The organism is Streptomyces sp. NPDC002104, assembly GCF_053593795.1.
This window is the reverse complement of record NZ_JBSFDF010000011.1, coordinates 1-112539: the sequence shown is the minus strand read 5'-3', so window position 1 is coordinate 112539 and position 112539 is coordinate 1. Positions and strand designations below refer to the sequence as shown.

The 112539-nt window shown below is 71.2% G+C and carries 121 protein-coding genes and 3 pseudogenes (1 of these 124 only partly in view); 67 read left to right on the top strand and 57 right to left on the bottom strand.

The genetic code is table 11. The annotated features are described in order from the left end of the window. The 5 genes from ACWCP2_RS12965 to ACWCP2_RS12945 all read left to right on the top strand — a co-directional run. On the top strand, positions 1 to 18 hold the end of the coding sequence (locus ACWCP2_RS12965) for an adenosine deaminase (protein ID WP_450908622.1). Its footprint begins 1008 nt before the window's first position; only the last 18 of its 1026 coding nucleotides appear in the window; the start codon falls outside the window, past its left edge; the stop codon is at positions 16 to 18. Between the two features lie 20 nt (positions 19 to 38). After that, the gene (locus tag ACWCP2_RS12960; RefSeq protein ID WP_450908621.1) at positions 39 to 728 is read left to right on the top strand and encodes a glycerophosphodiester phosphodiesterase; all 690 of its coding nucleotides are present in this window, start codon (positions 39 to 41) and stop codon (positions 726 to 728) included. 14 nt (positions 729 to 742) lie between these two features. Further along, a complete protein-coding gene (locus ACWCP2_RS12955) occupies positions 743 to 1996 on the top strand; it encodes a sensor histidine kinase (RefSeq protein ID WP_450908620.1) in 1254 nt (417 codons plus the stop codon). Continuing rightward, the gene (locus ACWCP2_RS12950) at positions 1993 to 2742 is read left to right on the top strand and encodes a response regulator (protein ID WP_450908619.1); all 750 of its coding nucleotides are present in this window, start codon (positions 1993 to 1995) and stop codon (positions 2740 to 2742) included. Before ACWCP2_RS12955 ends, ACWCP2_RS12950 begins: the two co-directional genes overlap by 4 nt. A 147-nt stretch (positions 2743 to 2889) precedes the next feature. Further along, a complete protein-coding gene (locus tag ACWCP2_RS12945; RefSeq protein WP_450908618.1) occupies positions 2890 to 4095 on the top strand; it encodes a serine hydrolase domain-containing protein in 1206 nt (401 codons plus the stop codon). A 7-nt stretch (positions 4096 to 4102) separates the two neighbouring features. Here the strand turns inward: ACWCP2_RS12945 and ACWCP2_RS12940 are convergent, their stop codons facing one another. The 3 genes from ACWCP2_RS12940 to ACWCP2_RS12930 form a co-directional block, all read right to left on the bottom strand. Continuing rightward, entirely contained in the window at positions 4103 to 4639 is a 537-nt protein-coding gene (locus tag ACWCP2_RS12940; RefSeq protein WP_450908617.1) for a hypothetical protein, read from the bottom strand. 96 nt (positions 4640 to 4735) lie between these two features. After that, on the bottom strand, positions 4736 to 5914 hold the full coding sequence (locus tag ACWCP2_RS12935) for a polyamine ABC transporter substrate-binding protein (protein WP_450908616.1): 1179 nt from the start codon (positions 5912 to 5914) through the stop codon (positions 4736 to 4738). Positions 5915 to 6032: 118 nt separating this feature from the next. Then, on the bottom strand, positions 6033 to 7472 hold the full coding sequence (locus ACWCP2_RS12930) for a gamma-aminobutyraldehyde dehydrogenase (RefSeq protein ID WP_450908615.1): 1440 nt from the start codon (positions 7470 to 7472) through the stop codon (positions 6033 to 6035). A gap of 171 nt (positions 7473 to 7643) precedes the next feature. Here ACWCP2_RS12930 and ACWCP2_RS12925 point away from each other — a divergent pair, with 171 nt between their 5' ends. From ACWCP2_RS12925 to ACWCP2_RS12900, 6 genes are all read left to right on the top strand, one after another. After that, the gene (locus ACWCP2_RS12925; protein ID WP_073910973.1) at positions 7644 to 8147 is read left to right on the top strand and encodes an Lrp/AsnC family transcriptional regulator; all 504 of its coding nucleotides are present in this window, start codon (positions 7644 to 7646) and stop codon (positions 8145 to 8147) included. Continuing rightward, complete coding sequence (locus ACWCP2_RS12920; RefSeq protein ID WP_450908614.1) at positions 8132 to 9511, top strand: aspartate aminotransferase family protein; 1380 nt, start codon at positions 8132 to 8134, stop codon at positions 9509 to 9511. Before ACWCP2_RS12925 ends, ACWCP2_RS12920 begins: the two co-directional genes overlap by 16 nt. Positions 9512 to 9695: 184 nt before the next feature. Continuing rightward, positions 9696 to 10505, top strand: coding sequence for an ABC transporter ATP-binding protein (locus tag ACWCP2_RS12915; RefSeq protein WP_450908613.1), 810 nt, complete (start codon positions 9696 to 9698; stop codon positions 10503 to 10505). Next, complete coding sequence (locus tag ACWCP2_RS12910) at positions 10487 to 11560, top strand: hypothetical protein (protein ID WP_450908612.1); 1074 nt, start codon at positions 10487 to 10489, stop codon at positions 11558 to 11560. Before ACWCP2_RS12915 ends, ACWCP2_RS12910 begins: the two co-directional genes overlap by 19 nt. A gap of 26 nt (positions 11561 to 11586) precedes the next feature. Further along, positions 11587 to 12696 (top strand): LOG family protein, encoded by a 1110-nt coding sequence (locus tag ACWCP2_RS12905; protein ID WP_450908611.1) that lies wholly within the window; start codon positions 11587 to 11589, stop codon positions 12694 to 12696. A gap of 110 nt (positions 12697 to 12806) precedes the next feature. Then, a complete protein-coding gene (locus tag ACWCP2_RS12900) occupies positions 12807 to 13721 on the top strand; it encodes a hypothetical protein (protein WP_450908610.1) in 915 nt (304 codons plus the stop codon). A gap of 39 nt (positions 13722 to 13760) precedes the next feature. On the opposite strand, the gene ACWCP2_RS12895 is transcribed toward ACWCP2_RS12900, so the two are convergent. The 9 genes from ACWCP2_RS12895 to rpsB form a co-directional block, all read right to left on the bottom strand. Then, the gene (locus tag ACWCP2_RS12895) at positions 13761 to 14792 is read right to left on the bottom strand and encodes an ABC transporter ATP-binding protein (protein WP_450908609.1); all 1032 of its coding nucleotides are present in this window, start codon (positions 14790 to 14792) and stop codon (positions 13761 to 13763) included. Beyond that, positions 14792 to 16408: an ABC transporter permease gene (locus ACWCP2_RS12890; RefSeq protein ID WP_450908673.1), complete on the bottom strand. Its 1617-nt coding sequence runs from the start codon at positions 16406 to 16408 to the stop codon at positions 14792 to 14794. The genes ACWCP2_RS12895 and ACWCP2_RS12890 overlap by 1 nt, the downstream gene beginning before the upstream one ends. A 59-nt stretch (positions 16409 to 16467) precedes the next feature. Then, complete coding sequence (locus ACWCP2_RS12885; protein WP_450908608.1) at positions 16468 to 17547, bottom strand: thiamine ABC transporter substrate-binding protein; 1080 nt, start codon at positions 17545 to 17547, stop codon at positions 16468 to 16470. Positions 17548 to 17801: 254 nt separating this feature from the next. After that, positions 17802 to 18914, bottom strand: coding sequence for a 23S rRNA (adenine(2503)-C(2))-methyltransferase RlmN (rlmN, locus tag ACWCP2_RS12880; protein WP_450908607.1), 1113 nt, complete (start codon positions 18912 to 18914; stop codon positions 17802 to 17804). Positions 18915 to 19016: 102 nt separating this feature from the next. After that, a complete protein-coding gene (locus tag ACWCP2_RS12875) occupies positions 19017 to 20096 on the bottom strand; it encodes a phosphatidate cytidylyltransferase (RefSeq protein ID WP_450908606.1) in 1080 nt (359 codons plus the stop codon). After that, a complete protein-coding gene (gene frr, locus ACWCP2_RS12870) occupies positions 20096 to 20653 on the bottom strand; it encodes a ribosome recycling factor (RefSeq protein WP_112453867.1) in 558 nt (185 codons plus the stop codon). The genes ACWCP2_RS12875 and frr overlap by 1 nt, the downstream gene beginning before the upstream one ends. A 52-nt stretch (positions 20654 to 20705) precedes the next feature. Next, complete coding sequence (gene pyrH / locus ACWCP2_RS12865) at positions 20706 to 21485, bottom strand: UMP kinase (protein WP_450908605.1); 780 nt, start codon at positions 21483 to 21485, stop codon at positions 20706 to 20708. Positions 21486 to 21647: 162 nt separating this feature from the next. Next, positions 21648 to 22484, bottom strand: coding sequence for a translation elongation factor Ts (gene tsf, locus ACWCP2_RS12860; protein WP_450908604.1), 837 nt, complete (start codon positions 22482 to 22484; stop codon positions 21648 to 21650). 134 nt (positions 22485 to 22618) lie between these two features. Further along, a complete protein-coding gene (rpsB, locus tag ACWCP2_RS12855; protein WP_450908603.1) occupies positions 22619 to 23545 on the bottom strand; it encodes a 30S ribosomal protein S2 in 927 nt (308 codons plus the stop codon). Between the two features lie 168 nt (positions 23546 to 23713). Between rpsB and ACWCP2_RS12850 the strand changes: the two are divergent. Further along, positions 23714 to 24241 (top strand): annotated as a pseudogene (locus ACWCP2_RS12850) (M23 family metallopeptidase); the annotation flags it as partial. Positions 24242 to 24388: 147 nt separating this feature from the next. Here the strand turns inward: ACWCP2_RS12850 and ACWCP2_RS12845 are convergent. The 7 genes and pseudogenes from ACWCP2_RS12845 to ACWCP2_RS12815 all read right to left on the bottom strand — a co-directional run bounded on the left by ACWCP2_RS12845 (position 24389) and on the right by ACWCP2_RS12815 (position 30467). Next, positions 24389 to 24946: a TetR/AcrR family transcriptional regulator gene (locus ACWCP2_RS12845; RefSeq protein ID WP_450908672.1), complete on the bottom strand. Its 558-nt coding sequence runs from the start codon at positions 24944 to 24946 to the stop codon at positions 24389 to 24391. A 96-nt stretch (positions 24947 to 25042) separates the two neighbouring features. Beyond that, positions 25043 to 25876, bottom strand: coding sequence for an RNA polymerase sigma factor WhiG (gene whiG, locus ACWCP2_RS12840; protein WP_250743879.1), 834 nt, complete (start codon positions 25874 to 25876; stop codon positions 25043 to 25045). 239 nt (positions 25877 to 26115) lie between these two features. After that, positions 26116 to 27207: a DNA-processing protein DprA gene (gene dprA, locus ACWCP2_RS12835; protein ID WP_450908671.1), complete on the bottom strand. Its 1092-nt coding sequence runs from the start codon at positions 27205 to 27207 to the stop codon at positions 26116 to 26118. 119 nt (positions 27208 to 27326) lie between these two features. Continuing rightward, positions 27327 to 27971 (bottom strand): annotated as a pseudogene (locus ACWCP2_RS12830) (ATP-binding protein); the annotation flags it as partial. 47 nt (positions 27972 to 28018) lie between these two features. Beyond that, complete coding sequence (locus ACWCP2_RS12825) at positions 28019 to 29662, bottom strand: recombinase family protein (protein WP_450908602.1); 1644 nt, start codon at positions 29660 to 29662, stop codon at positions 28019 to 28021. A 23-nt stretch (positions 29663 to 29685) separates the two neighbouring features. Further along, entirely contained in the window at positions 29686 to 30030 is a 345-nt protein-coding gene (locus tag ACWCP2_RS12820; RefSeq protein WP_450908601.1) for a hypothetical protein, read from the bottom strand. 20 nt (positions 30031 to 30050) lie between these two features. Then, positions 30051 to 30467, bottom strand: a complete 417-nt coding sequence (locus ACWCP2_RS12815) for a helix-turn-helix domain-containing protein (RefSeq protein WP_450908600.1) — start codon at positions 30465 to 30467, stop codon at positions 30051 to 30053. Positions 30468 to 30811: 344 nt separating this feature from the next. Between ACWCP2_RS12815 and ACWCP2_RS12810 the strand changes: the two genes are divergently transcribed. The 42 genes from ACWCP2_RS12810 (at position 30812) to ACWCP2_RS12605 (ending at position 61698) form a co-directional block, all read left to right on the top strand. Beyond that, positions 30812 to 31024 (top strand): hypothetical protein, encoded by a 213-nt coding sequence (locus ACWCP2_RS12810; protein WP_450908599.1) that lies wholly within the window; start codon positions 30812 to 30814, stop codon positions 31022 to 31024. Then, positions 31021 to 31209, top strand: coding sequence for a hypothetical protein (locus ACWCP2_RS12805; protein WP_450908598.1), 189 nt, complete (start codon positions 31021 to 31023; stop codon positions 31207 to 31209). Before ACWCP2_RS12810 ends, ACWCP2_RS12805 begins: the two co-directional genes overlap by 4 nt. A gap of 67 nt (positions 31210 to 31276) precedes the next feature. Further along, entirely contained in the window at positions 31277 to 31642 is a 366-nt protein-coding gene (locus tag ACWCP2_RS12800; RefSeq protein WP_450908597.1) for a hypothetical protein, read from the top strand. After that, positions 31639 to 32010, top strand: a complete 372-nt coding sequence (locus ACWCP2_RS12795; protein WP_450908596.1) for a hypothetical protein — start codon at positions 31639 to 31641, stop codon at positions 32008 to 32010. Before ACWCP2_RS12800 ends, ACWCP2_RS12795 begins: the two co-directional genes overlap by 4 nt. Beyond that, on the top strand, positions 32007 to 33068 hold the full coding sequence (locus tag ACWCP2_RS12790) for an ERF family protein (protein ID WP_450908595.1): 1062 nt from the start codon (positions 32007 to 32009) through the stop codon (positions 33066 to 33068). The genes ACWCP2_RS12795 and ACWCP2_RS12790 overlap by 4 nt, the downstream gene beginning before the upstream one ends. After that, positions 33065 to 33694 (top strand): hypothetical protein, encoded by a 630-nt coding sequence (locus tag ACWCP2_RS12785; protein WP_450908594.1) that lies wholly within the window; start codon positions 33065 to 33067, stop codon positions 33692 to 33694. Before ACWCP2_RS12790 ends, ACWCP2_RS12785 begins: the two co-directional genes overlap by 4 nt. After that, a complete protein-coding gene (locus ACWCP2_RS12780; RefSeq protein WP_450908593.1) occupies positions 33691 to 34278 on the top strand; it encodes a hypothetical protein in 588 nt (195 codons plus the stop codon). The genes ACWCP2_RS12785 and ACWCP2_RS12780 overlap by 4 nt, the downstream gene beginning before the upstream one ends. Positions 34279 to 34354: 76 nt before the next feature. After that, the gene (locus ACWCP2_RS12775; RefSeq protein WP_450908592.1) at positions 34355 to 35227 is read left to right on the top strand and encodes a hypothetical protein; all 873 of its coding nucleotides are present in this window, start codon (positions 34355 to 34357) and stop codon (positions 35225 to 35227) included. Further along, positions 35224 to 35928 (top strand): zinc finger domain-containing protein, encoded by a 705-nt coding sequence (locus tag ACWCP2_RS12770; RefSeq protein ID WP_450908591.1) that lies wholly within the window; start codon positions 35224 to 35226, stop codon positions 35926 to 35928. The genes ACWCP2_RS12775 and ACWCP2_RS12770 overlap by 4 nt, the downstream gene beginning before the upstream one ends. Beyond that, a complete protein-coding gene (locus ACWCP2_RS12765; protein ID WP_450908590.1) occupies positions 35925 to 36083 on the top strand; it encodes a hypothetical protein in 159 nt (52 codons plus the stop codon). Before ACWCP2_RS12770 ends, ACWCP2_RS12765 begins: the two co-directional genes overlap by 4 nt. Before the next feature lie 102 nt (positions 36084 to 36185). Then, positions 36186 to 36659 (top strand): single-stranded DNA-binding protein, encoded by a 474-nt coding sequence (locus ACWCP2_RS12760; protein WP_450908589.1) that lies wholly within the window; start codon positions 36186 to 36188, stop codon positions 36657 to 36659. An 89-nt stretch (positions 36660 to 36748) separates the two neighbouring features. Next, entirely contained in the window at positions 36749 to 37216 is a 468-nt protein-coding gene (locus tag ACWCP2_RS12755) for a hypothetical protein (RefSeq protein ID WP_450908588.1), read from the top strand. Next, positions 37213 to 37404, top strand: coding sequence for a hypothetical protein (locus ACWCP2_RS12750; protein ID WP_450908587.1), 192 nt, complete (start codon positions 37213 to 37215; stop codon positions 37402 to 37404). The genes ACWCP2_RS12755 and ACWCP2_RS12750 overlap by 4 nt, the downstream gene beginning before the upstream one ends. Beyond that, positions 37401 to 37718: a hypothetical protein gene (locus ACWCP2_RS12745; RefSeq protein WP_450908586.1), complete on the top strand. Its 318-nt coding sequence runs from the start codon at positions 37401 to 37403 to the stop codon at positions 37716 to 37718. Before ACWCP2_RS12750 ends, ACWCP2_RS12745 begins: the two co-directional genes overlap by 4 nt. 37 nt (positions 37719 to 37755) lie before the next feature. Next, positions 37756 to 38622: a hypothetical protein gene (locus ACWCP2_RS12740; RefSeq protein WP_450908585.1), complete on the top strand. Its 867-nt coding sequence runs from the start codon at positions 37756 to 37758 to the stop codon at positions 38620 to 38622. Positions 38623 to 39072: 450 nt separating this feature from the next. Next, entirely contained in the window at positions 39073 to 40143 is a 1071-nt protein-coding gene (locus ACWCP2_RS12735; RefSeq protein ID WP_450908584.1) for a hypothetical protein, read from the top strand. Positions 40144 to 40205: 62 nt separating this feature from the next. Then, complete coding sequence (locus ACWCP2_RS12730; RefSeq protein ID WP_450908583.1) at positions 40206 to 41012, top strand: hypothetical protein; 807 nt, start codon at positions 40206 to 40208, stop codon at positions 41010 to 41012. An 81-nt stretch (positions 41013 to 41093) separates the two neighbouring features. Next, positions 41094 to 41438, top strand: a complete 345-nt coding sequence (locus tag ACWCP2_RS12725; protein ID WP_450908582.1) for a hypothetical protein — start codon at positions 41094 to 41096, stop codon at positions 41436 to 41438. A 138-nt stretch (positions 41439 to 41576) separates the two neighbouring features. Further along, positions 41577 to 42101, top strand: a complete 525-nt coding sequence (locus ACWCP2_RS12720) for a helix-turn-helix domain-containing protein (RefSeq protein WP_450908581.1) — start codon at positions 41577 to 41579, stop codon at positions 42099 to 42101. Between the two features lie 4 nt (positions 42102 to 42105). Continuing rightward, complete coding sequence (locus ACWCP2_RS12715; protein WP_450908580.1) at positions 42106 to 43395, top strand: PBSX family phage terminase large subunit; 1290 nt, start codon at positions 42106 to 42108, stop codon at positions 43393 to 43395. 54 nt (positions 43396 to 43449) lie between these two features. Beyond that, on the top strand, positions 43450 to 44934 hold the full coding sequence (locus tag ACWCP2_RS12710; protein WP_450908579.1) for a phage portal protein: 1485 nt from the start codon (positions 43450 to 43452) through the stop codon (positions 44932 to 44934). Positions 44935 to 44951: 17 nt separating this feature from the next. Next, positions 44952 to 47165: a phage minor capsid protein gene (locus tag ACWCP2_RS12705; RefSeq protein WP_450908578.1), complete on the top strand. Its 2214-nt coding sequence runs from the start codon at positions 44952 to 44954 to the stop codon at positions 47163 to 47165. Positions 47166 to 47171: 6 nt separating this feature from the next. Continuing rightward, a complete protein-coding gene (locus ACWCP2_RS12700) occupies positions 47172 to 47342 on the top strand; it encodes an Rmf/CrpP fold protein (protein WP_450908577.1) in 171 nt (56 codons plus the stop codon). Positions 47343 to 47450: 108 nt separating this feature from the next. Then, the gene (locus ACWCP2_RS12695) at positions 47451 to 48131 is read left to right on the top strand and encodes a hypothetical protein (protein WP_450908576.1); all 681 of its coding nucleotides are present in this window, start codon (positions 47451 to 47453) and stop codon (positions 48129 to 48131) included. 9 nt (positions 48132 to 48140) lie between these two features. Further along, the gene (locus ACWCP2_RS12690) at positions 48141 to 48995 is read left to right on the top strand and encodes a phage major capsid protein (protein ID WP_450908575.1); all 855 of its coding nucleotides are present in this window, start codon (positions 48141 to 48143) and stop codon (positions 48993 to 48995) included. Between the two features lie 12 nt (positions 48996 to 49007). Continuing rightward, a complete protein-coding gene (locus ACWCP2_RS12685) occupies positions 49008 to 49163 on the top strand; it encodes a hypothetical protein (RefSeq protein WP_433073036.1) in 156 nt (51 codons plus the stop codon). 4 nt (positions 49164 to 49167) lie between these two features. Beyond that, positions 49168 to 49557, top strand: a complete 390-nt coding sequence (locus ACWCP2_RS12680; RefSeq protein WP_450908574.1) for a hypothetical protein — start codon at positions 49168 to 49170, stop codon at positions 49555 to 49557. Next, entirely contained in the window at positions 49554 to 49871 is a 318-nt protein-coding gene (locus ACWCP2_RS12675) for a hypothetical protein (RefSeq protein WP_450908573.1), read from the top strand. Before ACWCP2_RS12680 ends, ACWCP2_RS12675 begins: the two co-directional genes overlap by 4 nt. Beyond that, positions 49868 to 50218: a hypothetical protein gene (locus ACWCP2_RS12670; protein WP_450908572.1), complete on the top strand. Its 351-nt coding sequence runs from the start codon at positions 49868 to 49870 to the stop codon at positions 50216 to 50218. The genes ACWCP2_RS12675 and ACWCP2_RS12670 overlap by 4 nt, the downstream gene beginning before the upstream one ends. Continuing rightward, positions 50211 to 50615, top strand: a complete 405-nt coding sequence (locus tag ACWCP2_RS12665; RefSeq protein WP_450908571.1) for a minor capsid protein — start codon at positions 50211 to 50213, stop codon at positions 50613 to 50615. The genes ACWCP2_RS12670 and ACWCP2_RS12665 overlap by 8 nt, the downstream gene beginning before the upstream one ends. A 16-nt stretch (positions 50616 to 50631) precedes the next feature. Continuing rightward, positions 50632 to 51099: a phage tail tube protein gene (locus ACWCP2_RS12660; RefSeq protein ID WP_450908570.1), complete on the top strand. Its 468-nt coding sequence runs from the start codon at positions 50632 to 50634 to the stop codon at positions 51097 to 51099. Further along, positions 51096 to 51575: a hypothetical protein gene (locus tag ACWCP2_RS12655; protein ID WP_450908569.1), complete on the top strand. Its 480-nt coding sequence runs from the start codon at positions 51096 to 51098 to the stop codon at positions 51573 to 51575. The genes ACWCP2_RS12660 and ACWCP2_RS12655 overlap by 4 nt, the downstream gene beginning before the upstream one ends. 68 nt (positions 51576 to 51643) lie before the next feature. Continuing rightward, on the top strand, positions 51644 to 51781 hold the full coding sequence (locus ACWCP2_RS12650) for a hypothetical protein (protein ID WP_159031968.1): 138 nt from the start codon (positions 51644 to 51646) through the stop codon (positions 51779 to 51781). Positions 51782 to 51833: 52 nt separating this feature from the next. Then, positions 51834 to 54260, top strand: coding sequence for a phage tail tape measure protein (locus ACWCP2_RS12645; RefSeq protein ID WP_450908568.1), 2427 nt, complete (start codon positions 51834 to 51836; stop codon positions 54258 to 54260). A gap of 2 nt (positions 54261 to 54262) precedes the next feature. Further along, a complete protein-coding gene (locus tag ACWCP2_RS12640) occupies positions 54263 to 55141 on the top strand; it encodes a phage distal tail protein (protein WP_450908567.1) in 879 nt (292 codons plus the stop codon). Positions 55142 to 55154: 13 nt separating this feature from the next. After that, positions 55155 to 56147 (top strand): hypothetical protein, encoded by a 993-nt coding sequence (locus ACWCP2_RS12635; RefSeq protein ID WP_450908566.1) that lies wholly within the window; start codon positions 55155 to 55157, stop codon positions 56145 to 56147. Beyond that, entirely contained in the window at positions 56144 to 57250 is a 1107-nt protein-coding gene (locus ACWCP2_RS12630; protein WP_450908565.1) for a hypothetical protein, read from the top strand. The genes ACWCP2_RS12635 and ACWCP2_RS12630 overlap by 4 nt, the downstream gene beginning before the upstream one ends. Then, complete coding sequence (locus ACWCP2_RS12625) at positions 57250 to 57975, top strand: hypothetical protein (RefSeq protein ID WP_450908564.1); 726 nt, start codon at positions 57250 to 57252, stop codon at positions 57973 to 57975. Before ACWCP2_RS12630 ends, ACWCP2_RS12625 begins: the two co-directional genes overlap by 1 nt. A 64-nt stretch (positions 57976 to 58039) precedes the next feature. Continuing rightward, on the top strand, positions 58040 to 60142 hold the full coding sequence (locus ACWCP2_RS12620) for a hypothetical protein (RefSeq protein WP_450908563.1): 2103 nt from the start codon (positions 58040 to 58042) through the stop codon (positions 60140 to 60142). Positions 60143 to 60235: 93 nt separating this feature from the next. Next, positions 60236 to 61186 carry an N-acetylmuramoyl-L-alanine amidase gene (locus tag ACWCP2_RS12615; RefSeq protein WP_450908562.1) on the top strand — a complete coding sequence of 317 codons (951 nt, stop codon included), beginning with the start codon at positions 60236 to 60238 and terminating at the stop codon, positions 61184 to 61186. 24 nt (positions 61187 to 61210) lie between these two features. Further along, entirely contained in the window at positions 61211 to 61438 is a 228-nt protein-coding gene (locus ACWCP2_RS12610; protein ID WP_450908561.1) for a hypothetical protein, read from the top strand. Beyond that, complete coding sequence (locus tag ACWCP2_RS12605) at positions 61435 to 61698, top strand: hypothetical protein (protein ID WP_450908560.1); 264 nt, start codon at positions 61435 to 61437, stop codon at positions 61696 to 61698. Before ACWCP2_RS12610 ends, ACWCP2_RS12605 begins: the two co-directional genes overlap by 4 nt. Before the next feature lie 63 nt (positions 61699 to 61761). On the opposite strand, the gene ACWCP2_RS12600 is transcribed toward ACWCP2_RS12605, so the two are convergent. Further along, positions 61762 to 62229: an NUDIX hydrolase gene (locus tag ACWCP2_RS12600; protein ID WP_450908559.1), complete on the bottom strand. Its 468-nt coding sequence runs from the start codon at positions 62227 to 62229 to the stop codon at positions 61762 to 61764. Next, on the bottom strand, positions 62216 to 62953 hold the full coding sequence (locus ACWCP2_RS12595) for an XRE family transcriptional regulator (protein WP_450908558.1): 738 nt from the start codon (positions 62951 to 62953) through the stop codon (positions 62216 to 62218). The genes ACWCP2_RS12600 and ACWCP2_RS12595 overlap by 14 nt, the downstream gene beginning before the upstream one ends. 181 nt (positions 62954 to 63134) lie before the next feature. Between ACWCP2_RS12595 and ACWCP2_RS12590 the strand changes: the two genes are divergently transcribed. The 6 genes from ACWCP2_RS12590 (at position 63135) to tgmC (ending at position 66722) form a co-directional block, all read left to right on the top strand. After that, positions 63135 to 63419, top strand: coding sequence for a hypothetical protein (locus ACWCP2_RS12590; RefSeq protein ID WP_450908557.1), 285 nt, complete (start codon positions 63135 to 63137; stop codon positions 63417 to 63419). Beyond that, the gene (locus ACWCP2_RS12585) at positions 63416 to 63694 is read left to right on the top strand and encodes a DUF7848 domain-containing protein (protein WP_450908556.1); all 279 of its coding nucleotides are present in this window, start codon (positions 63416 to 63418) and stop codon (positions 63692 to 63694) included. Before ACWCP2_RS12590 ends, ACWCP2_RS12585 begins: the two co-directional genes overlap by 4 nt. A gap of 269 nt (positions 63695 to 63963) precedes the next feature. Further along, the gene (locus ACWCP2_RS12580) at positions 63964 to 64104 is read left to right on the top strand and encodes a hypothetical protein (RefSeq protein WP_450908555.1); all 141 of its coding nucleotides are present in this window, start codon (positions 63964 to 63966) and stop codon (positions 64102 to 64104) included. A 184-nt stretch (positions 64105 to 64288) separates the two neighbouring features. Next, positions 64289 to 64552 carry a putative ATP-grasp-modified RiPP gene (gene tgmA, locus ACWCP2_RS12575; RefSeq protein WP_450908554.1) on the top strand — a complete coding sequence of 88 codons (264 nt, stop codon included), beginning with the start codon at positions 64289 to 64291 and terminating at the stop codon, positions 64550 to 64552. After that, positions 64552 to 65514, top strand: a complete 963-nt coding sequence (gene tgmB / locus ACWCP2_RS12570) for an ATP-grasp ribosomal peptide maturase (RefSeq protein WP_450908553.1) — start codon at positions 64552 to 64554, stop codon at positions 65512 to 65514. The genes tgmA and tgmB overlap by 1 nt, the downstream gene beginning before the upstream one ends. After that, positions 65511 to 66722 (top strand): ATP-grasp peptide maturase system methyltransferase, encoded by a 1212-nt coding sequence (gene tgmC / locus ACWCP2_RS12565; protein WP_450908552.1) that lies wholly within the window; start codon positions 65511 to 65513, stop codon positions 66720 to 66722. Before tgmB ends, tgmC begins: the two co-directional genes overlap by 4 nt. 158 nt (positions 66723 to 66880) lie before the next feature. Here tgmC and ACWCP2_RS12560 read toward each other — a convergent pair. From ACWCP2_RS12560 to proS, 15 genes and pseudogenes are all read right to left on the bottom strand, one after another. Beyond that, positions 66881 to 67885 (bottom strand): annotated as a pseudogene (locus tag ACWCP2_RS12560) (ATP-binding protein); the annotation flags it as partial. Continuing rightward, entirely contained in the window at positions 67885 to 68256 is a 372-nt protein-coding gene (locus ACWCP2_RS12555) for a YraN family protein (RefSeq protein WP_243337661.1), read from the bottom strand. The gene ACWCP2_RS12555 and the pseudogene ACWCP2_RS12560, both read right to left, overlap by 1 nt. Before the next feature lie 197 nt (positions 68257 to 68453). Further along, positions 68454 to 68762 (bottom strand): DUF2469 domain-containing protein, encoded by a 309-nt coding sequence (locus ACWCP2_RS12550; RefSeq protein ID WP_005311352.1) that lies wholly within the window; start codon positions 68760 to 68762, stop codon positions 68454 to 68456. Between the two features lie 55 nt (positions 68763 to 68817). Further along, positions 68818 to 69345, bottom strand: coding sequence for an NUDIX hydrolase (locus ACWCP2_RS12545; RefSeq protein ID WP_450908551.1), 528 nt, complete (start codon positions 69343 to 69345; stop codon positions 68818 to 68820). Next, positions 69335 to 70111, bottom strand: coding sequence for a signal peptidase I (gene lepB / locus ACWCP2_RS12540; RefSeq protein ID WP_450908550.1), 777 nt, complete (start codon positions 70109 to 70111; stop codon positions 69335 to 69337). Before lepB (ACWCP2_RS12540) ends, ACWCP2_RS12545 begins: the two co-directional genes overlap by 11 nt. A 44-nt stretch (positions 70112 to 70155) precedes the next feature. Beyond that, the gene (gene lepB, locus ACWCP2_RS12535; protein ID WP_450908549.1) at positions 70156 to 71073 is read right to left on the bottom strand and encodes a signal peptidase I; all 918 of its coding nucleotides are present in this window, start codon (positions 71071 to 71073) and stop codon (positions 70156 to 70158) included. Positions 71074 to 71186: 113 nt separating this feature from the next. After that, positions 71187 to 72059, bottom strand: a complete 873-nt coding sequence (gene lepB / locus ACWCP2_RS12530; protein WP_450908548.1) for a signal peptidase I — start codon at positions 72057 to 72059, stop codon at positions 71187 to 71189. Next, positions 72052 to 72897: a signal peptidase I gene (gene lepB / locus ACWCP2_RS12525; protein WP_450908547.1), complete on the bottom strand. Its 846-nt coding sequence runs from the start codon at positions 72895 to 72897 to the stop codon at positions 72052 to 72054. The genes lepB (ACWCP2_RS12530) and lepB (ACWCP2_RS12525) overlap by 8 nt, the downstream gene beginning before the upstream one ends. 44 nt (positions 72898 to 72941) lie before the next feature. Beyond that, the gene (gene rplS / locus ACWCP2_RS12520) at positions 72942 to 73292 is read right to left on the bottom strand and encodes a 50S ribosomal protein L19 (protein ID WP_243337670.1); all 351 of its coding nucleotides are present in this window, start codon (positions 73290 to 73292) and stop codon (positions 72942 to 72944) included. 134 nt (positions 73293 to 73426) lie between these two features. Further along, the gene (gene trmD / locus ACWCP2_RS12515) at positions 73427 to 74248 is read right to left on the bottom strand and encodes a tRNA (guanosine(37)-N1)-methyltransferase TrmD (RefSeq protein ID WP_383942887.1); all 822 of its coding nucleotides are present in this window, start codon (positions 74246 to 74248) and stop codon (positions 73427 to 73429) included. Then, positions 74248 to 74829, bottom strand: a complete 582-nt coding sequence (gene rimM, locus ACWCP2_RS12510) for a ribosome maturation factor RimM (RefSeq protein ID WP_450908546.1) — start codon at positions 74827 to 74829, stop codon at positions 74248 to 74250. Before rimM ends, trmD begins: the two co-directional genes overlap by 1 nt. Before the next feature lie 81 nt (positions 74830 to 74910). Continuing rightward, on the bottom strand, positions 74911 to 75150 hold the full coding sequence (locus ACWCP2_RS12505) for an RNA-binding protein (protein WP_030011889.1): 240 nt from the start codon (positions 75148 to 75150) through the stop codon (positions 74911 to 74913). Between the two features lie 2 nt (positions 75151 to 75152). Further along, positions 75153 to 75596, bottom strand: a complete 444-nt coding sequence (rpsP, locus tag ACWCP2_RS12500; protein WP_243337676.1) for a 30S ribosomal protein S16 — start codon at positions 75594 to 75596, stop codon at positions 75153 to 75155. 200 nt (positions 75597 to 75796) lie between these two features. Further along, on the bottom strand, positions 75797 to 76393 hold the full coding sequence (locus ACWCP2_RS12495) for a hypothetical protein (RefSeq protein WP_254385771.1): 597 nt from the start codon (positions 76391 to 76393) through the stop codon (positions 75797 to 75799). A gap of 224 nt (positions 76394 to 76617) precedes the next feature. After that, the gene (gene proS / locus ACWCP2_RS12490) at positions 76618 to 78030 is read right to left on the bottom strand and encodes a proline--tRNA ligase (RefSeq protein WP_385433993.1); all 1413 of its coding nucleotides are present in this window, start codon (positions 78028 to 78030) and stop codon (positions 76618 to 76620) included. 142 nt (positions 78031 to 78172) lie between these two features. On the opposite strand from proS, the gene ACWCP2_RS12485 reads away from it, so the two are divergent. Next, complete coding sequence (locus ACWCP2_RS12485; protein ID WP_450908545.1) at positions 78173 to 78850, top strand: methyltransferase type 11; 678 nt, start codon at positions 78173 to 78175, stop codon at positions 78848 to 78850. Between the two features lie 58 nt (positions 78851 to 78908). On the opposite strand, the gene ftsH is transcribed toward ACWCP2_RS12485, so the two are convergent. The 6 genes from ftsH to nsdA all read right to left on the bottom strand — a co-directional run bounded on the left by ftsH (position 78909) and on the right by nsdA (position 88862). Next, positions 78909 to 80903 (bottom strand): ATP-dependent zinc metalloprotease FtsH, encoded by a 1995-nt coding sequence (gene ftsH, locus ACWCP2_RS12480; RefSeq protein ID WP_450908544.1) that lies wholly within the window; start codon positions 80901 to 80903, stop codon positions 78909 to 78911. 85 nt (positions 80904 to 80988) lie between these two features. Beyond that, complete coding sequence (ffh, locus tag ACWCP2_RS12475; protein WP_450908543.1) at positions 80989 to 82563, bottom strand: signal recognition particle protein; 1575 nt, start codon at positions 82561 to 82563, stop codon at positions 80989 to 80991. A gap of 289 nt (positions 82564 to 82852) precedes the next feature. After that, the gene (locus ACWCP2_RS12470) at positions 82853 to 85282 is read right to left on the bottom strand and encodes a [protein-PII] uridylyltransferase (protein WP_450908542.1); all 2430 of its coding nucleotides are present in this window, start codon (positions 85280 to 85282) and stop codon (positions 82853 to 82855) included. Positions 85283 to 85328: 46 nt separating this feature from the next. Further along, positions 85329 to 85667: a P-II family nitrogen regulator gene (locus tag ACWCP2_RS12465; protein WP_112451060.1), complete on the bottom strand. Its 339-nt coding sequence runs from the start codon at positions 85665 to 85667 to the stop codon at positions 85329 to 85331. After that, on the bottom strand, positions 85664 to 87010 hold the full coding sequence (locus ACWCP2_RS12460) for an ammonium transporter (RefSeq protein WP_450908541.1): 1347 nt from the start codon (positions 87008 to 87010) through the stop codon (positions 85664 to 85666). Before ACWCP2_RS12460 ends, ACWCP2_RS12465 begins: the two co-directional genes overlap by 4 nt. 337 nt (positions 87011 to 87347) lie before the next feature. Further along, positions 87348 to 88862 carry a transcriptional repressor NsdA gene (gene nsdA / locus ACWCP2_RS12455; RefSeq protein WP_450908670.1) on the bottom strand — a complete coding sequence of 505 codons (1515 nt, stop codon included), beginning with the start codon at positions 88860 to 88862 and terminating at the stop codon, positions 87348 to 87350. A 378-nt stretch (positions 88863 to 89240) separates the two neighbouring features. On the opposite strand from nsdA, the gene ACWCP2_RS12450 reads away from it, so the two are divergent. Beyond that, the gene (locus ACWCP2_RS12450) at positions 89241 to 89912 is read left to right on the top strand and encodes a bifunctional DNA primase/polymerase (RefSeq protein ID WP_450908540.1); all 672 of its coding nucleotides are present in this window, start codon (positions 89241 to 89243) and stop codon (positions 89910 to 89912) included. Positions 89913 to 89999: 87 nt separating this feature from the next. On the opposite strand, the gene ftsY is transcribed toward ACWCP2_RS12450, so the two are convergent. Further along, on the bottom strand, positions 90000 to 91223 hold the full coding sequence (ftsY, locus tag ACWCP2_RS12445; protein WP_450908539.1) for a signal recognition particle-docking protein FtsY: 1224 nt from the start codon (positions 91221 to 91223) through the stop codon (positions 90000 to 90002). A 149-nt stretch (positions 91224 to 91372) separates the two neighbouring features. Here ftsY and ACWCP2_RS12440 point away from each other — a divergent pair, with 149 nt between their 5' ends. Next, positions 91373 to 92833 carry a cytosine permease gene (locus ACWCP2_RS12440; protein ID WP_450908538.1) on the top strand — a complete coding sequence of 487 codons (1461 nt, stop codon included), beginning with the start codon at positions 91373 to 91375 and terminating at the stop codon, positions 92831 to 92833. 63 nt (positions 92834 to 92896) lie between these two features. Beyond that, on the top strand, positions 92897 to 93883 hold the full coding sequence (locus ACWCP2_RS12435) for an LLM class flavin-dependent oxidoreductase (RefSeq protein ID WP_450908537.1): 987 nt from the start codon (positions 92897 to 92899) through the stop codon (positions 93881 to 93883). Between the two features lie 56 nt (positions 93884 to 93939). Here ACWCP2_RS12435 and ACWCP2_RS12430 read toward each other — a convergent pair whose 3' ends face one another. The 4 genes from ACWCP2_RS12430 to ACWCP2_RS12415 form a co-directional block, all read right to left on the bottom strand. After that, positions 93940 to 95373, bottom strand: coding sequence for a sugar porter family MFS transporter (locus ACWCP2_RS12430; RefSeq protein ID WP_450908536.1), 1434 nt, complete (start codon positions 95371 to 95373; stop codon positions 93940 to 93942). A gap of 158 nt (positions 95374 to 95531) precedes the next feature. Next, entirely contained in the window at positions 95532 to 99482 is a 3951-nt protein-coding gene (locus ACWCP2_RS12425; protein ID WP_450908535.1) for an AAA family ATPase, read from the bottom strand. Between the two features lie 240 nt (positions 99483 to 99722). Then, on the bottom strand, positions 99723 to 99938 hold the full coding sequence (locus tag ACWCP2_RS12420; RefSeq protein ID WP_030227372.1) for a hypothetical protein: 216 nt from the start codon (positions 99936 to 99938) through the stop codon (positions 99723 to 99725). A gap of 365 nt (positions 99939 to 100303) precedes the next feature. Then, positions 100304 to 100585, bottom strand: coding sequence for an acylphosphatase (locus ACWCP2_RS12415; protein WP_450908534.1), 282 nt, complete (start codon positions 100583 to 100585; stop codon positions 100304 to 100306). 146 nt (positions 100586 to 100731) lie between these two features. Here ACWCP2_RS12415 and ACWCP2_RS12410 point away from each other — a divergent pair, with 146 nt between their 5' ends. Beyond that, on the top strand, positions 100732 to 101616 hold the full coding sequence (locus ACWCP2_RS12410) for a CAP domain-containing protein (RefSeq protein ID WP_450908533.1): 885 nt from the start codon (positions 100732 to 100734) through the stop codon (positions 101614 to 101616). Positions 101617 to 101720: 104 nt separating this feature from the next. Here ACWCP2_RS12410 and ACWCP2_RS12405 read toward each other — a convergent pair whose 3' ends face one another. Continuing rightward, a complete protein-coding gene (locus ACWCP2_RS12405; RefSeq protein ID WP_450908532.1) occupies positions 101721 to 102326 on the bottom strand; it encodes a flavodoxin family protein in 606 nt (201 codons plus the stop codon). Positions 102327 to 102465: 139 nt separating this feature from the next. Here ACWCP2_RS12405 and ACWCP2_RS12400 point away from each other — a divergent pair, with 139 nt between their 5' ends. After that, a complete protein-coding gene (locus ACWCP2_RS12400; protein WP_450908531.1) occupies positions 102466 to 102906 on the top strand; it encodes a winged helix-turn-helix transcriptional regulator in 441 nt (146 codons plus the stop codon). Here the strand turns inward: ACWCP2_RS12400 and mutM are convergent. From mutM to ACWCP2_RS12355, 9 genes are all read right to left on the bottom strand, one after another. Continuing rightward, on the bottom strand, positions 102861 to 103730 hold the full coding sequence (mutM, locus tag ACWCP2_RS12395; RefSeq protein ID WP_450908530.1) for a bifunctional DNA-formamidopyrimidine glycosylase/DNA-(apurinic or apyrimidinic site) lyase: 870 nt from the start codon (positions 103728 to 103730) through the stop codon (positions 102861 to 102863). The genes ACWCP2_RS12400 and mutM overlap by 46 nt on opposite strands. A 153-nt stretch (positions 103731 to 103883) precedes the next feature. Next, positions 103884 to 104705, bottom strand: a complete 822-nt coding sequence (gene rnc, locus ACWCP2_RS12390) for a ribonuclease III (protein WP_450908529.1) — start codon at positions 104703 to 104705, stop codon at positions 103884 to 103886. A gap of 19 nt (positions 104706 to 104724) precedes the next feature. Continuing rightward, on the bottom strand, positions 104725 to 104898 hold the full coding sequence (rpmF, locus tag ACWCP2_RS12385; RefSeq protein ID WP_003965982.1) for a 50S ribosomal protein L32: 174 nt from the start codon (positions 104896 to 104898) through the stop codon (positions 104725 to 104727). Positions 104899 to 104900: 2 nt separating this feature from the next. Then, complete coding sequence (locus ACWCP2_RS12380) at positions 104901 to 105548, bottom strand: YceD family protein (protein ID WP_266882269.1); 648 nt, start codon at positions 105546 to 105548, stop codon at positions 104901 to 104903. Positions 105549 to 105713: 165 nt separating this feature from the next. Beyond that, on the bottom strand, positions 105714 to 106754 hold the full coding sequence (locus ACWCP2_RS12375; protein WP_450908528.1) for a cell division initiation protein: 1041 nt from the start codon (positions 106752 to 106754) through the stop codon (positions 105714 to 105716). A 118-nt stretch (positions 106755 to 106872) separates the two neighbouring features. Further along, positions 106873 to 107352, bottom strand: coding sequence for a pantetheine-phosphate adenylyltransferase (coaD, locus tag ACWCP2_RS12370; RefSeq protein WP_243337845.1), 480 nt, complete (start codon positions 107350 to 107352; stop codon positions 106873 to 106875). A gap of 29 nt (positions 107353 to 107381) precedes the next feature. After that, positions 107382 to 107990, bottom strand: coding sequence for a 16S rRNA (guanine(966)-N(2))-methyltransferase RsmD (gene rsmD, locus ACWCP2_RS12365; protein WP_450908669.1), 609 nt, complete (start codon positions 107988 to 107990; stop codon positions 107382 to 107384). 43 nt (positions 107991 to 108033) lie between these two features. After that, positions 108034 to 110268, bottom strand: coding sequence for an ATP-dependent DNA helicase RecG (gene recG / locus ACWCP2_RS12360; protein WP_450908527.1), 2235 nt, complete (start codon positions 110266 to 110268; stop codon positions 108034 to 108036). 26 nt (positions 110269 to 110294) lie between these two features. Next, positions 110295 to 111938: a DAK2 domain-containing protein gene (locus ACWCP2_RS12355; RefSeq protein WP_450908526.1), complete on the bottom strand. Its 1644-nt coding sequence runs from the start codon at positions 111936 to 111938 to the stop codon at positions 110295 to 110297. A 243-nt stretch (positions 111939 to 112181) separates the two neighbouring features. On the opposite strand from ACWCP2_RS12355, the gene rpmB reads away from it, so the two are divergent. Continuing rightward, positions 112182 to 112367 carry a 50S ribosomal protein L28 gene (gene rpmB, locus ACWCP2_RS12350; RefSeq protein WP_073911113.1) on the top strand — a complete coding sequence of 62 codons (186 nt, stop codon included), beginning with the start codon at positions 112182 to 112184 and terminating at the stop codon, positions 112365 to 112367. Positions 112368 to 112539: the final 172 nt, after the last annotated feature.

Genomic DNA, 112539 nt, shown 5'->3' with positions numbered 1-112539 from the left:
GCCTGGCTGGCTTCCTGACGGCCCAGCAGAATGGGCGCATGCGCACCCTGACTGCCGTAGGACACCGCGGGGATCCCTACCGCGTCCGCGAGAACACCCTGCCCTCGATCCGGTCCGCCTTCGGTCGGGGGGCGGACGCGGTGGAGATCGACGTACGGATGACCCGCGACGGGGTCCCCGTACTGCTCCACGACGCGGACCTCCAGCGGCTGTGGGGCCACGACGTACGCCTCGAGGACGTCACGGCCCCGCAGCTGAAGGAGCTGACGGACGGCGGGATCCCGACGCTGCGCGACGCCCTCATGGCCGCCGGCGCGGGCCGGGTCATGATCGACCTGCCGGGTGCGACGGCCCTGGCCGTACGGACCGTCGTCGGGCAGGTCCGCGAATGCGGGGCCCGCGACCGTACGTACTACTGCGCGGGCCCGGCCACCATGCTGGCGGTGCGCGCCGCCGATCCGGGCGCCGAGATCGCGCTGACCTGGACCACCCTGGCTCCCCCGCGCCGGGTGCTGATCGACGCGGTGGCGCCCAGCTGGCTCAACTACCGCTTCGGGCTGGTCGGCCCGGAGCTGGTGGACGCCCTGCACCGGGACGGCCTGCAGGTGTCGGCCTGGACCCCGGACACCAAGCGCTCGATGCGCGCGCTGGTCAGGGCCGGGGTCGACTCCATCACGACGAACCGGCTGGACGTGCTGGGCGCCGTACGGGCCGAGCTCGGCCGGTGATACGGGGCCGGGGGGTGATACGGGCCTGGCGGGAGCTCGGGGCGCGGATCCGGCGCGCCGGTCCGCGCCGGCAGGACCTGGGGCTGACGCTGCTGGTGCAACTGGCCGTCACCATGCCCTTCGTGGTGCCGCGGCCGGCCGACGCGCCGCCCGCGAACTGGCCCTCGTACGCGATGACCACGCTCGGCGTGCTGCCGCTCGTCTGGCGGCGGCGGGCTCCGGTGGGAGTGCTGGTCGCGATCCTGACGGCCGGCGGCGCGTACAACCTGGCGGGCGACGGCCCGGGGCAGCCGCTTCCGTACGCGGGGCTGATCGCCTTCTACACGGTCGCCGTGCAGTGCACGGCCCGGGTGCGGCTGACGGTGGGCGGGCTCACGGTCCTCACCGTCGCCGTGTCGGTGTACTGGAACACCGGGACCGCGCGCGAACTGCTCTTCACCCTCTTCGTCTCCGGGGCGGCGTACGCCCTGGGGCGGCTGCAGCACACCCGGCAGGCGTACACGGCGGCCCTCCAGGACCGGGCGGCCCAGCTGGAGCGGGCCAACCGGATCGAGGCGGAGCAGGCGGCGGCCCGCGAACGGGCCCGGATCGCGCGGGAGATGCACGACATCCTCTCGCACGCGGTCAGCATCATGATCGTGCAGGCGGAGGCCGGTCCGGTGGCCGTACGCAGGGCCCCCGAGCGGGCCGAGGCCGCCTTCGACGCCATCGCGGAGACGGGCCGCGACGCCATGGCCCAGCTGCGCACGATGCTGGGGGTGCTACGCACGGACGCGGCGGCTCCACGTGCCCCGCAGCCCGGCATCGGGGAGCTGGCGGGGCTGCTGGAGCGGGTCCGGGGCAGCGGGCCGCAGGTACGCCTGGAACGCACGGGCACGGTGCGCGCCCTGCCGGCGGCGCTGGAGGCGACGGTGTACCGGGTGGTGCAGGAGGCCCTGACCAATGTGGTCAAGCACGCCGGGGCCTCGGTGGTGGCGGTGGGCCTGCAGTACGGGGAGCGGGAGCTCACGGTCACGGTGACGGACGACGGGCGCGGTCCGGGTCCGGGGCCGGACGCGGGGCCGGACGCGGGGCCGGATGCCGAGCCGGCCGCGGTGCCCGCCGCGGGCTCCGTGCCGCGGGCGCGGCCCGGCGGGCACGGCCTGATCGGGATCCGCGAGCGGGCCGCCGCCCACGGGGGCACGGCCCGGACGGGGCCCGGCCCGGACGGCACCGGCTTCGAGCTGCGCGTGGTCCTTGTAACGTCGGGCGCGGAGGTGGGGAAGTGACGATCCGTGTGGTGGTGGCCGACGACCAGGAACTGGTGCGCAGCGGCTTCGCGATGATCCTGGACGCCCAGGAGGACATCGAGGTGGTGGCGGAGGCCGGCGACGGGGCGGCGGCGGTCGCGGCAGTGCGGTCGCTCGCGCCCGACGTGGCGCTGCTGGACGTCCGGATGCCGGTGCTGGACGGGATCGAGGCGTGCCGGGAGATCTCGGCGACGAGTTCCTGCCGGACGGTGATGCTGACGACCTTCGACTCGGACGAGTACGTGTACGAGGCGCTGCACGCGGGGGCCAGCGGGTTCCTGCTCAAGGACGTGCGGCGGGACGATCTGGTGCACGCCGTACGGGTGGTGGCGGCGGGCGACTCCCTGCTGGCGCCTTCGGTGGCCCGGCGGCTGATCGCGGAGTACACGGCGGCCACGGCCCGCCCGGCCGCCGAGGAGGCGCTGTCGGCGCGACGGCTGGAGGTGCTGACGGCCCGCGAGCGGGAGACGCTGCTGCACCTGGGGCGGGGCCTGTCGAACGCGGAGCTCGCGGCGGAGCTGATGGTGAGCGAGCACACGGTCAAGTCGCATGTGGGCAACGTGCTGTCGAAGCTGGGGCTGCGGGACCGGATCCAGGCGGTGATCTGCGCGTACGAGACGGGTCTGGTCGCGGCCGGCGGCGGGGTGGCCGGCTCCGGGGCGCCTGGCTCCGGGATGCCTGGCTCCGGGATGCCTGGCTCTCGGGTATCTCCCTCCGGGGAGTGAGACGGGGACCGTCCTCTCCCTCCCGGTGGCTAGTTGTCGTACCGGCAAAGACCACTCCTGATGGTGATCCGCAACTACCCCTGTGACCAGCAGCATTGAGGTCATCGGGGCGGAAGTCGCCCGGAGAGCCGACAGGGGGATCCCACCATGAACACGATGACCCGCACGCTGATCGCCACCGCTCTGGTCCTGGGCGTCGCGGCCGGCCCGGCCGTCGCCCAGGCCGCCCCGGCGCAGGCGCCTGTCACGGCGTCGGCGCTCTCGCCGAAGCCGGCACCGCAGGTGTCGACGCCGCCGAACGCCGCGGCGCTGGAGGCGGCGATCGCCGGCCTCGGGGCACGGAACGCGGACGCGACGGCCGCGCTGGTACGGGTGGGCGGCACGAGCGGTGCCTGGCGGGGCGGTTCGGGTGTGGCGGACATCCGCACCGGTCGCGCGGCGATCGAGGAGGGCCGGTTCCGGGCCGGGTCGGTGACCAAGACCTTCACCGCGGCGGTGGTGCTCCAGCTCGCCGCCGAGGGCCGGCTGGACCTCGGCGAACCGGTCCGCCGGTACCTGCCCGGGACCGTCCCCGAGGCGTACGGCACGGTCACGGTCGGGCAGTTGCTCAACTACACCAGCGGGATTCCGGCGGCCGACGGCCCGGGCGATTCCTTCGAGGCGCAGTGGGAGCACCGCTTCGACGTGACCGATCCGCACGACCAGATCGCCAATGCGGTGGCCAAGAAGCCCGAGTTCGTCCCGGGCACGGCCCAGCACTACCTGAACATCAACTACACGGTGCTGGGCGTGCTGATCGAGAAGGTGACGGGCACGACGTACGAGAAGGCCGTCGCGGCGCGGGTCCTGAGGCCGCTGGGGCTGCGGGACACCTCGTTCCCGGGCCGGTTCCAGACCCGCATACCGGGTCGCCACAACCACGGGTACCAGGCGGTGGCCCGCGAGGACGGTTCCACCGAGCTGCGCGACGTGACGGAGTGGAACTCCTCGGACCGGTGGGCGGCCGGCGACATCATCTCCACCACGGCCGATCTGGAGCGGTTCACCGTGGCCCTGTTCAGCGGACGCCTCGTACCGGCGGCGCAGTTGGAGGAGATGTTCACGGTCCCCGGAGTGAAGGACTTCGTCACGGGCAAGTCCGCGGCGCTGACGGCCGGGATGGCGCGGATCGAGCTGCCCGACGGCACGGTCGCCTGGGGCAAGACGGGCGGCCGGCACGGCTACAACACGGCGATAGGCGGAACCCGCGACCTGTCCCGCACCCTCGTGTACTCGGTCAACTCCACCGATGCCAAGGGCCAGGACATGAACCCGGTGGCCCTCGGCATCGTCATGGCCGCCTTCGCCAAGTAGCGCGGGATCAGCCCCGGGCCGCGGCCAGGTCCGCGGCCGGGTCCGCGGCCGGGTCCGGAGCCTGCGCCGGGGCCCGGCCGGGGTCCGCCGGCAGGGCCTCCAGCCGCTTGATCATGCGGCGCAGGACCAGCAGGGGGATCACCCCGAAGACGCCGAAGGAGATGTCGATCAGCGTCCAGTAGAAGGGGATCCCCCGGACGGGCCCGCAGATCAGGGCCAGCGGGATGATGCCGGCGCAGGCGGCCATGCCGGCCTCGACGATCCAGATGTTGCGCACCGGGTCGCGGTGGACCCCGTAGAGGAAGACGGCGATCACCAGGTGGGCGAAGGCGAGCCAGTCGGTGCCGTAGAGGAGGAAGGACTCGGAGTCCGCCCGCTCCAGCCCGTCACCGACGCGTCGCAGCCACGCGTTGTCCACCAGGGCATTGGCCCAGTGGAGCTCACTGACCAGGGGGAAGGCGGTTAGTCCGCTCAGCACCAGGCAGACGAGGAACAGGGCAAGCCAGGCACGGATCCGCCGCAGAAGGGCGCTTCTCTCGCTCATGGAAGGAAGCCTACGCAACTTTCTGAACATGTTCAGCAAAATTGCTGAACATGTTCAGTTCCGTCGCGCGGAATCGCGCCCGGGCGGCGGCCGCCCTCACAGACCGACGATGGCGTTCCAGCGCTTGGCGAAGGACGAGCGTTCGGCGGAGGAGATGTCGCGGGCCACCACGAGCCGCTTGCGCATGTCCTCGTCGGGGAAGATCAGCGGGTTCTCGGCGAGCGCGGCGGTCTCCTCGTCATCGGAGGCCGCCAGCACCTCGCGGGCGGCGGGGACCGGGCAGACGTAGTTGACGGAGGCGGCGAGCAGCGCGGCCATCTCCGGGTCGTAGTAGAAGTCGATGAGCGCCTCGGCATTGGCCTTGCGCGGTGCCAGGTTGGGGATGAGCAGGCTCTCCGCCCAGAGCTCGCCCCCTTCCTCGGGGACCACGAACTCGATGTCGGGGTTGTCGGCCTGGAGCTGGATCGCGTCCCCGGAGTACGCCTGGCAGGCCAGCACGTCGCCCTTGCTCAGATCGGAGGTGTAGTCGTTGCCGGTGAAGCGGCGGATGTGCTTCTTCTTCACCATGCTCTCGACCTGGTCGCACATCCGGTGGAAGTCGGTTTCGGTCCACCGGGTGACGTCGACCCCGCTGCCCTGCATCAGCAGGGAGAAGGACTCGTCGAGACCGGAGAAGAGCGTGACCTTGCCGGCCAGGTCCGGGTGCCACAGGTCCTTGACGGACTTGATCTCCCGGCCGAGCGCCTTGCGGTTGTAGGCGATGCCGGTGATCCCCGACTGCCAGGGCACGGTGTGCAGCCGGCCCTCGTCGAAGGCGGGCGAGCGCAGCTGGGGGTCCAGGTACTTCGCCACGTTCGCCTGCGCCGAGCGGTCCATCTTCTGGGCCCAGCCCAGGTGGACGAAGCGGGCGGCCATCCAGTCGCTGACCACGACCACGTCGTGGCCGGTCTGCTGGTGGTTCATCAGCGCCGGGCTGATCTTGCCGAAGAACTCGTCGTTGTCGTTGATCTCCTCGGTGTACCGGACCTCGATGCCCGTCTTCTCCGAGAAGGCGTCCAGCGTCGGGCGCCGGCTCTCGTCCTCTTCGTCGGTGTCGATGTAGAGGGGCCAGTTGGAGAAGGAGACGCTCCGGTCGGCGGCCGAGCGGTCCCGGCCCTCCCGGCGGTCCTCTGGGACGTACGCGGCCGGGACACCACAGCCGGTGAGGCCGGCCAGCAGGCCCGCGGCACCGAGGCCGCGCAGCGCCGCGCGGCGGGAGAAGGCGAGTTCAGGCATGGGCAAAGCCTCGGTGAACGCCGAAGGGCGGGCAATAGACATGTTGTCTACTGCCCGCCCCTTCAAGGCAGTGCCCTGGCCGATGCGGCGGCCGGCAGGCCGCCCGCCCGGCTTCCGGTCAGCCGTCGAGCGAGGTCATGACGTGCTTGATGCGCGTGTAGTCCTCGAAGCCGTAGGCGGAGAGGTCCTTGCCGTAGCCGGACTTCTTGTATCCGCCGTGGGGCATCTCGGCGACGAGCGGGATGTGGGTGTTGATCCACACGCAGCCGAAGTCGAGGTTCTTGGACATCCGCATCGCGCGGCCGTGGTCCTTGGTCCACACGGACGAGGCGAGGGCGAACTCCACGTCGTTGGCGTACGCCAGGGCCTGGTCCTCGTCCGTGAAGGACTGGACGGTGATGACGGGGCCGAAGACCTCGTTCTGGATGATCTCGTCGTCCTGCTTGAGGCCCGAGACCACGGTCGGGGCGTAGAAGTAGCCCTTCTCGCCGACCTGGTGGCCACCCGCCTCGACCTTGGCGTGGGCGGGGAGGCGCTCGATGAAGCCCGCGACCTGCTTCAGCTGGTTCGGGTTGTTCAGCGGACCGTAGAGCACGTCCTCGTCGTCCGGCTGCCCGGTCTTGGTGTCGGCCGCGTTCTTGGCCAGCGCCGCGACGAACTCGTCGTGGATCGACTCGTGGACCAGTACGCGGCAGGCCGCGGTGCAGTCCTGGCCGGCGTTGAAGAAGCCGGCGACCGCGATGTCCTCGGCGGCCTTGGCGATGTCGGCGTCCTCGAAGACCACGACCGGGGCCTTGCCGCCGAGCTCCAGGTGGACGCGCTTGACGTCCTTGGAGGCGCTCTCGGCGACCTGCATGCCCGCGCGCACCGAGCCGGTGATGGAGGCCATCGCCGGAGTGCGGTGCTCGACCATGGCGCGGCCGGTGTCGCGGTCGCCGCAGACGACGTTGAAGACGCCCTTGGGGAGGATCGAGCCGATGATCTCCGCCATCAGGATGGTGGAAGCCGGGGTGGTGTCCGAGGGCTTGAGGACCACGGTGTTGCCCGCGGCCAGGGCCGGGGCGCACTTCCAGACGGCCATCATCATCGGGTAGTTCCACGGCGCGACCTGGGCGCAGACGCCCACCGGCTCACGGCGCACGATGGAGGTCATGCCCTCCATGTACTCGCCGGCCGAACGGCCCTCCAGCAGGCGCGCGGCGCCCGCGAAGAAGCGGATCTGGTCCACCATCGGCGGCAGCTCCTCGCTGGCCGTGAGGCCGAGCGGCTTGCCGGTGTTCTCCGATTCGGTGGCGACCAGCTCGTCCGCGCGGGCCTCGAAGGCGTCCGCGATCTTCAGCAGGGCCTTCTGGCGCTCGGAGGGGGTCGCGTCGCGCCAGGCCGGGAAGGCGGCAGCGGCGGCGGCCATGGCGGCGTCGACGTCCGCCTGGCCGGAGAGGGGGGCGGTCGCGTACGCCTCGCCCGTGGCGGGGTTGACCACCTCGGTGGTCCGCCCGTCGGCGGCGTCCTTGAACTCCCCGCCGATGTAGTTGCGCAGACGACGCAGTTCGGTGGTCACTACAGCCACACTCCTGTGATCACATGTCCAATGGTTGAGACAGCTACCAAGCCTAGCGTCTCAGACGCCGTTTTCGACAGGCCTGCACATCACGAACTACGGATTCGGTGAGATCTGACTCCCGAAACAACGAATTACATCGTTCTCGCCTTGCGGAACAGACGACTCCTCGTGCACAGTGAGGTCGTGGTCAGTCGAAGCGCAGATTCCAGGAACAGACAACCGTCCCCTTCGGTCGATGCTGTGTCCCTGGCGATCATCGAGCAACTGCAAGAGGACGGTCGCCGTCCTTACGCGGCGATCGGCAAGGCCGTCGGCCTGTCCGAAGCAGCGGTGCGCCAGCGGGTACAGAAGCTTCTCGACCAGGGCGTCATGCAGATCGTCGCCGTCACGGACCCGCTCACCGTGGGGCTGCGGCGTCAGGCGATGGTCGGCATCAACGTCGAGGGAGACCTCGACCCGGTGGCCGACGCGCTGACCGCGATGGCCGAGTGCGAGTACGTGGTGATGACCGCGGGCTCGTTCGACCTGATGGTGGAAATCGTCTGCGAGGACGACGACCACCTGCTGGAAACGATCAACAAGAAGATCCGCGCGCTCCCCGGCGTGCGATCAACCGAAAGCTTCGTTTACCTGAAGCTGAAGAAGCAGACCTACATGTGGGGAACGCGATAGCCGTGAGCCAGGACCTCTCCAAGACCGCCTACGACCACCTGTGGATGCACTTCACCCGCATGTCGTCGTACGAGAACTCGCCCGTACCCACCATCGTGCGCGGCGAGGGCACCTACATCTTCGACGACAAGGGCAAGCGCTACCTGGACGGTCTCGCCGGACTGTTCGTGGTCAACGCCGGTCACGGCCGCAAGGAACTGGCCGAGGTCGCGTACAAGCAGGCGCAGGAACTCGCGTTCTTCCCCATCTGGTCGTACGCGCACCCCAAGGCCGTCGAGCTCGCCGAGCGCCTCGCGCACTACGCCCCGGGCGACCTGAACAAGGTCTTCTTCACCACCGGTGGCGGCGAGGCCGTCGAGACCGCCTGGAAGCTCGCCAAGCAGTACTTCAAGCTCCAGGGCAAGCACACCAAGTACAAGGTCATCTCCCGCGCGGTCGCCTACCACGGCACCCCGCAGGGCGCTCTGTCCATCACCGGCCTGCCGGCCCTCAAGGCCCCCTTCGAGCCGCTGGTTCCCGGCGCGCACAAGGTGCCGAACACCAACATCTACCGCGCCCCGATCTTCGGTGACGACCCGGAGGCCTACGGCCGCTGGTGCGCCGACCAGATCGAGCAGGAGATCCTGTTCGAGGGTGCCGACACCGTCGCCGCCGTCTTCCTGGAGCCGGTGCAGAACGCCGGTGGCTGCTTCCCGCCGCCGCCCGGCTACTTCCAGCGCGTCCGCGAGATCTGTGACGAGTACGACGTCCTGCTCGTCTCCGACGAGACGATCTGCGCGTTCGGCCGCCTCGGCACGATGTTCGCCTGTGACAAGTTCGACTACATCCCGGACATGATCACCTGCGCGAAGGGCATGACCTCGGGCTACTCCCCGATCGGTGCCTGCATCATCTCGGACCGCCTCGCCGAGCCGTTCTACAAGGGTGACAACACCTTCCTGCACGGCTACACCTTCGGCGGACACCCGGTGTCCTCCGCGGTGGCGCTCGCCAACCTCGACATCTTCGACAAGGAAGGCCTCAACCAGCACGTGCTGGACAACGAGGACGCCTTCCGCGCGACGCTGGAGAAGCTGCACGACCTGCCGATCGTCGGCGACGTCCGCGGCAACGGCTACTTCTACGGCATCGAGCTCGTCAAGGACAAGGTCACCAAGGAGTCCTTCACGGACGAGGAGACCGAGCGCGTGCTCTACGGCTTCCTCTCCAAGGCGCTCTTCGAGAACGGCCTGTACTGCCGCGCCGACGACCGTGGCGACCCGGTCATCCAGCTGGCCCCGCCGCTGACCGCCGACCAGGGCACCTTCGACGAGATCGAGGGCATCTTGCGCCGCGTGCTCACCGAGGCCTGGACCAAGCTCTAACCAGCGGCGTCCTCCCACCGTCCCGCAGGCGGCAAACTGCCGGACCACACGGCCCGGATCCTCCGTTCGAGTGAGAACGAGGGGGTCCGGGCCGTGTGCTGTCACCATTCAAGACGTTCATCTCTTTACATCTCATTGCGGCGCCAGTGACCAAGCGGGCTCCGCTTCGTTCCCCCGGACGGAGGTGTACGCCATGGTGGCTCCACGGGACAACGCCGCGCTGGACAAGGCCCGGCCCGACAGCGCCCTGCCCCAGGAAGATCTGCTCTGGGCACGGTCCCTTCACTACTCCCACAGCGGTTCACCGGGCCTCATCGGGGTCTCGGTCGGCGTCCGCGCGGGAGAGATCCTCGCCGTGACCGGCCCCCGGGGCAGCGGCAAGACCACGCTGCTGCGCTGCCTGTCCGGACGGCTCCGCCCCGAACAGGGCGAGGTCTGGTTCAACAGCGTCCCCGTGCACACCATGGGCGCCCTGGCCCGCGAGCGGCTGCGCCGCGACCGGTTCGGCTGGATCGGTCCCGAGCCGGGGCTGCTGCCCGAGCTCCGGGTCTGGGAGAACGCCGCGCTGCCGCTGCTGATCGCCGGCGCCAGTCACCGCGCCGCCAAACGGGCCGCCTGCGAATGGCTGGACCGTCTCGACATCGGCGCCTTCGCCCGCAAGTACCCCGGCGCCCTGAACCGCGCCGAGTCCCAGCGCGTCGCGCTCGCCCGCGCCCTCGCGCACCTGCCCGCCGTCGTCTTCGCCGACGAGCCCACGGCCCCGCTGCACCGCGCCGAGCGCTCCCTGCTGCTGCGCACGCTCACCACGGCCGCCCGCTCGCACGGCATCACCGTGCTGCTCGCCACCCACGACGAGGAGAGCGCGCTCGCCGCCGACCGCTGCTTCTCCCTGCTCGACGGACGGCCGGCCGCCGCGGCGGCCGCGGCCGGGCTCTCCCCCACCTCCTTCCCCCAGCCCCCGGAGGACCAGGCCGCGTGCTCGCTCTCCGCCTAGCCCGCGGCTCCCGGCCGCTGGTACAAGTGCGCCGGCTGCTCGTCGCCGCCGCGTCGGCCGGCAGCGGCTTCCTGCTGCTGTACGTGCTCGCGCAGGCCACCGCCCGGCCCGCCGGATCGTTCCCCCAGCTGCTGTGGGCCCTGGTCCCCCTCGCCGTCACCGTCCAGTTCGCCGTCGCCGTGGCCCGTACCGACCCCGCGACCCGGCCCCTGGAAGGGCTGGACGCCGCCGGGCTGGGACCCCTGCGGCTCACCCTGGTCGCGACGATCTCCACCGCCGTGGCCTGCGCCCTCGGCAGCGCCGTGGCCCTGGCCGTCTTCCTCCATCTGCGCGGGGAGGTGACCGGGCTGCCCTTCGACGGCGCCGGGGCCGGGCTGCTCCACGCCGACCAGCCCCTGCCCGTGGCGGCCGCGCTCACCCTGCTGGCCCTGCTCCCGGTGGCCGCTTCGGCCGCCACCGCCGTCGCCCTGCGACCGCACCCCCGGCCCGCGCCGCAGACCGCGCTGCCCTGGGGCATCGCCCTCACCGCCTGCGGACTCGCCACGCTGGCCTACGCCCGCCCCGGCGGAGCCGGCGTGCCCGTGGGCTGGGCGCTGACCGCCCTCGGACTCGCCCTCGCCGGTCCGGGCCTGGCCTACGCCTGCGGGGCGCTGGTCCAGGCCGTCCGCCCGGGCGCGCTCCGGCTGCTGGCCGGCCGCGCCCTCCAGGAGGAGGCCCCCCGGCTGGGCGCACCCCTCGGTGTCCTGTGCGCCGTCGCGGCGGGCGCCCTCAGCGCCGTGGCCCTGCGCGACCACGGCGGGCTCCAGGTCCCGCTCGGCCCGCTGACCGTGCCCGCCGCCGCGCTCGTGGTGCTGTGCGCGGCCGCGACCCTTCTCACATCCGCGGTCGAGGTCCACCAGGGCCGGACCGACGCCCGCGAGACCCTGGCCGGGCTCGGCGCCCCCGGCAAGGTCCTGCGTACGGCCGCCACCGTACGGGCCACGGCGCTGGTGGCGGTGTGCCTGCCGCTCAGCTGGGGTGTGTCACAGCTGACGTCGCTGGCATTGACCCGCTGAGGCGGGCAGCCCTTAGGGTGGGCCGAATGGTCAACCCACACATCGAGACCGACACCGAGATCGAGACGCTCGCCGAATTCGACCGGGTCGTGGCCCGCGGATCGCTCAGCGGGTACCGGATCCAGTCGGTCAACCTGCTGGAGCGGACCTTCGCACTGCTGTCCGCCGACACCTCGTCCGCCGTGTTCCTGGGCTGCGCGATGGAGCCGGACGCCTCGGTCAAGGTGCGCGCGGACGGCGCCCTGGTCTTCCCGCCCGTCCCGGACCTCCCGTTCAACCCGTACCGGGGTCTGCTCTACACGCCGGAGGAGCTCTTCACCGGGCTGTCCGACGGCTACGAGGCCACCCCGGACGCCGAGGCGTACGCCTGGTTCCAGGAGACCAAGGCGGACGGCGACATCTACTCCTCGATGCTGCGCTCCATCCACGACGACGCCATCTCCGACGCCCTCGACGAACACCTCGTGGGCGCCCGCGTCGTCGGGGTGATGGGCGGCCACGCCATGACCCGCGGCGGCGACGCCTACCGGGGCGCGGCCGAGCTCGGCCGGACGCTGACCCGCTCCGGGCTGACCGTGGCCACCGGCGGCGGCCCGGGCGCCATGGAGGCGGCCAACCTCGGCGCGTACCTCGCCCCGGCCCCCGACGACGCCCTGCCCGAAGCCCTGCGGATGCTGGCCAAGGCCCCGTCCTTCGCCCCGTCCGTCTCCGACTGGGCCCGCGCGGCCTTCGCCGTACGGGAACGCTGGCCGGCGGCCGCGGGCGGCGACTCGGTGGGCATCCCGACCTGGTTCTACGGACACGAGCCGCCGAACCCCTTCGCCGGTCACATCGCGAAGTACTTCGCGAACGCCACCCGCGAGGACGGGCTGCTCGCGCGGTCGAACGCGGGCGTGGTCTTCCTGCCCGGCGCGGCGGGCACGGTCCAGGAGATATTCGACAACGCGACGCCCAACCACTACGAGTCCCGGGGCGAGCCGACCCCGATGATCCTCGTCGACCGCGCCCACTGGACCGAACGGCTGCCCGCCTGGCCGCTGCTCCAGGCGCTGGCCCGGGGCCGCGCGATGGAGTCCCGGATCGCCCTGGTCGACTCGGTGACCGAGGTCCCCGCGGCCCTCGCCGCGATGAGCTGACGCCGACGGCCTGAACCGGGCACCCCGGGCAGGCAACTTCCCTCCCCTTTTCCACGTCTGGAAGAGGTACGCACTACGTAAGACCTGCCAGACGTGAACGGAGCCCCCGGGTGCTCATAGGCCTGCTGACCGCTATCGCGGCGTCCATCTGCTACGGCACGGGATCCGTCCTGCAAGCCGTGGGCTCCCGGCGGGCGGCCCGGATGTCGCCCGCCGCCGCCGGGGTCACCCAGCACGGCGGCCCGAACCTCAGCTCCACCGCGAAGGCCGCGATGACCTGGGAGTTCATCGTCGGCACGATCCTGGACTTCGTGGGCTTCGGCCTGGGCGCCCTGGCGGCCCGCCTCCTGCCGCTCTTCCTGTCCCAGACCGTCATCAGCGCCAACCTGGTGATCACGGCCGTGCTGAGCGTGAAGATGCTCGGCATCCGGCTGACCCGCAAGGAATGGACCTCCATCGGGGTCGTCTGCGCGGCCCTGGTCCTGCTGGCGACGGCCGCGGGCCACGAGGGCGGCCATTACGCGCCGCCCGCCACGCACTGGTGGCTCCTGGCCGTGACCGTACTGATCATCGTGGGCGGCACGGTGGCGGTACGTTTCCTCGGCGCCCGGGCAGCGATCCTGGCGGGTCTGCTGTCGGGTCTGGCGTTCGGCGCGCTGGGCGTCGGGGTCCGCATCCTGAACGGCGTGGAGCCGTTCTCGTTCCCCTCCCTCCTCGCCGACCCGGCCCTCTACGCCATCGTCCTGGCCGGCGTCGGCGGCATGTACCTGCACACCGTGGCCCTGCAGATCGGCTCGGTGAACGGCGCCACCGCCGCCCTGGTGGTCGGTGAGACCGTGCTCCCCGGAGCGATCGGCGTCCTGTGGCTCGGCGACGCGTCCCGCCCGGGCATGGCCTGGCTCGCGGTCCTCGGCTTCGTCCTGGCGGTGACCGGCGCGGTCGCGGTCGCCTGGTACGGCAACCACGAGACCACGGAGGATCCTGCCGAGCCGGAGCCCACCAGATCCAGCCTCGCCGAGGTCTGAGGCCCTTTCAGCCGTCCGGCGTGTGAGGACCGGGGGGCCCTACTCCCCCGGCAGCACGACCACCTCGGCCGGAGCGAAGGTCACCGCCACCCGGTCCCCCACCCCCGGCGCCCCGGCCAGTTCGCACTCCGCCTCCAGCACCGGCCCCGCCTCGGGCCGGAGCAGCAGCGCGACATGCGTCCCCCGGAAGGTCCGCGACACCACCTCACAGCCCAGCCCGCCCTCCGGCGAAGGCGACAGCACGACCCCCGCCGGCCGGATCAGCACCCGGTGCTCCCCCTCCGGCGCCCCGGCCGGAACGGGGATCTTCCCCCACGGGGTCACGGCCACCCCTGCCGCCAGCTCCGCCGGCACCACGTTCTCGAAGCCGAGGAACCGCGCCACGAACTCCGACGCCGGCCGCTGCCACACCTCCAGCGGGGTCCCCGCCTGCGCGATCCGCCCGTCCCGCATGACGATCACCCGGTCGGCCAGCGCGAACGCCTCGCCCTGGTCGTGCGTGACGGCCAGCACGGTCGTGCCCAGCCGCGAGAACAGCCCCTGCAGCTCCACGATCAGCCGCTCCCGCAGCCCGCGGTCCAGTTGCCCGAGCGGCTCGTCCAGCATCAGCAGCCGCGGTGAAGGCGCCAGCGCCCGCGCCAGCGCGACCCGCTGCTGCTCGCCGCCGGACAGCGAGGCCACCGCCCGGCCCTGCGCCCCGGGCAGCCCGACCAGCTCCAGGAGCTCGGTGACCCGGGCCTCGGAGGCCTGTGCCGAGGCGCCCCGCATCCGCAGTCCGAAGGCGACGTTCCCGGCGACGTCCCGGTGCGGGAACAGCTGGTGGTCCTGGAACATCAGGCCCACCCCCCGCCGGTGCACGGGCACGGCCGCCTGGTCCGCGCCACCCAGCAGCACCCTCCCGCCGGAGACGGGCTGGAGCCCGGCCACCACCCGGAGCAGGGTGGACTTGCCGCTCCCGCTGGGCCCCAGCACGCACACGATCTCGTGTTCGGCGACCGCCAGGTCCACGGCGTCCACGACCGCGCGCTCACCGAAGCGGACCGACACCCCTTCCAGCTGAAGCAGGGTCATCAGAACTCTCCGGAGGTCTTGTCGGGCCGCAGTCGCTCCAGCGCCAGCAGGGACACCGCGCACACCAGCATCAGGATCGTGCTCAGGGCCATCGCCTGCCCGTAGTTCATCTCCCCGGCCCGCCCCAGCAGCCGCGCCACGGCGACCGGCAGCGTCGGATGGTCGGGCCGCGCGATGAAGACGGTCGCCCCGAACTCGCCGAGGGACACCGCGAAGGCGAAGCCCGCAGCGATCAGCAGGGCCCGCCGCACCATCGGCAGGTCCACCTCCCGCCAGGCCCGCAGCGGTGAGGCGCCGAGCACGGCGGCGGCCTCCCGCAGCCGGCCGTCGACCGCGCGCAGGACCGGCAGCATGGTCCGTACGACGAAGGGAACGCCCACCAGCGCCTGCGCCAGCGGCACCAGGATCCACGAGGTCCGCAGGTCCAGCGGCGGCTCGTCGAGGGTGATGAGGAAACCGAAGCCGACGGTTACCGCCGACACCCCCAGCGGGAGCATCAGCAGCGCGTCGAAGCCCCGTACGAAACGGCCCGCGCGCCGGGTCAGCGCCGCGGCCGCGAGCCCGCCGACGAGCAGCGCGATGGCGGTGGCGGCGAGCGCGTACTGCAGGGAGTTCCAGATGGCCTCCAGCGGCGGCACCAGGAACGTTCCGCCGCCGGCGCCCACCTCCTGGAGCGCCCGGTAGAAGCCGAAGCCGTAGCCGCCGGGGGCGTCGAGGGAGCGTTCCACGAGCACCCCGAGCGGGAGCACGATCAGCAGCGCCACCGTCAGCAGGACCCCGCCGAGCAGGGTGCGCTGGGCCCAGCCGCGCACCCGGTGCGTGGTCCGGCCCGGGTCCACGAGCCGCAGGGCGGTCTCCCGCTTGCGGACGGTCCAGGCGTGCACGGCGAGGATCGAGGCGATGGCAGCGAACTGCACCATCGTCAGCACCGCGGCCGTCGGCAGGTCCAGGAGCTGCGCGGTCTGCCGGTAGACCTCCACTTCCAGGGTGGAGTACGCGGGCCCGCCCAGGATCTGCACGACGCCGAAGGAGGAGAAGGTGAACAGGAACACCATCAGCGAGGCGGCTGCCACCGCCGGGACCAGCGCGGGCAGCGTCACCCGGCGCCAGGCGGCGAACCGCCCGGCGCCGAGCACCCGGGCGGCCTCCTCCTGGCGCGGATCGAGCTGCGCCCACAGTCCGCCGACGGTGCGGATGACGACCGCGTAGTTGAAGAAGACGTGCGCGAGCAGGATCGCCCAGACGGTCGTGTCGAGGCGGATCCCCCACACCTCGTCCAGCAGACCGTTCCGCCCGACGAGCGCCAGGAACGCGGTGCCGACCACGACGGTCGGCAGTACGAACGGCACCGTCACGAGGGCCCGCAGCAGTTGTTTGCCGGGGAACTCGAAGCGCGCGAAGACGTACGCGCCGGGGAGTGCGATCAGGAGCGTGAGCGCCGTGGACGCGAGCGCCTGCCAGGTGGTGAACCAGAGCACGTCGCCGATGTCGGGCCGGGCCAGCACCTCGCCGATCCGGCCGAACTGCCAGCCGGCGTCGGTCTTGAGCCCGCGCCCGACGATCGCCGCGACCGGATAGGCGAAGAACAGCCCGAAGAAGACGAGCGGCACGGCCATCAGACCGAGCCTGACGGCCGTGGCCCGACCGCTCTCCTTCGCAGCCTCGCGCACTCGCCCTACTTCACGACGAGGGCGGACCAGGCCTTGACCCACTGGTCGCGGTTCTTGGCGATGGCCTCCGGGGCGACCGTCTCGGGCTTCTCGATGACCACGCCGTGCTTGGTGAACAGCTCCGGCAGGACCGCGTCCTTGGTCACCGGGTTCACGAACATCTGCAGCGGCATGTCCTCCTGGAACTTCTTGGAGATCAGGAAGTCCAGGAGCGCCTTGCCGCCCTTCTCGTTCTTGGCGCCCTTGAGCAGACCCGCGAACTCGGTCTGCCGGAAGCAGGTGCCGGTGGAGACGCCCGTCGGGGCCTCGGCCGGCTGCGGCTCGCCGTAGAGGACCTCGACCGGCGGGCTGGAGGCGTAGGAGACGACCAGCGGGCGGTCGCCCTTGGCCTTCTTGCCGCCCGCGGAGCCGGAGAAGCGCTCGTTGTAGGCCTGCTCCCAGCCGTCGACGACCTCGACGCCGTTGGCCTTCAGCTTGGTCCAGTAGTCCTTCCAGCCCTCGTCGCCGTACTTGCCGACGGAGGCGAGGAGGAAGCCGAGGCCGGGCGAGGAGGTCGCGGCGTTCTCGGTGACCAGCAGGTTCTTGTACTCCGGCTTGACCAGGTCGTCCAGCGTCTGCGGCGGGGCGAGCTTCTTGTCGGCGAAGTAGGCCTTGTCGTAGTTGACGCAGATGTCGCCGGAGTCGACCGGGGTGACCCGGTGCTCCTTGTCGAGTACGGACTCGGGCTTCACGCCGGCCAGGCCCTTGGCCTCGTACGGCGTGAAGATGCCGTTGTCGAGGGCGCGGGAGAGCAGGGTGTTGTCGACGCCGAAGAAGACGTCTCCGCGCGGGGAGCCCTTGGTGAGGATCTCCTGGTTCAGGGCCGCGCCGGCGTCGCCCGACTTCAGGACCTTGACGGTGTAGCCGCTCTGCTTCTCGAAGTCCTTGAGGACCGTGTCGGTCACGTTGAAGGAGTCGTGCGAGACGAGGGTGATGGTCTTGTCGTCCGCGGCCTTGTCCTTGGCGTCGCCGCCGCAGGCGCTGAGCGTGGTGACGCCGAGCGCGGCGGCGAGCGCGACGCCCGCCATCTTCTTGGTGGTGCTCATTGGTGCATTCCTCCTGGGATGTCCAGGAGAAGACGCGGCCCTGCCCGGCGCTCTGTCGAGCGGACGCCGGGCAGGGCGCAACAGCTTGAGTGGTGACCGAACTTCCTACCCCGAATGACCGGGGCGAGGTTCAGAGGGTCTGCGGTGACGGTTACCGCACTCTCAGCGCTGTGGCGCTCCCCTGTCGGAATATGAAATTGGTTGTTCGGCCACAGGGTACCCCGTGGCCGAATGCCCACCTCAACTGGCGGAAATCAGCGCTCCGAGGCGGCGAGCTGGCCGCACGCGCCGTCGATCTCCTGACCGCGGGTGTCGCGGACGGTCACCGGCACGCCGTGGCGGGCGATGGCCTCGACGAAGGCCTTCTCGTCCTCGGGCCGCGAGGCGGTCCACTTCGAGCCCGGCGTCGGGTTCAGCGGGATCAGATTGACGTGCACGCGCTTGCCCTTGAGCAGCCTGCCGAGCAGGTCACCGCGCCAGGCCTGGTCGTTGATGTCGCGGATCAGGGCGTACTCGATGGAGATCCGGCGGCCGGACTTCTCCGCGTACTCCCAGGCCGCGCCGAGGACCTCGCGGACGTTCCAGCGGGTGTTCACGGGGACCAGGGTGTCGCGCAGCTCGTCGTCCGGGGCGTGCAGGGAGACGGCGAGGCGGCACTTGAAGCCCTCGTCGGCGAAGCGCAGCATCGCCGGGACCAGGCCCACGGTGGAAACGGTGATCCCGCGCTGGGACAGGCCCAGGCCGTCGGGCTCCGGGTCGGTGAGGCGGCGGATGGCGCCGACGACGCGGTTGTAGTTGGCGAGCGGCTCGCCCATGCCCATGAAGACGATGTTCGACAGCCGGGCGGGCCCGCCGGGGACCTCGCCGTCGCGCAGGGCGCGCATGCCGTCGACGATCTGGTGGACGATCTCCGCGGTCGACAGGTTGCGGTCGAGACCGGCCTGGCCGGTGGCGCAGAACGGGCAGTTCATGCCGCAGCCGGCCTGCGAGGAGATGCACATGGTGACCCGGTCCGGGTAGCGCATCAGCACGGACTCGACGAGCGTGCCGTCGTGCAGCTTCCACAGGGTCTTGCGGGTGGTGTCGTCGTCGCAGGAGATGTGGCGGATGACGTTCATCAGGTCCGGCAGCAGCTCCTGCTGGAGCTTCTCGCGGGACCCGGCGGGGATGTCGGTCCACTCGGCCGGGTCGTGCGCGTAGCGGGCGAAGTAGTGCTGGGAGAGCTGCTTGGCCCGGAAGGGCTTCTCACCGATCGCCGCGACCGCCTCGCGGCGCTCCTCGGGGGTGAGGTCGGCGAGGTGCCGGGGCGGCTTCTTCGCTCCACGAGGGGCGACGAAAGTGAGCTCTCCCGGTACAGGGCGGGCCATGGCAGGTACTCCTTGTAAGACGAAAGGCGCGCCGCAGAAGCAGCGCGCCTTCCAAGAGTAACCGCCCCGCCTGTACGGGCGCCTTTTCGCAGGTCAGCCAGGTCAGCCGGTACCGACGAACAGGGCGAGCAGCAGCCAGACCACCGGGGCGGTCGGAAGCAGCGAGTCCAGCCGGTCCATGATGCCGCCGTGGCCCGGCAGCAGCGTGCCCATGTCCTTGATCCCGAGATCCCGCTTGATCATGGATTCCCCGAGGTCACCGAGGGTGGCACTGACCGCGACGGCCAGGCCGAGCACCAGGCCCTGCCACCAGACGCCCCCGTCGATCAGGAACTCCATGCACAGCGCGCCGGCCCCCATCGCGAAGGCCACCGCTCCGAACAGCCCCTCGCGGGTCTTTCCGGGGCTGATGCGCGGGGCGAGCCTGGTCTTGCCGAAGCGCCACCCCACCGCGTAGGCCCCGGTGTCGCTGACCACGGTCAGGAGCAGGAAGGTGACGACCCGCTGGGGCCCGTCGTCGGCGGTGAGCAGCATCGCGACGAAGGTGGCCAGGAAGGGCACGTAGAACGCCGCGAAGACGCCGGCGGTGACGTCCTTGAGGTAGTCCTCGGGCGGCTCCGTCATCCGCCAGACCAGGACCGCGAGGGCGGTCAGCGCCATCGCCACCCAGGCGCCCTCGGCCCCGCGGACGTATCCGGCGATGACCATGGCCGCGCCGCCGATGGCGAGCGGGACCAGCGGGGCCTTGATGCCCTTCTTCTCCTGGAGCCTGGACGTGAGCTCCCAGAGGCCGACGACGACCGCCACGACGACGACGCCGACGAAGACCGCCTTGACGATGAACAGCGAGGCGAAGATCACCGCGCCGAGGCCCACTCCGACCCCTATGGCGGCACGCAGGTCCCGGCCGGCACGCTTCTTCTGAGGCGGTGGCGGAGGGTCCTGCGGTGCCGGCGAAGGCGGGGTCGGCGGGGGGCTGGGCATGGGCTCCTGCGGCGGCGTATCGGCGCGGAAGAGGGAGCCGCCGTCAGCGGCGGCCCCCCGATCGCGTGCTTCCCGGTCGTCGAAGTCACGGCCGGCGGCATCGGGCACGATGGGCATGGGCCGAGTGTGCGGGCCCACCAGCGCATCGTAGGCGGGACCCGCCGGAACCGGCTCCGGCTGCCAGGAAGTGTCGTTCATCAGACTTCGAGGAGCTCGGCTTCCTTGTGCTTCAGGAGCTCGTCCACCTGCGCGACGTACTTCGCGGTGGTGTCGTCGAGCTCCTTCTCGGCGCGGCGCACCTCGTCCTCGCCGGCTTCCTTGTCCTTGACGAGCTTGTCGAGGGCGTCCTTCGCCTTGCGGCGGATGGCGCGGATCGACACCTTGGAGTCCTCGGCCTTGGTGCGCGCGACCTTGATGTACTCCTTGCGGCGGTCCTGCGTCAGCTCGGGGAAGGTCACCCGGATGATGCTGCCGTCGTTGCTGGGGTTGACGCCCAGGTCGGAATCGCGGATGGCCGTCTCGATGTTGCGCAGGGCGCTCTTGTCGAACGGGGTCACGATCGCCATGCGCGGCTCGGGGACCGAGAAGGAGGCGAGCTGGTTGATGGGCGTGATGGCGCCGTAGTACTCCGCCACGATCTTGTTGAACATCGCCGGGTGCGCACGACCGGTGCGAATCGCGGCGAAGTCTTCCTTGGCGACGACGACGGCCTTTTCCATCTTCTCCTCGGCCTCGAGGAGGATCTCTTCGGTCACCACGTGCTCCTGCATGTCAGAAATGGATGGTTCAGGCGGACGGGGGGCCTGCTCAGGCCCGGGTGCCCTGGTCGCTCACGAGCGTGCCGATCTTCTCACCCTTGACGGCCCGCGCGATATTGCCCTCGGCGAGCAGCTCGAAGACCAGGATCGGCAGCTTGTTGTCGCGGCACAGCGTGATGGCGGTGGCATCGGCGACCTTGAGGTCGCGCGACAGCACCTCGCCGTACTCCAGCGCGTCGAACTTCACCGCGTCCGGGTTCTTCTTCGGGTCGGAGTCGTAGACCCCGTCGACGCCGTTCTTGCCCATGAGCAGGGCTTCCGCGTCGATCTCCAGGGCGCGCTGGGCGGCCGTGGTGTCGGTGGAGAAGTAGGGCATGCCCATGCCGGCGCCGAAGATGACGACGCGGCCCTTCTCCAGGTGGCGCACGGCGCGCAGCGGGATGTACGGCTCGGCGACCTGGCCCATGGTGATGGCCGTCTGGACGCGGGAGTCGATGCCTTCCTTCTCCAGGAAGTCCTGGAGGGCGAGGCAGTTCATGACGGTGCCGAGCATGCCCATGTAGTCGGACCGGGCCCGGTCCATGCCGCGCTGCTGGAGCTCGGCGCCGCGGAAGAAGTTGCCACCGCCGATCACGATCGCGATCTCCGCGCCGTCGCGGACCACCGCGGCGACCTCGCGGGCGATGGCGTGGACCACGTCGGGGTCGACGCCGAGTCCTCCGCCACCGGAGAAGGCCTCGCCCGACAGCTTCAGCATGAAGCGGCGGCCCTTCTTGTCCTGGTCGCTCTTGTCGTCGGAAGCGGTGTGGGTGTCCACGCCCTGATTCATGGAGATCTCCTCGTGCACATACGAAGAAGGCCATTGCCGGTGGGTCCTCGCGGTTCCCTCTACGGCAATGGCCTCCTCGTCAGATCTGCGGTCGCCCTGCGCGAACGCGGGCGACTGCTTCAGACCCTACCGGGGTCCGGTGTCCGTCGCGTACGGACGGACTCAGATGCCGACCTTGATGCGCGAGAAGCGCACCAGGGTGACACCGGCCTCGTCCAGAACCTTCTGGACGGACTTCTTGGCGTCCAGGGCGTAGGCCTGGCCGAGCAGCGTGTTGTCGCGGAAGAAGCCGTTGACACGACCCTCGACGATCTTCGGCAGCGCGGCTTCGGGCTTGCCCTCTTCGCGGGTGGTCTCTTCGGCCACGCGACGCTCGGACTCGACGACCTCGGCCGGCACGTCCTCCTTGGAGAGCCACTTCGGCGCGAAGGCGGCGATGTGCTGCGCGACGCCGCGGGCGACCTCGGCGTTCTCCTTGTCGAGCTCGACCAGGACACCGATCTGGAACGGCAGGTCGGGCATCGTGCGGTGCATGTACGAGGAGACGTAACCGCCGGTGAACTGCACGAAGCGGTCCAGGACGATCTTCTCGCCGAGGTTGGCGTTGGCCTCGTCGACGAACGCCTGCACGGTCTTGCCGGGGGCGATCTCGGACGCGAGCAGCGCCTCGATGTCGGCCGGGGAGGTCGCGGCGATGTGGTTCGCCAGCTCGTTCGTGACGGCCAGGAACTTGTCACCCTTGGCGACGAAGTCCGTCTCGCACTTCAGCTCGACGAGGACACCGGAGGTGTTGTCGTCGGAGATGACGGAGACGACGGCGCCGTTCTCGGCAGAACGGCCTTCGCGCTTGGCGACGCCCTTCTGACCCTTGATACGGAGCGCCTCGACGGCCTTGTCGACGTCACCGTCGGCCTCGACCAGAGCGTTCTTGCAGTCAAGCATGCCGACGCCGGTGAGCTCGCGGAGCTTCTTGACGTCAGCGGCGGTGTAGTTCGCCATGAGTCTGGGATTCTCTCTCGAAGTCGTAGATCTACGGGTGAACGGCGGAGGAGCGCGCTCGTGGCGCGGCTCCCCCGCCGTCATCGTCCGTGCTGTGAGTACCCGGCGCGTGAACGCCGGGCGCTCTCAGTGGGTCAGGCCTGCTCGGCGTCGGCGGCCGGAGCCTCGACGACGGCCTCGGCCTCGGCGGCCGGAGCAGCCTCGGCGTCGGCGGCGGGGGCCTCGGCAGCGGCCTCGGCCGGAGCGGCCGGAGCCTCGGCCGACTCGTCGGAGTCAGCCTTCTTCTCGCCCTCGAGCAGGTCGCGCTCCCACTCGGCGAGCGGCTCGGCAGCAGCCTTCTCGCCCGGCTTCGAGTCGCCCGTGGCGGCACCGGAACGGGCGATGAGGCCCTCGGCGACGGCGTCGGCGATCACGCGGGTGAGCAGGGTGACGGAGCGGATCGCGTCGTCGTTGCCCGGGATCTTGTAGTCGACCTCGTCGGGGTCGCAGTTGGTGTCGAGGATCGCGACGACCGGGATGTGGAGCTTGCGCGCCTCACCGACGGCGATGTGCTCCTTCTTGGTGTCGACGATCCAGACGGCGCTGGGGACCTTCGACATCTCGCGGATACCACCGAGGGTCTTCTCCAGCTTGATCTTCTCGCGAGAGAGGACCAGGAGCTCCTTCTTGGTGAGACCCGAGGCCGCGACGTCCTCGAAGTCGATCGCCTCAAGCTCCTTCAGACGCTGAAGGCGCTTGTAGACGGTGGAGAAGTTGGTGAGCATGCCACCCAGCCACCGCTGGTTGACGTAGGGCATACCAACGCGCGTCGCCTGCTCGGCGATGGCCTCCTGGGCCTGCTTCTTGGTACCGACGAACATGATGGAACCGCCGTGGGCGACGGTCTCCTTCACGAACTCGTAGGCGCGGTCGATGTACGACAGCGACTGCAGCAGGTCGATGATGTAGATGCCGTTGCGCTCCGTGAAGATGAAGCGCTTCATCTTCGGGTTCCAGCGGCGGGTCTGGTGACCGAAGTGGACGCCGCTTTCCAGCAGCTCCCGCATCGTTACGACGGCCATGGCCATCTCCTTGTTTTCTCGGTTTGGTTCCTGACGCCCCTGTCGCGCCCTGCCCCCGTGGAGGGGACCGAGAGACGCTGTCACCTGGCCCTGAGGGGCCGGTGCTGGGGCGTGCGAAGTCGACCCGGTGACCCGGATCGCCACAAGAAGTGTACGGGACCCGGTGGTATGCCGGATGACGCGGTTGTCCACAAGGCCCGGCCCCTCCACAGGCCCCGGCGGGACCGGCCAAGGGGCGGCAGCCTGGGCCCCATGACGAAGCTGCTGCTCACCCTGGCCCTGACGCTCGGCCTGGCACTGGGCCCGACCCTGGGGCCGACCCCAGGCCCGGCCCCGGGCCCCACGCCGGGCCCGCCCGCGGCCCCACCGGGGCCGGCGCGCGCTCCGGGCGGCACGGGGGCCGCCGGCGGACGCCCCCTCCCCGCACCCCTCACGGTGGTCCGCTGGTGGGACCCGCCCCCGACCCCCTACGCGGCGGGCCACCGCGGGGTGGACCTGGCGGCGCCGGTGGGCGCGGAGCTCCGCGCGGTGGGTCCGGGCCGGGTCCACTACGCGGGGCCGGTCGCGGGCCGGGGGGTCCTCTCGCTGACCCTCCCGAACGGCCTGCGCACCACGTACGAGCCGGTCCGCCCCCTGGTCGCGGAGGGCGACGAGGTCACGGCGGGCCAGGTGGTGGCCCTCCTCACGGAGGGCACGCACTGCCCCCGCACCTGTCTCCACTGGGGCCTCCTGCGCGCGGAGAGCTACCTCGACCCGCTGGCGCTCCTCCCCCGCCCGACTCCCCGCCTGCTGCCCCTCGCCGCGACCCGGGGGCCGGGGGGACGGGGGAGCGGGTCGGCCCGGTCAGCCCCTGACGCCCCGCAGGGCCATGGCCACCGCGGCGTCCGTGACCACGACGGGGTCCTCCCCCGCGCCGGCCTCGATCCGCCGGACGGCGGCGTCCACCACGCCCTGGAGCAGCATCGCGGCCAGCCTCGGCTCGGCCTGCCCCAGCGCGCCCAGCGCCTCCACGATCATCGCGATCAGGCTCCCGTGCGCCGCGCGGATCTTCTCCCGCGCCCCGGCGTCCAGCTCGCTCGCCGAGATCGCCACCACCGCCCGGTGCCGCTTGTCCCCCACCAGCCCCAGCTGGCTGCGCACGTACGCCTCGATCTTCGCCTCCGGCGCCTGCGCCTCGGACATCGCGGCCTCGATCTCGGCCGCCCACACGGGGAAGTCCACCGCGCACAGCTCTTCGACGACGGCCGCGCGGGAGTGGAAGTACTCGTACACGGAGGACCGGGCGAGGCCGGTCCTCTCGGCGAGGGCGGGGAAGGTCAGCGCTTCCGTCCCCCCTTCGGACAGCAGGGAACGGGCAGCGTCCAGCAGGGCGCCGCGCTGCATCGACCGGTGCTCGGCCACGGAGGCCGCTCGAATCCTGGGCACGCGTCCACTCTACGGATGTACCGCAAGGCCGTCGTACGGTCCCGGCCGCCGCCCCCGCCCCGGTACCCCGGGTCAGCGCCCGACGTCCGCCAGCTTCGCCCGGAGCTGCAGGACCGACTTGGTGTGGATCTGGCTGACGCGACTCTCGGTGACCCCGAGGACGTTGCCGATCTCGGCGAGCGTGAGGCCCTCGTAGTAGTAGAGGGTCACCACGGTCTTCTCCCGCTCGGGCAGCGTGTTGATGGCCCGCGCCAGCAGCCGGCGCAACTCCCGGTCCTCCGCCACCTCCACCGGGTTGTCCGCGGCGGTGTCCTCCAGGGTGTCCATCAGGGAGAGGCGGTCGCCCTCCCCGCCCACGTGCAGCAGCTCTTCGAGGGCGACCACGTTCGCCAGCGACAACTGGCTGAAAACGGCGTGGAGATCCTCCACGCCGATGCCCATCTCACCGGCGACCTCGTGCTCGGTCGGGGTGCGCCGGAGCTGGGCCTCCAGCGTGGCGTAGGCCCGTTCCACGGCGCGCGCCTTCTGCCGCACCGAGCGGGGGATCCAGTCCAGGGCGCGCAGCTCGTCGATCATCGCGCCCCGGATGCGGGTGATGGCGTACGTCTCGAACTTGATGGACCGTTCGATGTCGAACTTCTCGATGGCGTCGATGAGGCCGAAGACTCCGGAGGAGACGAAATCGGCCTGTTCCACATTGGGCGGCAGCCCGACGCTGACCCGGCCCGCCACGTACTTCACGAGGGGCGAGTAGTGCAGGATCAGCTGCTCCCGCAGCCGCTCGTCACCCGAGTCCTTGTACGAGCGCCACAGCACCTCCAGCGAGGAGGGCGCGGTGGACCGCTCGCTGCCGCGCGCAGCGGGGGGCACCGCAGCGCGGTCGGACCCTGAGGTGTGCTGGGGCATGCTTCGCCTTTGCCGGAGCCGGATTCCTTGGGAGCGTAGCGTGACGGAAGTGTCGCGGTGCGCGAAGAGTACGGGATGGCACGGGCCCGCACGGGCGCCCCGACTCGCGCGGGCGGCCCGGGACCGGCGCCTGGCGCACGGTCCCGGCGGGTGCCACCGGGAGGACCGCGTCTCTCATCGGCTTCACTCTTTCACCGGAACACCCCAGGTCAATGACCGCCTCGCCGGGTGGCTCCGCTTTATGCACCTCCTCCGGGCCGCTTCGAGGTCAACTGCCAGCCGTCGCCCTGCCGTTCGACGAACCCCAGAGAGTGAAGTTCGTACAGTCTGCCGATGACTTCATCGGTGCCGGTGCCCGCCGCGAGGGCCAGCTCGTCCAGGTCGGCGAGGCGGCCCGCCGGGAGGGCTTCGAGGACCCGGACCGCCTCGGGGCCCAGAAGGTCCCGGGCGATCACGGGGCCCCGCCGCTCGGGGGCCAGCTCACCCATACCGCCGACCAGCTCGATGACCTCCGCCGCGTCCGTGACCAGCGAGGCCTCGCCCCGCAGCAGTTCGTGCACCCCGGCCGAGAGCCCGCTGGTGGCCGGGCCCGGGATGCCCATGGTGATCCTCCCCAGTGTCTGGGCCCGCCGGGCGGTGACCAGGGATCCGCTGCGGCGGGCCGCCTCCACGACGACGGTGCCCCGGGTCAGGGCCGCGATGACGCGGTTGCGCAGGACGAAACGGCTCGGCGTGGGATGGCTGCCGGGAGGCAGCTCGCCGAGGAGCAGCCCCTGGGCGGCGATCCGGCCGAGCAGTCCGGCGTGCCCGCGCGGGTAGGCCACGTCCACCCCGCAGGCCAGCACGGCGACCGTGGCTCCGCCGGCGGCGAGGGCGCCGCGGTGGGCGGCGCCGTCGATCCCGTAGGCGGCGCCCGAGACGACCACCCAGCCGTGCTCGGTGAGTTCACCGGCCAGGCTCTGGGCCATGTGTGCCCCGTACGGGGTGCAGGCGCGGGCCCCGACCACCGCCACGGAGCGCAGCGCCCAGGCCCGCAGGCTCGGCCCGCCCCGCACCCACAGCCCGACGGGCCGGGCGTCGCCGAGGTCGTCCAGCTGACTCGGCCACTCCGCCGACCCCGGGCAGACGAACCGTCCCCCGGACTCGGCGGCGGCCTCCAGATCCCGCCGGGGATCGGCCGCCGCGGCCCGGCGGCGGTATCCGGCGAGCCGCTCGCCGCCGACCCCGGGCAGCGCCCCGGGCTCCGGTCCGGGCCCGGTCAGCAGCCGTATCAGGCCGACGGCCCCGAACTCCCGCAGCCAGCGCCCGCCGTGCTCCTCCCCGGGCTCCATGACCCGGGTGAGCGCGGCCCGCGCGAGCACCTCGTCCGCGAACTCCGCATCCGCCTCTGCATCCGCCTCCGCCTCCGCCCCGGGCCCCCGCCCGGGGACCGGGTCCGGCACCCCGGCGGTCACGAGGCGGCGCCCAGCTGCGCGGAGGCTCCGCGGGCGATCCCGGTGCGCAGTTCGAGGGCGACCGCCACGTCCAGGGCGTCGGGGCGGTCCCGGCTCCTCAGATCGGCCACCGTCCAGGCCACCCTCAGCACCCGGTCGAGCCCGCGCGCGGTCAGCAGGCCCCGCTCCAGGTCCCGTTCGGCCTGGGCCAGCGCTCCCGGCGCGGCCGGCCAGCGGGTCCGCAGCTCATGGCCCGGAACCTCCGCGTTGAGCCGCCAGGGCGTGCCGTCGAGCCGCGCCGCCGCCCGGTCCCGGGCCGCCCGGACCCGGTCGGCGACCTCCGCCGTGGCTTCGCCGCGGCCACCGCGCCCCAGCAGATCGGAGCGGGTGACCGGCTCGACCTCCACGCGCAGGTCCACCCGGTCCAGCAGCGGCCCCGACAGCCGGGCCTGGTAGCGGCGGACCACCGAGGCCGGGCAGTCGCAGCCGGTCCCGTGCAGGGTGTGCCGCCCGCAGGGACAGGGGTTGGCGGCGAGCACCATCAGGAACCGGGCCGGCAGGCGTACCACCCCGGCGGCGCGGGCGATGACCACGTGTCCCGCTTCGAGGGGCTGCCTCAGGGCGTCCAGGGCCTTGGTGCTGAACTCCGCGGCCTCGTCGAGAGACGAGACGTGTAAAACAAGTGGCTACGCCTCGTAAGTTCGTGGTCCTACTGGCCGTCAATCCAGGGATCGGGCTCCCACACGGGGTGAACGGTGACCGCAGTTTGGCCGCTGCCTTCGAGTCCCTTTCGCCCCTTGGCTCCGCGGGTCAGAACGACACGTCGGACAAGCGACCGGAGAATGCCGTTCTTTTCAGCGGCCTCGAAGGTGTCCCACTCGGCGAGCAAGCCCACAGCAAGGGGAATCAGGTCTGCTCGCACGGGGACCGCCGCAGCCACTGCAAGAGCTTCAAGCGCTTCTGCGGCGGCTGCCTGCTGCTTGACGAGACGATCACGGGCCGCCGCAAAGACGCCGTCCGGGTAAGACGTCGGGTTCATGGCACGGTCCACGGCGAGGTTAGTAAGGGCCGTGGTAGTACGGGTGTGCTCGGCTTCCAGCCGCGCGCGGTCTCGCGCCTCCCTCAGTGCCGTGTTGTCCGGCGCGGTTGGCACGGGCGTGCTAGGTGCGTTGTCCACGTGATCCGCCGCTTCACGGGCAAGCCACGCACGCACTTCGTCCTCAGCTATATACCGTTGGACCCACACCGGGTTGTCACAGGCGCCGTTTCGGCTCTGCCCACACGTGAGGGCGTAGCCGAGGATTCGACCGCCGGCGCGTCGTGCCGACGTGGCGCCGGCCCCTCCCCTACAGCCACCGCATCGGGCCATTCCGGTGAGTGGGTAGGTGGGGTTCCGGGTCCGTGGTGCCATATTTCGCCGCTCGGCGACGTGGGCCTCGTATCGCTCCCACGTCTCCGGTGTGATGATCGCTTCGTGTGCGCCGTCGATGTGCACCCATCGGGTGCACGTGCCGCCGTTGGCGGTGTAGTCACATCGGCAATCTGGGTGGTGAATGCGGAGTAGGCCCGCGGCGAATCCGGCGAGCATGTAGTTCCGCAGGCTGTCGTCTCGCCACGGGTTCCCGTCCCCGGTGCGGTAGCCCAGTTGGTTAAGCCAGATGGCGAGGGTGCTGTACCCGTCGGGGGCGGGCTGGCCTATGCCGAGCTTGCGCTCGTACAGCTGCTCTATGTGCAGGCGCGCCGTTTCGTCTACCTCGTATCGCTCCTCCTGGACTGTCCACTGTCCGGGGTCGGTGGGGTGTGGGATGCGGCGCGGGTGCCAGATGTAGCCGAGTCGTCGGCCGCCGGTGGCGGGTAGGCCGTGGGCTCGGCGCCACTGGTGTGTTTCCTTCCACTGCTCTCCGGCGCGATCGCTTTCGAACGTGGCGAGGTCGAACAGGATCCGGCGGTTGAACCGGCCCACGGCGGTTCGGGCGTCGACGTCCTCTGTCGCTGAGATGAGTTCGCCGCCGGCTGTTTCGACCCGGGCGAGGTTGACCGCGATCCCCATGTCGTTGCGGCCAAAGCGGCTGAACTTCCAAACGATGATGCCTCGGACTTCGCCGGCCTCGACGCGCCGGATGCATCCCATGATCTTGCGCTTGAAGTTGCGGCCGGTGACGTCGGGGTCCTCGACGTATTCGAGGACTCGGCGCCCGGTGCGGCGCTCCCACGCCTCGATTGCAGTTCGCTGGAGGTCAAGGCTGATCTTGTCCTCGCGCCATGTGGAAACGCGGAGGTAGGCGAGCCATAGTTCTTCGCCCTCCGCGGGCGTTGACCCGCGGAATGTAAGGGGTGTGTTGAGGCTTCTCACTGTGCCTTCCGTTTGCTGGGCCCCTACGCCTGGTCTGGCGTGGGGACTGCGGACAAGGTGGCCGAAGCGTCCCGCGCGGTGGCGCTCTGGCGTCCGTCGTCCTGGAGAGGGTTAAGCAGCCCTCGGGATGCGTGCGTAAGTGCAAGGCGGTACCCCTCGCGGCGGTGGCGCTGGGCCGTAGCGATGGCCTTTCGCTCGGCGCGGTGAGCGTGGTTGATGATCAGGGCGGGGAGGGTGGCAAGGGCCAGGCATGCGCCGGTGCGCGCGAGTCTCGTGCGGTCGCTGGTAGCGCCGGCCATGACCAGGACAAGGCCGCCAGTGAATGCGGCGGTGATGGTGGTCGTGGCGAGCTGCTCGCGCGTGATCATCAGGGTGGTGCCTCCTGTTGCTAGCCGCTGGCAGTGCGGCGCTGGTTTGGTTCTGTGGCGCGTAGGCCGTCGACCATGCGCTCGAAGGTCTCGACACCTTGGTCACTGGTGATGCCGAGTTCGGCGGCTGCCTGGGCGCTGGTGATGCTGGCAGGGTCGATGGAGCGGGCGGCGGCGGCTAGGTCCTGGGGTGTGAGGACGCCGGCGCGTACGAAGATTTCGCCAAGGGGGATGTTCAGCGATTCGGCGAGGATGCCGAGGGTGCGAAGGTCTGGTTCGCCGTCGGCCCTCATGAGGCGGGACACCGTGGCGGGGCTGATGCCCGAGTCAGTAGCGAATCGCTTCTGTCCGCCGCGCTCGGGATAACCGCGGCGCAAGAGCTGTTCTCTCAGCCAGGCCGCGAAGGTCTTCGGGGTGTGGGCACCTTCTTGTGTCATGCGTGAAAGATATCGCGCATGAAAGAAACGCACACCACGAACTGCACTTTGGCATAGCTCTGCCCCTCCCCCCGTTGTGCTGCGCGGCGGCGCCATGCCCCCTTCGTCTCGAACTGGCTTTCGAGGCGAGCATATGACGATGGCGTTTGCCCTGTCGATCCCGTAACGGTACCGGCACCCTCTGACAGCGCGTCGTACCAGGTCGCGACGGTTCCACCCGATTCATGACGACCTCTCACCGCCCCAGAAGGTTGTACGGGAAACTGATTTCACGCATGAAACGTTAGTGCTATGTTTCAACCACGAACGAGAGCAGCACGGAACGATTCGTGAGAGGAACAGCCATGTCTAACGTCTCCGCGACCCTGGTGTCGGCCGCGAACGCCAAGGGCGACACCAGCCCGGCCGCGATGGCCGCGCGCTTGGGTGTCCCGTACCTGACCGCCTACCGCTGGGCCACCGGCCGGAACAAGCCCAGCCCCGCCGGCCTCGCCGCAATCGAGCGGGCGTACGGGCTCACGTCCGCCGCACTGCTGCACGCCGGGACCGCCGCATGAGTGAGCCGCTGATCACCCGCGAACAGGCGTTCATCAACGCCCGCAGGGTCCTCGACGCCGCCCGCAACCGCCGCGACCGCGACCGTGCCGCCGGCCGCCTCGACCCCGCCGCGGAACTGGTACTCCGCCGCATCGAACGCGAGATGCGCGCCAAGCAGACCAGCGGGCACCGCACCGCCGCCTGAAATCGAAAAAGGGCCGCCCCGGAGCTGACCCGGGACGGCCCGCACGCCCACCAGAAAGGGACTGGACGTGACCCCGAACGCTACCCCGCAGCCACGCCGCACCCCGCGCGCCACCGTCGCCGTGCGCACCGTGCACCTTGCCCGCGCCCTCGCTGCGTTGTCCCCCGCCATCGCCACCGTGCGCACCACGCCCGTCTACAGCGACTTTTCGGGCCGCCCTCGCACGGCCACGCTGGTCACCCTCGACGACGAGCACGGCCGCCCCGTCGCCGCGGACCGTACGACGCACCGCGCCGCACTCGCCCTGCTCCGGCAACAGTTCACCCTCACTGACTGGACGTGCCAGCGCCGTTACGACGTCCGCACGGGCCGTCTGGTGCCCCTGGCGACACCGTTCGGCCCGCGTGAGCTCACGGACGGGGCCGGCCGATGATCCGCCCGCAGCTCACGGCAGACGGCCGGATCCGGTGGGCGCTCGCCGACCACCTCGCGCCCCTGGTCGACGAGCTCGCCGTCGCCTACGCCGAGCACCCCGACGAGGTCGGCCGGCTGCTCGCCGCGCACGCCGACGCCGTCGAGCGCCTCGACTTCGCGCAGCACAGCACCGACATGCCGGAGTACGAGCGCTCCATTCGCGCCGCCGAGGCCGACGGCACCCGCGACGCCCTACTCGACGAGGTCCCCGCGGCCGACCAGGTCGACGCCTACCTCGACCCGGACGACGCGATCACCTACGCCACCCGCCTCACCAAGTTCGCCGCTCATGCCCGCCTCACCCGGAACAGGAACCCGCGCCCGTGACCGTGACCACCCTGCCCACGCCGCTCACCGACCCCCGCGTCTCGCCGGAGCTCGCCGCCCGCCTGATCGAGGCGGTGACCGGTCCGGTCGCGCTCCCTGCCCCCGCCCCCACGACCTACGAGCCCGCCCCCGAGGGTGCGCCGACCGGCGCCCCGCGGGTGTTCGCCGCGATCAATTCGGTGATGCGGGACACGATGCCCGTGGGGAAGGACCAGAAGAACACGCAGCAGAACTACAGCTTCCGCGGCATCGACGACGTCATGAGCGCGATGGCCGGCCCGATGCGGGCGCACGGCGTGTTCGTTCTGCCCACCATCGCCGGGCAGCGCCAGGAGCGGGACGGGAAGATGACCCGGACCGTCATCACCATGCGCTACCGGGTCTACGGACCCGCGGGTGACTGCCTGATCGCCGAAGTGCCTGGCGAGGCCAGCGACTTCGCGGACAAGTCGATGAACAAGGCCCAGTCGGCCGCGCTCAAGTACCTGCTTTTCACCCTGTTCATGCTGCCGGTCGACGGCCGGTCCATCGATGACGGGGACCGCGATCACCCGGTACAGCCGACGCCCGAGCACCGCGCCGAGCACGCCCAGAGGCAGCAGCAGCGCCAGGCCCGCGGGCAGCGCGGCCAGCGTCCACAGCAGCAGCGCCGAGCCGAGCAGACCCCCGCGGGCGCCGCGGAACAGCCGACCGCCCCGCCGGCCGCACCGCGTCGCGACTACCTCGCCGAGGCCAAGGCCGCGCCCAACCCGGACGCGTTCGCCGCGGTGCGCGCCGCCGCCGTGACGGCCGGGGCCCCCGAGGACTACCTCGCGAGCCTCGACGCCGTTGCCGCGGAGAAGCGCGCCAAGGCCCAGCAGACGACGGGCGATGACCCCGAGCACGCCGTCGCACTCGGCGAGATGTACGACGCGGCCCAGTCCGCGGGGGTCGACCGGGCCGAGGCCGACCAGTTGTTCAGCACCCGTCACCAGTGCGCGCCGGCCGCCGCCACGGTCGCCCAGCTTCGGGAGCAGCGCGACGACCTGCTCGACGTCGTGAGGGGAGCGGACGCATGACGACCGCGACCGACCGCGACCAGGCCCTCGCCGATGCCGCCGCCGCAACCGCCGCGACCACGGCCGCGCACGAGCAGGCCGCGCCGACGCTGCGCGAGCTCGCCCTCGAAGAGGCCGCCCTCGACCTGCTCGCCACGCGCGTGGCCGCCGCCAAGAAGGACGTGCGGAGCCGGATGCAAACGGCCCTCGACGGGGCCGCCCGCCGCGACGGGGTCGAGCGGGTCGTCGCCACCCTGCCCAACGGCGAGACCGTCGCAACGATCTCCCTTCGGGCGGGGGCGACCGGGCCGGTCGTCGTCGACGAGGACCAGCTCGCCCGATGGCTCCGGCAGACCTACCCCGCCCAGGAGTGGACGACCACGCGACTTGTCCGCGAAGTGCGCCCGTGGAAGCTCGCCGAGCTGGTCGCGCAGATGGATGCCGCCGGCGCCGCGCAGATCGTCGACCCGGACACGGGCGAGGTGCACGACGTACCCGGAGTCCTGATCAAGCCCGTACGGGCCCGTACGCACTCCCTCACGTGGAGAAAGACGGGCAAGGCCGCCGTCGGCGAAGCGTGGCGCTCCGGCGCCCTCACGGGCTACATGGCCGCCCTTACCGCCGCACCCGAGGAGTCGACCCCGTGACCGCCACCGCCCTCGACCGGGTTGCCCGTCTGCTCAACTCCCCGCCGGCCCCGGCCGTGCCCGGACAGCTCGCCGTCGAGCTCGCCCCCGCATCCTTGGCCGCCGCGTTCGCCGCCCGCACCCAGGCCGCCGACGACGGACACCGCATGTGGATAGCCGGGGTCAACTCCCGTGGGGTGGGGCGCTTTCAGCACCAGGGGCGGGCGTACACAGCCCATCAGGCCGCGTTCGCAGTCCGTACCGGCCGCATGCCCATCGGGCAGGTACGGCCATCGTGCGACCGCCCGGGGTGCTGCGAGCCCGAGCACGTCGACGACCAGCCGACCCGCCAGCGGGACCGGGCCGCGCTCGCCAACATCACGGGCATGGGGCGCCGCGATCCGTCGTGCAACCACGACCAGGCCGTTCACGGCCGCCACCGGGCCGACGGCCGCCGGTACTGCGACGCCTGCAACAACGGCGCGCGGAAGCCGCGGCGGTGCGAGTACGGCAACCCCGGATGCGGAGCAGAGGAAACGGTTCGCCCCTACCCATGCGGGTGGCGCTGCGACGAACACCAGCCCTCTCGCACCCACACCCGCTAAATCCCGCGCCCCCCGGGGCGAGGCCGGCCCCGCGCCCCTCGCCCCGGGCGCCCCACTCCCGAAGGAGCAGCACCCCGTGACCCTCGACGCTCAGGATTGGGTGTGGCGCCACTCCCGCACGCGCGGAAATGCCCGCCTGGCCCTGCTCGCCCTCGCCGACGCAACGACGGACGACACGGCCACCGTGCGCATGGGCACCGCCGAGATCACCCGCCGAATCAACGCGACCAAGGGAGCCACCGTCGAGGCACTGCAACGCGCCATCACGTCGGGCGAACTGGAGATCACCGAGCCCGCCAAGGGGAGCCGCGCCGCGCTCTACCGGATCCCCGGAGCCGTCCGCTACGCCCGCCGCAGCGGTCGGGAAACCGGACCGGAACCGCAGCGGTCGGGAAACCCGACCGGTAGCCCGTTGCGGTCCGGAAACCCGACCACAACCGCACCCGATAGCGGTCCGGAAACCCGACCGGAGCCCGGTTTCGAGGACGGCGGTTTGTGGTCGGAATCCCCGACCGGTAGCGGTCGGGAAACCCACCCCCATCACTCATCCATAGGTGGAGTAAGTGAAGGAAGGAAGGAAGCGCCCACGGCGATACCGCCGGAGTTCGCCCGCCCCCTGGTCGACAAGATCACCGCCGCCGCTGTCTACCCCCGATGGGACCTCACCCCCACCGAGTGGTTCCAGATCGATGCCCTGATCAAGCGCTCCGGGGTCGACATGCTCGCCGCCGTCGCCGTCAAGGCCGCCGCCAAAAAGGACGTGTCCCACGCCCGCTACTTCCTGCGGGCATGGCTCAACCTCCCGCCGGCCGCCGCCCCTGGCACCGCCCCTCCCACCGCCGGGGCCGACGTGATCCCCCTCGACCGGGGCCCACGCCGGGGCCGCGCCGCCAATGCCGCCGCCATGTTCGCCACCGCCGCCGGAATCCCCCAGGAGCACCACCGATGAACCGCACCGAAGTTGGCGCCCTGCTCGCCTACGCCGTCCGCCTCGACCTGCGCCTCACCCCGGAGAGCCAGGCCGACGCCGACGAACGCCTCGACCAGTGGTACGAGTTGCTCGGCGACGTCCCCGCGACCGCGCCGCACCCGGACGGCCGCGACTGGAACGCCGCCCACGTCGTCAAGCACCACATCGCCAGCAGCCCATACCGAATCCAGCCGAGCGACGTCTCGCGCCCCTGGTACGCGTTCAAGGCCGACACCCTCGGACGCCACACCGACCCCGTTCCGCCGGTCAACCCCGACGACGCCGCCGCCTACCGGGCCGCCCTCGCCGGTACCCGCCGCGCCATAGCCACCGGCCAGGCCGCACCGGCCGTCTATCGGGAGCTCACCGGAGGCAGCACCCGCGAGGCCCGCGACGAGTTCGCCGCCGCCCGCCTCGCCGCCATTGGAAGCAGCTACGTGCCGCGCGACGTCCGCGACGCCCTCACACCCTGGCGACGCACCCGAACCCAGCGCGAACACCTCGCCGCCGCCGGACGGCCCGACCCGCTGAACATCCCCTGCCCGTGGGAACCGTGCCGGGCCGCCGCCGGAAAGGCGTGCCAGCAGGGCAGCAAGCACCGGAGCGACCGGGCCACCCCGCACCCCGCCCGTATAGACGCCGCAACCGCGCAGCACTACGCCCAGGAGCACGCCGCATGAACCGCCCCGCGCGCCAGCAGCCGGCCCCCGACGAGGAAGTCGACGAGGACGAACCGAGCCCGTACGCACGGCTCATGGCCCAGGGCCCGACCGCAGCAGATCACCGGGGCCGTCTGCGTGGCCGCCACGTCGTCAACGGCCGCGGGATCCGCTAGGCCCCCCGCAATACCCGGAAGACAGCGCACACCCCTACCCACTACGTTTCACGTACGATTCGTAATCAGCTCTTACGTTTCACGATCGAAAGAGGACCTGTCTTGTCAGGCGAAACCCTGGTGACCGTCGTCGGCAACCTGGTCGACGACCCCGAGCTCAAGTTCACCCCCTCCGGCGCCGCCGTTGCCAAGTTCCGCATCGCGTCCACCCCCCGCACGTTCGACCGGCAGACCAACGAATGGAAGGACGGCGAAAGCCTGTTCCTTACCTGCTCGATATGGCGCCAGGCCGCCGAGAACGTCGCCGAATCCCTCGCCCGCGGAACCCGCGTCATCGTTCACGGCCGACTCCGGCAGCGCACGTACGACGCCAACGACGGCACCAAGCGCACCGTGTTCGAGCTCGACGTCGAGGAAGTCGGCCCCAGCCTCAAGAACGCAACCGCCAACATCACCAAGGCCACCGGCAGCAACGGCGCACAGCAGGGCCGCCAGCAGTCCCAGAACCACGGATACACCCAGCAGCCCGCACACGACCCATGGGCCACACAGAACAGCGGACAGGTCCCGTTCTAGCCCCTCGCCGCGACCGGTCCGCGCGACCGGTCGCGGCCCCTCCCGCGCGCAGGAGCAGCACCCCCACCCCGAACCAGGAGCACCGCCCCGTGACCCGCACACCCGACACCCTCGCCACGCTCGACACGCACCGCCTGATCGTCACCGTGCCGAACCACGGGCCCGCCGATGTCCGCTCGAACCTCCCCCGCGCCACGGCCGCCGCCATGCTGCGCCACCTCGCCGACGAGCTCACCACCGAGCAGCCCCTCGCCGCGCTCCCCGGAGAGACGTACGCCGCCCTCACCACCCAACTTGCCCAGCGCCACCGCCCGGCCGACGCGGCCCGCCTCGCCGCCAACGCCCTCGCCCACCACACCCGCGAGCTCGCCAACCTACTCACGGGCGTTCTCCACCGCGGCGTTCCCGCCGACGCCGGACCGACCGGCCGCTACCTGGTCTCAATCCTGCGCAGCCACGCCGTCCGCCTCGACTCGCCGCCGCGGACCGCCGTCGACGACGTGCTCGACCTCGCCGCCGCCCGTACCGCCCGCCTCGCCCGCCGGCCCCCGCGATGAACCGCGACCGCCTCGCCGCCGCCCTCGCCCCGCTCACGAACAGCATCCCCGCCTACCTGTGGCGCACCCCCACCCGCCGCGACCGGGCCCGAGCCGACCGCGCCCTCGCACGCCTCGCCCTCGCCCTCGCCAAGGCAACCGCCCCCGCCCCGACCACCACCAGCCACACCGAGGGGACCGACCAGTGACCCGCCGCACCATGACCGAGCGCCGCCGCCGAGCAGCCGACCGCGACACCCGCCGCGAGTCCCTGCTCGTACTGCTCAACCGCATACAGCGGGGCGCGCCCCTCACCCCCGCCGAGGCCGCCCTGTTGCGTACCCACGTCACCGCCGAGATCTCCGAGGCCGACGAGCTCAGGCGCACCGTCGCAGGCCAGCAGACCGCCATTCAGCGCGCCCACGACCGCACCCGAGCCGCCGAGGACGCCATCACCGAAGCCGAGAACGACGCACTCCGCGCCCGCCAGCAGACCGAGGCCCCCCTCGCCGCCCGGCCGTGATCAGCCGGCCCACCATCACCCCCAGGAGCAGCGCACCGTGACCACGTCCGCATACGCCACCCTCGACCAGCTCGCCGCCGGTCCGTCCCCGGCCGCTCACCGCGCCGCCGCCGACCTCGCCGCCATCCGCGAGCAGTGGGGTGACCTGCTCGCGGCCATCGCCTGCCCACCGGCCGCCGAATGGCCGCCCCGCGACTCCCGTGCCTACATCGACGGGCACCTCGCCGAGCAGGCCGACGCCGAGGGCGAGGCCGACGAGCAGACCGTCGGCCGCATGCCGCTGGTTCTGCGCGAGCACCCCGCACCCGTGAACCTGGTCGCCCTCGACGCGGCCCTCGACGTCGAGGTCGCCCTGTTCGAGCTCGCCGACCAGGTTGCCGAGTACGCGCAGCGCCCCGTACGGACCACCCGCGACGCCCACGGCCGGACCGTCCGCGACGAGGACGACGCCACCGACCCCGCCCGTTGGCACGTCACCAGCTACCGGGACGCCGGCCCCGCGGACGTCATCGCCCACGGGAGCCGGGCGTACGGGCTGCACTGGGCAGCGCTCTGGATAGCCGGCCGTCTGCTCGCCGAGGACGTCGTCGAGGGGGACCTGTTCAGCGCCGTGCCCGTGCGCGTCCTCGACCAGGCCGCCGCCGTCGCCCGCCACGCCAGGCAGACCGTCGAGCGGGCACTCGGCAGAGACGGACGCACCACCACGCTCGCCCAATCCTGCCCGGCCTGCCCCGGGGAGCTCACCGCGCACACACGCGCCGGGGGCGAGCCGTACGTGACCTGCTCGACCGGCGAGGAGTGCCCGGCCCCCGCACCCCTTGAACGGGGCCGCCGCACGTGGCGGGGTGCCGACCTAGTCGACCTGTACGTAGCGCTGAGGACCGCCCGCGAGGCCAAGGCATAGCGAAGGCCCCGGCCCTTATAGGGGGCCGGGGGGCCCTTACATGGCTCCGCTGAATAGGTCCCACAGGAAGGCCGCAGCCTTCCCGAGGTTGATGCCTAGCAGTGCTAGACCTACGACCTTCTTCCACTTTGCCCGTCGCCGGTCAGTGTCCTGCCCACATTGCGTGCACGGGTTCACATTCCTCACCTCCTTCCGTCTCTCGCCTTTTGGCAAAAGCGGGGACCACGGCTGTGCCGTGTCCTCGCCGCACGGGCGGGGACGAAGGGGCTGAGACGAGCGTATCGCCACCCTCCGCGCGAGCAGGGGGAGTTCAACCAACTTGCATGCGTTGAAGTCACTTCACTTTCATTGTGAAGTGACTTCAATTGAGTTAGGGTCAGGACCGTTGGGCTTCCACCCCGACACCCCGGGCTTCCACCCCGGAACACCACAACCACGGGAGCAACCCCCATGGACACCTACGCCCACGGCTACGGCAACACCGGCCACTACGCCCGCCCCGGCACCCACACGAGCTACTGCGGTCGCGAGCTCATGCACGAACCGAACACCCCGATCGCCGCCCGCATCTGCAAGGCATGCGCCAAGGCCGAGCAGATCGACCGCGTGACCGCCGGAGAGGTCGCCGCCGACCGCGCCATCGAGGGCCCGACCCTCGCCGAACGGGCGCACGTCCGTTACTGCCTGGTCGGCGCCGGCCGCCGCGTGCACTACTCGAACAGCGACGACACCCTGTGCGGACGCGAGGTCACCAAGTACGACGACGGTTCGGCCCTGCTCAAGAAGGGCACCGAGCTGTGCACCCCGTGCGGCAAGGTCGCCGAGCACCGCGCCTACACCCGGTCGCTCGCCGCAGCGTCGCCCCTCGCCGCCGCCGCGGCCAAGCTCCCCGAGACGCAGCCGGCCCCGCCCGCCGGGCGCGACGAGCCGTCGAACTGGTGGACCATCATGGACCCGGACACCGGCGAGGAGATCGCCCGCGTCTACGGCGAGACGTACCAGGACATGACTCCGCACGCCGAGGCCCTGCCCGAAGTCCGTGCTGTCATCCGCAGGCACAAGGGATTCAGTCGCCGCCGCCTGTACATGTCCGAGCTGACCCCCGCGCAGCTCACCGAGCAGGCGAACGCGCAGTTTGAGCGCAGCACCCGCGCCGTCGACGCCGTCGAGCACACCGAGGAAGCCGGCGCCCAGGTCGCGACCGTCGAGGAGGCCGAGGCCCTGTTCGCCGCCGCCCTGATCACCGAGGCCGAGGCCGACGCGGGCACGTGGCGGGGCCAGTGGATCGGCGAGCAGCCGATCGCCCCCACCCTGTTCGACGTCGAGCAGCAGGCCGAACAGGGCGCCCTGTTCACGGACGCCGCTCCCGCCCAGGAGTCAGCGGATCCGGTCCGCGTTCGCGTCCGGTTCGCCCCGGCCGACGTCGAGCGCCACGTCGCAGCGGCCGACCGCGTCACCTTCCGCACCGAGATGGACGCGCGCAAGGCCCCCGACCGCACCCGATTCCGCCAGCCCGAGTAACCCATCGACCGCCCGCCCCACATCCGTGGGGCGGGCCCGGCCAGCACCAGGAGCAGCACGCCATGAGCAACGAACCACAGGACGATGCGTACGAGCGCGCCGACGCCTCTAAATTCCCGACGGGCGAGGCCGGCCAGCGCGCTGCCGCCGAAGGCATGGCCGCCGCCGAGGGGTTCGAGATCGTCCCGGCCGATGAAAACGCGGCCAGCGACCATCCCGGATGGACCCCGCCGGAACTGTTCAAGGCCGTAGAAGTGCACGAGGCTCGCCAGTCGGCCACCGGCTCACTGCGCCGAAAGATGCTGGAGCTGTTCGAGGAGCACGAGAGGGAGGTAGAGCTACACCGCGGCCAGCAGGAAGCCGCTCACGGCCTCAGCCACGTTGCCGGGCGCTACGCGGAGGCGCAGTCCTACGAGGAGCGCGACGCGATCATTGCGGAGTACGAGGAGCGGCTCTCACTGCCCGAGGCTGGACTGATCCGCCGTCTCTCCAAGGCGATGGAACGCGTGCTGCCAGCGATCATCGTCGAGGCGCACGCCGATGGGCAGACAGCGCCGCAGATCGCCCGCGAACTGGGATGCACCACCCGGCACGCCTACCAGGTGATTCGCGACAACCCGTGGACTGCCCCTTGGGTCCTGTACCGCGCCAGCGACGACGGGCAGTGGGTGCGCGTTACCTCCGGCCAGGAGCAGACGTCCGAGACCGCCGAGGACTACGCCGAGCGCATCCTCGCCGAACAGGTGTCGGACCCCACCCTGTCCCGTTGGGACACCCGCGTATGCGTGTGGCTGGGCTTTGAAACCGAGGACCCCGACGATGCCCTCGCCGACGCCAGCCGCAAGGGCGACAGGCCGCTCGACCACTAGCCAGCCAAGACAGATGCGGGCCCGGGGGAACTTCCACCTTCCCGACGGGCCCGACTAACCACGATGGGAGCAACCCCCACTATGGCCAAGGCCAAGCCTACCGAGAGCCGACCCAAGAACCTGTCCGTGCGCCGCGACGAGACCCTCGACCAGGCCCTCGCCGTCCTCACCCGCACCGGCATGAACGAGTCCGACGCGGTGCGCCTCGCCGTCTCCTTCCTTGCCCACGGGTGGGGCGATCTGTGGGACAGCGGCGTACTGCCCGAGGGCGTTGCCCCACGGGTGTTCCGGATGCAGACCGCCTTGCACGACGTGCCCGGGGCACTGACCAGCGCGTATGGCGCCCGCCCCACGCCGTCGGCCGCCCCGCGCGACCGGTCGCAGCCGATGCCCCACGCGCGCCCCACGATCCCGATTGCGTCGTGACCTTTTCGTGACCTAGAGTCGGGACCGACCCCGGCGTGCCCGGAAACAGAAGGTCCAACAGCGCCCCGCCCTCCCCCCGGCGGGGCGCTGTCGTATGCCCGCCCCCGCGGGCCCACGGCCGTGCAGGAGGTGAGCCCCATGGCGCGCCCCATCACCGAGAAGGACCGCACCGCGGTTCGCCGCCTGCACGCTCAGGGCAGCACCCGCAACGACATCGCCCGCAAGATCAACCGCTCACCCTCGACCGTGTCGAAGATCGCCGCCGCGTGCGACCCGCCGCTCACGTTCGACCGCGGGCCCGAAGTCGTGGCCGCCACCGAAGCACGCCGCATCGACCTTGCCGCCCGCCGCACCGAGCTCGCCACCGCGCTCCACCAGGACGCCGAACGACTGCGCGCCCAGCTTTGGGAGCCGTGCACGATCGGGGCGTTCGGAGGCAAGGACAACGTGTGGTCCGAGACCCGCCTCGAACGCCCAACGTTCGGCGATCAGCGCGCCATCCTCGCCGCCACCGGCACCGCCATCGAGAAGAGCCTCAAGCTTTCACCGGCCGAGGGTGGCGAGGGTGCCGACCAGGTGCGTTCGATGCTCGGCGCACTCGGCGAGGCCCTGACCCGCGCAGCCGACGACGGAGACGACGACGGGGGCGCCGACGGGGGGTGAGTCGGTGCTCGACCTCGACCGCCTGCCCCTCTCCCGCAAGCAGCTCCGCAGCATTGGCCGCGCTACTGCCCGCATCAACCTGTGGCATGGCTCAGTCCGCAGCGGAAAGACGATCGCCAGCCTGCTCGCGTTCGTCATCGCCGTTGCCACCGCCGGCCCCTCCGGCCTGATCGTCATAGCCGGGCGCAGCCTCCAGACGATCGAGCGGAACTGTCTGGAGCCCCTCCAGGACCCCGCCCTGTTCGGCCCCCTGGCACGCCACATTCAGCACACCCGGGGCGCCACCACCGCGACGATCCTGGGCCGCACCGTCCACCTGATCGGCGCCGCCGACGCCCGCGCCGAGGGCCGACTACGTGGCCTCACCGCGCAGCTCGCGTACGTCGACGAGGCAACCCTCATGCCCGAAGGGTTTTGGGTTCAGCTCCTCGCCCGCCTCTCCGTTCCGGGCGCCCGCCTGTTCGCCACGACGAACCCCGACAGTCCGCGGCACTGGCTCAAGACCGGCTACATCGACCGCGCCGCGGAACTCAACCTGCGAGCGTGGCACTTCCGCCTTGCCGACAACCCGAGCTTGTCGCCCGAGTACGTTGCCGACCTGTCCGCCGAGTACGTCGGTCTGTGGCGTCGCCGCATGATCGACGGCGCGTGGTGCGTTGCCGAGGGCGCGATCTACGACCAGTGGGACGAAGCCGAGCACGTCGTCGACACCCTGCCCGAACTACGCCGAACGTGGCTGGGCATTGACTACGGCACGACGAACCCGTTCGCCGCGATCCTGCTGGGCGAGGGCGTCGACGGCCGGCTGTACGCCGCGGCCGAGTGGCGCCACGACAGCAAGGCCAGCCACCGGCAGATGACCGATGCGCAGTACAGCGCCGCCGTACTGCGCTGGCTCACCGAGTGGCGACACCCCGACGCCGCCGCGGACTCCCCGGCCGGGGTCACCCCCGAGTGGACGTTCATCGACCCCAGCGCCGCCAGCCTGATCACGCAGATGTGGCAGGACGGAGCACCGGGCCTCGCCCGCGCAAACAACGCGGTTGTGGACGGCATCCGGTCCGTGTCCTCGCTCCTCGCCGCCGGCCGCCTGCTCGTACACCGGAGCTGCACCGGCCTGCTCGAAGAACTCCCCGGATACAGCTGGGATCCGACGGCGACCGCGCGGGGGGAGGACAAGCCGATAAAGCTCGCCGACCACAGCGCCGACGCGCTGCGCTACGCCGTTCACTCGACCTCGCACGAGTGGCGCCACCTGCTGACCAGCCGCCCGCACGAGGACCCCCCGACATGAGCAGCACCGCCATTTCCACCGTGCACATACCCCTTGCCGAGGAGGTGACCACCCGTGGCACTCCCTGAGACCGGCGCCCCGTGGCCGCCCCCGCAGTGGGCCCCCATCTACGACCAGATCCGCACCGATGATGCCTGGTACTCCGGGGATCCCCGCCGCCTCACCCGCGTGGCCAACGCCGAGGAGCACCAAGGCGCCCGCCGTCGGCCCTGGGGGCGCCGCGAGCAGCCCCTCGCCGCCCGCCAGGACCACCGCCTACACGTCCCCCTGCCGGGCGATATCGCGTCCACCAGCGCCGACCTGCTGTTCGCGGACATGCCCGCCATCCGTACCACCGACCGCACCACCCAGGCCCGCACCGAGCAGCTCCTCGACGAGGGCCGCGTTCAGCAGATCCTCTTGGGCGCAGCCGAGCAGGCCGCCGCCCTGTCCGGGATTTTCCTGCGGGTGACGTGGGACAAGACGCTTGCAGCGCGCCCCCTGCTCACCGTCGTACAGCCCGATAACTCCATTCCTGAGTTCAGGTTCGGCATGCTGCGCGCGTGCGTGTTCTGGGAGGAGCTCCCGGGAAGCGACGGACACACCGTGTGGCGCCACTTCGAACGGCACGAGCCCGGCCGGGTGGTTCACGCCCTGTATCTGGGGACGTCCGACAATGTCGGCCGCACCGTGCCGCTCACCGAGCACCCCGCGACCGCCGACCTTGCCGACTCCCTCGACCCGGGCGGGGACGGGCAGACGATCAGTACCGGCATTCCCCTGCTCACGTGCACCTACGTGCCCAACATCGGCCCGAACCGACTCCACCGGGGATCCCCGATCGGCAGGTCGGACTATGCCGCGCCGCTCTACGGCCTGTTCGACAACCTCGACACCGTGTGGACGAGTTGGATGCGCGACATCCGCCTCGCCCGCGCCCGCCTGATCGTTCCGGCCGGCTATCTCCGCAACGACGGACCGGGCCGCGGAGCGACATTTGAAGATCGCGAGGTGTACGAGCAGCTCAACATCCCGCCCACCGAGACCGGCGCCGGGATCACCCTGTCTCAGTTCGAGATCCGGGTCGAGGAGCACCAGCGCAGCGCCGAAGCGATCATGCGCCAGGCCGCCCAGTCGGCCGGCTACAGCGCCCAGTCATTCGGCCTGCACGGATCCGGTGAAGCGATCACCGCGACCGAGTCCGACAGCCGCGACCAACGGTCCATGGTGACCCGCCGCAAGAAGGCCGGCTATTGGCGCCACGGCCTCGCCGACATGGTGCACGTCATGCTTCTGCTCGACCGCGCCCAGTTCGGTACGCCGGTCACCCCCGAGCGCCCGAGCGTCGAGTTCGGCGACGGGGTCGCAGAGTCCGAGCAGCAGACCGCCACCACGCTCGACCTGCTCGCCCGCGCCGGCGCTGTCTCCACCAAGACCAAGGTGAGGATCTTGCACCCAGAGTGGGAGGACGACGACGTACAGGTCGAGGTCGAGGCCATCCTCGCCGAGACCGGCGCCGCCGCGCCCGACCCCGTCGGGAGCTTCCCTCTCGCAGCGTGACCGGCAGGGGGTGAGACGTGCCGATCCATCCGGGCATGGTCGAGCCCCTCGCCGAGCGCACCCGCAACCTTTACGCGACCGCCGAGGAACGCCTACTTGGGATCATCGCCCGGTCCCTCGCCGAAGGGCTCGACGCGCCCGGGTGGGCCGAGCGCAAGCTCGCCGCCGTTCAGGCCATGCGCCGCGCCTCACAGGCCGTGGTCGACGAGCTCGCCCAGGCCGTCACCCTCGACGTGCACGACGCGGTTGCCCAGTCCTACAACGAAGGCCACCGCGCCGCCACCGCCGAACTGGGCGCCCTGTCCGACGAGGCCCGAGCCCTGGTCGACGACCGCCTACCGAACGCGCAGGCCGTCGACCGCCTCGCACAGGAAACCGTCGACGTCCTCACCGCCACCCACCGCAGCATTCTGCGCATGACCGTCGACCGGTACCGGGCCGTCGTCTCCGAGGTCACATCCACCGTGGCACTCGGTACCGGCACCCGCCGCCAGGCCACCCAAGACGCCATGCGCCGATGGGCCGACGAGGGAGTCGCCGACTTCCGCGACGTGTCCGGCCGCCGCTGGCAGCTCACCAGCTACGCAGAAATGGCCGTCCGGACCGCGACCGGCCGCGCCGCCACCGAGGCCCACACGCGCACCCTGGTCGAGCACGGCGTCGACCTGGTCATCGTGTCCAGCAGCCCGCGCGAGTGCCCGCTCTGCCGCCCGTGGGAGCGCAAGGTACTGACGATCGGCGGACCCGCCGGCCCCCGCACCGTGCACGTCGAGCACGCCACCCAAGACGGGGTCATGATCGCCGTGCCCGTCGCCGGATCCCTCGACGAGGCCCGCCTCGCAGGACTGCAACACCCCAACTGCCGCCACAGCACGAGCGCTTACACCCCAGGCCTGACGCCCATAGAGGACGCCGACAGCGACCCCGACGGGTACGAGGCCGGACAGCGACAGCGCACCCTCGAACGGAAGATCAGGGAGTACAAGCGCCGCCAGGCCGCCGCCGTCACCCCCGAGGCCAAGCAGGCCGCCGGGATCAAGGTGCGCCAGTGGCAAGGCGCCATGCGCACCCACCTCGCCGCTCACCCGGAGCTCCGCCGGCTGCGCCACCGCGAGCAGCCCGGAGCCTCGAACCTTCCCGAGCCGCGGACCCCCGCGACGCCCGAGCAGGTCGACGCCGCCCGGCTGTGGTCCGGCGACGAGCGGACCGCGCGCGAGATGAGCGACGACCAGCTCGCCGCCGCCATGCGCTCGAACCTGCTCGACGACCGGGCCCGCACCCGCATCGAGGCCGAGGCCGACCGCCGCGACCTCGACGCCCTGCTCGACCGCGCCCGCCCCGGCGGACGCCTCGCCGACGACCTGCTCACCCTGTCCGACGACGAGCTCGCCCGGATCCTGCCGCACACCGACGACAGCGACACCATGCGCGTCATGGCCGAGGTCCACCGCCGCAACCGCGCCGGCGAACTCCCTGGGGTCCGCCGCGACCTGGTGAACCTGTCCGACGACGAGCTCGCCGCCCGCTACCGCAACGCCCCAGGCGACCAGGAAGCCACCGCGGCCGAGGCCGCGCGCCGCGACCTGCTCACCCGAACGTTTCCCGGGGGGAGGCTGCGCGTCGACCTCGACCAGGTCGGCGACGATGAGCTCGCATGGGCCATGTCCTACGCGGATCCGGCCGAGCTCTTGCGGATCGCCGACGAGATGGACCGCCGCGACCCGGTCCCCCTGCCCACGCCGGCCGCCACCGGCGACGCCGTCGAGGACCTGCTCGCCGACCGCAACGCCCTCGCCGATACCCTCGACCCCGCGCCCAACCCGGACGGGTGGGGAGCCCTCGCCGATGATGCCGCGTGGAACGCCGTAGTAGGGGAGGGCAGGACCGCGGCCGTCGCCGAGGAGGCCGCCGAGGAAGGACCGCGGATCACCCGCCGCCAGGCCCGCGAGCTGTACGACGAGTACACGTACAGGCAGTGCCTCGCCGCCGAAGAAGACTGCCGCGGCTACCTGCTCAACAAGAAGGCCGTAGCCGCCGGACACGACCCGGGAACCCTGTTCAGCGGGCCCGCCAGGATCGCCTACAGCCGAGCATCCGACGAGCTGAAAGAGTGGTGGGCGAAGCATGGCCGGTTGACGCAGGCCGAGTTCATCGAGAAGGCCACCGGCCAGCGCCAGCGCTGGGCAGAAGGCGCCCGCAAGAACGAGTCCGACCAACAGAACCGGAGATGACAGCCCATGGGGACGCGAGCCGAGATCATCCGGGCGCAGCAAGAAGGCGCCGCGGCCGGCCGCCGAGGGGATCCGGCAACCGCCTGCCCGTACGGTCGTGCCTCCATCCTCCGAACCATGTGGATCAAGGGCTATGCCACCGCCCGCCGCGAGGCCGGACACCCGGCCGCCGAGTAGCTGCACCACCGACCAGCACCACCCAGGGGGCCCGCCAGGAGCGGGCCCCCTTTCGTATGCCCGCACGCCCGCCAGGAGCGGGCCCACTAGCCCCAGGAGGGCGACCGCATGAGCACCCCCACCCCGACCCCCGGCAACCCGACCGGCCAGCAGGGCGGCCCGAACCCGGCCCCCAGCCAGGACCCGAACACCGCGCCGCCGGCCCCGCCCGCGGCCCCGTCGGCCCCGGCCGGCGAGGACAGCGCCGCCACGATCGCCCGACTCGAATCCGACCTCGCCGCCGCGCGCGCCGAGGCTGGCAAGGGACGGGTGACCGCCAAGCAGCAGGCCGCCGACGCCGCCCGCCAGGAGCTCACCGCGCAGCTCCTCGGAATCCTCGACCCCAGCAAGGCCGGACAGCAGGCCACCCCGGAGGAGCTCACCCAGCAGCTCACCACCGCGCAGGCGCAGGCCCGACAGACCGCCGTCGAGCTTGCCGTCTACCGGACCGCCGCGGCGGCCGGAGCCGACGCCGACGCCCTGCTCGACTCCCGGACGTTCGCCGACTCCCTCGCCGACGTCGACCCCACCGACGCCGCGGCCGTCACCGCCGCGATCAAGGCCGCCGTCGCCGCGAACCCCCGTCTCGGCATCCGCCCCACCGGCCCGACGGTCGGCGGATCCGAGTTCAGCGGCGCGCAGCCCCAGGGCATCACCGCCGCCCAGTTCGAGCGCATGCCGTACGCGGAGCGCGCCGAGCTCTTCCAGTCCGACCCCGCCACGTACCGGCGCCTCGCCGGAACTCAGTAAGGAGGGCACATGCCCATGACCACCGCCGACAAGCTGATCATCCCCGAGGTCTGGGGCGATCTCTCGCAGGCCAAGTTCCTGGGGGCCGTGCGCGTCCTGGGATCCGGTGCCGTCCTCACCGACGACACCCTCGTTGGCCAGCCCGGGGACACCATCGACTTTCCCACGTGGGACGCGATCGGCGATCTTGACGACCTCACCGAGGGCACCGCCATGACCACCACGGTCATGGGCCAGCGCGCCAGCAAGGCCACCATCAAGGAAGCCGGCAAGGCCGTCGAGATCACCGACAAGGCCCTCCTGACCGGTCTGGGGGACCCGCGCGCCGAGGCACAGCGGCAGTTCGGCATCCTCGCCGCCCGCAAGGTTGACGCTGCGCTGATCACCCAGGCGCAGGCTGACGAGACCGCACAGGGCGGCGGACTCCCGTACCAGTTCACCACCGCAGCCGGTAAGACAACGTTTACGTGGAACGACGCCGTCCTCCCTGCTCTGGCCAAGTTCGGCGATGAGTGGGAGCCGTCGGAGTTTGCGGGTCTGTTCCTGAACTCGGCGCAGCACGTCGACGCGGCCGGAGACCCGCAGTTCATCGACGCGTCCAAGCTCGGCACCGACACCGTGGTTCGTACGGGCATGGTCGGCGCCATCGCGGGCGTGCCGATCTTCATCACGAACCGGATCGCGCCGCGGAAGTTCATGCTGCTCAAGCGCAACAGCCTTGGGGCCCTGTACAAGCGCCGGCCGATCGTCGAGACCGACCGCGACATTCTCAAGCGGACGACGGTGATCACTACGAACGTCCACTTCGCCGTGAAGCGTCTCGACGACCGCGGTGTGTGCGTCGGCACGCTCGCCTCCACCTGAGGAGAAACGTTCATGCTGCTACGCCGGTACCACCAGGGCGAGGAGCCCGGCCCCGAGCCGGACGCCCCGCCGAACGACGACGAGCACCAGGAGCAGGAGGCCGACAGCGCCCCGCCGCCCACCAGGGCGACGGGGCGTTCTGCTGCCCGGAAGGTGAAGGAGGAGTAAGCCCGTGGGCAGGGTCTACGCCACGCCCGAGCAGTTCACCGCGTGGTCCGGGAAGCCGGCCCCGCCGGACGCCGACCGGCTGCTCGCCCGCGCATCCGAGGACGTCGACGACGCCCTCGCGACCGCCCTGTACGACACAGACCCCGCGGGCATGCCGACCGACCCCGCCGTCGTGGCCGCCCTCGCCGACGCCGTTTGTGCGCAGGTCGAGTACCAGCTCGCCGCCGGGGTCGACGGCACCGGCGCCGACGACCGGTGGGAGTCGGTCAGCTTGGGCCCCCTGTCCATGTCCGGCCGCCGCACCGGCACCCAGGCCCCGGGATCCGTCGACCTCGCCCCCCGCGCATACCGCGCCGTCACCCGCGCCGGGATCCGTCTGGGGGTGATCTGGTGAACGTCCCCGGGTGGCTGCTGCCGCACCGCATCACCATCGAGCCCTACGACGGCGAGAGCGCGTACGGGCCGCTGTACGGGCCCCCTGTCGCCGACGTGCCCGCCCTGGTCACCGAGACCGTGCGCACCGTCCGCAACCGCGATGGACGCGAGGTCACGTCCACCGCGCAAGTCATCACCGCGCCCGGGGTGATCTGTCCGGCCGAGTCCCGCCTCACCCTCCCGTCCGGCCGGACCACGACCGCACTGCACGTCGCCCCGCACACCGCGCCGGGCCTGCCCGTCCCCGGGACACAGGAGGTGATGTGTGAGTGAGCCGCGCCCGCCTCACATGGAACGGCGCCGCCGCGCTCCGCGGAACCCGCGAGGGGGCCGCCCGCGGACTGCGCCTCGCCGCCGAGCACGTCCTCGAACGCGCCCGCGCCCGGGTGCCGATCGAAGAGGCCACCCTCGAACGCTCTGGAGTGGCCACCGTCGACGAGGCCACCCTCACCGCGGGCGTGTCGTTCGATACGCCGTACGCCGTTCGCCAGCACGAGGACATGTCCCTACGCCACGACGGCGGCCGGACGGCCAAGTACCTCGAAAGCCCCCTCGCCGAGGAGGCCGGGACGGTCGCGGAGATCATCGCCGCCCAGGTCCGCAGGTCCATGCGTGGCTGATCTCCTCGACTCCCTCGCCAGATTCCTCGCCGTCACCGGCCTACTCACCTACGACCCGGCCGGCCGCGCTGGCGATTGCTTCGTCGAGGCCCTGCCGCCCGCGCCCGACCGGGCCGTCGCCCTGTCCCTGTACGACGCCGGGCCGCCCGAGGCCCGCGACGACGCCGAGCAGCGCCGCCTACAGGTGCGCGTCCGCGGGACCGCCGACCCGCGGGTCTCCCGCGCCCGCGCCGAGGCCCTGTACCGGGCGCTGCACGGCCGCACCGACGTCGCCCTCGCCGACGGTTCGACCCTCATCCTCGCCGCCGCCCGCGGCACCCCCGCCCCCATGGGCACCGACAGCAGCGGCCGACACGAGCACGTCGTGAATTTCGACCTCGACGTCGCCGCCCCGTAAATCAGGAGGTACCCCCATGGCCGGAACCCGGCCCATCGACGCCCGCGGGTGGATCTTCGAAGTCGAGGACGCCACGGCCCAGACGCCGAAGTGGATCCCGATTGCTGGACTTACCCAGTGGAGCCACAGCCCCGGCGAGAACGAGGAGACGGCCGAGACCACGGCTTTCGACTCCGCCGGCTACTTCGAGCAAGACGTGATGCAGCGCGGCGCGTCCCTCGAACTCGAAGGTCAGTACCGCATCGACAAGACCACCAAGGCCCAGGATCCCGGACAGCTCTACATCGACACCGTGTGGGCGTACCGCTTCGGGTACGACTCCCGGGGCCGCGTCCGGTGGCGCCATGACACCCAGTCCAAGTGGGCGATATGGGAGGCCACTTGCACCCCGGGCGAGCAGTCCGGCGGGAACAACGACAAGACGTCCTGGAGCGTCTCGTTCGTCCGGTGCGGGCCGGCGACCGTCTCGGCGGTGACCCCGTGACCGACCTCGACCTCGACCAGGACCAGGACCAGGACCAGGACCACGGCAGCGCCGAGGACCACCTCGACGCCACCGACTTCGACGCGTTCATCGTCGAGGAGCTCGCCACCCGCCCCCGGGAACGGCTCACCCTGTACGGCAAGACCTACGTCCTGCCGGAGTCCCTCCCGATCATGTTCACGCTGCTGATGACCCGCGTGCAGGACTCCCAGGACCCCGACGACGTCGCCAAGCTCCTCGCGATCCTGTTCGGCAGGGACGTCCTCACCACGTGGGCAGAGCACGGCATGACCGACCGGCAGCTCGGCATTCTTCTGATCTTCTCCGCCGCCAACGTCCGCCGCCCCGGCAGCGTCACCCTTCCCCGCGCCGCCGAGCTCTACGACGAGCAGGAAGCGGGAAAAGCCGCAGGCCCGAACCGGGCGGCCAGGCGAGCGAGGACGGGCAAGAAGAAACGTTCTGGCGCGCCGTCCTGACGAACTGGTCGGCGATCGAGGCCGACCTCGCCCGCGAGTACGGCACTCCGGCCGCTGACCTCGCCCGCATGTCCACCCGCAGGTTCCTCGCCCTGGTCTCCGGCCTGTCCGGCGAGTCCCGGTTCGCCGCCGCCTGGCAGCGCACCCCGCGTGCCGTGACCGACCCGGCCGAGATCGCAGCACTGACCGGCATCCCCGCCGGCTGAACCACCCCCGGGCCCGCGCGGCGCCGGATGACCCCCGACAGGAGGTGATCCGGTGGCCCTCACTGTCGGTGAGCTGCTCGGCACCATCACCATCGACGACGGGCCCGCCCAGGCCGGATTGGCGCGCACCGAAGCCGCGATGCGCTCGACCGGCGACACGATCGTCGCCGAGGCCGACCGGGCCGGCGACCAGGCCGGGGCCGCCCTCGCCGACGGCATGGCCCAGGGGGCCGACGATGCCGGATCCCGCGGGGGCGGGGCGCTCGCCGCGTTCGGTTGGGCTGCGGTCGGTGCCGGAATCGGCGCCGCCCTCATGGCCGGTATCGGCGAGGCCCTTGCGCAGCAGAAGACCGCCGGCCTGCTCCAGGCACAGCTAGGCACGACGGGCCCCGTCGCCGCCAAGCAGGGCAAGGCGGCCGGTGATCTGTACGCGGGGGCGATCGTCGAGTCGGTCGAGCAGGGCGCCGACGTCATCAAGGGAATTGCCCAAAATGGATTGCTACCGCCTGAGGCAACAAACAACCAGATAAAGGCGATGGGCGCCAATGTGGCGGATACCGCCGCAGTCCTGGGCGAGGACGTCGGAAAGGTCTCACGCGCCGTTGGCGTAATGCTCAAGACGGGCATAGCCGATTCCGCGGAAGAGGCTATGGACGTGCTCGTGAAGGGCACCCAGAACGGCGTAAATTCCGCCGAGGATCTGCTCGACACTTTCACTGAATATCCGACCCAATTTCGGGATTTGGGCCTTGACGCTCAGACCGCAATGGGTCTTATGCAACAGGGATTGCAGGGCGGTGCGCGCGACGCCGATACCGTCGGTGACGCGCTCAAGGAATTTGCAATCCGCAGTAAAGACATGTCTAAGGGGAGCGTAGAGGCTTTCCAGTCCATCGGGCTTAACGCCGACAAGATGGCGAAGACTTTTACCGATGGCGGGCCAAAAGCGTCGGCCGCACTTGGTGACGTCCTTACTCGGCTAAAGGGGATCAAGGATCCTGCGGAGCGCAATGCAACGGCGGTCGCTCTTTTCGGCACCAAGGCCGAGGACCTGCAAGGGGCCTTGTACAAGCTCGACCCGTCCACCGCCGTAAAGGCTCTGGGCGACGTGAAGGGTGCTACCGACAGGGCCGGTGATGCCCTGCGCGATAACGCGGCGACGAAATTCGAGGCGTTCAAGCGCGGGGCCATGCAAGGGCTGGTCGAGGTCGTCGGGAACTACGTCGTTCCGGCCCTGGTGACGGGTGCCGAGTACGCCGTGAAGTTCGGGCGCGGTCTGGGCACCGCGGCCGGATTCGTCTCCGAGCACTCCACCGCGTTCATGATCGCGGGTGGGCTGATCCTGACGTTCTTCCTGCCCACGCTGATCGCCCTTGCAGCTCAGGCGTGGGCCACATCAACGGCCGTCGTTGCTTCTTGGCTTGCCCAGGGCGCCGCGGGGGCCGGCGCGGTCGTCTCCTTCCTTGCCGCCAACGCCACGATCCTCGCGGGTTGGGTGGCGCAGGGAGTCGGCGCCGCCGGCGCCGCGCTGCGCGTGGTCGGCGCGTGGGTCCTCATGGGCACACAAAGCCTGATTCAGGCGGCGCGCATGGCCGCTGCCTGGCTTATCGCCATGGGCCCCGTGGGGCTCATCATTGCGGCCATTGTCGGCATCGTCGCGCTTGTTGTCGCGAACTGGGACACGATCGTCAATGCCACAAGTGCGGCATGGTCGTGGGTGTGGGAAAAGATCCAGCAGGTAGGACAGTTCCTACTCGATCTGTTCCTGAATTTCACCCTCGTCGGCATCATTATCAAGCATTGGGATTCCATCAAGTCCGGAACGGAACGGGTCTGGAATTCCATTGTCGATTGGGTTCGCGGACTCCCGCAGATGCTCGTTAATTTCTTCCTCAACTGGACTTTGGTTGGGCTGATTATCAAGCATTGGGATTCCATCAAGGAAGGCACGATCCGCAAGGCGCAAGAGCTCGTGAGTTGGGTTCGCGGACTGCCGGACATGATCTCTTCCGGGCTCGGAAATCTCGGCGATCTCCTGTACGACAAGGGGGTCGACGTCGTCCGCGGTCTCTATAACGGCGTCCGATCCATGGGCTCTTGGCTTAAGGGTCAGCTCATGTCGTTCGCCAAAAACATGATTCCCGGGCCCATTGCAAAGGCCCTCGGAATTCATAGTCCGTCCCGCGTTATGGCGCGTGACATCGGCCGGTGGATTCCCGCCGGTCTGGTCAAGGGCATCGAATCGGGCTCCGGCGCGGTCGAGCGCACCATGGCCAATCTCGTACCGACCCCGGCCGTACCGGGTCTCACCGCTGGGTTCGCCGGCGCCGCATCCCCGTACGGGGCCGGCGGTTCGGCCGGGTTCGGCGGGTACGGCGGCGGCGCAACGGTGCACGTCGAGCACTGGCACGCCGCCGAGCAGGGCACCCCCGACGACAACGCACGCGCCTTGGCGTGGCTGGCAAAGGCGAGGGGGTAGCCATGGCTCCTGGCGACCTGATCAGCCGTCCGGGGCAGGTGCAGTACGGCGACCTGCTGCTCGGCCCCGGCACCCCCTACCGATGGCGCGGTATCACCGGGTGGGAAGAACTTCCCGCCCTCGACTCCGGGTCCGTGGCGCGCAGCGATGCCCACGGCGCGTACCCCGGGCTGCTCTTGGCCCAAGCCCGGACGATCGGCCTCGACGGTCTGATCGTCCGGGCCCCCCGGGACCGGATCGGCGCGGTGGTCGGGGCCCTGAACGCGGGCACCGTCCCGCGGGTGGATGAGCTCCCCCTCGTGGCGTGGCTCGACGACCGTGGGCCGCTGCTCGTCTACGCCCGCGCGGTGCGGCGCAGCGTTCCGGCCGGCCCCGGCTACCGGCTGGGGACGATCGTCGGCGGCGCGGTCGAATGGGTCGCGTCGGATCCTCGCCGGTACGGGGTCGTCGAGCAGGTCGTCGCGGCCACGCTCCCGACGTCCGAGCCGGGTCTGTCGTGGCCGATGGGGTGGCCGCTGAACTTCGGTACACCCGGGAGCTCCGGGGCCCTGGTGGTGGTGAACGCGGGCGACGCCGATACGCATCCCGTCGTCGAGTTCCGCGGCCCGGTCACCACTCCGGCCCTGACCAACATCAGCACCGGCGACGTACTGGAGTACGACATTCCGCTTGCTGCGGGTGACGTCCTCACCGTGGATACCCGCGCCGGAACCGTTCTGCTCAACCGGGGCGCATCCCGGCTCTACAGCGCGACCAGGCGCAGCGTCCCCGAGCAGACGTTCACGCTCGCCCCTGGCGTCACGAACTTCGCCTTCCGCGCCGGCCCGGACAGCGAGCCCACCGCCACCGCCACCGTGCGCCACCGCCCGGCCTACTGGTAAGGAGACCCCATTCATGCCCGTGCGTTCCGCATGGCTGCTGCCCACTGGGCAGACCCGGGAAGACACCCGCCTCACCCCTACCTCGCCTCTGATCCACGAAACGGAAATGCGGGCGCGCGACGGGGTCCTCGCCGGAGGCAACCCGTTCGGCGCCACCGGGGCCGGCGCCATGTCCGTACAGATCGGCCCCGGCCGCGCCTTCGTACAGGGCACCGACGCGCAGGGCGCGTACCCCGTCGCCAACGATGCCCCGGTGAGCCTCACGTTCGCCGACGGCGCCGCGCAGTTCGGCCGGATCGACTCCGTGATCATCCGCGTTGTCGACTCCCTGTTCGACGGCGGACCGAACGCGGCCCGCATCGAGATCGTCCAGGGCTCCGCGACCGCCAGCCCCACCCCACCGACCATCCCCGCCGCCGCCCTGCGCCTTTGGGACGTCCTCGTACCGGCAGGAACCAGCGCGGGCGCGGGCGGCATCGGGTGGGGCGCAGCACTCGGCGACCGCCGCCGCTACACCGCGGCGGCCGGCGGGATCCTGCCCCGCGGCTCCGGTCTGAGCTTCTCCGGCAGCTACGAGGGGCAGTACCGCGACAACGGCACCGCGCTGGAGCGCTGGAGCACCACGGCCGGCGCCTGGCAGACCTACCGGCCCCCGGCCGAGACTCCCACGGTGACCACGGCCGGGGCCGTCGCGGCGACCGGTCACTCGCTCACCGGTTTTCACGCCCGCCGGATCGCAGGCGTGCAGTCCTTCACCGCGGTCGTACAGCGGACCGGAACGACGATCACCTCGCCCGCCGGCGGGAACATCACCGACTTGCCGCTCGTGACCCTGCCGGTCGGGTGGCGACCGGCCTACGACATGGAGCTCATGGCGTCGGACGGGTTCGCCGACGGCGCCGCCTACCTGAACACCTCCGGCGTGATCACCCTTCGCACGTGGTCGGCCGGCGGCACCATCCAGTCCGGCCGCGAGATCCGGATATCCGGCTGTTTCGTCACGTGAGCGGGGGTGCTGTGACCCCGTACCGGCTGCTCTTCTGTGACCTGCGCTCCGACGAGCTGATCGACGTCCTGCCCGTGCACGGCGTCAGCCTCGACGACTACATCGGCAAAACCGGCAGGCTCACCGGCACCGTGCCGATCCCGAACGCCGAGCTCGCCGGCCGCGCGCGCCGGGCGATCCTCCCCGGCCGAACCGCGGTATGGGTCGAGCGCGGACGCTCCATCTGGTGGGGCGGGATCGTCTGGACCCTGTCCGTCGCCAGCGACGCCCGCGGCAACCTCGGAGCGCAGATCCAGGCCGGCGGGTGGGAAAGCTACTTGTACCGACGGCTGCTCTACGACACCCAGACCGCCACGCAGATGGACGCTTACGACATCGTCCGCCAACTCCTCGACTACTGCGCCGACATGCCCGGCGGTGACATCGGCATCACCTACGACACCACCCTTTCCGGGATCCTGCGGGACCGCACCTATCTCCGCTACGACCTGCCCAGCGTCGGCGACCTGGTCGACGACCTCGCCAAGATCGAGGACGGCTTCGAGTGGCGCGTCGCCAGCTTCCGCGACAGCGACGGCGACCGCGTCAAGCGGCTGCAACTCGGTTCCCCGATCATCCGCACGGGCGCCGCCGAGATCGTCCTCGACCACCCCGGCCCGGTCCTCACCTACACCTGGCCCACCGACGCCACGGCCAAGGCCAACGCGTGGCAGAGCCGCGGAGCCAGCATCAACCGCAACCAGGCCGCGGAGAGCTACCCGCTTACCTCGCCCCTGCTGGTCGGGGCCGAGGACATCGACGCCGGATGGCCGCGCCTCGACGGCTACAGCGACTACTCGACTATCTCGCGACAGGCCACCCTCGACGCCCATGCCCAGGCCGACCACCGCGCCGCCCTCGCCCCGGTCACCATTCCGGAAATCACGGTCCTGCTCGGCGGTGACATCACCCCCGCCCTGATCGGCGCAACAGTGCGCGTGCGGATCCGGGACCTGTGGCACCCCACCACCCTCGACGCCCGCTATCGCGTGGTCGGCATGTCCATCACCCCACCCGAGCGCGGACGCCCCGAGACCGCGCGCCTCTATTTGGAGGTCCCGTAGTGCCGCACATCCCACAGGACGTACTCGACCGCATTGCGTCCCTTGAACGGCAGGTCAAGCAGCTCACCGGCCGCGCGAACATCCGGCCGGCCCTCAACCAGGTGTTGAGCGGCGACGTGACCGTCGGCGAGGGCGGACAGCTCAGGGTCAAGGCCGCGGGGGGCGTCGAGCACTTCCGCGTGGGCCACCTCGGGACTTACTACCAGGACGAGACGACCGGGGAGACCGCGAAGGAATTCGGCACGATCCTCCGCCGCCGCGACGGAAGTATCGCTATGTCCATCTGGAACGGCCAGGACGCGGTTAACCCGCAGGTACTCAGGCTCACCGACTCCAAGGGCAACGACATCGTCGTCGAGAACATCGAACAGGGCGGACTGCACCGGCCGCACCTCGCGCAGCCATGGGCCGACACCAACGCCGCGCGCTGGCCTCGGACCGCGAGCACGTCGTTCGAGACGCTGCAAGAGGCCCACATCGAGACCGAGCACGGCAAGGTGCGCATCCGCGCGGCCAAGGCCATCGACAGCGGAAGCGACGGCGGGGAACTCCGCATCGTGATCAACGGGACCACGCTCGTAACGAGCAACGGCGACATCGACGGCACATACATCGTCCCCAATTTCACGTACGGCGAGCTCCTCACCGTCGAGCTCCAGGGCCGCCGCACCGGCAGCACGTCGGGCGTCTGGGCCACGTTCAAGCGCCTGCACTGCGTCGGATAGCCCCACCCAGCACCAGCCCGGCCGCGCCGGCTAGCCCACCCCCAGAAAGGAGGGCAGCCGCCGCATGGGCCTGCCCGAGTCCATACCCACCGTCCTCGCCCACGGCCGCTACCTCGCTCCCGACGGAACCCCCCTCGCCGGTCAAGTCGTGTGGCGTGCACCCAGCCTGCTGACCTTCCCCGACAGCGACGTTTTCCTTGGGGGCCCCGTCACCGCGCCGCTCGACGCCAACGGCCGGTTCGAGGTCGCTCTACCAGCCACCGACAGCCCCGGCATGTCCCCGACCGGATGGGCCTACGTCGTCTCCGAGCAGCTCACGGGCGTGCCCGTGAACCGCTCGTACAGCGTGCTCCTGCCCCAAGCCGTCGGCGAGGTCGACCTCGCCGACATCGTCGGTTCCGACCCCACCACCCCCAACTACGTGCCCGTCGCAGGCAGCCAGATCCTCACCGGCACCACCGCGCCGACACCTGCCACGGGCGTGAACGGGGACTGGTACGTCCAGTACGACACCCGCACCCTGCAAGGAGTCACCCATACCACGATCACCCAGTACAAGAAGTCCGCCGGCACCTGGGCGCGGGCGGGGGGCGACATCCGGGGATCGCAGATCTACCTGAACAACGCCAGCACACCGAGCGCCGACGCCAAGGCCGGAGACCTGCTCATCCGCACCGACACCGGCGACATGTGGCAGCGCGGAGCCACCGCCTGGGGCTCCGCCGTCGGCAACATCAAGGGCCCGAAGGGCGACACCGGCCTAACCGGCACTACGGGCGCCCAGGGCACGCAAGGCATCCAAGGGCCCAAGGGCGACAAGGGCGACCCGGGAAACGGGTCAGTGAACACCGTCAACGGCAAGCCCGGCCCGGACCCGGTACTCACTGCCACGGACGTGGGCGCCCTCGGAGTCACTGGCACCACTTCGAATGTCGCCGCCACCCTCCGGGGCAACGGCACAAACGCGCCGCTGAACGTCTACGGCGACGGCACGAACCCCAACCGCTTCACCGTCCTCAAAGACGGCTCGTGGTACAGCAACGCGCTAGCGAACAGTGCCTACAACCTGGCCATCGGCGACACGACTTCCGATTTCGGCGGGGGCACATTCGTCCTGGCCCTCAAGAACGCCAACGTGGTACCGACGACCAGCCCCACCAACGGGGTAGTCGCCTACGCCGAAGGTGGCGTGATGAAGGTTCGGCAGACCAACGGAACGATCGTCACCGTGGGGGCCGGCGCCACGCCCGGCCCGCAGGTCATCAAAGCCGACGCCACCGCGACCGACCCGCTGAAAGTGCAGAACGACGTCAGCGTCGACCTGTTCGCCGTACGCAAGACCGGCAGTGCCCGCATGCCCGTCGGTAACTTCTACCTCGACAAGAACGTACGGGTGGGCGGATCCGGCAGCGCGGCCGGCATCGGAACGTCCGTCGCGGGTGTCCTCGCGATCGACAACGGCACCGGCCCGAGCGCGGCGAACACCGCGGGCGTGCACCTGTACGCCAGCGCCGGTCAGCTCATGGTGCAGGAGCAGAGCGGTGCCACGTTCACCGTCGGCGGGGGCCGCAACACGTGGACCCCGCAGGCTTTGGGATTCGCCGCGTGGTCCGTCGACCCTGCCACCGTGGCCAACCCGACCACGCCGCCCAAGGCCGCGGCGGTCGGCCGGATCTACTTCTCCGGCATGAACATCACGGAGCCGACCACCGTGAACAACGTGGTCATCCACTCACGAGGGTGGGCCGGATCCGCCGCGGTACCGGCCGCCCGCTTCTACGTCGGGATCTACAACGAGGCCGGCACCCGCGTGGCAACGTCCGGCCTGGTGTCGTCCGTGCCCATGGCCGGACAGCTCGCCGGCACCGCCCCCGGAGCACTGAACAACCACACCGGCGCCGTCCCGATCCCCCTCAGCGCGCCCGCCGCGCTGGCCCCCGGCCGCTACTGGGCCGCGTTCCTGTTGTCCGCCGGGGCCAGTACCGATTTCTACTACTTCCACATCCAGAACGAGGCGCCCGCCAACCCCGGCAACTTCTACGTCGGCACCACCTTCCAGCGGCATTGGTGCATCTCCAGCGGCCAGACCTCGCTACCGGCCACGGTCACCCAGTCGACCGGCGAGGTCGGACTCGACCCCGCGATCATGGCGCTCGCCATGCTCTGACCCCCACCTACAAGTTCTTGTAGGTGACCCCCTCACCCCGTACGCCCCGGCACCGCGCCGCGGGCGTTTTTTCATGTCCGGAGGACACCACCCATGGCAAACCCCCTGCTCCCCGACACCTTCCGCAACGCGATCCGTGGCGAGGGCGTCGACGTCGTCGAGGTCGGTTCGTGGCGCACCCACAACCGCAACCACAAGGGCCCGTGGGGCCCGCTGCACGGCGTCATGATCCACCACACCGTCACCACGGGAACCGACTACTCCGTCGAGCTCTGCCGCACCGGGTACAGCGAGCTCCCGGGCCCGCTGTGCCATGGCGTCATCGACAAGGCCGGCCGCGTCCACCTGATCGGCTACGGCCGTACCAACCACGCCGGATCCGGAGACCCGGACGTCCTCGCCGCCGTGATCGCCGAGCGCTCCCCCCTGCCCGCCGACAACGAGGCAACCGTCGACGGAAACCGCCACTACTACGGGTTCGAGTGCATCAACGAAGGCGACGGCACCGACCCGTGGCCGGCCGAGCAGGTCGAGGCCATCGCCCGGACCGCGGCCGGTATCTGCCGCGCCCACGGGTGGGGTCCCGAGTCCGTGATCGGTCACTCCGAGTGGCAGCCCGGCAAGGTCGACCCCCGCGGCCCGATCGGCCACCCGGGCGGGCCCGCGCTCACCATGGACAAGATCCGCAGCCGCGTCGCCGAGCTCCTTGCCGACGACAAGCCGGCGCCGAGCAAGCCGACCCCCAAGCCCGAGACCAAGCCGACCGTATCCCTGTCCAGCCTGATCGCCGCGGCGCGCCAGGACCCGCCCCGGTCCGGTACCCCGGTCAGCTACCCGGGCGCCCGGATCGTCGAGGACGCCCTCGCCGCCGAGGGCATGCTCGCCCGCTCCCTGGTCGACGGGCATTTCGGAACCGCCACCCGCGACGCATACGAGCGGTGGCAGCGCCGATGCGGCTACACCGGCACCGCGGCCGACGGCATCCCCGGCCGCGCCTCGCTCACCACCCTTGCCCAGCACCACGGCTTCACCGTGGCCGCCTAGCCCTTCCCCGAACGGAGCTCAACCATGACCCCCGCCACCAAGCGCAGCATCCGTACCGCGCTCCAGACCGCCGTAGCGTTCGCCCTCGCCCTGCCCGCCATCGTCGCCGCGGCCGGCATCCCCGACGCCCTGCCGTACGTCGCGGGTGCCCTCGCCGTCGCGGGTGGCCTTGCCCGCGTGATGCAGCTCCCGGCCGTCGAGGCCCTGCTCGACCGCGTCGGCCTGGGCCTGGTCGACGGGGCCACCGAGTGACCCCGCCGGCCCCGGACGACACGGGCGTCGCCCTCGAACTCGAACGGCTCCGGGCGGTCGTCGAGGTCGGCATGACCAGGATCGACGGATCCCTCGCCCTGCTGGTACAGCGATCCGACCAGACCGACAAGCAGATCGCCGACCACGAGAGCAGGCTCGACGCCCTTGAACGGGGCCGCTGGCCGCTCCCATCCCTCGCGGCCCTGGTCGCCATTCTGGGCGTCCTGCTCGCCCTCTGGCAGGCCGGTACCGCCCGATAACAGCTACGCCCCCCGTACGGCCACGAACGGCCGTACGGGGGGCGTTTCTGTCGTTCCTGGCGATCAGCGCACGACCGGGCCGCGCCCTGCCCGCCAGTCGTTGACCCGCTTCCGAATGCTCGACACCATCGGAAGATCGTCGATCTCCTCCGGGACGAACCAGCCCACTTCCAAGGACTCATCCGACGACCGCAGGTCACCACCAGTCGCACGGGCAAGCAGGCAGATGGAGAACTCTTGCCGGACCTCACCATCGTCGTACGCGAACACGTGGCCCGGGTTGGTGTACGTCCCGACGATCCCGGTGATTTCCGCGTGAATCCCGGTCTCCTCCAGCGTCTCCCGTACCGCGCATTCCCCGATGGACTCCCCCACTTCCATCTTTCCGCCGGGTAGCGCCCACATCCCGTTGTCGGTACGCCGCTGCAAGAGCACCTTGCCTTCATCGCTCACCACGACGGCGGACGCAGCCGGCACCAGGCTGTTCGCCTTCGGGGCCGCAGGGTCATCCTCATAGTCACGCCTGGACATTCTCTCTGGCCTCCCGGATGTCACGCCCGCGGCTCCACAGCTCCTCGACATGCGCGGCGAACCGATCAAACATGCCGTCCGCCTGACACCGCCGCAGATGCATCAACGGGGAGTCGTGCCCAACCCTGCGGGCAAGGATCGGGGTAACGATCATCTCGTCATCGAACCTGAACACGGACAGGTTCACGTGACCAGTCTCGAAACGGGCCTCGATCTCTGGCACATCCCGCAGCTTGTCCAGTTCGGCCAGGGTGACCGCGATGCGCGTCGAGAGGGTGAGCGGCACCCCCTCCTCTTCCTCCCGGGCGGCCGTTACGGGGCTATCGGGATCGCCGAGCAGGAACCGAATGCTGCAACCCGTCTGCGCCTTGCGACGCAGAGCGCCCCCTAGGTTCGCCTGTTCCAGCCACAAGAAGTAGTTCGTGTACCCGGCAAAGGTCAGCTCGCGTTGCGCCTTCGTCACCAGGGAGCGCCAGAGAGCAGCCGGCGCCGCCGAGCGGTAGGGGTAGACCTGAACGATTTCACGGTCCGGCCCGGTCGCGAGCGCCGAGCGAATGGCGTTGGGCCACAAAGTCTGTTCCTCCTCGCCTAATGCCTCGCAAGCTGCCCAGCGGTGCCGGGCATGGGGGATGCGGTTGGGCATGGTGATCCAGCGGCCGACCGTCTTTGCGTCTACCCCGCAGAGCTCTGCGAGTTGCTGTTCGGTCAGCTTGGCATTTGCCATTGCCCGACGTAGAGCGTCGTTCACAGTTCGCCTTCCGGGGACGTTAGGGACAGGACGAACGGTAGCTACGGCACGTCCCAAACGTCCTGCAAACGCGGTAGGAACGCCCCGCGGGGAGTCGCAACATCAATACACACAGTTAGGGAGCGTCCGCACAACCGAGAGGCAACGGCACCCGACCATGACGAACGAGAACCCCAGGACCAGCCCCATCAGCCCTCCGGCAACCGAGCCGGCTACTGCCATACGGGGCCACCGGTGGCTCGCTCCCGACCAGGACCCGCCGTTCACGCAGTACGCGACCGAGCTGGTCCTCGCCGGCGAGCCCGACGGCGAAAGCGCCGACGGTGCGGACACCGGTACGGGCATCGTCGGCATCGGCCGATGTGACTGCGTCACCCACACCCGCATCCGCGACGACGTCGACAGGGCCAACCACCGGCCCCGGCCGGGGAGCATGACGTGAAGCGCTCGTTTCGATTCCAGGACTTCACCACGCGCCAGGATCCAGCGAGCGCCCCCGAGTACAGCGCACTGTGCGTGTCGAGCGACCAGGACGACGAACAGGCCGCAGCGTGCCTCGCAGCATCCGGGCCCATGGGGTCGGCCACCTCCGTGGACGACTGGATGCGCGCCCACCTGAAGGACACCGAGCACCGGCACTTCCGCCGCAGCTTCGACGACTTCGCCGAGCTCCTCCCCGCGGCCGAGCTGAGGGAAGCCGCGCAGGTGAAGACGTAGCCATGTACTGGTGCGAAGTCACGATCCACGCCCCCACGTACTCATGTCTCCTGCGCGGGTCCATGGCCACTACACCCCGCCTCGCCGTTCGCTGGTTACGGAGCCAGGCGGAACGGGTCGCTGACCTTATGGACCCCCACCCGTCGCACGGATGGGTCCCCAGCACCCCCACCGGCCGAACCCCCCTCCGGCTGGTGGAAGCCGGCACCCGGGATGCGCCGGAGGAGCTCCGCTCCTGGAGCCGGAGCTCCGCGGCTCATGAGTACGCCATGGGGGCACTCGCATCGGGCGCCCTGTGCCGCTTCTCCACGGGCGACCGCACCGCGTACGTCCACCTGTCGGCTCGGCTCGTGACGGCCGCCCTCGTGCCCGAGTGGCCGGCGCCCACGCGTCAGTTCGCCGCGGCGTAACCAGACTCCCCCCTTGCCGGGTCTGATGACCGAACTGTTCTCCTCGTGTCCCCGGCAAGGGGGGCCAAAGTCCGCCCCGGCCACTCGCCAGGCACGGCCATGGCCGGGGCGGTCCGATCCTGTAGCAGGTTCCCGTCCACCCGCACGGGCCTGCTGGCCAGCACCACTGACCGAAGGAGTTTCAATGTCCCTGTCCGCAGGCCTTACCGCCGTTAGCCCGTGGGGTGTCGGCCGGCTGGCACCGTACCCGACCACCATCCCGCTCCCTCACACGTCGGTTGTCATCGACCCCAACACGCAGCTCGGCGTGTTCCGCGACGGCGACGGCCACATCGTCGAGATGGGCAAGCACGGCACTAGCACCGGCACCGAGACCAACACGTCGACCAGTTCCGACGGCAGCAAGGGCAACGACCAGGGCTCCGACCAGGACTCCACCAGCGACTGATGACCGCTACCGAGAAGAGGCCCGTACTCGTGGCCACCGAGGCGGACGACATCACCGCCGACATGGTGATCACGGAACTCAACCGTCTCGATGTACCGGTCGTCAGATTCAACCCCGCTGACATCGGAACGGCCCTGACGGTCTCGGCTCGGTTCGGCACGTGCCCGGCCCCCGCGGCCGGGCACGTGCGTACCCCGTCGAGAACCGCCAACCTCGACCAGGTCCGCGCGGTGTACTGGCGTCGCCCCACCTGGCCAACGTTCCCCGATCTGACCCAGGACGACGCTCACTTCGCCGCCGCCCAGGCCCGATACGGACTCGGGGGCGCCCTCTACGCGATGGAGGGCCCCCTCTGGGTAAATCACCCCCACCACGCCACAGCGGCCGACTACAAACCCGCACAGCTCGCTCTCGCCCAGCGTCTTGGCCTCGCCGTACCGTCCACGCTCGTAACCAACGATCCACAAGACGCGCGCGAGTTCATCGCCGCACACGATCGGGTGATCTACAAAACGCTGCGCGGAACCCCTTACCAACGCGACGGGGTTGCGGTAACTGGGTGGGCCGATCTTGTTACCGCAGGCGAGATTGACGACAGCCTGCGCGTGACACCCCACCTCTTTCAAGCCGTCGTCGACAAGGTTGCCGACCTGCGCGTTCTGATCGTCGGTCGGCAGGTCTTCGCCGTGCGGATCACTTCCGGCCTGCTCGACTGGCGCAAGGACTACTCGGCCCTCTCCTACGACGTGGTAGAGCTGCCCGCCGCGGTAGAGAATGCGCTCTTCGCCCATCTGGACCGCTGCGGACTCGTGTCGGGCAGTTTCGACTTCGCCGTCAGCCCGGACGGCGATCTGTGGTGGCTGGAGCTGAACCCCAACGGCCAGTGGGGGTGGCTGGAGCCACGCACCGGCCTCGAAATGTCCGCCGCGTTCGCGGCCCTACTCGCAGGGGAGATCCCTTGATCGACACCGCGTCCGAGCGCCGAGCGCTTGCCGGCCGACTCGTACAAGCGGGGGTCCTCACTACCCCGGCATGGCGGGCGGCCGTCGAATCGGTCCCCCGTGAGCTGTTCCTGAACCCCGGGGTCTTCCTGCAAGAGGAAGGACGCTGGCGCCCCGTAACGGCCGTCGGCTCCGACCCTGACGAGTGGGTGAAGATCGCCTACACCCTCGACACGCTGACCACGCAGCTCGACGGGCACCTCACCGCCGACCAGGTGAGCGCGCCCGTGGCGGGGCTTCCTACGTCTTCCTCCACCACTCCAGCCCTCGTGGTCGGCATGCTCGAAAGCCTGGACGTCGAGGCTGGGCACCAAGTGTGTGAAATCGGGAGCGGAACCGGATACTCGGCGGCCCTGATGTGTCACCGACTCGGCGAGGACAACGTCACCACCATCGAGGTTGACCCCGGAGTCGCAACGCGCGCAGATGCCGCGCTGGAGACAGCGGGGTTCTCCACCTGGACCGTGACCGGCGATGGGCTCCTTGGCCACCCTCGCCGGGCACCGTACGACCGCACCATTGCCACGTGTCTGGTCCGCCGCATCCCTTACGCCTGGGTTCGGCAGACCAAACCCAGCGGGATCATCTTGGCGACGCTCGGCTCATGGGCCAACGGCTCCGGCCTGGCCAAGGTGACCGTAAACGAGGACGGCACAGCGGAGGGACGGATCATCGGGCGTGCCAGCTTCATGCAAGCACGCTCGCAAGCCGTGATCCCGGTGAGCGGCGACCTCTCCGCGCGTACGTTCTACGCCGACAGCGACCGCGAAGCCAAGGTATCGCCGCTCTTGCTCGACGAGTGGATGCCGGCCTTCCTCGCCCAGCTTGCAGCACCCGGCGCTCAGTACGTCCGCGCTGCAACGAGGGAGGGCGCGCAGCTCCTATACCTGTTCGATCCGGAGCACGAGAGCTTCGCCGAGTTCACCCCGGCCGGCGACGGCTGGCGGGTCCGCCAGGGTGGACCCGTTGCCCTGTGGGATGACGTCGAGCAGGCTCTCACCGCGTGGCAGGCCGCCGGTAGCCCGGACATTACGGCCGTGCGGCTCCACATCACAGACCGGTGTCACACGTACTGGATCGGTGGCCAGCAGATCACTACCCGGACGTCATCGCACTGGATCGGTGACAAGTCGGCCTTGCGATGGCAACACCGGCTCGACCGGCCGTAGCGGGCGACCGCTGGCAGACCCATAGCGGCCCCGATTCCCCTGGATGGAGGAATCGGGGCCGTTCTGCGCCGATCGGCCCTCAGGCGGGCGTACAACCCGTCCGGTGGCCTATCGGGGCCCAGCCTGGGTATTAGCCCCCCTTCATTTGCTTGACCACTGCCACTGGTTTTGCATGGCCTGTCCAGGAACAGCACCCCCCGGTGGGCCAGGGACACCGCTCCGGGCCTGGCCACGCCGGCCCCTCCCCCGACGAGGGACTGCATGGTCGCCGAGTGGTGCGGGGCGCAGTACGGGGGCCGGGCGACGAGCGGTTCGCCCGGGGGCAGGATTCCCGCTACCGAGTGGACGGCCGTGACCTCCAGTGAGTCCTGTCGGGTGAGAGGGGGCAGGATCCAGGGGATCCGCTCGGCCAGCATCGTCTTGCCCGCGCCCGGCGGTCCGCTGAGGAAGAGGTGGTGGCCCCCGGCGGCCGCCACCTCCAGGGCCCGGCGCGCCGCGTGCTGTCCGGCGACGTCGGCGAGGTCGGGGAAGTCCCGCCCGTCGCCTTCGCGGGCCACCCCCGTGCCGAGTCCGGCGCCCGGGACGACCAGTCCGGCGAGCATCGGGTCCGGCCTCCCGGAGGGATCCGGGGGATCCTCCTCGGGGACCTCCCCGTCGGTGAGCACCGCGATCAGCTGCCGCAGGCTGCGCACCCCGAGCACCGAGACGTCCGGGACGAGCATGGCCTCGGCGGCGCACTGCTGGGGGACCACGACCTGCCGGTATCCGGCCTCGGCGGCGGCGAGCACCGCCGGCAGGATCCCGCGGACGGGACGCACCCGGCCGTCGAGCCCCAGCTCCCCGATGAGGACGAGATCGGCGATCGCCTTCGGGTCGACCACCTCGGCGGCGCCCAGCACGGCCGCCGCGACGGCGAGGTCGAAGCCGGCTCCGCCCTTGGGGACCGAGGCCGGGCTGAGGCCGACGGTGAGCTTCTTCTGCGGCCAGGCGGCGCCCGAGTTCACCACGGCCGCCCTGACCCGGTCCCGGCTCTCGATCAGGGTCTTGTCCGGCAGCCCCACCAGGGCGAAGGTGGCGACCCCGGGCTCCAGGTCGGCCTGCACCTCCACCACCACGCCGTCGACGCCCACGAGGGCGACCGAGCAGGCCCGCGCGAACCCCATCAGGCCGCCCCCCTGACGTGCTCCACCACGGGCCCGCCGCGCCGCGGCAGCAGGACCCCGACGAGGTCGATGCGCACCCCGCCCGGGGGTGGTCCCCCGTGGTCGGCCAGCCAGCGTCCGGCGAGCCTGCGCAAGCGCTCGGCCTTGGCCGGCCGCAGCGCGGCCATGGGATGCTCGAACTCCCCCGCCCGCCGGGTCTTGACCTCGCACACGACGAGGGCGTCCCCGTCCCGGGCGACGATGTCGATCTCCCCGCCGCGGCACCGCCAGTTCCGCGCGATCACGGTCATCCCGGCCTCGGTGAGCCGCCGCGTCGCGAGATCCTCGCCGTACCGCCCCAATGCCTGCTGTGCCACGCCCTTCGCGTTCATCCGGCACCACCTCCGGCACCGACGGTCCCGCGTCCCCGCCCACCGTGTGGATCTTGGTGGACAGCCGGGGCGATGTGGACAACCACGTCACCCCGGCGAGGGAATCAGCGCGCCGGGCAGGGAGCAGAGCAGCGAGGCGAGTCGGGCGGGGGGCAGGCGGGAGTCAGGCGGGAGTCAGGCAGGGGTCAGGCGGGGAATCAGCTGCCCGGAAGTTCGAGATCGCTCTTGTTGAGCTCCTCGATGTTCACGTCCTTGAAGGTCAGCACCCGCACCTGCTTGACGAAGCGAGCCGGCCTGTACATGTCCCAGACCCACGCGTCGGCCATCGAGACCTCGAAAAAGACCTCCCCCTGCACCGAGTGCACCTGCATCTCGTAGTCGTTGGTGAGGTAGAAACGGCGTTCGGTCTCGATCACATACTTGAACAGCCCGACGACGTCGCGGTACTCGCGATAGAGCTTCAGCTCCATCTCGGTCTCGTACTTCTCGAGGTCCTCGGCACTCATGGCATGTTCCCCTTCAGCCGTGCGTCCCCCTATTGTGCGCCAGGCCCGTGCGCCCCTAAACGATTTCCGGGGCCAGGTTCACGGGCGCACCCGGGGGACCGTCGTCGAGCAGCGTGCGGAGCAGCTCTGCGAGTCTGGTCGGGTACACCGTCTCATGGGCCGCGAGAAGTTCCTCGGAAGTCCACCACCTGGTGCCCGAGACGCTGCGGCGCTCCAGCTCCGTGAGGCCGCCCAGCACCGTCGCCGTCTGGCTGGTACGGGCCAGGAAGTACCACTCGTCCTGCTCCCAGCGGCGCCCGTCGAAGGGGAAGGAGCAGTACCGGTGCCACAGCACCGGGCCCAGTTCCACGTCGGTGATCCCGGTCTCCTCCGCGAGCTCGCGCAGCGCGGCCTGTTCCCGGGTCTCGGCCCCTTCCAGGCCGCCTCCCGGGGTGAACCACCAGTCGTCCGCCGGATCGCCCGGCTCGAAGCCGTGCAGCAGCAGGATCCGGTCCTCGGGGTCCAGCAGGATCACCCGCGCCACCTTGCGCCGCCCGGCCGGCGCGGGGCCCTCCCCGGGCCCCGCCGTCGCGTCAGCGGACATCGGCCCGCTCCCGCCTCCGCCCGCGCCCGAGAACCCGTACGACCGGCCCGTAGGCGGCTCCGAGCACCACCAGGGCGGCTCCCGCCACCACCGCGGCCACCTGGAGCAGCAGCGGCCCCGCCGTCGACGTGCCGCCGGGCAGGGCCGCGTAGGCCTTGGGCCGCTCCAGCATCGTCACGGTGGGCCACGCGACGGCGTCGACACGGGCCTTCACCGCCGAGCGGGGCACCGTCCCGCGGGCGGCGTCCTCCAGGTGGGCCCGGGAGTCCAGCGAGGTCCCGCGCCGGTCGCCGAGCAGGAAGAGGTTGCCCTCCGGCACCGTCACCTCGAAGGGCGTACCGGAGGCGGACCCGCCCGCAGCGCCCGGCAGGTCGAGCCCTTCCGCCTCGATGTACGGCTCGTCGAGCTCCTTGCCGTTCACCGTGAGCCGGCCTCCGGCGCCGCAGCACTTGACGGTGTCCCCGCCGATGCCGACGACCCGCTTGACCATCGGCGAATCGCTCCACTGCTCGTCCTTGAAGACCACCACGTCCCCGCGGCGCACCTCGCCGCCGCCGATGCGCTGGGCCAGCATCCGGTCCCCGGGCCGCACCGTCGGCACCATCGAGTCGGTCGGCACCGTGTACGGCTGGTACACGACGGCCCCCCACGCGAACCCGCCGAGGAAGAGCACAAAGCCGATGGCCACGACGACTCCCGACAGCATGCTGCCGAGAGTGCCGCGGCCATCGCCGTCACCTGCTCGTATTGCTTGTGTTCCGCCCATTGCAAGCGCCCCCACACTCGGAGATCGTCGACCTGGGCGGCACCCTACCTGCCGGTAGGCCCCGCGGTCAGCTTCCGCCTGCGCCACAGTACGACCGGCACCGCGCCGGCGAACCCGAGGGCGGCCGGGCCGAGCCCGACCGGCGCCAGTCCGGCGGCGCCCAGGCCGAGCGCGGTGGCCTTGGTCTGCGTGCCGATGCCGGGCTGGTCGAAGGTGTCCGGGATCGGCAGGGTCGACCAGCGGGTGATCGGCCACGCGACCACCACGGCGCGTCCGACGACATCACTGACGGGCACGAAGCCCTGGGTGGCGGGGTCCTGCTGGTGGTAGCGGGAGTCCTGCGAGTTCTGCCGGTGGTCGCCCATCACCCAGATCTTGCCCTTGGGCACGGTGAGCGGACCGAAGGGCAGGTCGTCGCACGGGGTGTTGCCCGGGTAGATGTACGGCTCGTCGAGCTCCTTGCCGTTGACGACGACCGGTCCGCCCTTCTTGCACTCGACCGTGTCACCGCCGATGGCGATCGTCCGCTTGATCAGGTCCTTCTCCTCCGCGGACGGCATGAGGCCGATCCAGCTGAGGGCCTTCTGGGCGATGTTGGGTTCCGGGGTGAGCTCGTTGCTCAGCCAGTTCGACGGGTCGTGGAAGACGACGACCTCACCGCGCTCGGGCTCCGATCCGAACCACGGCGTCAGCTTGTCCACGAGCACCCGGTCGCCGCGCTGCAGGGTGTTCTGCATCGAGTCGGAGGGGATCGAGAACGCCTGCACCAGGAAGGTCTTGATCAGCAGCGCGAGCAGCAGGGCGATTCCGACCAGGAGCGGGAGCTCCTTCCAGAAGGAACGGTGCGGGCGTGCCGCGGCGCCGTCCTGCGCGTCGCCGTCGTTCTCGACGGCACCGGGCCCGGAGGAGTCTTTCGGCTCCTCGCCGCCCTCGTCGCGTCCGGACCGTGCACCAACCGCCACGTCCCCCACATCCACTCCTCGTTCGGAAATCCACGCCCGGACCTGATGAGGCACGGGCCCTCCCCTCCCCTAACGAGCGGGAGTTCCCGAAGGCGCGGGAGACCAAGGACACACTATGCGAACGAGGAGCCGCCCCGGCGCCTACGGGGCGCGCGCCGACCGCCGCGCGCCTGGTCGGGAACCATGCGGAAGGTGGCGGGCTGTTCCAGCCGGTGCCAGTGCCCGACGGGCCAGGCGATCACCACGGCCTGGCCGACCACGTCCTTCGCGTCGATCGTGCCGTGGAAGGCCTCGTCGAGGTGGTAGCGGGAGTCGGCGGAGTTCGCCCGGTGGTCGCCCATGACGAAGATCCGTCCTGCGGGCACCTGCACCTCGAAGCGGATCTCCGAGGGCGCGTTGCCCTGGTTCACGTACGGCTCGTCGAGCGGCGAGCCGTTGACGCTGACCCGTCCCCGGGCGTCGCAGCACTTCACGGTGTCCCCGCCGACGCCGATGACCCGCTTGATCAGGTCCTGTTCGTTCGCCGAGGGCAGCAGGCCGATGAAGGTGAGGGTCTGCTTGATCTGCTTGACGCCCACCGGATCCTCGGCGGGCCGGCCGGTGTCGGCGCCCAGCCAGCCGCCCGGGTCCTTGAACACGACCACGTCCCCGCGCTCGACCTCGGAGCCGAACCAGGGGGTGAGCTTGTCCACCAGGACGCGGTCGCCGATGCGGATCGTCTGCTCCATGGAGCCCGACGGGATGAAGAAGGCCTGGACGAGGAAGGTCTTGAGGATCAGGGCGATGCACAGCGCGACCACCACGAGCAGGGGCAGCTCCCCCACCCGGCGGGTCCGCCGCCTGCGCCGGACGCGCCGGGCGAGGCGACGCCGTTCGGCCCGGCCGCCGGGTTCCGCGGGCTCGGCACCCGGCTCGGGCTCGGGCTCCGGCTCCGGGTCGTCGTGGTCCTCGTACCGGCCGCCCCTCGGGCGACCGCGGCTACCCACGGCCACCGCCCGCGGACCCGGCCGAGGAGTCCGCGTACCCCCAGCGCGACAGCGGCCAGCCGATCCAGTCGGCCCGCCCGATCACCTTCTCCACCGGCACCATCCCCCCGCCCGGCTCCCCCAGGTGGTCCCGGGAGTCCCGGGACTGGGAACGATGATCACCCATGACCCACAGGCTCCCAAGGGGTACGACGATGCGGAACGGCACTTTCGATCCGGAGTCGCCGGGAAAGAGGTACGGCTCGTCCAGCGGGACCCCGTTGACCTTGATCCGGCCGTGCTCGTCGCACACCACGTCGTCGCCGCCGACGCCCACGACCCGCTTCACGAAGTCGGTGTCCGAGGGCTCGGCCAGCCCGAGCGCGGAGGCCGCCCCGTGCAGGGCCTCGCCGATCGGGCTCCCGCCCGGGCCCTCCTGCACGAACGAGCCCGTGCCGTCGAAGACCACGACGTCCCCGCGCTCCGGCCGGCCGCCGAAGCGGTACGCCAGCTTGTTCACCAGGACCCGGTCCCCTACCTCGAGCGTGGGCTCCATCGAGTGGCTCGGGATCAGGAAGGGCTGGAGCACGAAGTTGCTGAACAGCAGCAGGAAGACGGTGCAGACGAGGCCGAGCGCCCCGGCACGCCGCCAGGTCAGCCAGTCGGCCCTGCCGGGAGCGGCTCCCGTTCCGTCCCGGGCTCCAGCTCCTGCCCCGGCTCCAGCTCCTGCCCCGGCTCCGGCTTCTGCCCCTGCTCCGGCCCCGTCTTCTCCCGTTCCGGAAAGCACGAAACGCGACCGCCCCTCCCCCTCGCCGGGGGAAGAGTGGCCGCGCTGCGTGTGAGGTGCTTCGGTGTCCATCGGGGGCGAGCCTATCCGGCCTTCCCCTGAACCCCGGGAGCAGATCAGCGGTCGCGCTTCTCCTTGATCTTCGCGGCCTTGCCGCGGAGCTCACGGAGGAAGTACAGCTTGGCGCGACGCACGTCACCGCGGGTGACGAGCTCGATCTTCTCGAAGATCGGGGAGTGGACCGGGAAGGTGCGCTCCACGCCGACGCTGAAGGAGACCTTGCGGACCGTGAAGGTCTCGGAGACGCCCGAGCCCTGGCGGCGGATGACGACACCCTTGAACTGCTGGATACGGGAGCGGTTGCCCTCGATCACGCGGACGTGCACGTTGACGGTGTCACCCGGGCGGAAGGCCGGGAGGTCCGAGCGCAGGGTGGCGGCGTTGACGCCATCGAGCAGGTGAGACATGAGATTCGTCTGCTTTCTTCGCATGACGCCACAGGTCGCCGATGCGGGGTTTCCGGAGAGAATTCGGGAGCTGCGGGACTCAGCGGACGACGGTCCCCCTGTGGCAGGGGCGTACGCGAGCACACAGCAGCCGCCTATTCTTCCACGGGCTGGGGCCTGCGCCAAAATCGGCCGTCGGGGGACGGCTTCCAGCCGAGGATGCTCAGCAGCTCGCGGTCCTTCTTGTCGAAGGCGGAGGCCTCGCAGCGCTCGATGAGATCCGGGCGGTTGGCCGCCGTGCGGCGGAAGGCCTCGTCGCGGCGCCAGCGGGCGATCTTGCCGTGATGACCGCTGACCAGCACGTCCGGGATCCCGTGGCCCCGCCACTCCGGGGGCTTGGTGTAGACGGGCCCCTCCAGCAGGTTGGCCATGTCCCCGGGCGCGAAGGAGTCGTCCCGGTGCGATTCGGCGTTGCCGAGCACCCCGGGCAGCAGCCGGGCCACGGCCTCGGTGACGACCAGGACGGCCGCCTCGCCGCCCGCCAGCACGTAGTCGCCGATGGAGACCTCGTAGACCGGCAGGCGGGTGGCGTACTCGTCCATGACCCGGCGGTCGATGCCCTCGTACCGGGCCGGGGTGAAGATCAGCCAGGGGCGCTCGGACAGCTCGACGGCCAGTTCCTGGGTGAACGGCCGGCCGCTGGGGGTGGGGACGACGATGACGGGCCCGTGCGCGCCCGCCTCGTAGCCGTCGGCCAGGGCGGCGTCCAGGGCCTCGCCCCACGGCTCGGTCTTCATGACCATGCCGGGACCGCCGCCGTAGGGGGTGTCGTCCACCGTGTTGTGCCGGTCGTACGTCCAGTCCCGCAGGTCGTGGACGTGCACGTCGAGCTGGCCGCGGGCCCGCGCCTTGCCGACGAGGGAGACGTTGAGCGGTTCGAGGTATTCGGGGAAGATCGTGACGACGTCGAGACGCATCAGGCGTCTTCCCCGTCCGCATCCGCTTCCCCGCCGGCTTCCTCGTCCCGGCTGGAGACCACGATCGCCTCGCGCTCGTCGATGAGACCGGGCGGCGGGGTGATGACGCACCGCTGCTCTTCGAGGTCGATCTCTGCGACGATCTCCTCGACGAAGGGGATCATCACCTCGGTGCCGTCCGGCCGCTCGACGATGAACAGGTCCTGCGAGGGCAGGTGGGAGATCTCGGTGATCCGGCCGATCACGGTGCCGTCCTCCAGGACGACGTCGAGGTCCATCAGCTGGTGGTCGTAGTACTCGTCGTCCTCGGCCGGCAGCTCCGCCGGGTCCACGTCGGCGATGAGCAGGGTGTTGCGCAGCGCCTCGGCTCCGGTGCGGTCCTTGACCCCGGCGAAGCGCAGCATCAGCCTGCCGCTGTGCACCCGGCCCGTCTCGACCGTCAGCGGTCCCGCCGACGCCGGGTCGGTCCGGAGCACGGCACCCGGCCCGAGCCGCAGCTCGGGCTCGTCGGTCCGCACCTCGACGGTGACCTCACCCTTGATCCCGTGGGCGCGGCCGATCCGCGCGACTACCAGCTCCACTGTCCATCTCTCCTGTTCAGACGACGACGGGCCGGGGTGGGCGCAATCGCCCTCCCCGGCCCGTGCCGGTGTATCAACTTCTCAGCGGACCTGGTCCACGTCGACGAGGTCGACGCGGATCCCCCGGCCGCCGATGGCGCCCACGACGGTACGCAGAGCACGTGCGGTGCGGCCGTTGCGGCCGATCACCTTGCCGAGGTCGTCGGGGTGGACCCGGACCTCCAGCACCTGCCCGCGGCGCAGGTTGCGCGAGGCGACCTGCACTTCGTCGGGGTTGTCCACGATGCCCTTCACGAGGTGCTCAAGAGCCTCCTCGAGCATGCTCAGGCCTCGGTCGACTCGGCGGTCTCGGCCTCAGCCTCGTCCGCCTTCTTGTCGGCCTTCTTCGCCTTCTGGGTGATGGCTTCGCCCTTGCCCTCGCCGATGCCCTCGAGGGCCTTGGCGAACTCGTCGAAGGAGCGACGCTTGTTCTCCTTCGTCGCCGGCTGCAGCAGCGGCGCGGGGGCCGGGAGGCCCTTGTGCGCCTGCCAGTCACCGGTGAGCTTCAGGATGGCGAGCACAGCCTCGGTGGGCTGGGCGCCGACCGACAGCCAGTACTGCGCACGCTCGGCGTTGACCTCGATGCGCGACGGGTTGTACGTCGGGTGGTAGATACCGATCTCTTCGATCGCGCGACCGTCCCGACGGGTACGGGCGTCGGCGACGACGATGCGGTAGTGCGGCTGGCGAATCTTGCCGAGGCGCTTGAGCTTGATCTTGACTGCCACTGGAGTGGTGTCTCCTGAACTTGACGTGGTTGGGCACATGAGATGCCACGTGGGGTTGCGGTACTCGGGTGCCCGATGGACGCGTCAGCCGGAGGAGAGAGGGGTCCTATGCGACTGTCGAGTACAGCTGTCCATTGTGCCACACGCCCGCGGCGCGCTCGGCCGCGAGGCCGGAGAGGGCGCGGAGCCCGCCCGCCGGGTCAGGAGGCCACCGCGATGGCCACGTCCGGGATGCGGAAGGGCTTCATGCAGCCTCCGCACACGATCGGGGCCTGGGCCAGCACGGACGGCACCACGCGCACATTGCGCCCGCAGTCGCAGACCGCCTTGACGCGGACGCCGCCGCCGGAGGATCCGTGCCGGGCGGCCGGACCGCGGAAGCTGCGCTTGGTGTCGGCGGCCGTGGCGGCCGTGTGGGCCTTCAGCGCGCGCTGGAGGCGCTCCATGGTGGGGCGGTAGCGCTTCTTCGCCTCGGGATTGAGCGTGACCAGGGAGAAGCCGCTGCTCGCGTGCGGCTCGTCGGTGTGGTCCAGCCCCATCTCCTCGGCGATCGCGAGGAACCTGCGGTTGTGGTAGCGGCCGGCCCGCGAAGTGTCACGCACTCCGCGGGCGGCGGCGATGCCGTGGACTGCCTCGTGCAGCAGTCGCTCGAAGGAGAGTTCGGCGCCGCAGGCGGACGAGGACTCTCCGATCAGGGACTCGGGCGCGGCAAGGTCAGGCAGCTCGGGGTGGTACCGCTGAATATCGGCCCACGCCTGCGCCAGCTCTGCGGCGAGAACAGGTGGTGTCGTGCTCACGTCGTGACAACGAGCCGGGGTGCCCCGGTGTTCCGATTCCGGGCCATTCCAAATTTTTTGCACGTACCAGTCAGTTCAGTCTCATGCGTCCCGACGAGGACGGGTGCGCACATCTCAGGATGAGTCGGTACGCAGTAAGGCCCATCGGCGGGCCGCGACGGGCACGGGTCCCGGCGCGCGGCGGGTGCCGCACGCCGGGGCGTGAGAGCCGTCGGCCGGGCCCGCTAGTAGGAGCGCGCGACGATCGCGAGGTTACCGGGGGCGTCGTCCGCCTGCGGAACCGACCCGTCCTCGGCGATCAGGCAGCGTACGGAGACGGCCTGCTCGGCGAGCTTCGCCTCGCCCTCGGGGCCCAGGTCGGCCCACGGGATCCGCGCCCAGCCACCGGCGATGGCGGCCTCGGCGGCCTCCTCGATGGTCGAGACGTCGGACGTACGGGAGATGCGGCGCTCGCGGGACTCGCGCAGCAGCTGCTCCTGGTCCTCCTCCAGCACCTTGGGCAGCAGGGCGGCGAGGTCGGAGATCTGCACGGCCTCCTTGCCGCCCGGGATGCGGCGGGCCAGCATCGCGGTGCCGGCCTCCAGGTCGCGGGGGCCGATCTCGACGCGGACCGGTACGCCCTTGAGCTCCCAGTCCACGGCGCGGCGGCCGAAGGGGGTGTCGACGCGGTCGTCGACGAACACCCGCAGGCCCGCGGCCTTGAGCTGGGCGCCCAGCTCACGGACCTTCGCCACGGCCTCGTCGCCCTTGATCGCCATGACGACGACCTGGACGTGCGCGAGGCGCGGCGGGACCCGCAGGCCGTTGTCGTCGCCGTGCGACATGATCAGGCCGCCGACCATGCGGGTGGAGACGCCCCACGAGGTCTGCCAGACGAGCTCCTGCTTGCCTTCCTTCGACAGGTACTGCGTGTTGAAGGCCTTGGCGAAGTTGGTGCCGAGCTCGTGGCTCGTGCCGAGCTGCAGGGCCTTGCCGTCGCCCATCATGCCCTCGAGGGTGAGGGTGTTGATGGCGCCGGCGAAGCGCTCCTTGGCGGTCTTGCGGCCGAGCACGACGTCGATGCCGAGCACGTTGGTCATGAAGTCGCCGTACACGTCCGTGTGGATGCGGGCGGCGTAGTCGCGGGCGTCCTCGTAGGAGAGGTGGGCGGTGTGGCCCTCCTGCCAGAGGAACTCGCTCGTACGGAGGAACACGCGCGGACGCATCTCCCAGCGGACCACGTTCGCCCACTGGTTGATCAGCAGGGGCAGGTCGCGGTAGCTCTGGACCCACTTGGAGAAGTACTCGTTGACGATCGTCTCGGAGGTGGGCCGGACGACGACCGGCTCGTCCAGTTCCTTGCCGCCGCCGTGCGTGACGACCGCGAGCTCGGGGGCGAAGCCCTCGACGTGCTCCGCTTCCCGCGTCAGGTAGGACTGCGGGATGAACAGCGGGAAGTACGCGTTCTGGGCGCCCGCGTCCTTGATGCGCGCGTCCATCTCCTGCTGCATCCGCTCCCACAGGCCGTAGCCGTACGGCCTGATGACCATGGTGCCGCGGACCGGACCGTTGTCGGCCAGCTCGGCCTTGTTGATCAGATCCTGGTACCAGCGGGGGAAATCCTCCGCCTGCGGGGTGAGAACGGGTGCCTTTGCCATGGCGCGAATGGTACGGCGCCCCGGGTGCGATGCGTGAATCGGGTGCGAATCGGGTGGCGCGCTCCTCTGGACGCGGGGGCGAATCGGGAGTTCTCTGGCAACGGGGGCATGGGGGCGACAAGGAATCAGGAGCGCTCTTTCGATGACACCGACGCCGACGGCGACGCTTGTCGCGCGGGACTGGGCGGAGATCCAGGAACGGATGCTGGTACCGCTGTACGAGGCGGTCTACGACCGGCTGGAGGTCGGGCCGGGAGACCGGCTGCTCGGCCTCGACTGCGGGGCCGGGCTGGCCCTGCTGCTGGCCTCGGGCCGGGGCGCCCTGGCCACGGGTGTGGAGACGGATCCGGCACGCCGCACGCTGGCCCGGGAGCGCCTTCTGGAGGTCCTCGCGGCCCCTCCGGCGCCCGCGGTGCCCTACGACGTCCTGCTGGCCTTCTCGCCCTCCCCGGAGGCCCTGGCCGCGGCCCTGCCGGCGCTGCGCCGGCCCGGCGGCGCGGTGGTGCTGGCCGACTGGGGTCCGGCGGAGCGGTGCACGGTGCCCTCCGTCCTGGGCGGCGGGCCGGCCGCGCGGGACCTGGACGCGATCGCGGCCGGGGCCGGGCTGGTACCGGACGGGTCGGGGCGGGTGTTCTGCCCCTTCGGGTACGCCGACGTGGACAGCGCGGTGCGCGGGCTGCTGTCGACCGGGCTGTACGAGTCCTCCGACCCGGGGCAGGTGGAGAAGGAACTGGCGGAGGCGCTCCACCCGTACGAACGGGGTGACGGCGCCGTCTGGCTGCCGAACATCTTCCGGTACGTCATCGCCCGTACGGCCTAACCGGCGCGATCCGTACGACCGCCGCCGTGCGGGGCCGCGGACCGGCCCCGCACCGCGCTCAGTGGTGCGGGGTCCCCTTGTGGAGCCGGGGGATGCCCGCAGCGGCGTAGGCGGCCGCCTCGTCCAGGGTTTCGGCGGCCATCAGGGCCTGCGCGAGGGCGTCCAGCTTGCCGCGGTTCTCGCGCAGGAGGCGGCAGGCCTTCTCGTAGCACTCGTCGACGATGCGGCGCATCTCGTGGTCCACCGCGTCGAGGGTGGCGGGCGCCGCGGAGAGCCCGTAGGGGCTCTGGCCGTCCGAGGGGATGGCGGTGAGGCGGCCGATGCGCTCGCTCATGCCCCAGCGGCCGACCATGCCCCGGACGATGTTCGTGACCTGTTCCAGGTCGTTCTCCGCGCCGGTGGTGATGACCTCGTAGACCACCTGCTCGGCGGCCATGCCGCCCAGCGCCCCGATGATGCGGCCGCGCAGGTACTCCTCCGTGTAGGCGTACCGGTCCGCCTCCGGGGTGGAGAGGGTGACGCCGAGCGCCCGCCCGCGCGGCACGATGGTGATCTTGCGGACGGGGTCGGCGCCGGGCTGGAGCATGCCCAGCAGGGCGTGTCCGCTCTCGTGGTACGCGGTGCGGCGGCGCTCCTCGTCCGGCATGACCAGCGGCCGCTCCGCGCCGAGCTGGACCTTCTCCAGCGCGTCGGAGAGGTCCGACTGGGTGACCTCCTTCTGCTGGCGCTTCACGGCGAGCAGGGCGGCCTCGTTGGCGAGGTTGGCCAGTTCGGCTCCGGTCATGCCCGGGGTCGTACGGGCCATCTGCGCCAGGTCGACCCCGGCGGCGAGCGGGATGTCCCGGGTGTGGATGCGCAGGATGGCCTCGCGGCCGCTCCTGTCGGGCGGGGAGACCATGACGGTGCGGTCGAAGCGGCCCGGCCGGGTGAGCGCCGGGTCCAGGACGTCGGCCCGGTTGGTCGCGGCGAGGACGACCACGCCCTCGGAGCCGGAGAAGCCGTCCATCTCGGTGAGGATCTGGTTCAGGGTCTGCTCGCGCTCGTCGTGACCGCCCATGGCCGCGCCGCCGCCGCGCACCCGCCCGATCGTGTCGATCTCGTCGATGAAGATGATGGCGGGGGCCACCTTGCGGGCCTCGGTGAACAGCTCGCGCACCCGGGAGGCGCCGACGCCGACGATCATCTCGATGAACTCGGAGGCGGAGGCGGAGAAGAAGGGCACCCCGGCCTCGCCGGCCACCGCGCGGGCGAGCAGGGTCTTGCCGGTGCCGGGCGGGCCGGCGAGCAGGACGCCGCCGGGCATGCGGGCGCCCATCTTGCGGTACTCGTCCGGGTTCTTCAGGAAGTCCACGACGTCGTTGAGCTCGCCCTCGACCTCGTCGATGCCGGCCACGTCCTCGAAGGTGGTGCGCTTGGCGCCCTCCAGCTCGACGGGCTTGGGCGGCGTCTTGCGGCCGAGCCCGCCCATCCCGCCGCCGCCCATCGCCGATCCCATCCGGCGGGCGATGACCACCCACAGGAGGACCAGCAGCAGCATCGGGGCCAGGGAGATCAGCAGGTTGGCCAGGAAGCTGCGCTGTTCGACGACCGGGGAGGCGGTGACGACGACGTTCTGCTTGGTGAGGTTGGCCCACAGGTCGTCGTCGGCGAAGGCGGGCCGCTGGGAGACGAACTTGGTGTAGTCGCCCTTGCCCCCGTCCGGCATGGGCTGCTTGTTCTTCAGCTGGCCCTGGATGGCGTCGCCCTTGGAGTAGATCTTCGAGACGTTGCCGTTCGCGACCTGCTTGCTGAACTCGGTGTACGAGATGGTCGGCTCGTCGCCCTCGTTGAAGAAGGACAGCACCAGGTTGGTGATCAGGTAGACGATCAGGGCGGTGAGGATCAGGCCGCGCCAGCCTCCGGGCATCCGCTTCTTCGGCGGCGGGGCGGGGGGTGCGCCTTCGGAGCGCCAGGGCGTATCGGCCCGGTCTCGGGGCGGTACGGGGGTGGGGCTGGGCACGTAGGCCTCCTTCTGCCGTCCTCCCGGCCGACCATAAGCGACAAACCGGGCCATCGCCCCTGGCGGCGGGCCACACGGCGAAGCCCCGGCCGGAGTGATCCGGCCGGGGCTCGCGTGGCTCCGTACTGCTGCGTCCGCGCTACTTCATGAACTTCTTGAACTCGTCCGGCAGGTCGAAGTCCTGACCGGGCTTGGCGCCGCCGGTCGGCAGACCGAACGGGCTGCCCCCGGCGGCGGGCTCGATCGCCTCCGGGCCCGCCTCGCGGCGCGCGGCTGCCGCTGCCTCTTCTTCCTTGCGCTTCATCGGGTTGCCGCTCTTGCGCTTGCCCTTGGCCTGCTTGACCTGCTTCTTCTGCCGGCCGGGGCCGCCGCCCATCCCGGGGATGCCGGGCATGCCCGGCATGCCGCCGCCCTGGGCCATGCGGGACATCATCTTGCGGGCCTCGAAGAACCGCTCGACGAGCGCCTTGACGGCGCTGACCTCGGTGCCGGAGCCCTTGGCGATACGGGCGCGGCGCGAGCCGTTGATGAGGTGCGGGTCCTGGCGCTCGGCCGGGGTCATCGACTTGATGATCGCGGCGGTGCGGTCCACGTCGCGCTCGTCGATGTTGTTGATCTGGTCCTTGATCTGCCCCATGCCCGGGAGCATGCCGAGCAGCTTGGAGATGGAGCCCATCTTGCGGACCTGCTCCATCTGGGACAGGAAGTCGTCGAGCGTGAACTCCTTCGGCCCCTTCTGCAGCTTGGCCGCCATCTTCTCGGCTTCGGCCTGGCTGAAGGTCTTCTCGGCCTGCTCGATCAGGGTGAGCATGTCACCCATGTCGAGGATCCGGCCCGCCATGCGGTCCGGGTGGAAGGCGTCGAACTCGTCGAGCTTCTCGCCGTTCGAGGCGAACATGATCTGCTTGCCGGTGACGTGCGCGATGGACAGCGCGGCACCACCGCGGGCGTCGCCGTCGAGCTTGGAGAGCACGACGCCGTCGAAGCCGACGCCGTCGCGGAAGGCCTCGGCGGTGTTGACCGCGTCCTGGCCGATCATGGCGTCGACGACGAAGAGGATCTCGTCGGGGCTGACGGCGTCGCGGATGTCCGCGGCCTGCTGCATCAGCTCCTGGTCGATGCCGAGGCGGCCGGCGGTGTCGACGACGACCACGTCGTACTGCTTGGTGCGCGCGTACTCGATGGAGTCCTTGGCCACCTGGACCGGGTCGCCGACGCCGTTGCCGGGCGCGGGGGCGTAGACGGCCACGCCGGCCCGCTCGGCCACGACCGAGAGCTGGTTGACGGCGTTGGGGCGCTGGAGGTCGCAGGCGACGAGGAGCGGGGCGTGGCCCTGCCCCTTCAGCCACAGGCCGAGCTTTCCGGCGAGGGTGGTCTTACCGGCACCCTGGAGGCCGGCGAGCATGATCACGGTGGGCGCGGTCTTGGCGAAGCGCAGCCGCCGGGTCTCGCCGCCGAGGATGGAGACCAGCTCGTCGTTGACGATCTTGAGGACCTGCTGGCCCGGGTTCAGGGCCTTGGAGACCTCTTCGCCGCGGGCGCGCTCCTTGACGTTCGCGATGAAGGAGCGGACGACCGGGAGGGCGACGTCGGCCTCGAGGAGGGCGATACGGATTTCCCGCGCCGCAGCGTCGATGTCCTGCTCGGAGAGGCGGCCTTTGCCCCGGAGGGACTTGAAGGTCGCGCTGAGGCGGTCGGAAAGCGTATCGAACACGGTGGTCGCGATTCCTCGGGTCGGGGGCGTGTGGTCGTCCCCAGGGTATCGGGCCGCGCCACCCCTCCGGCCCTGCGGGCGGCTTTCGCCCTCCGGCGGGCCCGTCCGGTGCGAGAGCCGCTGCGCGGGGCGCAGTCCCCTGCCCGCCCTTCCACCGTTCCCCGGGGCCCGCCCCGGCCCCCGGGCGCCCGGCGCGCGGCGCGCATACGGGGTCCGGGGCGGAGCCCCGGTTTCGGGAAGGGGCGGGGTGGGGCGGGGTGGGGGAAGCCCCGCGCAGCGGCCGCCCCCGCTACGCCAGGGCCGCCTGGACCGCCGAGGCCAGGGCTGCCGCCGCCGGGCCGGCGAGGGGTTTGCCGTCGGCGTCGACCACGTACACCGTGTCCACCGCGTTCGCGCCCAGCGTGGACACGTGCGCGCTGCGCACCCGCACCCCGGAGGACTCCAGCGCCCGCCCGATCCGGTGCAGCAGCCCGACCGCGTCGGGAGCGCGCACCTCCAGGACCGTGGCCAGGGAGGAGACCTCGGGCACCACCGCGACCCGGGGCGGCGGCGGGACCACCCCGCGCCGGCGCGGGTACGCCGCCTCCCGGTCCGCCAGCTTCGCCGGGACGTCCAGCGAGCCGTCCAGGGCCCGCACCAGATCGGTGCGCAGCCGGGCGGCCTGCGGCAGGGAGCCGTACTCCGCCGCCACCCGCCAGCGCAGGACCAGTACCTCGCCCAGCTGCTCCGGCAGCTCCATCGAGCGCAGGTCGGCCGCGCGGACGGTGAGCCGGTGCAGGGCCAGTACGCCGGCCACCGCGGGCAGCACCCCCGGCTGGTCGGGGACGGCCACGACCAGTTCCACCCCGACCGCGTCCTCCTCCTGGCGGGCGTGCAGAGCCAGGACCGGCTCCCCGGTGCGCAGCGCCTCCACCGCGAGGCGTTCCTGCTCCGTGGTCGGGATCTCCAGCTCCGTGGCCGCCGGGGCGGCCCCGCGCAGGACGGCGGCGACCCGTGCGACCAGGTCGGCCACGAGCGAGCCGCGCCACGTGCTCCACGCCGCGGGGCCGGTGGCCAGCGCGTCGGCCTCCGTCAGCGCGTGCAGGATCTCCAGCGTGCCGGGCGAGCCGACCGCCTCGGCGACCGCCTTGACGGTCGCCGGGTCGTCCAGGTCGCGCCGGGTGGCGGTGTCGATCAGCAGCAGGTGGTGGCGTACGAGCACGCCCAGGACGGCGACGTCCTCCGCGTCGAAGCCCACCCGCAGCGCCATGTCGCGTGCGATCGTCTCGCCGGCCACCGAGTGGTCGCCGGGCCAGCCCTTGCCGATGTCGTGCAGCAGCGCGGCCATCAGGAGGAGGTCGGGGCGGCCCACCCGGCGGGTCAGCTCGGAGGCCCGCACCGCCGTCTCGACGAGGTGGCGGTCCACGGTCCAGGTGTGCACCGGGTTGCGCTGCGGACGGCACCGCACCCGCTCCCAGTCGGGCAGCAGCTTCGTGATGATCCCCTCGGCCTCCAGCGCCTCCCACACGGCCACCGTCGGCTCACCCGCGCCCAGCAGGGTCAGCAGCTGCTCCCGGGCCTCGGCCGGCCACGGCACGGGCAGCGGCTTGGCCTGCGCCGCGAGCCGGCGTACGGCGTGCAGCGAGACGGGCAGTCCGGCCTGGGCCGCCGCCGCGCCGAAGCGCAGGGGCAGCACCGGGTCCCGGTCGGGCCGCGCGGCCAGGGCCAGTACGGCCTCCCCGTCGGACTCCACGACGCCTTCGGCGAGCGGCGCCCGCTCCGGCAGGGAGGTGCGGGTGCCGAGCAGTCCGCGCAGCCGGGGGCGGGCGGACCGGGCCCTGAGCACGCGCCCGACCTCGCGCCAGGTCACGTCACCGGCGTACGAGACCACCCGCGCGGCCTCGTACACCTCCCTGAGCAGGGCGTCGGCGTCGAGCAGACCGAGCTGCGCGGCGACCGGTGTCTGCTCCTGGAGGGAGAGCCGTTCGGTGGCGCGGCCGGTCACCAGGTGCAGCGCGTCCCGGGCGTCGAGCAGCCGGCGCCGGGCTTCGGCGAGGCCCTCGCGGGGGGCGTCGGCCAGCCAGGACGCGGCGACGGCCCGCAGCGCGGTGACGTCGCGCAGTCCCCCGCGGGACTCCTTGAGGTCGGGTTCCAGCAGGAAGCGGAGCTCCCCGGCACGCTCGGCCCGCTCCCGGCACAGGGAGTGCAGCTGGGGCAGCCGCTTGGCGGCGTGGTTGCGCCAGTCCGCGAGGACGGAGGTGCGCAGTCCCGCGAGGAGCCCGGCGTCGCCGGCGACGGGCCGGGCGTCGAGCAGTCCGAGGTGCACCTTGAGGTCTTCGGCGGCGGTCTTGCGGGCTTCGCCGGGGGTGCGCACCGAGTGGTCGAGGGCGAGGCCGAGGTCCCAGACGGGGTACCAGAGCCGGTCGGCCAGGGCGGCCAGGGCGCGCGGTTCGGCCTTTCCGTCGTGGAGCAGGACCAGGTCGAGGTCGCTGCGGGGGGAGAGTTCGGCGCGGCCGTAGCCACCGACGGCGACGAGGGCGGCGCCCCGCACGCCCGTCTCCTTCACCGCGGTGGCGAACAGCGCCTTCAGCCAGTCGTCGGTCAGGGCGGCCAGGGCGGAACGCCGGGAAGGCCCGGACCGCGACTCCTCCTGGAGGAGTCGCAGCCGGGCCGCGGCGTACCCGCTGGGTCCCTGGTCGGCGGTGTGACCGCCATCCGTGGTCTCTTCGACACTCGTCACCCAGAGGTTCCCATCAGTAAGGACCTGTCCGGTCGGTCGGGCCGGGCTACAGCGCGTCGGCGCCACGTTCTCCGGTGCGGACCCGGATGACCGAGTCCACGGGGATGCTCCACACCTTGCCGTCGCCGATCTTGCCGGTCTGGGCGGCGTCGACGACGATGCGCATCACGTCCTCCGCGTCGCCGTCCTCGACGAGCACCTCTATGCGGATCTTCGGCACGAGGTCCACGGTGTACTCGGCGCCCCGGTAGACCTCGGTGTGTCCGCGCTGGCGGCCGTAGCCGCTGGCCTCGGAGACGGTGAGTCCCTGGACTCCGAAGCGGTGCAGGGCTTCCTTGATCTCGTCAAGCCGGTGAGGCTTCACGATCGCGGTGATGAGCTTCATGCGTCAACCTTCTTGCTCGCGGCGGCAACGGGGGCGGGAACGGCGGTGCTCCGGGAGGAGGAGCCGCCGCCGGCTCCGCTGAAGTCGTAGGCGGTCTCGGCGTGTTCGACCTGGTCGATGCCGGAGACCTCGTCGTCCTCGGGGACCCGCATCCCGATCGTCTTGTCGAGGAGGAAGGCGAGTACCGCGGACGCCACGAGAGAGTAGAGCAGGACGGAGAAGACACCGACGGCCTGCTTGCCGAGCTGCTCCAGGCCGCCGCCGTAGAAGAGGCCGGCCGCGTCGGACTGGACCCCGCCGGTGGCGAAGAGGCCGACGAGCAGGGAGCCGATGACACCGCCGACGAGGTGGACGCCGACCACGTCGAGGGAGTCGTCGTAGCCGAACTTGTACTTCAGGCCGACGGCCATGGCGCACACGACACCGGCGATGGCGCCGATGGCGATCGCGCCGAGCGGGGAGCAGGAGCCGCCGGAGGGGGTGATGGCGACGAGTCCCGCGACCGCGCCGGAGGCGGCGCCCAGGGTGGTGAAGGAGCCGTGGCGCAGCTTCTCGTAGCCGAGCCAGGCGAGCATGGCGGCGGCGGTGGCGACCTGCGTGTTGACGAACATGACGGCGCCCACGCCGTCGTCGTTGCCGAGCCAGGAGCCCGCGTTGAAGCCGAACCAGCCGAACCACAGCAGACCGGCGCCGAGCATCACGAGCGGGAGGCTGTGCGGGCGCATCGGGTCCTTCTTGAACCCGACGCGCTTGCCGATGACCAGGATCACGCCGAGGGCCGCTGCGCCCGCGTTGATGTGGACGGCGGTGCCGCCGGCGAAGTCGATGACGCCGAGCTCGAAGAGCCAGCCGCCGGCGCCCCACACCCAGTGGGCGACGGGGAAGTAGACGATCGTGACCCACAGGGTGATGAAGAGGGCCCAGGCGCTGAACTTGACGCGGTCGGCCAGGGCACCGCTTATCAGGGCCGGGGTGATGATCGCGAACATCAGCTGGAAGACGGCGAAGACGTAGACGGGGATGGTGTAGCCGTCCCACAGCTCGGTGATGCCGATGCCGCTGAGTCCCACGTAGTCGGAGGTCCAGCCGATGAGCGAGCCGGAGTCGGCGCCGAAGGCGAGGCTGAATCCGTAGAGGACCCAGAGGATCGTGACGATCCCGAGGCTGATGAAGCTCATCATCAGCATGTTGAGGCTGCTCTTGACGCGGACCATGCCTCCGTAGAAGAAGGCGAGTCCCGGGGTCATCAGCATGACCAGGGCGGAGCAGATGAGCATGAACCCGGTGTTCGCGGAAGACAGCGTGGGCGCGTCTGCCGCGAGGGTCGTGATGGCTGATGCCATCGGCGTCTCCTCGTCGTCGGTACGTTCGCGTGCGGGCGATCGTGAAAACCTGAGCGGCGCTGGTTCGTGAATCAGGCCTGAGGGTGTTCCGGCGTGGGGGCTGGCCGGTTATTGGCCCTGAGATTCGCGCAGGCCGGTTTCCGGCGGCGCCGCTGGGTGTTTCGCGTCGATGACGAAGAGGTCGTGCGTGTTACGCCTCCATGAACGAGTGGTTCATGAGGGTGGCGGGTGGGAGCCCGGCCGCGGCGATGACCCGGGGAACCTGGCTGGGGGAGCCTGATCGGGCTTCACGGGGTGACTGCCGCGGCCGGGGGCCTTGGGGGCGGCCGGGTGGCCGTCAGACGGCCTCCGCCGCCTCGGGGAGGCGGGAGGCGAGGTGGTCGGTCAGCCGCACCACGTCGGCGACGTCGCCGTACTCACGCGCGGCGGTGTCGACGGTCTTGCGCAGCCGGGTGTTCACCCGTTCGGACCGCACCTTTCCCGCCACGTCGAGGGCGCGGCCGGCGAGGACGGTGGCCTGCTCGGGCTCGCGCTGGAGCAGGTGCACGGTGGCCATGCCGATGAGGTTGAGGGCGTAGGAGCGCTGGTGCTCCTCGTCCTTCTCGAACAGCTCCACGGCGCGCTGCATGACGGGCTCGGCGAGGGAGGCGTACATGGGGCTGCGGCCCGCCACGTAGGCCAGGTCCCGGTAGGAGTGGGAGTTCTCCCCGTTGAGCTCGGCCTCCGAGAAGAAGCGGATCCAGTCGGGCTCGGGCTCGGCGTCGAAGCCGACGTCGGAGAAGGTGTCCTCGGCCATCCGCACGGCCCGCTTGCAGCGGCTGGGCTGGCCCATGTTGGCGTAGGCGCGGGCCTCCATCGCATACAGCATCGCCTGGGTACGGGGCCCCGCGCAGTCGCGGCTGCCGTACTGGGCCAGGTGGATGAGCTCCAGGGCGTCCTCGGGGCGGCCCAGGTGGATCATCTGGCGGCTCATGCTGGAGAGGATGTACGAGCCCAGGGGCTTGTCCCCGCCCTCCTTGGCGGCGTGCAGCGCGAGGACGAAGTACTTCTGCGCGGTGGGGTGCAGGCCGATGTCGTAGCTCATCCAGCCGGCGAGTTCGGCGAGTTCGGCGGCGACCTTGAAGAGCCGTTTCATGACCGGGGCCGGGTGGTTCTCCTGGAGCAGGTCGGTGACCTCGTGGAGCTGGCCCACGACGGCCTTGCGGCGCAGTCCGCCGCCGCACTGGGCGTCCCACTGGCGGAACATCACGGTGGTGGCTTCGAGGAGGTCCACCTCGGGCTCGGAGAGCCGCGGCGGCCGGTGGCCGCTGAGGGCGCCCGTCGGCCCCGCCTCCCGGGGTCCCGGGTCGGCGGCCGGAACGGGTACGAGCCAGCGCTGCATGGGCTCGATGAGGGCGGGGCCGGCGGACAGGGCGAGCGAGGTCCCGAGGAAGCCGCGGCGGGCCAGCATCAGGTCGCTGCGGGAGAACTCGCCGAGCAGCTCGATGGTCTGCGGTCCGGCCCAGGGCAGGTCGACGCCGGAGACGGAGGGGGTCTGGTGGGCGGTGCGCAGGCCGAGGTGCTCGATGGCGACGACGGAGCCGAAGCGTTCGGAGAAGAGCTCGGACAGGATGCGCGGGACGGGCTCGCGGGGCTGTTCTCCGTCGAGCCAGCGCCGGACCCGTGAGGTGTCGGTGCTGATGTGGTGCGCGCCCATCTGGCGGGCGCGGCGGTTGACCTGGCGGGCGAGCTCGCCCTTGGACCAGCCGCTGCGGACGAACCAGGACGTCAGCTGCTCGTTGCGGTCGGTGGCGCCCTGCGACACGTCGGACTCCGACTCCGCGCTCGTTCCGCTTGCGCCGTTGCCGCTCACTGGAACGCCCCCCATCCGTCTGCTTCTTCCACACGAAACCCTGTCGGGAAACGGTCTTCACAGGTCCTTCACGCATGCCTGCGGCATACCCGCGAACCCGTTTCCTCATCGCGCTTCGTGCACCGAAAGTAATCCTACGATCACCCCTTCGGCGAGGTCGATCCCGGAAACGCCACCATTCGCCACCCCTTCGAATGAACTCGCCACCCGCCAGGCGCGATTCACTTGACACGAGGGCGAGACCGATCGGTTGGACAGGAGCGCGCCGGGGCGTGCGCGTCACGGAGTGCGCCGGGCATCCCGGCATCAGGCATCCCGCGCCGAACCGGCCGAGGTCGTAACCACCGGCACGTCCGACCCGTTGGAGGGGGCATGGGCATGGGCTTCACGATCGGCGGCAGCCGCGGCACCAAGGAGTTCCGTTCCGGCGCTCGGCGCCGCGGCCGGACGTCGGAGTGCACGGTGGTGGCGGAGTACACCGGACTGTGGGGCTGGGACGTGGTCCCCGGCGCCCGGGCCGCGGGACCCTCACGCGACTGTTCCTGCGGTCATGCGCACTGCCGTGCGCCGGGGGCGCATCCGCTGGCCCTGGCTCCGACGGTCCCGGCCGGCGCCACCCTCGACGAGGTCACCGAGACCTGGACCGGGTACCCGGGAGCCGCGGTGCTGCTCCCCGCCGGGCGCTCCTTCGACGTCATCGAGGTCTCCGAGGAGGCCGGGCGGCGGGCGCTGGTCCGGCTGGAGCGGATGGGCCTGCCGCTCGGCCCGGTGACCGCGACCCCGGACGGCCGGGCCCAGTTCTTCGTCGCCACGGGGGCGGCGGCCGGGCTGCCGCAGCTGCTGTACCGGATGGGCTGGGACGACGCCGGTCTCGATCTGCGCGCACTGGGCCAGGGCTCCTACGTCACCGCCCCGCCCTCGGACTTCGCGGGCCTCGGCCCGGTGAGCTGGCTGCGCCCGCCGGCGCTGGACTCGGCCGGGGATCCCCCGCAGGCCCGCCTCCTGCTGGGCACCCTCGCCTACCTGTGCCACCGGCTGCGCCGCGCGTAGCCGCGCCGCCCGCGACCGTACGCACGGCAGTGCCCCCGGGTCCTGGGGACCCGGGGGCACTGGCCGGCGTAGGAGCGTCGGGTGCGTTCAGTCGCCGATCAGGGCGTCGACGAAGGCCTCCGGCTCGAAGGGCGCCAGGTCGTCCGCGCCCTCTCCGAGGCCGATGAGCTTGACCGGGACGCCGAGCTCGCGCTGGACCGCGATGACGATGCCGCCCTTGGCGGTGCCGTCGAGCTTGGTCAGGACGATGCCGGTGATGTCCACGACCTCGGCGAAGACACGGGCCTGGGTGAGGCCGTTCTGGCCGGTGGTGGCGTCCAGGACCAGCAGGATCTCGTCGAGCGGGCCGTGCTTCTCCACAACGCGCTTGACCTTGCCGAGCTCGTCCATCAGGCCGGTCTTGGTGTGCAGCCGGCCCGCCGTGTCGATGAGCACCACGTCGGCGCCCTCGGCGATGCCCTCCTTGACCGCGTCGTAGGCGATCGAGGCCGGGTCGCCGCCCTCGGGGCCGCGCACGGTGCGCGCCCCGACCCGCTCGCCCCAGGTCTGGAGCTGGTCGGCGGCGGCCGCGCGGAAGGTGTCCGCCGCGCCGAGCACGACGCTGCGGCCGTCGGCGACGAGCACACGGGCGAGCTTGCCGGTGGTGGTGGTCTTGCCGGTGCCGTTCACGCCGACGACCATGATCACGGCGGGGGTGTCCACGCCGCTCTCGGTCTTCACGGCGCGGTCGAAGTCGGTGCCGAGGAGCGCGACCAGCTCCTCCTTGAGCAGGGCGCGCAGATCGGCGGGGGTGCGGGTGCCGAGCACCTTGACCCGCTCGCGGAGCCGGTCCACCAGCTCCTGGGTCGGTGCGACACCCACGTCGGCGATGAGGAGGGTCTCCTCGATCTCCTCCCAGGTGTCCTCGTCGAGGTGCTCGCGGGAGAGCAGCGTGAGCAGCCCCTTGCCGAGCGTGTTCTGCGACCGGGCGAGGCGGGCGCGCAGCCGGACCAGGCGGCCGGCGGTGGGCTCGGGCACCTCGATCTCGGGGGCGGGCGGAGCCTCGACGACCGGGTCCTCGACCGCGACGGGCGAGGCGAGGGCGGCCTCCGCGTCGGGGAGGGCGACCTCCTCGATCGTGCGGCGCGGTTCTTCCGCCGTCGGTGCGGCGTCCTCCCCCACCTGCGGTTCGGCGGGCGGGGCAGTGATGGTCGGCGTGCTCGGCGGGGCGGTGGGGGGCAGCTGCTTCTTCTTGCGGCTGCTGACCACGAGCCCGCTGATCGCACCGACCGCGACCAGGGCGATGACTACGGCAAGGATCAGGATTTCCATAACGCTCCCCAGTATCGGCCACGCCCGCCCCGAGCCGGGGACCCTGGAGGTTCATACCAGGACGTAAGCCTCTGTTTGTACTTTTTGCGGCAAATCTACGATGATGAACAGTCCCCCACGCCCCGCCCCTCCCCCCACGGAGTACACCTATGCCTGCCGAGACCGCCGTCGAGTCGCGCGGCCTGGAGCCCGTCCCGGACGCCGAGCGCCGCGGCCGGGTCCGCGAGCTCGTCCCGACCTGGGTCGCCGCCAACATCAGTGTGCTGCTGCTGACCATGGGCGCCGGTCTCGTCATCTTCAACAAGCTGAACATCTGGCAGGTGCTCGTCGTCGCGATCGCCGCGCCGGTCGTCTCCTACGGGATCGTCGGACTCATATCCATCGCGGGCAAGCGCGGCGGCGCCCCCGGCATGGCGCTCTCCCGGGCCGTCTTCGGCCAGCGCGGGAACCTCTTCCCCGGCGCCCTGATCTGGGTCGCCCGCTGGGGCTGGGAGACCATCAACGCGGTCAGCGGCGCCTACGCCGTCCTGACCGTCCTGGACCTGCTCTTCGGCATCAAGAAGAACACCGCGCTCATCGTCGTCACCCTGCTCTTCTTCGTCGGCTGCACCTTCCTGGTCTCCGGGCTCGGCATCAACGCGCTGCGCGTCTGCTCCAAGTGGTCCACGTACCTCTTCGGCGCCTTCAGCGTGCTCGTCCTGGGCTATCTGATCGCCGAGACCGACTGGTCGGCCGTCTTCGACAAGCCCGCCGGCTCCACCGCGATGATGATCGCGGGCATCGGCACCATCGCGGCCGGCGGCATCAGCTGGGTCCCCTCCGGCCCGGACTTCACCCGCTACCTGCCCCGCACCGCCTCCGCCCGGGGCATGGTCGGCGCGACCATCGGCGGCGCGGCCGTCGTGGTGATCCCGATGGTGCTCATGGGCGCGGTGATGGCCGTGGCCACCCCCGACCTGGCCACCGCGCAGGACCCGGTGTCCTTCATCGGCGAACTGCTGCCGATCTGGATCGCGGTCCCGTACCTGCTGATCGCGCTCGTCGGCATGCTGCTCATCAACTCGATGTCCATGTACTCGGCGGGCTTCACCGCCCAGACCCTCGGCATCAAGGTCCCGCGCGCCGCGGCGGTCAGCGTCAACGCCGTGATCAGCCTGGTCTTCGGCTTCCTGCTCATGGTGGTCGCGACCAGCTTCTTCGGTTCGTTCATCTCCTTCCTGACCCTGCTGGCCGTGGCCTTCTCCGCGTGGATCGGCGTCTTCGGCGTGGACATGCTGCGCCGCACCTCCTACGACGGGCCCGCCCTGCTGGACACCACGCGCACCAGCGCCTACTGGTACCGGGGCGGTTTCGCCTGGCAGGCCATGACCGCCTGGGGCCTGGCCCTGGTGGTGGGCACGCTGTTCACGAAGGTCGACTGGTTCAGCGGCCCGCTGGCCACCACCTGGATCGGGCAGAACGGCCTGGGCTGGGCGGCGGGCATCATCACCTCGGCCCTGCTGTACGCCGTCCTGCCGCGCACGCCAGTGACGCAGGAGGCCCCGGCCCCGCAGGCCCCGGCGCAGGAGCCGGCGCAGGAGCCGGTCCCCGCCGGATCCCTGTCCAACTGACGCTGCGTCAGCTAACGTCCCCCTTCGCCCGCCCACCCACCTCCGGCGAAGGGGGACCTCTCCATGCCCATCACCGTGGCCCGGTTCAACCTCATCGATCCGAACGGCACCCCGGAAACCCTCTCCGCCCGCTACAAGGCCGCGCTGGAGATGGCGAAGTATGCGGACGACCGCGGGATCGACACCATCCAGACCGAGGAGCACCACGGCACCGACAACAACTGGCTGCCCTCCCCCTTCGCCTTCGCGGGCGCGGTCTTCGGCGCCACCCGCCGGATCGCGGTCACCGTCTCGGCGATCATCGGCCCGCTGTACGACCCGCTGAAGGTCGCCGAGGACATCGCGGTGCTCGACCTGCTCAGCGGCGGCCGCCTCGTCACGGTGGCCGGCATCGGCTACCGCCCCGAGGAGTACGAGCAGCACGGCGTGGAGTGGGGCCGGCGCGGCAAGCTCCAGGACGAGTTGCTGGAGACCCTGCTGAAGGCGTGGACCGGCGAGCCGTTCGCATTCCGCGGCCGGACCGTACGGGTCACCCCGCGGCCCTTCACCCAGCCGCACCCGCTGCTCCTGGTCGGCGGCAGCTCCGAGGCGGCGGCCCGCCGGGCGGCCCGCCTGGGCCTGCCGTTCTTCCCGAGCGCGCACCTGCCCGAGCTGGAGGCGTACTACAACGCGAAGCTCGCGGAGTACGGCACGGAGGGCTTCTGCATGATGCCGGCGGCCGAGACCCCGCTGCTGCACATCGCCGAGGACCCGGACCGGGCGTGGGACCAGTACGGCGAGCGGTTCCTGCACGAGGCCGGGATGTACGCCTCCTGGCAGTCCAAGGACATCCGCAGCGCCGTACGGTCGGGCGCGCACACGGTGGCCGAGCTGCGCGCCGAGGGCGTGTACCGCATCCTCACCCCGGACGAGGCGGTCGCGTACGCCCGCGGCGCCGGCGAGGCGGGGAACCTGGTGCTGCACCCGCTGTGCGGCGGGATGCCCGTGGACGAGGGCTGGCGGAGCCTGCAGCTCCTGTGCGAACAGGTGCTGCCCCGCCTCAAGGACTGAGACGGGGCAGTACGCGTCGCGGGACGAGGGTGGAGCGGGGCTGGCGGCCGGGCCGGTCAGCCCATCTCCTCCAGCGACTTGCCCTTGGTCTCCGGCACCCACTTGAGGATGAACGGGATCGAGAGCACGGCGAAGACCGCGTAGATGACGTACGCCCCGGACAGGTTCCAGTCCGACAGGGTCGGGAACGAGACGGTGATGACCCAGTTGGCGATCCACTGGGCGGCGGCCGCCACACCGAGGGCCGCGGCGCGGATGCGGCCCGGGAACATCTCGCCGAGCAGGACCCAGACCACCACGCCCCAGGACAGGGCGAAGAAGAGCACGAAGAAGTTGGCCGCGATGAGGGCCACGAGCCCCTGGGTGTGCGGGAGGGCGATGTCGCCGCCGCTGTTGTCCTTGTAGGAGAAGGCCCACGCGGCGAGCGCGAGGGAGATCGCCATGCCCGTGGACCCGATGAGCGCGAGGGGCTTGCGGCCGATGCGGTCCACGAAGACCATCGCGATCACCGTACCGATGATGTTCACGACGGAGGTCTCGAAGGAGTACAGGAACGAGGAGCTCGGGTCGATGCCGACCGACTGCCACAGCGAGGAGCTGTAGTAGAAGATCACGTTGATGCCGACGAGCTGCTGGAAGACGGAGAGGCCGATACCGATCCAGACGATCGGCAGGAAGCCGAAGCGGCCGCCGAGGAGGTCCTTGAAGGAGGACTTCTGCTCCGAATGGATGGCGCGGTCGATCTCCTGGACGCGGGCGTCGGCGTCGATGCCCTCGCCCTCGACCTCGCGCAGGACCGTCTTGGCCTTCTCCATGCGGCCGACCGAGACGAGGAAGCGCGGCGACTCGGGGATGGCGAAGGAGAGCAGCCCGTAGAGGACGGCCGGGACGACCATGACGCCGAGCATCCACTGCCAGGCTTCCAGCCCGCCGATCTCCCCGCGCTGGTCGCCGTCGGCGAGGTTCAGGATCCCCCAGTTGACGAGCTGGGAGATGGCGATGCCGATGACGATGGCGGCCTGCTGGAAGGAGGCGAGCCGGCCGCGGTAGGCGGGCGGGGAGACCTCGGCGATGTAGGCCGGGCCGATGACCGAGGCCATGCCGATGCCGAAGCCGCCGATGACCCGCCAGAGCGCCAGGTCCCAGAGGGCGAAGGGGAGGGCGGAGCCGATGGCGCTGGCCGTGAAGAGGACGGCGGCGATCTGCATGCACCGGATGCGGCCGATCCGGTCGGCGATCCGGCCGGCGGTGGCGGCGCCGAGGGCGCAGCCGATCAGCGCGGCGGCGATCACCTGGGCGAGGGTGCCCGAGCCGACGTCGAAGCGGTCGCGGATGGCCTCGACGGCGCCGTTGATGACGGAGCTGTCGTAGCCGAAGAGGAATCCGCCCATGGCGGCGGCCGCGGTGATGAAGATGACGTGCCCGAGGTGGTCGGGCTGCGATACGTGGCCGCCGCCTGAGGCCTGGGGCGGCGTCGTGCTGCTGCTCAAGGTGCGCTCCTGCGTGCCGGCTGCGGTGACGGGGTGAGGGTGTGATCCCTCCCAGTGGCACACAGGTCAAGATCGGGCACCACCCGGAAGGGCCATCGGAGCGCACGTGCCCCGCATCGGCGCGGTCACACCCGGCCGTTTCCGCCCCGCCCCTTCCGTCAGCGCAGCCGCTGGCTGATGACCTTCGACACCCCGTCGCCCTGCATCGAGACCCCGTAGAGCGCGTCGGCGACCTCCATGGTCCGCTTCTGGTGCGTGATCACGATCAGCTGCGAGCTCTCCTGCAGCTCCTCCATGATCCGGATCAGCCGCTGCAGGTTGGTGTCGTCGAGGGCCGCCTCGACCTCGTCCATCACGTAGAACGGGCTGGGCCGCGCCTTGAAGATGGAGACCAGCAGGGCCACGGCGGTCAGCGAGCGCTCGCCGCCCGAGAGCAGCGACAGCCGCTTGACCTTCTTGCCCGGGGGCCGGGCCTCGACGTCGACGCCCGTGGTGAGCATGTTGTCCGGATCCGTCAGGATCAGCCGGCCCTCGCCGCCGGGGAACAGCCGCGAGAACACCCCCTCGAACTGGCGGGCCGTGTCCCGGTAGGCCTCCGTGAAGACCTGCTCGACCCGCTCGTCGACCTCCTTCACGACCTGGAGGAGGTCGGCCCTGGTCTTGCGCAGGTCCTCCAGCTGCTCACTGAGGAACTTGTGCCGCTCCTCCAGCGCCGCGAACTCCTCCAGCGCCAGCGGGTTGACCTTGCCGAGCTGCTGGTAGGCCCGCTCGGCCGCCTTCAGCCGCTTCTCCTGCCGGGCGCGGACGAAGGGCTCCGGCGCGGCGTCCGGATCCGGGTCCTCCCCGTCCGCGGCCGGGGAGGCCGGCACCGGCTGGTCGGGCCCGTACTCCGCCACGAGCCCCTGCGCCGCCATCCCGAACTCCTCCAGCGCACGGCTCTCGACCTGCTCGATCCGCATGCGCTTCTCGGCGCCGAGCACCTCGCCCCGGTGCACGGAGTCCGTGAGCTTGTCGAGCTCGCCCTTCAGGCCGCGGCCCAGACCCCGGGCCTCGTCGAGCTCGCGCTCCCGCACGCCCTTCGCGTACTCGGCGGACGTGCGCTCCTCCACGGCCCGGCTCAGCGACACCTCAATGTGCGCCAGCAGCTGGCGGGCTCCGTCGGCGACGGCGGCGGCCACCTGCGCCTCGTACCGCAGCCGTTCCCGGCGGCGTTCGGCCCTGGCCCGGGCCTCCCGCTCGGCCCTGGCCCCGCGGTCGAGCGAATCGGCCCGTCCCGCGAGCCCCTTCACCCGCTCCTCGTGGGTCCTGAGCTGCAGCCGGGCCTCCATCTCGGTCTGCCGCGCGTTCGCCCCGTCGGCCGCGAGCCGGTCCCGGCGCGAGGTGTCCGACTCCTCCGCCGCGTCCTCGACGAGGTCGTTCTCCTCGGCAACGGCAAGCCGTTCCGCACACTCCTCCACGTCGGCCAGCGCCTGCTCCAGCGCGTCCTGCGCCGTGGCTGCGGCCGCGGCGGCGCGCTCGGCTTCGCCCAGCGCCCCCTTCGCCTGCCCGGCGAGCCGCCCGAGCTGCTGCGCGACCCCGGCCCGGGCCCGCTCGGCGGCCGCCCGGAGCTCCCCGAGCTCCTCGACCCGGACCCCGGCCGCCACCCGGCGTGCGGCCGCGGCCTCCTTCTCCTGCGCCAGCACCAGGCACCGCCCGTCCAGCCGGGCCAGCTCCGCCGCGGCCTCGTCGACGGCGGCCTGCACCTCGATCAGGCTGGGCACCCCGGCGGAGCCACCGTGCGCGAGGTGCGCTCCGAGCACGTCCCCCTCGGCGGTGACGGCGACCACCTCGGGCCGAGCGGCGACGAGCGCCTCGGCGTCATCGAGCCCCCCAACGACAACGAAGTCCCGCAGCACCCAGGCCACGGCCCGCACCACCTCGACGTCCCCCCGCACGAGCTCGGCAGCGGCGACCGCCCGCTCCACCCCCACCTGCCCGACGGCGCCCGGCACCCGGGCCCCCGCCGGCGGTGCCCCGACGGCACCCGGCACGTTCAGCCCCGCCGACGCCTGCGCCACGGGGCCCGGCACGTTCGGCCCCGCCGGCGTGTGAGGCGCGGGGGCCGGGGCGGAGCCCGGGTTGGGGGAAGGGGCGGGGTGGGGCAAAGCGGCTCCCGGCCCGGCCCCGGTCCCCGGATCCGAGCCCGGCGTCGCGGCGACGGCCCGGGCCTCATCCTGGTGGCCTCGAACCGAGCCCGCCTCGGGCGCCTGCCCCGGAACTCCGGCCCCGGCAGAGGCGGGGGCGGACGCAGAGGCGGAGGCAGAGGCAGGGGCGGAGGCGGAGGCCACCGCCTGGCCGGGGACCGCGGCCCCGCTCACCGGACCGCCGGAGGCCGCCCCCGGCGCGATCAGGAACGCGGCCCTGCCCGCATCACCCTCCCGCAGATACCGGATCGCCCCGGCCGCCGCCGCCGTCGACGTGACGGCCACCGCGTCCGCCGCCGCGCCCAGCGCCGCCGCCACGGCGACCTCGTACCCCGGGGTCACCGCCAGCCGCTGCGCCGCCGGCCCGAGCAGTCCCTCCAGCCGCGCCGCGAGCAGCTCCGCCGTACCGTCCTTGCGGCGCAGCCCCATCGCCAGGGCGTCCCGCCGTGCCGAGACCGCCGCCCGCGACCGCTCCGCCGCCGTCAGCGCGTCCCGGGCCTCACCGAGTCCGGCCTCCGCCGCCGCCAGCTCGGCCCGCGCGGCCTCGTACTCCTCCTGTCCGGACCCCGCGGCCACGCGCTCACCCGCCGCCTCCGGGGACTCCTCCCCGACCTCCCGTGCCAGCGCCTCGTACTCCTCGCGCGCCTCTTCCGCCCGTGCCCGCGCCCCGTCCCGCGCCAGCACCAGCCGGTCGATCTCCGCCTGGGCCGCGCCCGCCCTGGAGCGGGCCGCGCCGAGCCGGCCCGTCAGCCGGGCCAGCGCCTCGCGCCGGTCGGCGATGGCCCGCGCCACGTCCCGTAGCCGCCGTTCCTCGTCGGCCAGCGAGCGCTCCAGCTCGGCCCGGTGGGCGACGGTGTCCTCCAGCGCCCGCGCGGCCGCCTCCTGCGCGGCCGTCAGTTCCGCCTCCTGCTCGCGGATCCGCGCGGCCTCCTTCTCCATGTCCTCCGGGTCCCGGCCGCGGCGCTCCTCCTCGGCCGGCGCCGAAGCCGAGGTGACCCGGGCGTCCGCCAGGGACACCGTCCCGCGCACGCGTTCGGCGAGCTGGGACAGTTCGTACCAGTTCTGCTGCGCCCGCTGGAGCCGCGGCGCGAGTTCCCGTACGGCCTCCTCCAGTTCGGATTCCCGCCGCACGGCCGCCGCGAGCTGCGCCTCGGCCGCCTCCTTGCGTTCCTTCAGCGCCGCCTCGTCCGCGACCTCCGCGTCGAGCGCGCCCTTGAGCGTGACGAGGTCGTCGGCGAGCAGCCGCAGCCGGGCGTCCCGCAGGTCCGCCTGGATCACGGCCGCCCGCCGGGCCACGGCCGCCTGCCGCCCCAGGGGCTTCAGCTGCCGCTGGAGTTCGTTGCCCAGGTCCTGCACGCGCGCGAGGTTGGCCTGCATCGCGTCCAGCTTCCGCAGCGCCTTCTCCTTGCGCTTGCGGTGCTTGAGCACCCCGGCGGCCTCCTCGATGAAGGCACGGCGGCCCATCGGATCGGCGTGCAGGACGGAGTCCAGCTGGCCCTGTCCGACGATGACGTGCATCTCGCGGCCGATGCCGGAGTCGGAGAGCAGTTCCTGGATGTCGAGGAGGCGGCAGGTGTCACCGTTGATCTGGTACTCGCTGCTGCCGCCGCGGAACATGATCCGCGTGATGGTGACCTCGGCGTACTCGATGGGCAGCGCGCCGTCGGAGTTGTCGATGGTGAGCGAGACCTCGGCGCGGCCGAGCGGCGGGCGGCCGGTCGTGCCGGCGAAGATGACGTCTTCCATCTTCCCGCCGCGCAGGGACTTGGCCCCTTGTTCTCCCATGACCCAGGAGAGCGCGTCCACCACATTGGACTTGCCGGAGCCGTTGGGGCCCACGACACAGGTGATGCCCGGCTCGAAGCGCAGGGTGGTCGCGGAAGCGAAGGATTTGAAGCCACGCAGGGTCAGGGACTTGAGGTGCACGCCGCCGGACTCTACCTTTCGCGTGCGGTTTCGCCCATGAAGGTGCAGGGCAGATCAGACGCTAAAGGTAGGAGCCCCCCACCTGGCGCAACGCCGCTCGGCGGCCTTGTCCGAGGTGGGATCCGAGGTGGGAATGGCGGAGGAAGTCGGAGAGAGGGAAGTCCGGAAAGAAAGAAGGGACGCCGAAGCGTCCCTTGCAGATCAAGCGGTTCCGTAGATCGAGCGACGAGGGAGCGCGGATCAGGTGAGCGCAGGCTCCGCCTGGGGTACGTCGAGGTCGATGCTGTCGAGCAACGAGTCTCCGTGCTGTGCGGCGGCCGCGTTCAGAGCGTCGTTTTCGGACTGGATTCGTCCGAGCTCGGACTCGAGGTCCTGGACGCGCTGCTGAAGCCGTCGCATCTCGGCGAGGAGTCGCGGGTCGGAACCGCCGACGTAACCGAGAAGCGCCTTTGCCATGATGGATGGTCCTCCACACTGAGTGACCGACCGAAGCGGTGTGGGTCGTGAGGGAATCGCACCCGCGAGGTCCGGCAGCGACTGTCAGTCACTGCATCGATCTTTGGCTGACACTGTGTACTGCCAGCACTGCCAAACAGCTCAGGTGCGCGGGGCTTCCAGCGTCTCACCAAAAAGTTTGACGGTCAACACGATCACGCCCCGTATCGGCGGGCATCCCGGCCCCTGCAAGGGGTGTGGAGATCATCCTCGTCTCCGAGCCTTCCACGGATCCGTCACGGCGGCAACGCGTCGGCGACGAATGCGCAGTTCCGACCGCATGCGGACCATCCGGCGATGTGTTCAGTACATGATCAGTCGATCGCTCACCGGATCGCGAAACCGTCGTAACCGCCGCGCGGTGTGCTCCAGATCTCCGTCACCCCGTCCACATTCCCGGGCGTGTCGGCGCCGTGCAGCCATTCCAGGAGCCGGTGGCAATTCTCACGTTGACCTTCGGCCACCACCTGTACTCGCCCGTCGTCCAGGTTGAGCGCGAAGCCGATCAGTCCGCCGATCTCCATGGCGTTGGCCCTGGTGAACCAGCGGAAGCCCACTCCCTGTACACGGCCGCGCACCCAGGCGGTCATCCGCACCTCTTCATTCATGCCTGAACGCTAACCGGGCAAACACATTCGGGTCACCTCGCCCCCTCCCGCCATGGCGTACAGTCGCGCAGCAATGAGCTCACCCATTTGGGTGAGTAAAGGTTGATCTTGAACCGCCGATCCGATCCCCAGGAAGGTGAGCCGCCATGGGACGCCACCGACTCCACGCCGCACCGCGCCCCGGCGCCAAGCGCCGCGCCGCCCTGCGAGGCGGTCTGCTCGGCGTATCCGTGGCCGCGGTCCTCGGTACGGCGGCCGTCACCACGGGCTTCGTCCCGGTCGGCTCCTCCTTCCCCTACGTAGGGGTCACGGCCGCGGGCTCCGACGCGAAGACCACGAACGCCGGGGCGCGGACCCCGGCCTCGCCGAGCCCCCGGAGCGCGCTGGAGCAGCAGGGCGGCCTTGCCAACCTCTCCGGCCGGGCCCCCTCGGGAGCGGGCACCCCGCCCGTCTCCCCCACCCCCTCGGCCTCGCCCACCCCGTCGGCCTCCCCTTCCCCTTCCCCGTCCCCCTCCACGGCGCCGGCGAAGACCCCGAAGGCGAGCCCGACCCCGGTCCCGCTGAAGGCGAAGCCCGCCGCACCGAAGCCCGCCGCACCGAAGACCTCCGCGCCCAAGCCCGCCGTCCCCCCGGCCCCGCCCGCCTCGGCCGGTCATTCCGCCGAGGAGAGCGCCGTACTCGCCCTGGTGAACCAGGAGCGCGCACAGGTCGACTGCGTCGCCGTCCGGGCGAACCCGCCGCTGGCGGCGCTGGCCGGGGCCTTCAGCAAGGACATGGCGGTCCGGGGCTTCTTCGACCACACCGACCCCGACGGCAACACCCCGTGGGACCGCGCCACCAAGGCCGGCATATCGGGGATGGGCGGCGAGAACATCGCCCGCGGCCAGGGTGACGCCCAGGCCGTGATGAAGGCCTGGATGAACAGCCCGGGCCACAAGGCCAACATCCTCAACTGCGAGTTCCGCACCCTGGGCGTCGGCATGTACGACGCCGCCGGCGGGCCCTGGTGGACCCAGGACTTCGGCTTCTAGCAGCAGAAAGCAATCGGGCGGGGGCCCGGTCACGCGCGGCGGATGTCGCCGCGCCCGACCGGGCCCCCGCCCGTTTTCACGTCGGACGGTCAACCCGCCGGGTGTCAGACCCCGGCCAGCGCGGCGCGGCCCGCGAGCAGGACACGGGTCTGCTCGGTGACGCGGGCACCGAGGTGCTCGGCGGTGGCGATGTCGGCCTTGTGGACGAACTCCGGACCCTGGTCACCGTTGGACTGGGCGGCGGCGCCGTCGAAGAAGCCGAGGCGGTTGATGTCGTTCTCGGAACCGGTGCTGGAGTTCCAGCCCGGCTTCAGACCCAGGTTGACCCAGCTCATCCCGTGCTGCGAGGCCAGCGTCTGGAAGTAGTCCAGGGTGTTGCCCTTGTCGCCGGACTTGGAGCCGGAGTTGGTGAAGCCCGCGGCGACCTTGTCCTGCCAGCCGGCCTGGAACCAGATCTTCGAGGTGGCCTCGGCGAAGACGTGGAAGGCGCCGGAAGCGGTGCCCATGTAGGTCGGAGCGCCGAAGACGATCGCGTCGGACGCGGTCAGGAGCTCCCACTGCGCGTCGTCGATCTCGTCGACCTTGATCAGGTGCACGGTGGCACCGGCGTCGATGGCGCCGGCCTTGACGGCCTCGGCGATCACGGCGGTGTGGCCGTAGCCGGAGTGGTAGGCGATCGAGACGACGGGGGTGTACGTGGTTCCGGACAAGACGGTCTCCCTCGGAAAACACCGTGGGGTACACGGCGTTGTGCGGCTGAGCGGCGTGTTGTAACGAGACAGAGGTAACCACTAACTTTTCGAAAGCGCAACCTGGATGGCTGGCGCTGCGCAGTAGTAGGCTGAAACCATGCAGACTCCAGGGTGTGGCGAGACCGAGGGTGACGGCGTGCCCGAACAGGCCTCCGAAGCTTTCGACGTGTTCGCTCGCGCGTGCCCGTCCCGGGAAACGCTGGAACACGTCACGGGTCGCTGGGGCAGCCTCACGGTCGGTGCCCTGTCCAAGGGGCCGTGCCGGTTCAACGAGCTGCGCCGCCGCGTGGACGGCATAAGCGAGAAGATGCTCTCCCAGACCCTGCACGCGCTGGAGCGCGACGGCATCGTCAACCGGGAGGCGCAGCCGACCAACCCGCCCCGGGTCGACTACGAGCTGACCCCGTTCGGCGTATCGGTCGCGGAGCGCGTGGACGCGCTCATCGGGCTGCTGGAGGGCAGCATGCCCGTGGTGCTCTCCGCCAGGTCCGCCTACGACGCCACGCGCGAGGGCCGCTGGCAGCGCGGGCAGAAGTAGCTCGACCGGTTCATCCACGGCCGGCGCCGCATCGGAGTGCCGCAGCGCCGGCAGGGCTCGTCCTCGCGCCCGTAGGCGTCGAGCGAACGGTCGAAGTAGCCGGACTCGCCGTTGACGTTGACGTAGAGGCTGTCGAAGCTGGTGCCGCCGACGGCGAGCGCCTCGTTCATGACGTCCCGGACGTGGCCGAGGAGCTCGGTGCTCCGGGGGCGCGTGAGCGTGGCCGTGGGGCGCTCGTAGTGCAGCTTGGCGCGCCAGAGCGATTCGTCGGCGTAGATGTTGCCGACCCCGCTGATCAGCGACTGGTCGAGCAGTGCCCGCTTCACGGTGGTCCGCTTGGCGCGCAGCGCGAGGTGGTAGGCCGCCTCGTCGAAGAGCGGGTCGAGGGGGTCGCGCGCGATGTGCGCGATGACGTCGGGGAGCCCCTCCGCGCTGTCGGGAACGACGGGGTGCAGTGACAGTCCGCCGAAGGTCCGCTGGTCGACGAAGCGCAGCTCCGTCCCGGCGTCGTCGCCGAACCGCACCCGGATGCGCAGGTGCTTCTCGTCCGGGGCGCCTTCGGGCTGCACGAGGAGCTGCCCGCTCATCCCGAGGTGCCCGAGCACGGAGTGCTCCCGGTCCTCCAGCGGCAGCCACAGGTACTTGCCGCGCCGCCTGGGGACCCCGATGGTCTCCCCCGTGAGCCGCGCCGCGAAATCGGCGCCGCCGCCCGCGTGCCGGCGTACGGCGCGCGGGTGCAGGACCTCGACGGCCGTGACGGTCCGCCCGGCCACCCAGCGTTCCAGCCCGCGCCGCACCACTTCGACTTCGGGCAGCTCGGGCACGGGGGTCCTCCGGAGGGAGTGCGGATCGGGACGCTGCGGCCGAGCCTACCGGGCTCGCCGGGCCCGCCCCCGCGGGGGCCTTTCCCGCGAACGGGTCCGCCCCGCCGCCTGCCGGAGCAGGTGACGGGGCGGGGGAAATCCCGGAAGAACGGGTCAGGCGTCCGGCGCCGGGTCGGCGGGAGTCGGCGTCCCGTCGCCCTCGGCCGGAGCGGCCGTGGTCCCGGCGGCCGACGCGCTCCGCTCGCCTGCCGCGGTACTGATACCGCGCCACGCGGACTCGGCCGCCTGCTGTTCCGCTTCCTTCTTGCTGCGCCCGACACCGGTGCCGTAGGAGACGCCACCGACGCGCGCGGCGGCGGTGAAGGTCTTCTCGTGGTCCGGGCCGGTCTCGGTGACCAGGTATTCGGGCACCCCGAGACCTTCGGCGGCCGTGAGCTCCTGGAGACTGGTCTTCCAGTCCAGGCCGGCACCGAGGTTCGAGGACCTGTCGATGAGCGGGTCGAAGAGCCGGTGAACCAGCTCCGAGGCCGCGTCGAGACCCTGGTCGAGGTAGACCGCGCCGATCACCGCTTCAAGGGTGTCGGCGAGGATGGAGGCCTTGTCCCGGCCACCCGTGCCCTCTTCGCCCCGGCCGAGCCGGATGAAGGAGCCGAGTTCGAGCCCGCGGCTGACTTCGGCAAGTGCACGCGAGTTGACTACCGCGGCCCGCAGTTTGGCCAGTTGGCCTTCCGGCAGGTCGGGGTGGGTCGTGTACAGCGTGTCCGTGACCACCAGGCCCAGCACGGAGTCCCCGAGGAACTCCAGGCGTTCGTTGGTGGGCAGACCGCCGTTCTCGTACGCGTACGAGCGGTGGGTCAGCGCACGCACCAGAAGGGCGGACTCGAGTCGATACCCGAGCCGCCCTTCCAGAAGCACGTGGGACGAGGCCGCGTTCTTACTGTCTGCCTGCTTCTCAGCGTTGGACAGCTCAGACATTGCGCCTCTCACCAGCCGCTCAGACCTCGAGGACCTGGCGCTTGTTGTAGGTGCCGCAGCTCGGGCACGCAATGTGCTGGAGCTTCGGCTCCTGGCAACGCTCACACGAAACCAGGGTGGGGACCGCAGCCTTCCACTGCGACCGGCGGTGGCGCGTGTTGCTGCGCGACATCTTCCGCTTCGGAACAGCCACGGCTACTTCTCCTGCTTCTCGGCGGCGCCCTGAACTCCGTCGGAGGCAGTGCCGCTCATATTGTCCTTCTCGACGCCCTGATCGGTGACGAGTCCCTGCAGTGCCGCCCAACGGATGTCGACGGCGTCATGATGGTGGTCCGGGTCGTCGTTCAGGCTGAGCCCGCAATCGGGGCACAGTCCGAGACAATCCTCCCGGCACACCGGCTGCAGCGGCAGTGCGAGCACCACCACATCGCGCAGCACGGATTCGAGGTCGAACAAGCCGTCCTCGAGAAAGAGTGTGTCCTCGTCGTCCTCGGCGTCGTCGGCCGGCTCCGCCTTGGAGCGGATCCGGTCGTCGGCGTCAGGGTACGAGAACATCTCCTGGAACTCCGCCTTGAGCTCACGCTCGACGGCCTCCAGACACCTTACGCATTCCCCGGTCGCCCAGCCACGGACGGTGCCTGTGACAAGCACCCCTTCCATGACCGACTCCAGGCGGAGCTTGAGGTTCAGCTTGTTGCCCTGGGGCACTCCGATGACACCGGCGAGACCGAGGTCCGCCGGCGCCGCGATCTCACGGGACAGCCGCAGCATCGCACCAGGACGCCGACCCAGCTCGTGCGTGTCGAACACGAGAGGGTTGCGGTGGTCGAGGTGGGTGTTCAGGGCTGTTCCGCCTTCACAAGATCAATGGGCACAAAATCACTGGAGACTGCTGAAGATCAAGATTTCCGCCCCTCGGGGGCAGCATGGATCGCGGTGCATACGCGCGACCGAAGAGCCAGGATACCCGCCGCTTCGCTCTGAGCCCAATCCAGGTTCGGGGCGGGCTCAGCGGCCCTGTTCGTACTGGCGCAGCTGGTCCAGATTGATCATGCTCGTGTCGAAGAAGCTGGTCTCGTCGAGCGCCGCCTGCTGGTCCTGTACGGGCTGCGGCTGCTGCTGGTAGCCGCCGTAGGGGTCGGGCTGCTGCTGCTCGTAGGGGACCGCGTAGGGGTCGGGCTGCTGCTGGGCCTGCTGGTAGCCGCCGTACGGGTCCTGGTAGGAGTACGCGTCCTGCTGCTGGACGGGCTGCTGGTAGGCGTACGCGTCGTACGCGGGCTGCGGCTCCGGCTGCGTCTGCGCGGGGATCAGCGGCGCCTGCGGCTCGGCCAGCCCCGCCAGGAAGTCCGCGTCGCTGGAGGAGCGCGCGTTCTGGTGCCCGGCCGCGTCCTGGGCGGCCATGTGCGCGCCGAGGTCGTCGGTGGCCACGCGGCCCAGGAGCTTCTGCCGGCCCCGGCCGACGGCCTCCAGGGTCTTGGAGAGCACCGCTTCGAAGGTGGCCAGCTTGGTGTCCACGTACGCGTCCGCCTGCTGCCGCTGCGTCTCCGGGTCGTGGCTGCGCTCGGGCGCCTCGGCGTCGGGGTAGCCCTGCTCGTCGAGCCCGGCCCCGCGGCCCAGCAGCTTCTCGCGTCCCCGGTCCACCGAGCCGATGGTCTTGGTGAGCACGACCTCGAAGTTCGCGAGCTTGCTGTCGACGTAGTCGTCGGCCTCGGCCTTGACCTCCTCGGCCTCCCGGCGGGCCTCCGCCAGGATCCGGTCCGCCTCGTCCTGGGAGCGCCGCGCGACCTCGGTGTCGGAGATCAGCGAACCGCGCTGGGCGTGCGCCGACTCGATGATCCGGTCGGCCTCGCGGCGGGCCTCCTCGACCAGCTGCTCCCGGCCGCCGATGAGCTCCTGGGCCTGGGCGAGCGAGTTCGGCAGGGCGCCGCGTACCTCTTCGAGGAGGGCGAGCAGCTCGGCGCGGTTGATCACGCACGAGGCCGACATGGGCATGGACCGGGCGCTGCCGACGGCCGCGACGATCTCGTCGAGCTTCTTCTGCACGTCCATGGGTGCTCGCACTCTCTCGGCCCCGGGCGGTTCCCGAGACGGACGGGACGACTGTAAGGCCACCGGCCCGGGAGCCGACACCGGCCGACTCCCGGTCAGGGGGCGCAGGCCGCCGGGGTCAGCGCCGGGGCAGGCGCTCCAGCAGCGCGGCGTGCACGTGCGCGGGGAGCAGGTGGGCGACGTCGCCGCCCCAGGCCGCCACTTCCTTGACCAGGGAGGAGGACAGGAAGCTGTAGGTGGGGTTGGTCGGGACGAAGAGCGTCTCGACGCCCGACAGGCCCATGTTCATCTGGGCCATCTGCAGCTCGTAGTCGAAGTCGCTGACGGCGCGCAGGCCCTTGACGATGGCCGGGATCTCCCGCTGCTTGCAGAAGTCGACGAGGAGTCCGTGGAAGGACTCGACCACGATGTTGCCGTAGCCGGCGGTCGCCTCGCGGATCAGCTCGATCCGCTCCTCGACGGTGAAGAGCCCCTGCTTGGACTGGTTGATCATCACGGCCACGTGGACCACGTCGTAGAGCCGCGAGGCCCTGCCGATGATGTCGAGGTGTCCGTTGGTGATGGGGTCGAACGACCCCGGACAGACGGCGCGGCGCAACTGCATTCCCTCGTTCCCGGGTGCGGGCTTCATGACTCTTCGCTGGTGGAGGCGGCGCGACCGTACCAAAGGGTGCCCTCGCCGTACTTCCTGGAGCGCAGCGGCTCGAAGCCGTCCGGCCACGGGAAGGCCCCGCTGCGGGTCCTGCGCTCCACGGTGACGAGCGCGTCGCCGGTGAGCCAGCCATTGGACCGGAGTGTGAGGAGGATCTCGCAGAGGTGGGCGTGCTCCACCTCGTACGGCGGGTCCAGGAAGACGATGTCGTACGGGTCCCCGTGCGCGGCGCCGGCCACGATCTGCTCGGCCCTGCCGGACCGGAATTCGGCGCCGGGCAGGCCCACCGAGGTGATGTTGTCCTTGATCGCCTTGGCGGCCTTGGCGTCGGGCTCGACGAGCAGTGCGTGGTCCGCGCCGCGGGAGAGCGCCTCCAGGCCGACGGCGCCGGAACCGGCGTAGAGGTCGAGGACGCGGGCCCCCTCCACTCCGTGCAGCGACTCCCAGGTGGAGAAGAGTCCTTCGCGCATCCGGTCCGAGGTCGGGCGGGTGCCGGTGCCGGGCGGTACGGCGAGGCGTCGCCCGCCGGCGCTTCCGGCGATCACGCGGGTCATCTGGGGTCCTTCGGTGAGCGGGCGGAGGATGGTGCGGGCCTCCAACGATAGGTCGTGCCCGTCACCGTGCCCGTCACCCCTTCTCCAGGTACTGCTCCCGCTCGGTGTCCAGCAGGGCGTCCAGGGCGGTCCGCAGGCCGGGCAGCCGCGTGAGCTCGGGGTCGGCGGCGACGACGCGGGTGGCCTCCTCCCGGGCCTGGGTGATGACCTCCTCGTCCTCGATGACGGCGAGCATGCGCAGGCTGGAGCGGACACCGGACTGGGCCTGGCCGAGCACGTCGCCCTCGCGGCGCTGTTCGAGGTCGATGCGGGAGAGCTCGAAGCCGTCCAGGGTGGCGGCGACGGCCGCGAGCCGGGCGCGGGCGGGGCTGGCCTCGTGCATCTCGCTGACCAGCAGGCAGAGCCCGGGGGCGGAGCCGCGGCCGACGCGGCCGCGGAGCTGGTGGAGCTGGGAGACGCCGAAGCGGTCGGCGTCCATGATGACCATGACGGTGGAGTTCGGGACGTTCACGCCGACCTCGATGACGGTGGTGGCGACCAGGACCTTGACCTCGCCCGCGGTGAAGCGGCGCATGACGTCGTCCTTGTCGGCGGGGTCCATCCGCCCGTGCAGCACCTCCACGGACAGCCCGGCGAGGGGGCCCCGGGTGAGCTGCTCGGCGATCTCCAGCACCGCGAGCGGGGGCCGCCTGTCGCCGTCCTCGGCCGCCGCCTTCTTCTTGGCGGCGGCGCCCTTGGCTCCCTTGGCGCCCTTGCCGTTCTCGTCCTCCCCGTCGCCGATGCGCGGGCAGACCACGTACGCCTGGTGGCCGTTCTCCACTTCCTCGCGGACCCGCTCCCAGGCCCGGGCCAGGAAGTGCGGCTTGTCCTTGGCGGGCACCACGTGGGTGGCGATCGGGGAGCGGCCGGCGGGCAGCTGGTCCAGTACGGAGGTCTCCAGATCGCCGAAGACGGTCATGGCGACCGTGCGCGGGATCGGGGTGGCGGTCATGACGAGCAGGTGCGGGGGCTGCTTGCCCTTGGAGCGCAGAGCGTCGCGCTGTTCCACGCCGAAGCGGTGCTGCTCGTCGACGACGACCAGGCCGAGGTCGTGGAACTGGACCTTGTCCTCGATGAGCGCGTGCGTGCCGATCACGAGCCCGGCCTCGCCAGTGATCAGGTCGAGCAGCGCCTGGCGGCGGGCGGGCACCCCCATCGAGCCGGTGAGCAGGACCACTTTGGTCCCGCGGTCGGAGCCGCCGAGCATGCCCCCCTCGGCGAGCTCGCCCATCATCTCGGTGATGGACCGGTGGTGCTGCTGCGCGAGCACCTCGGTGGGGGCGAGCATGGCGGCCTGCCCGCCGGAGTCGACGACGGCGAGCATGGCCCGCAGCGCGACCATCGTCTTCCCCGAGCCGACCTCGCCCTGGAGGAGGCGGTGCATGGGGTGGTCGGTGGCGAGGTCGTCGAAGATCTCCTTCGAGACGGTCCGCTGGCCTTCGGTGAGGGTGAAGGGGAGCTTGGCGTCGAAGGATTCGAGGAGGCCGCCGGGGGTGGGGCGGCGGGGTACGGCCGGGAGCTGGGAGTCGGCGTGCCGGCGGCGGGCCAGGGCGACCTGGAGGACGAAGGCCTCGTCCCACTTCAGGCGCCCGCGGGCGTCCTCGACGTCGGCCTTGGTGGCGGGACGGTGGATCTTCAGCAGGGCCTCGGTGAGCGGGACCAGTCCGCGGTCCTCGCGCAGGGCGGGCGGCAGCGGGTCGACGACCTCCTGGGCGCTGGGGAGCACCGCGTCCACGCACTTGGCGATCTTCCAGGACTCCAGCTTCGCGCAGGCCGGGTAGATCGGGATGAGTTGGCTCGCGAAGGCGGCGGCCGCGTCCCGGTCGGAGGCGTCCGCGCCGAGGGGTTCGTAGGCCGGGTGGGCGAGCTGGAGCTTGTGGTTGAACATGCCGACCTTGCCCGCGAACATGGCGCGGCTGCCGGGCAGGAGTTCCTTGTGCGGCTTGTGGACCCCGGACCCGAAGAAGACGAGCTGGAGCCGCCCGCTGCCGTCGGTGATGGTGACTTCGAGGCGTTTGCCGCCGCCCCGGCTGCCCTGGTACGTGAGCAGCCGCGCGTCGGCCACCTGCGCGACCACTGTGACGTGTTCGTCGATCTGGTCGGCGAGTTCGGCCAGCGAGGTCAGCTCGCCGCGCTCCGCGTACCGCCGGGGGTAGTGGTGGAGCAGGTCCAGGGCCGTGTGCAGGCCGAGCTGCTCGGCCAGCACCTTCGCGGTGGCGGGGCCGAGGGTCTTCTTGAGGTCTTCGTCGAGCGCGGGCACGTGTTCCATTGCACACCATGGCGCCGACAACCCGGCTATTCCACCCCGATGAGCAGCGGCGAGGACCAGCGCCCGCCCTGATAGGTGACGGTGTCGACGGCGAGGTGACCGTGCTGGACGTACGCCTCCAGCCGGCCGGCGAGCTCCTCGGGGGCCTCGGGGCCCAGGACCAGGGTGACCAGTTCGCCGCCCGATCCGAGCATGCGGGCCAGGACGGCCTCGGCGGTCTCGGCCAGGGCGGTGCCGATGACGGCGACGTCGCCGTCGATGAGCCCGAGCACGTCGCCGGCCTGGCAGATGCCGGCCGAGGTGAAGGACTGCCGTTCGGCGACGGCGAGTTCGCCGTAGCGGGTGGCTCCGGCGGCCGCCGTCATGGCGACCACGTCCTCGTCGAAGCTGCCGTCCGGGTCGTGCACGGCGAGGGCGGCCAGGCCCTGGACCTCGGAGCGGGTGGGGATCACCGCGACCCGTACGCCTTCGGCCCGTGCCTGCTGGGCGGCGGCCGCCGCGACCGCGCGCAGTTCGGCGCCGTTGGGGAGGAGGACGACCTCGCGGGCGTGGGCCTCGCGGATGGCGTCGGCGAGTTCGGCGACGGCCGGCGGTTCCCCGGCCCGGGCGAGCACGGTGGTGGCGCCCGCCTCTCCGCACAGTCCGGCCAGTCCCTCGCCCTGGACCACGGCGACGACCGCGCGCTGGGAGCGTTCGCCGCGGGCGCGGCGGCGTTCGTCGCCGAAGTGCGTGATGCGGATGCGGTAGGGCCGCCCGGCGACCACCGCGGCTTCCACGGCCGCGCCGGGGTCGTCGACGTGGACGTGGACGTTCCACAGCCCGTCGCCGCCGACCACCACGAGGGAGTCCCCGAGGGCGTCGAGCCGGGTGCGCAGCCGGTCGACCTCCGGTTCGGGGGCCTCCAGCAGGTAGATCACCTCGTAGGCGGGTCCGCCGTGCTCCTCGGCGCAGGGCTCGGTCGGCCTCGATACGGGCACGGCCCGGCCGCGCACGGGTTCGGGGGCCGGTTCGCGCCCGGACAGCGCCTGCCACAGGGCCCCGAGCACGGCGACCAGCCCGCAGCCCCCTGCGTCGACGACCCCGGCCCGCCCGAGCGCGGCCAGCTGGCCCGGGGTGTCGGCGAGGGCCGTGCGGGCTCCGTCGTAGGCGGCCCTGGCCACCTCGGCGGCGGTCCCGGCGGCCTTGGCGGCGGCTTCCCCGGCCCGGGCGGCGGCGGTGGCGACGGTGAGCATGGTGCCCTCCACCGGGTGCGCGACGGCCCGGTAGGCCTCCTCGGCGGCCCGGGTCAGCGCCTGCGCGAGCAGCCGCGCGGGTTCGCGCCCGGCGGGCTCGTCGCCGAGTACGTCGGCCACTCCGCGCAGCAGCTGCGCGAGGATCGTCCCGGAGTTGCCCCGGGCGCCTATCAGGGCGCCGTGCGCGAAGGCCCGTACGGCCTCGGGGAGGGAGGCCGGGGCTGTGCCGTCCGTCACTGTGGCGAGCAGGTCCGCGAGCTCGCGGTCGGCCGATTCGGCGGTCAGGTAGAGGTTGGTGCCGGTGTCCGCGTCGGCGACGGGATAGACGTTGATCGCGTCGATGTCCTCGCGGGCCCGGCCCAGTGCGGCCAGGGCCAGCGAGCTCCAGGTGCGTACCGCTTCGGCGTTCAGGGGGTACGGCTGAGGCTGGTGCGCCACCGGGCGTTCCTCCTTGTGCGGGCCAGGGTTCACCGCAGGGTAACGAAGGACCGCCGGACCGGCGGGACCCCGGGGCGGGGGCGGCCGGGGACATGGTAGTTTTCTTGGACCGAGGCAGGCGTTGTATGCTGCTCCGGTTGCCCGATGAGAGTCGGGCCATTCCCCCCGGCAAACCAATTCAGATCCCTGATACCGGTGCGCCGGGATTCACTGTAAGTGCATCTGAAGTCTTTGGAGTGACCTGTGGCTGCCAACTGCGACGTTTGCGCCAAGGGGCCGAGCTTCGGCAACAGCATTTCCCACTCGCACCGCCGCACCTCGCGTCGCTGGAACCCGAACATCCAGCGTGTCCGTGCCGTGGTCAATGGGACGCCGAAGCGCCTCAACGCCTGCACCTCGTGCATCAAGGCCGGCAAGGTCTCGCGCTGACGCCTTCCGTCGTAGCGCAGCCCTTTCCGGTTGCTGAGAAGGCCGGTCCACCTGGTGGACCGGCCTCTTGCTTTGCCTGATCAGGAGGATGGTGACGCCGAGCTCGCGGTTGACCCGGCGCAGCAGGGCCAGTACCTCGCCGGTGGTCCGCGGATCGAGGGCGGAGGTCGCC

Coding starts and splice junctions, on each gene's coding strand:
- ACWCP2_RS12600 (WP_450908559.1), bottom strand. CDS start 62,229: ATGTCCAGGCGTGACTATGAGGATGACCCTGCGGCCCCGAAGGCGAAC.
- ACWCP2_RS12650 (WP_159031968.1), top strand. CDS start 51,644: ATGTCCACCCGCAGGTTCCTCGCCCTGGTCTCCGGCCTGTCCGGCGAG.
- ftsY (WP_450908539.1), bottom strand. CDS start 91,223: ATGGAAATCCTGATCCTTGCCGTAGTCATCGCCCTGGTCGCGGTCGGT.
- tsf (WP_450908604.1), bottom strand. CDS start 22,484: ATGGCGAACTACACCGCCGCTGACGTCAAGAAGCTCCGCGAGCTCACC.
- ACWCP2_RS12725 (WP_450908582.1), top strand. CDS start 41,094: ATGGCCAAGGCCAAGCCTACCGAGAGCCGACCCAAGAACCTGTCCGTG.
- ACWCP2_RS12940 (WP_450908617.1), bottom strand. CDS start 4,639: ATGAGCGAGAGAAGCGCCCTTCTGCGGCGGATCCGTGCCTGGCTTGCC.
- ACWCP2_RS12580 (WP_450908555.1), top strand. CDS start 63,964: ATGGGGGCACTCGCATCGGGCGCCCTGTGCCGCTTCTCCACGGGCGAC.
- ACWCP2_RS12795 (WP_450908596.1), top strand. CDS start 31,639: ATGATCCGCCCGCAGCTCACGGCAGACGGCCGGATCCGGTGGGCGCTC.
- rnc (WP_450908529.1), bottom strand. CDS start 104,705: ATGTCTGAGCTGTCCAACGCTGAGAAGCAGGCAGACAGTAAGAACGCG.
- ACWCP2_RS12785 (WP_450908594.1), top strand. CDS start 33,065: ATGACGACCGCGACCGACCGCGACCAGGCCCTCGCCGATGCCGCCGCC.
- ACWCP2_RS12555 (WP_243337661.1), bottom strand. CDS start 68,256: ATGAACGCGAAGGGCGTGGCACAGCAGGCATTGGGGCGGTACGGCGAG.
- ACWCP2_RS12410 (WP_450908533.1), top strand. CDS start 100,732: ATGGGACGCCACCGACTCCACGCCGCACCGCGCCCCGGCGCCAAGCGC.
- ACWCP2_RS12875 (WP_450908606.1), bottom strand. CDS start 20,096: ATGAACGACACTTCCTGGCAGCCGGAGCCGGTTCCGGCGGGTCCCGCC.
- whiG (WP_250743879.1), bottom strand. CDS start 25,876: ATGCCCCAGCACACCTCAGGGTCCGACCGCGCTGCGGTGCCCCCCGCT.
- rpsB (WP_450908603.1), bottom strand. CDS start 23,545: ATGGCCGTCGTAACGATGCGGGAGCTGCTGGAAAGCGGCGTCCACTTC.
- ACWCP2_RS12420 (WP_030227372.1), bottom strand. CDS start 99,938: ATGGCAAAGGCGCTTCTCGGTTACGTCGGCGGTTCCGACCCGCGACTC.
- ACWCP2_RS12615 (WP_450908562.1), top strand. CDS start 60,236: ATGGCAAACCCCCTGCTCCCCGACACCTTCCGCAACGCGATCCGTGGC.
- ACWCP2_RS12720 (WP_450908581.1), top strand. CDS start 41,577: ATGGCGCGCCCCATCACCGAGAAGGACCGCACCGCGGTTCGCCGCCTG.
- ACWCP2_RS12485 (WP_450908545.1), top strand. CDS start 78,173: ATGACACCGACGCCGACGGCGACGCTTGTCGCGCGGGACTGGGCGGAG.
- ACWCP2_RS12890 (WP_450908673.1), bottom strand. CDS start 16,408: ATGGCCGTGCCGCTCGTCTTCTTCGGGCTGTTCTTCGCCTATCCGGTC.
- ACWCP2_RS12640 (WP_450908567.1), top strand. CDS start 54,263: ATGGCTCCTGGCGACCTGATCAGCCGTCCGGGGCAGGTGCAGTACGGC.
- ACWCP2_RS12550 (WP_005311352.1), bottom strand. CDS start 68,762: ATGAGTGCCGAGGACCTCGAGAAGTACGAGACCGAGATGGAGCTGAAG.
- ACWCP2_RS12415 (WP_450908534.1), bottom strand. CDS start 100,585: ATGAATGAAGAGGTGCGGATGACCGCCTGGGTGCGCGGCCGTGTACAG.
- ACWCP2_RS12450 (WP_450908540.1), top strand. CDS start 89,241: ATGGGCTTCACGATCGGCGGCAGCCGCGGCACCAAGGAGTTCCGTTCC.
- ACWCP2_RS12905 (WP_450908611.1), top strand. CDS start 11,587: ATGGTCAACCCACACATCGAGACCGACACCGAGATCGAGACGCTCGCC.
- tgmA (WP_450908554.1), top strand. CDS start 64,289: ATGTCCCTGTCCGCAGGCCTTACCGCCGTTAGCCCGTGGGGTGTCGGC.
- ACWCP2_RS12635 (WP_450908566.1), top strand. CDS start 55,155: ATGCCCGTGCGTTCCGCATGGCTGCTGCCCACTGGGCAGACCCGGGAA.
- ACWCP2_RS12810 (WP_450908599.1), top strand. CDS start 30,812: ATGTCTAACGTCTCCGCGACCCTGGTGTCGGCCGCGAACGCCAAGGGC.
- rplS (WP_243337670.1), bottom strand. CDS start 73,292: ATGTCTCACCTGCTCGATGGCGTCAACGCCGCCACCCTGCGCTCGGAC.
- ACWCP2_RS12505 (WP_030011889.1), bottom strand. CDS start 75,150: ATGCTCGAGGAGGCTCTTGAGCACCTCGTGAAGGGCATCGTGGACAAC.
- ACWCP2_RS12935 (WP_450908616.1), bottom strand. CDS start 5,914: ATGCCTGAACTCGCCTTCTCCCGCCGCGCGGCGCTGCGCGGCCTCGGT.
- ACWCP2_RS12545 (WP_450908551.1), bottom strand. CDS start 69,345: ATGTCCGCTGACGCGACGGCGGGGCCCGGGGAGGGCCCCGCGCCGGCC.
- ACWCP2_RS12895 (WP_450908609.1), bottom strand. CDS start 14,792: ATGACCCTGCTTCAGCTGGAAGGGGTGTCGGTCCGCTTCGGTGAGCGC.
- lepB (WP_450908550.1), bottom strand. CDS start 70,111: ATGGGCGGAACACAAGCAATACGAGCAGGTGACGGCGATGGCCGCGGC.
- ACWCP2_RS12660 (WP_450908570.1), top strand. CDS start 50,632: ATGGCCGGAACCCGGCCCATCGACGCCCGCGGGTGGATCTTCGAAGTC.
- proS (WP_385433993.1), bottom strand. CDS start 78,030: ATGGCAAAGGCACCCGTTCTCACCCCGCAGGCGGAGGATTTCCCCCGC.
- ACWCP2_RS12375 (WP_450908528.1), bottom strand. CDS start 106,754: ATGGACGTGCAGAAGAAGCTCGACGAGATCGTCGCGGCCGTCGGCAGC.
- ACWCP2_RS12805 (WP_450908598.1), top strand. CDS start 31,021: ATGAGTGAGCCGCTGATCACCCGCGAACAGGCGTTCATCAACGCCCGC.
- ftsH (WP_450908544.1), bottom strand. CDS start 80,903: ATGGCCCGGTTTGTCGCTTATGGTCGGCCGGGAGGACGGCAGAAGGAG.
- dprA (WP_450908671.1), bottom strand. CDS start 27,207: ATGGAGCCCGGGGAGGAGCACGGCGGGCGCTGGCTGCGGGAGTTCGGG.
- ACWCP2_RS12960 (WP_450908621.1), top strand. CDS start 39: ATGCGCACCCTGACTGCCGTAGGACACCGCGGGGATCCCTACCGCGTC.
- recG (WP_450908527.1), bottom strand. CDS start 110,268: ATGGAACACGTGCCCGCGCTCGACGAAGACCTCAAGAAGACCCTCGGC.
- ACWCP2_RS12620 (WP_450908563.1), top strand. CDS start 58,040: ATGGGCCTGCCCGAGTCCATACCCACCGTCCTCGCCCACGGCCGCTAC.
- lepB (WP_450908547.1), bottom strand. CDS start 72,897: ATGGACACCGAAGCACCTCACACGCAGCGCGGCCACTCTTCCCCCGGC.
- ACWCP2_RS12610 (WP_450908561.1), top strand. CDS start 61,211: ATGACCCCCGCCACCAAGCGCAGCATCCGTACCGCGCTCCAGACCGCC.
- ACWCP2_RS12460 (WP_450908541.1), bottom strand. CDS start 87,010: ATGGCATCAGCCATCACGACCCTCGCGGCAGACGCGCCCACGCTGTCT.
- ACWCP2_RS12700 (WP_450908577.1), top strand. CDS start 47,172: ATGGGGACGCGAGCCGAGATCATCCGGGCGCAGCAAGAAGGCGCCGCG.
- ACWCP2_RS12765 (WP_450908590.1), top strand. CDS start 35,925: ATGAACCGCCCCGCGCGCCAGCAGCCGGCCCCCGACGAGGAAGTCGAC.
- ACWCP2_RS12465 (WP_112451060.1), bottom strand. CDS start 85,667: ATGAAGCTCATCACCGCGATCGTGAAGCCTCACCGGCTTGACGAGATC.
- tgmB (WP_450908553.1), top strand. CDS start 64,552: ATGACCGCTACCGAGAAGAGGCCCGTACTCGTGGCCACCGAGGCGGAC.
- ACWCP2_RS12730 (WP_450908583.1), top strand. CDS start 40,206: ATGAGCAACGAACCACAGGACGATGCGTACGAGCGCGCCGACGCCTCT.
- ACWCP2_RS12685 (WP_433073036.1), top strand. CDS start 49,008: ATGCTGCTACGCCGGTACCACCAGGGCGAGGAGCCCGGCCCCGAGCCG.
- ACWCP2_RS12735 (WP_450908584.1), top strand. CDS start 39,073: ATGGACACCTACGCCCACGGCTACGGCAACACCGGCCACTACGCCCGC.
- rlmN (WP_450908607.1), bottom strand. CDS start 18,914: ATGGCCCGCCCTGTACCGGGAGAGCTCACTTTCGTCGCCCCTCGTGGA.
- ACWCP2_RS12435 (WP_450908537.1), top strand. CDS start 92,897: ATGCCCATCACCGTGGCCCGGTTCAACCTCATCGATCCGAACGGCACC.
- pyrH (WP_450908605.1), bottom strand. CDS start 21,485: ATGAATCAGGGCGTGGACACCCACACCGCTTCCGACGACAAGAGCGAC.
- ACWCP2_RS12690 (WP_450908575.1), top strand. CDS start 48,141: ATGCCCATGACCACCGCCGACAAGCTGATCATCCCCGAGGTCTGGGGC.
- ACWCP2_RS12750 (WP_450908587.1), top strand. CDS start 37,213: ATGAACCGCGACCGCCTCGCCGCCGCCCTCGCCCCGCTCACGAACAGC.
- ACWCP2_RS12695 (WP_450908576.1), top strand. CDS start 47,451: ATGAGCACCCCCACCCCGACCCCCGGCAACCCGACCGGCCAGCAGGGC.
- ACWCP2_RS12440 (WP_450908538.1), top strand. CDS start 91,373: ATGCCTGCCGAGACCGCCGTCGAGTCGCGCGGCCTGGAGCCCGTCCCG.
- ACWCP2_RS12400 (WP_450908531.1), top strand. CDS start 102,466: ATGCAGACTCCAGGGTGTGGCGAGACCGAGGGTGACGGCGTGCCCGAA.
- trmD (WP_383942887.1), bottom strand. CDS start 74,248: ATGCGTCTCGACGTCGTCACGATCTTCCCCGAATACCTCGAACCGCTC.
- ACWCP2_RS12595 (WP_450908558.1), bottom strand. CDS start 62,953: ATGGCAAATGCCAAGCTGACCGAACAGCAACTCGCAGAGCTCTGCGGG.
- ACWCP2_RS12885 (WP_450908608.1), bottom strand. CDS start 17,547: ATGAGCACCACCAAGAAGATGGCGGGCGTCGCGCTCGCCGCCGCGCTC.
- ACWCP2_RS12770 (WP_450908591.1), top strand. CDS start 35,224: ATGAACCGCACCGAAGTTGGCGCCCTGCTCGCCTACGCCGTCCGCCTC.
- ACWCP2_RS12815 (WP_450908600.1), bottom strand. CDS start 30,467: ATGACACAAGAAGGTGCCCACACCCCGAAGACCTTCGCGGCCTGGCTG.
- ACWCP2_RS12945 (WP_450908618.1), top strand. CDS start 2,890: ATGAACACGATGACCCGCACGCTGATCGCCACCGCTCTGGTCCTGGGC.
- ACWCP2_RS12590 (WP_450908557.1), top strand. CDS start 63,135: ATGACGAACGAGAACCCCAGGACCAGCCCCATCAGCCCTCCGGCAACC.
- ACWCP2_RS12820 (WP_450908601.1), bottom strand. CDS start 30,030: ATGATCACGCGCGAGCAGCTCGCCACGACCACCATCACCGCCGCATTC.